Source organism: Paenibacillus donghaensis, assembly GCF_002192415.1.
Classification (GTDB): Bacteria; Bacillota; Bacilli; order Paenibacillales; family Paenibacillaceae; genus Paenibacillus_AQ; species Paenibacillus_AQ donghaensis.
Genome location: NZ_CP021780.1, coordinates 5,129,618 through 5,244,960, shown reverse-complemented (window position 1 = coordinate 5,244,960; position 115,343 = coordinate 5,129,618). Strand labels below are relative to the sequence as shown.

Below are 115,343 nucleotides of genomic sequence, written 5' to 3'. Positions count from 1 at the left end.
AGCGAGGAAGGAAGCGGCGTCAGAATTATGACTATTCACAAGTCGAAGGGGCTGGAGTTTCCGGTAGTGTTTCTGGCGGGAATGGCCAAGATGTTCAACCGCCAGGATCTGCACGCCCCATTTCTGATGCATAAGGAGCTTGGTTTCGGTCCGCGTTTTGTGGAGCGGGAGACGCGGGTTAGTTATCCCACTCTTCCCTATCTGGCTATCAACCGCCGCTCGCGGTTGGAGCTGCTGGCTGAAGAGATGCGGGTGCTGTATGTCGGTCTGACCCGTCCGAGGGACAAAATGATCCTCGTCGGCACCGTGCGCGATCTGCCGCGCAAGATTGCAGGCTGGTGCGCGATGCAGAACCGCGACGAGCTGCTGCTGGAGGATCATCTGCTGGCCCGCGGCCGCAGCTATCTGGATTGGGTTGGCCCGGCGTTAATCCGCCATCCCGGTGCGGCCATTCTGCGCAAGCTGGCCGGACAACAGGGCGCTGTATCCATCGTGCTGCACAGTGATGCCTCGAATTGGAGCATCAGCGTGGTGGATTCATCCGAGCTGGGCTCGGGTGTGCTCTCTGCCAGGGACGGCCTGGAAGACGGCGGGGAGCGGCAGTCTGCATTGAAGGCGCTGAGGAAGGGCGATGCGGTTGAGTTCTACGGAACCGCAGGCCGCGACGAAGTCAGTCGTAGATTGGAATGGAGTTATGAACATGCTGCAGCCTCAGGCATTCCAGCCAAAACCTCGGTCACAGAGCTGAAGACCCTGCTCTCCATGCAGGAGCAACCGTCTTTCGATCAACTGGAGGAAAGGGTGTCTGGAGTGGATGGGCTGCAGGCTCGTTCCGCCGGGGCGGCAGACAATAGCCTGCACCTGCGCCGACCGAAATTTATGGAGCAGCGCAGTCTGACCTCGGCGGAACGCGGTACAGCCTATCATACGGCGATGCAGCATATTCCGCTGGACGGTCCGGTCGACGTGGCTGTAGTGGAAGAAACCTTGGCCCGGCTAGCCAGAGTATCTATTCTGACGGAGGAGCAGGAGAAGGCGGTGGCGCCTGAGCAGGTAGTCGCGTTCTACGGCACCGGCTTAGGCCAGCGACTGCTGTCTGCTTCGTGGAAACAGCGTGAGCTGCCGTTCAGCTATATGGTTCCGGCGGCGGAAGCTTATAGGGGATTGGGTTATTTTGATGAGGCAGTCGCCAATCTTCCCTCCCCGGCCGGAGGCCATGCTTCCGAGGAAGCGGTGCTGATTCAGGGGGTTATCGATGGTCTGTTCCGTGAGGACGGACGTTTGATTCTGCTGGACTACAAAACCGACCGTGTGCCGGAGCATTCGGAGGGGCTTGCCGAGCTACAGGAGAAATACCGCTTCCAGCTGGAGCTGTACGCGAAGGCATTGCAGGATATTCTGGGAGAGCCGGTCAGCGAGACCTGGCTGTATTTCTTCGACGGCGGCCATGCTGTGCAGTTATAGGGTTAATTAACTGGAAGTCGAAAAAAGAGCCATGTGGAGGACTCCGCGTTATTGCTTAGGTCTCTGCGTAGAGCTAGCATATAGCTTGGAGACTTCGGAGTGAATAGTTGCGAGAGTCGTTACTATATAAGATGAACACAAAAATTAAAAAAAGGGTAGATAGAATGTTGTGTGGAATGTTCGGAGCAAATAGATGCGAAAGTGCAACTAAATTCAACCGGATTGCTAGCCAACAGACGAATAAGTGTGATTGTGCAACTAATTTCGAGTAGGTCAGGCTTTTTCTGCTCAAAAGACCAAATTAGATGCCTATTTGCACTTATTTCCCACAAAACGGAAAAAATCCGCCAATTAGATGCGTTTTTGCAACTAAATTGGTGAATTGGGAATAGGAAACCATCACGTAGCGTAGTATTCGATGTTCTCAGCATACTGTATCCTAAATAGTAACCATTTTCGGACTTATGACACCACAGAGAGCTAAATCTTCGCTGTTAACATCACAACGTGGTTTTAGCAGTTCCATTCCAACTAGTAGTGACTACTCTAGCAAATAAATGTGCAAATTCAATAGGAGAACGTACCACAGCACAGTAAGACTCGTTATCGCACACTCGGCTGAGACCTGGGCAGCAGCACTCAACAGCTAATGGGTAGCGAATTTAAGAAAATATGGGCCTCCCGGTAAGGGGAGGGGAAAGAGGCGTAATGATGCGGATATTGCATACGGGTGACTGGCATTTGGGCCGCACACTGGAAGGAAGGAGCCGCCAGAAGGAACAGGAGCAATTCATCGACGAGTTAGTGGACATTGCCGACCGCCAGCAGGCGGACCTGATCCTGATGGCCGGGGATGTCTATGATTCTGTGAATCCGCCGGCGGCGGCAGAGCAGTTGTTCTACGAGGCGGCGGCGAGACTAACTTCCGGCGGACGGCCGCTGGTCGTTATCTCGGGTAATCATGACCAGCCCGAGCGTGTAGCCTCAGTCTCCCCGCTGGTCACAAGACAAGGCATTACGCTGGTTGGCCTGCCGACTGCGGTTCCGGTGACCGTTCAAGCGCTGCATACAGGCGAAACGGCCAAAATCGCCGCACTCCCCTACCCCTCCGAAGCGCGGCTCGGCGAGCTGCTGGCCGGGGATGGTGATGAAGGCGAGCTTCGGCTTGCCTACAGCGCCCGTGTAGGCAAGCTGATGAAGCAGCTTGGCCGGGAGTTCACGCCGCAGACTGTCAATCTGGCGATGAGTCATATCTATGTGCTGGGCGGCGTGGAGAGTGATTCGGAGCGGCCGATCCAGGTGGGCGGCGCGTACACCGTTGATCCATCTGCGTTGTCCTGCGGCGCGCAATATACCGCGCTGGGACATCTTCACCGCGCCCAGCGGGTCAAAGGCGAAGGGATGATCCGCTACAGCGGCTCGCCGCTGGCCTACAGTTTCTCTGAAGCGGGACAGGCCAAGTCGGTGACGATGATTGAAGTGAGTCCGGGCGGTGAGCCTTCGTTCGAAGAGATCTACCTGCGCTGCGGCCGCCCGCTGGTCCGCTGGAATGCGCTTGGCGGACTGGAGGAGGTGCACCGCTGGCTGGATGAAGGGCGGGACCCGGATGCTTTTATCGATCTGGAGATCCGATTGGGCGAAGCCATGTCGATGAATGAAATCCAGCGCCTGCGCAAGTCGCGCGAAGGCATTATCCATATCCGTCCGGTCTATCCGCAGATGGAGCAGGAGCTGGAGCAGCTCTCCCGTTCACGGATGCCGGTGCAGGAGCTGTTCCGCAGATTCTACCAGCGCCAGACGGGTGGTGCCGAACCGGATGAGGGCCTGATCCAGTTGTTCCTGGAGCTGGCGGAAGAAGAGCGGCGGGAGCCGGAGGAAGAGGGGGAGAACTGACGTGAAGCCAATTCTATTAAAAGTAGCCGGACTGCAAAGCTACCGGGAAATGCAGGAGATCGATTTCCAGAGTCTTACCGAGACGGGTCTGTTCGGGATTTTTGGACCGACGGGCAGCGGCAAATCCAGTCTGCTGGATGCAATCACCCTGGCGATGTACGGGAAGGTGGAGCGGGCCGTAAACGGCACGCAGGGAATCATGAACCATTCCGAGGATTCGCTCAGCGTGGCTTTCACCTTCGAATTAACCTCTGCGCAGGGTACCCGCCGCTACCGGGTTGAGCGCAAGTTCAAGCGGACGGGCGAGCAGTCGGTCAGCAATACGATCAGCCGCTTCATTGAGGTGACTGCGGAGGGCGACAGTGTCCTGGCGGACAAGCTTGCGGATGTTACGCGCCAGGTGGAGGAGCATATTGGCTTGAAAATGGATGATTTCACCCGCGCAGTAGTGCTGCCTCAGGGCAAGTTCGCCGAGTTCCTGTCGCTGCGTGGTGTGGACCGCCGCCAGATGCTGCAGCGGCTGTTCCACCTGGAGCAATACGGCGATCAGCTGGCGATCAAGCTCAGCCGCCGTGTCAAGGAGAACGAGGCGGCGCTGCGCGCGCTGGAGGCTGAGCAGCAGGGGCTGGGCAGCGCGGCGAGCAGTGATGTGGAGGCGGCCGCAGAGCGCGTCAAGGAAGCTGCGGCTCACGCTGCCGACTGCCGCCGCCGGCTGGAAGCCGTCTCTGCTGCGGCGGAGCGGCTGTCGCGTATCCGTGAGCTGCAGGAGGAGCGGCTGCGCCGTGAGCAGCAGCGGCAGGCTCTGCTGGGCCATGAGGAGGAGATTACCCTCCTCGAAGGCAAGCTCAGCAAGGCGGATGAAGCCGGGCAGCGGTTGCCTGCGCTGAATGCCTGGAGAAGCGCGGATGAGGTCTGGAAGAGCCGCCAGACCCGTGCAGAGGGGCTGGAGGTGCGCGCCGCCGCCGCCGAAGCGGAAGCGGCGCGGGCTGCTGCGGCCGAAGCGGCGGCCCAGGCCGCGCTGGCCGCAGAGGAGCCGGCCCTCCGGCAGGGGGCCGACACGCTGCGCCGCGCGCTCGAGCTGGAAGCCGAGCTCGGCGGCCTGCGCCGCGACCTCGCGGCTCTCACCGAGCGCCGCGATGAGGCTTCCCGCAGGCTCGGCGAGCTGCGGGAGGGCCTGGCACGGGAGCGTGCGCTTTTGGCCAAGGGCCAAAAGCTCCAGCAGGAGCTGCAGCTGAGCCTGCAGCCGCTGGGGGTCCGCTCCCAGGAGCGGCAGTCGCTGCAGGAAGCCATGCAGCGGCTGCAGGGCCTGCTCTCCGCCGAAGCCCAGTGGGCCACGGCGGACAAAGAGAGCCGCGAGCGGGCGCAGGCGCTCGCGGCGGCGCAGGCCCGGCTCGAGGGCGCCGGGGCTCGGCATGCCGCGCAGCAGGAAGCGCGCGGGGAGCTGGTGCGCGAGGCTGCGCAGCACCGGGAGAAGCTTGCTGCGGCGGAAGATACAGCCGCCGCAGCAGCCCGGGACCTGGAGCTTCATGGCGCTTCGCTGGAAGCCGCGCTCCAGAGCCGGGAGGTACATAGGCTCTCGCTCGCCCTCTCGCGTGAGCTGCAGGAAGGGCAGCCGTGCCCGGTCTGCGGCAGCGAACACCATCCGTCACCTGTACTAGTACAGGACGGGGAAGAGCAGGATCTGCACAGCACGCTGCTGCAGGTGAGGGCTCTTGCCGGACGCGTACTGGACAGCCGGCACCAGCTGCGCAGCTTGCGTGAGCAGGACCAGTCCTGGCTGGAGCAGATATATGGCGCAGGCGCTGAGCCGGCTGTGGAGTCGCCTGCGGCCGCCGCTCTGGAGCAGCCGCAGCTGCAGGAACAGAATGCTCCGCAGCTGCCTGAAGCAGCGGAGGCGGCCGTTGCCGCTCTGGAAGCCGCTTATCAGCAAGCGAAAGAGCGTTCAACTGAGCTGCGGCGTAAAGCAGCCCATTGGCAGCAGTCGGTGCAGAGCCTTCAGCAGCTGCATCTGAAGGAAGCTGCCGCCGCAGAAGCCGAAGCTGCTTGGCTTGATGGTATAACTGCCAAGGCAGCGGAGCTGGCCAGCCAGCTTGCCTTGCTGCGACAGAGCTGGGAGCAGCATTTCCCTGAGCTGCCGCCTTCGCGGGTGGAGCAGGCTTACCGGGAGCTGCAGGCCAAGGATGAGCAGGCCGAGGAAATCCGGGCGCGCTTGGACAAAAGCGTCACTTTTCTCGAAGACAAAAGCGCTGCAGTCCAGGCCGGGCAAGAGGCGATTGCCGCGCTGGACAAGGAGCTGGCGGCGTGGACTGCGCAGCTGGAGGGCAAGCAGGAACTGAAGCGCGAGAAGGAGCAGCGCCATCACGAATGGACGCAAGGCCGTGCGGCCGGGCCTTTGCTGGCGGAGTGTGAGCGCCGGCTGAAGGAGCTGCTGGCTGCTGTAGAGAGTGGCATAAGCCTGCGCCGTGCGGCTGCCGAACGTGCCCAGCAAGGCAGCAAGGAGTCGGCGATTGCCCGGCAGGCGGCGGAATCCGCCGGCGAGCATGCTGCCGCTGCTGCGGAGCAGTGGCAGCAGAGCCTGGCCGCTTCGCCGTTTGCTTCCGCATCCGAGGTGGAGGAGTCGGCGCTTGCGCCGGAGGAGCGGGAACGCGCAGCGACTGCCGTGCGAACCTACCGCGACAGTGAAGCGGAAGTAGCGCTGCAACTGCGGCATATCGAGCAGAAGCTGGATGGTGCAGTGTTGAGCGCGGAGGAATGGCAGGAGAGCCAGGACAATCTGCGCAGCTGCAAGCAGGCAGATGAAGAAGCGCTGCAATCCCGTGCGCGGGCCGAGCGTGATCTGGAGGACCTGCGCCGCCGCCATGTGCGCTGGATGGAGCTTGAAGAACAGCGCAGCGGCCATGCCTCCATGCAGGACCGGTTGTCCAAGCTGCAATCGGTGCTGCGCGGCAATGCTTTTGTGGAATATATAGCAGAGGAGCAGCTGATGCAGGTATGCCAGGCCGCTTCCCAGCGGCTGCGTTTCCTGAGTAAGCAGCGGTATGCGCTGGAGGTCGACTCCGGGGGCGGCTTTGTGATCCGCGATGACGGGAATGGCGGGATGAGAAGGCCGGTATCCACGCTTTCGGGCGGGGAGACGTTCCTGACCTCTCTGTCGCTTGCGCTTGCGCTGTCGGCACAGATCCAGCTGAGGGGCCAGTATCCGCTGCAGTTCTTTTTCCTGGATGAAGGCTTCGGCACTCTGGACCCTGAACTGCTGGATACGGTTATTACTTCATTGGAGCGCCTGCAGAGCGATCAGCTGTCGGTGGGTATTATCAGCCATGTTCCTGAGCTTCGGGCGCGCCTGCCGCGCAAGCTGGTGGTGGTTCCGGCCGAGCAGGGAGGCGGGGGTTCGCGGATCATTTTGGAAAAAATGTGAAGTCCCCTGGTAAATGTGATAACAATCACAGAGACACCACCAACCCGCTGTTATAATACAGCTAAGCCGACATCATTTAGAAACACCTCGGTGGACGTATGACCAGGAGCAATGATCCTAATCATACGTCCGCCGCCGAATCAGCTTTATGAGCTGACAAGGGTGTTTCTCTTTTTTTTGTCTTTTTTTAGGTTGTGGCTGTGATTATCCTGTTACCTCAGCAGCAGCTGCGCTTCGCTTTTGTTCTTCTGCGTTATCCTGTATGATTAGATGCAGAGTTCTACCTGTCCGCTTGTCTGGACAACCCGTGAATGTGAATAAGGAGGCAGCTATATGGAGACTGTATTCAGCAAAATTATCGAAGGGACCATTCCGTCCCGCAAAGTTTTTGAGAATGAGCGGATTCTCGCCTTTTACGACATTGAGCCTGCTGCGCCAGTGCATGTTCTGATTATTCCGAAGAAATATATCGCCTCCATGAATGAGGTTGCGCCCGAGGATCTGCCGTTGATTGCCGAGATTCACAGCGTTGCTAAGCAGATTGCGAAGGATCTAGGGGTGGCCGAGTCCGGGTACCGGCTGATCAACAACTGTGGTCCCGACAGCGGACAAGCCGTACCTCATCTGCATTATCATCTGCTTGGCGGAGGCAAGTTAGGAGCACTTACCGGCAATTCCTCCTCGCATGCTTAAGAGAAATCGGTTATAATAAGATATCTTGTCCGAAAAAGAATAACACGAAGGTTGACACTTTATTTCTGTTTGACCTATAATGTAATTTGATAAACCGTGTTATGCTCTTGGACGGTATGGTCGGAGGGAGGGGAAACTGTGTCTGAAACGAAAGTTCGCAAAAACGAGACTATTGATGCTGCACTTCGTCGCTTTAAACGTTCCATCGCAAAAGATGGTGTCTTGGCTGAGGTGAAGAAACGCAAGCATTATGAAAAGCCGAGTGTTAAGAAAAAGCTGAAGTCTGAGGCTGCTCGTAAGAGAAAGTTTTAGGAGGATTACCCACGCATGAATCTTAGCGAACGATTGAACGAAGATATGAAGCAAGCGATGAAGAGTAAGGACAAGTTCACACTCTCCACCATTCGAATGGTTCGTTCTACAATAAAGTATCTTGAAATAGATTTGAAGAGAACATTAGACGACAGCGAAGTGCTTGATATCCTTGGTCGTGAAATCAAACAGCGCAAAGATTCCCTCCAAGAATTTGAATCAGCGGGTCGCGACGAGCTTGCCGCGAGTACGAAGGCAGAAATCGAGATTATTCTGAAGTATCTTCCCGAACAGCTTTCCGAGGATGAAATTAAAGAGATTGTACAACAGACCATCCAGGAAATTGGTGCTTCTTCAAAAAGCGAAATGGGCAAGGTGATGAGCGCGCTGATGCCTAAGGTCAAAGGCCGCGCTGACGGTAAACTCGTGAACCAAGCGGTTCTGCAATTTCTGCAATAATATAGCGCTAACACCCCTTTTATAAGGGGTGTTTTTCTTTATATAATCATGGAGTGCTACAATAGCAGAGGGGAACGTTAAATTAAATCCTGCAGCGGCTTATTCAGTTTATGCGTACGCCGGATAGACTGAAATAAAGGATATATCCCATAAATTTAGCGTATTGAGCCAGATGTAACTGAAAATAAGGGAAATATCCCATAATTTCCTCGTGTCGAGCCATATCTGATAGAAAATAAGGGAAATATCCCTTATCCTTGTAAATTATCGGCATACACCCCCTTCTGAGCCCCCACCGCTCGTCCAGCCCACGTAGCACGGCCAAGTCAACCAACATGCCAGCCTCATCCAGTCCCTCAAATGCACACACTAGGTTCAACGGAGCCTAATCAGCCAACATGCACTTAGTGCATCCAGCATACCCGTCACCCACCCGCCTCTGATCCACTCCACTCGGCATACCACGATTGCACCTAACGTACTCGCTGATCCAACACATACATCCAACACATCAAGAGCCTACTGAGCCAACACTCACTATTTCGTCCAGCCGCCTTATCGTGCCCAACTAGTCACAAAAAAATAGTGTGTGATATTCCCTGACAGCTAGATTTCTACAGTTGCAGTGATTCTGTCACAGTGGTGCCTGAGCCTCAGATAGCAGGCAAAAAATATCATTACGCGCGGCAGCAAACGAAAATCGAAGCTGCGCAGACTGAGCTGCGAAGTGGGGCCGGAGCCTGAGGCTAGCGGCCGTGTTTCTGTTCGCCTAGTGAGGCCTCCCGGCCGCGGTCCCATCAGCTGATGAAACTCCTGGCCGAACTACGCCCTGCGCCTCATAGGGCTACTCCAGGAAGCCGACGGTGAGTAGGCCCCTGGAGTAGCCGCAGCATTCACTTGTTCGAATTCCGGCTGCGGCGCAGCCCTCCCGCCCCGTGTAACGGCTCTGAATCCGGGCTGGCTATAATCAGCTCAAGGCGAATGAACTGCGCTCACAGCGAGCAGCCGCAGCACGGCCTGATCGTGACCAAGTTGCTGGGTCTGCTCCATTCCCGGCTTCTGTGGTTCTGTCTCTATCCGCCGCCGCATAGGGTGTATAGAAGGCAGGAAGGGGGAACGTCTACTTATGACCCGTATTGGCCGCAGGCTGCGGGGATGGACAAACGGTGTGCTGGATCTTCCGCAGGATCTGCTGCAGGATCTGCCCCGGATCACCCTGATCGGCAATAAGGAGCTATATATTGAGAATCATCGCGGGGTATTGCATTTTTCCTCTGAGCTGCTTAGGCTTGGCCTTGCTAATGGCTTCCTTGAAATTAAGGGGGAACAGCTAAGCATCCGCAACATCGTCGGACAGGAGCTGTCGGTGTCAGGCAGGATCGGAGAGATCAGATACATAGAAAGCGGGGAGAAGTTATGAAGGAGCCGCCTCTGTCATCGCTGCGGGGGTTCGTTACCCTGCGGGTAACGGGTGAGCAGGTGGAAGGATTCATTAATGCTCTTACAGCAGCGGATATCAGGGTCTGGGATGTGAAGCCTGTGGGCGGCGGCGCCTCCCTGAAGCTGCTGCTGGAGGAATTCCCTGCGCTTCGGCCGCTGCTGAGGAAGACAGGCTGCCGCATGCATGTCACCGGAAGGGCCGGTCTGCCTTTTGTGTGGGCCAGGCTCTGGAAGCGCAAAATGTTTACCCTCGGCCTGCTGCTATTCGGAGTGATCCTGTTTCTGCTGTCCACACTGGTGTGGAATATTAAGGTGGTTGGCAACGAACGGATCGCTACCGAGGATATTCTGAACGCAGCGAGGCAGGAAGGGGTGTATCCTTATCAGTGGATCTGGCGCCTGGATGACCCGGACAAGCTTACCCGGGATCTGTCTACCCGTCTGCCGGGCACATCGTGGATCGGACTGCAGCGCAACGGGACGAGCATTACCATTCAGGTCGTGGAGGCCGAGGAGCCGGAGAAGAAACCTCTGCTAAGCCCGCGCCATCTGATCAGCAGGACCGATGCGGTGGTGACCGAGATCTATGCCGAGCAAGGCAGACCGGTCACCGCCCGGAATTCACGTGTCAAAAAAGGGGACGTGCTCATATCGGGCGTGCTGGGCGACGAGGAGAACGTGGAGTATGTAGTTGCCAAAGGCGAGGTGAAGGGCCTCGTATGGCATGAATACAATATCGAGGTGCCGCTGAAGACTTCGGTGCGCACGTATACAGGTGAACGCAAGGACCGCACCTATCTTGTACTCGGCAATTGGGCGATTCAGCTGTGGGGCTACGGCGAAGCGGGTTTCGTGGAGTCACGCACCCTGACCGAGCAGGACCCGCTGCGTTGGCGTTCGCTGGAGCTGCCACTCGGAATGATGACCGAGAAGGAGCTGGAGGTCACTGAGACAGCTGGGGCGCTGTCGCCGGAAGCTGCACGGCAAGAGGGGATCCTGCGGGCGCAGAACGATATTTTGGCTCGATACGGCACAGATAGTGTGGTTAAAAGTCAAAAAATTTTGCATGAGAAGAAAGAGAATGGTAAAGTTTATATGAAAGTGCTGTTTGAAGTGGAAGAAAGAATTGCGGAAGAACTTCCGATAGTAAACAACCGAGGAGAATGAGGCTACTTGTCAGAACAGACTGCAAGCATTCGTATATCTTTGCAAGATGCGGGAGAAGCGCAATCGTTGTTCGGCCCGCAGGACATATTCCTAAAAATCATAGAGCATGAGATTCCGGCCGCCGTCAACTCCCGAGAAGCGGAGATCAACATCCGCGGCGCACAGCGCGAAGTGGATATGCTGGAACAATTATTTAATGTGCTGCTGTCCCTGGTACGGGGCGGTTACATACTCAGTGAACGTGATGTAATGTACGCTGTAGAGCTGGCTAAGGACTTTCGCGCCGACCAGTTGCTTGACCTGTTCAAGGGCGAGATTACCAACACCTTCCGCGGCAAACCGATCCGCGTGAAGACGATTGGACAGAAGCATTATGTGACAATGATCAACAAGCGTGATATTGTATTCGGAATCGGCCCTGCCGGTACCGGCAAAACCTACCTAGCGGTGGTGCTTGCCGTTAAGGCACTTAAGGAAGGCAGTGTAAAGCGCATTCTGCTGACGCGGCCTGCCGTGGAAGCCGGGGAGAGCCTGGGGTTTCTTCCGGGAGACCTGCAGGAGAAGGTAGACCCTTACCTGCGGCCGCTGTATGATGCGTTATACGACGTGATGGGACCTGATCAGGTAGCCAAGGCGCTGGAGCGCGGACTTATTGAGATTGCACCACTTGCTTATATGCGCGGACGGACGCTGGATGATTCCTTTATCATTCTCGATGAAGCCCAGAACACCACACCGGCACAGATGAAAATGTTCCTCACACGGCTCGGATTCGGCTCCAAGATGGTGATTACAGGCGACGTTACACAGATCGATCTGCCGCGTGGCAAGAAATCAGGTCTGATTGAAGCTCATGCGATTTTATCAAGCATAGAGGAGCTTGGATTTGTGCATTTCACGGAACAGGATGTAGTCCGGCATTCCCTGGTTCAGAAAATTATCGTTGCCTACGACCGATCTGCCGAAAACCTCGAATAAAGGGGATTGTCTTCATGGCCTCAAAGCAACCAACTAAATTAAACGGATTTGTATACAGCAGCAGCGGATGGAAGTATAGCGTGGCAACGCGCTATGCTCTTTTCCTGTTGCTCGGGATAGTATTCTACTTCAGTTTGTCTTCCGATCTGCTGCCCAAACGGTATGACATTAAAGAGGGTACGCAAAGCGCGAAGGAAATTACAGCTCCCAAGCAAATTCTCGACACCAAAGCAAAGCTGAAAGCCCAGGAAGAGGCAGCCGAGAAGGTACAGCCGAAGTATCAGTTCATATCCATGCGCAGTGAGAATCTAATCACCTCCTTGCTCGACCGCATCGACGGTCTTAATCAGGATGATTCCATTTCACAAAGCGAAAAAACCGCAATCTACCGGGATGTAATCCCCCAGAGAGCCAATGACTTTATTTATAGCTTCATCTCCTCCAGCCGGAACAGTGGCATCTACTCGGAGCATCTGCTGGATGAAATGCAATCGATCATTAAAGAACAGACCTACAGTATTCCGGAGGAGACCTTCATCAAGATGCCGCGTCTGACCTCTGAGGATATTATTGAAATGAAGCCGGTTGCCCGTGAAATTGTAACCCGGTTAATGATTGACCAGAATGCCGATGCCCAGACCGCACGTGCCAAGGTGGCCGAACAGGTAAGTATCAGCTCCCTGAGCCAGCGGACTGCCCGGGAGGTTGTGCAGGAGCTGGTGCGGCTCGTGGTTACAAGCAACAAGTTCTATGACGAGGATGCTACCAAGGAAGCCAAGGTGCAGGCCCGCGAGAATACGCCTGATATATTCATAGAGCAGGGAGAGGTGCTGGTCGCCAAAGGCGAGAAAATCACACCTGATCTCTATGCGCTGCTGGACGAGAATGGTCTGCTGAGCAAGGAAGTGAACTACTGGCCTCAACTGGGGCTGCTGCTCCTGTCTGCCATGCTCTCGGGTGGCCTGCTGATGTTTATCCGTTATTCCGGCGGTGCCTCCAGCTTCAAGTACAATAATTCCCAGCTGCTGATGCTGGTGCTTGTCTTTGCCATTACCATTATTTCTATTCGCCTGGCCGCGTTTATTCAGAGCGATGCCCGGCCTTATCTCGGATACCTGGCACCTGTAGCGATTGGCGCGATGCTGGTAACGATGCTGCTGGATGTTACCTTGGCTTATTTCTGCTCCATCCTGTTCAGCATTCTGGCCAGCATCATGCTCAATCTGCAGCAGGACAGCATTTTTGATTTCAATTTCGGCTTCTATGCTCTTGTGGTTTCCTATGTTGCGATCTTTACCACACACCGGGCGGGGCAGCGTTCCACCTTGCTCAAGGGCGGCATTATGGTATCGCTGTTTGGCTGCCTTAACGTTTTTATGCTGATTCTGCTAAGCGGGGATGAATGGAAAGAGGTTGGCACTTTATACGCAGTAGGGTTCGCGTTTGCTAGTGGTCTGCTGACCGCAGTGCTGGTCATTGGGTTGATGCCGTTTTTTGAAGCTACATTTGGGATTCTGTCTGCGCTTAAGCTGGTCGAGTTATCCAATCCGAACCACCCGCTGCTGCGCAAGCTGCTGACCGAAACACCAGGCACTTATCACCACAGTGTCATGGTGGGCAATCTGTCTGAGGCGGCTGCCGAGGCAATTGGCGCGGATGGGCTGCTGTGCCGCGTAGGCTCCTATTATCATGATATCGGCAAGACCAAGCGGCCGTTTTATTTCATTGAGAACCAGAACAATATGGAGAATCCGCATGATTCTATCGAACCGATGCTCAGCAAATCGATCATTGTCGCCCATGCCCGCGACGGGGTAGAGATGCAGAAGGATTATAAGCTGCCCAAGCCGATCCGCGACATCGCCGAGCAGCATCACGGGACCACCTTTTTGCATTATTTTTACCATAAGGCGTTGAAGCTTGCTGAGGAAAAAGGCGTGGAGCCGGACTTCACTGAAGAGGATTTCCGTTATCCCGGCCCCAAAGCGCAATCCAAGGAATCGGCTGTGGTCGGCATCGCCGACAGTGTGGAAGCAGCGGTGCGCTCTCTGCGCAAGCCTACGGTAGTACAGGTGGAGACGATGATTGAGAAGATTATCAAAAGCCGCCTGGATGACCATCAGTTCGATGAATGTGATCTGACGATTAAGGAACTGGACACCATTTCCAGAACACTGAAAGAAACGGTTATGGGCATCTTTCATTCACGGATTGAATACCCGGAGGATGTGAAGAAACCCAAAAAAGAGGAAGGGGCCATTAACCTATGAGCCTGGAGATTGTTTGGAGCAACGAGCAGGAAGAATTTGAAATTACAGACCATCTCATAGCGCTGCTGGAGGAGATTCTGCAACATGCAGGCCAAGCCGAAGGCATCACGAAGGGCGAGGTTGATCTTACTTTTGTCGACAACGAACGTATTCATGAATTGAACCGCGAATACCGGGGCATCGATCGTCCGACGGACGTGTTGTCCTTCGCTATGCATGAGACGGGAGAAGACGAACCGGAAATTATCTATGAACTGGAGGACGGCACCGGGCCGGAGGAGGTTCCAGACGTGCTCGGAGACATTATTATTTCCGTTGCCCGTGCTAAGGAGCAGGCGCTGGATTACGGACATTCCTTGGAGCGGGAGCTGGGTTTCCTGTTTGTGCACGGTTTTCTGCATCTGCTGGGTTATGATCATCAGGATGACCTTGCAGAGGCCGAGATGATGTCCAAGCAGGAGGCTGTCCTTGCCCAGGTAGGGCTGACCCGCTGATGGTCAAGAATACCGCTGCCGGCCACAAAAAATTCTGGCATTCCTTCCGGTTTGCCGCGCATGGCATTGCCAGCGCCTTCCGGTCCGAGCTGAATATGAAGGTGCACAGCTGCTTTGCGGTGGTGGTGCTTGTGGCCGCAGCCGTGTTCCATCTGCCTCCTTCGCGCTGGATGCTGCTGCTGCTGGCCATCACACTTGTACTGGCCACCGAGCTGCTTAATACCGCTATTGAAGCTACGATCGATCTGGTCTCACCGGAGATTCATCCCTTGGCCAAAATCGCCAAAGATACCGCCGCAGGAGCTGTACTGCTGACTGCGGTGTTTGCCGTGATAACGGGAATTTATGTGTTTTATGTTCCGGTGATAGACTGGATCAGCGGATTTATGTCATAATCAGTTTACAACTTCAGCTGATGGAGAGGCGGGAGGGCGCCCAGTTGCCACTCCGCCCTCTTTAGATTCTGCAGTTATTGAGACTAGGAAGCCTGATAAGGGTAAGCTATAGGTAGCGTTCGGAGTAAATAGCTGCGAAACTGCAACTAAATTCAGCATAATCTTGAGCCATCGGGCAAATAAGTGCTAATCTGCAACTAATCTTGAGTAAATCAGGCTTATTACGCTCAGAGGCCTAAAATAGATGATTTTTTGCATTGATTCCCTCCAAAACGGAAAATAACCGCCAATTAGATGCAGATTCGGTTACTACTTAGGCCTTGGCGAGGATTAGAATATTACTACGGAACGTCCAACGCAAATAGATGCAAAAGTGCAACTAATTTCAGCTGAACCTCTCTCAGAAGGCGATTAAGTGCGATAGTGCAACTAATTTCAAGTAAATCAAGCCTTTTACGCGCAAACGTCAAAATTAAGTGCCTTTTTGCAACTATTCGCTCTAAAACGTAAAAAATCGGGAAATTAGATGCACTTTTGCATTTAATTTAATGGCTTGCTCTGACTTAGGAAACCACTGCGAAGTTAAATCTTCTGTATTCTCGTTCTACGCTTTCGAAGTAAGTTTTTTCGAAGCGAATCTGGAAGTATATGCTCAAAAACTAAGTGTATGCTTCCGAAGTAAGTTTTTTCGAAGCGAATCTGGAAGTATATGCTCAAAAACTAAGTGTATGCTTCCGAAGTGAGTTTTTTCGAAGCGAATCTGGAAGTATATGCTCAAAAACTAAGTGTATGCTTCCGAAGTGAGTTTTTTCGAAGCGAATCTGGAAGTATATGCTCAAAAACTTTTAGGAGGTCAACAATGGATTCTGCACTGCTCATGCAAGAAGCGATTAAAGCCCGCGCCAGAGCTTATATTCCCTATTCCCGTTTCGGAGTAGGTGCAGCCCTGCTGGACCTGGATGGACATGTCCATCATGGCTGCAATGTGGAGAATGCGGCTTACGGCCCAACTAACTGCGCGGAGCGTACCGCATTGTTTCGTGCTATCGCTGATGGTCATAAAGCAGGTTCTTTCCAGGCTATCGCTGTGATTGCTGATACAGACGGACCGGTGTCTCCATGTGGCGTCTGCCGTCAGGTCATGATTGAACTCTGTGCGCCAGATATGAAGGTTATCCTTGGCAATATGAAGGGTGACATGGTCGAAACTACCGTTCGTGACCTGCTGCCAGGCGCTTTTGGCCCAGCGGATCTGGAGCAAGGACAAGCCCCTGAGTAACATCACGACGTAAGCGCCGCGGCGAAGCCGCCAGTCGACGCCGAGCACACAGTCGCACCAAAACGTTCGCAGTCACTGCGCCGCCAGAGAGTAACATCCGGACGTAAGCGCCGCGGCGCAGCCGCCAGTCGACGCCGAGCACACAGTCGCACCAAAACGTTCGCAGCCGCTGCGCCGCCAGAGAGTAACATCACGACGTAAGCGCCGCGGCGCAGCCGCCAGTCGACGCCGAGCACACAGTCGCACCAAAACGTTCGCAGCCGCTGCGCCGCCAGAGAGTAACATCACGACGTAAGCGCCGCGGCGAAGCCGCCAGTCGACGCCGAGCAGCATAGTCACACCAAATCCGCACGCAGTCACTGCACCGCCAGCCGGTGAGAGCTACTGCGAGCCGGCACTCCCCAGCGGCGTTCAAGCGTGTTCCCGCAGGGGACGAAAGCGATCCTTGCACCCTGCCTCCTCCAATCCCGCCGAACGTTGCAGGCACGCCATTTCCGGGTGTCCAGAGGGCCGGGGCCCTTTGGGGTCCCCCTTGGCTAAGGGGGATTTAGGGGGATCGAAAGACCACTCGAAAGGAAGATCAAGATCATATGAAATTCAAATCAGGTTTCGTCGCCATTATCGGCAGACCCAACGTAGGCAAATCGACGCTGATGAACCAGGTGATTGGCCAAAAGATCGCCATCATGTCAGACAAGCCACAGACCACAAGAAACAAAATTCATGGAGTGTACACTACCAATGACTCACAAATTGTGTTCCTGGACACGCCGGGTATTCATAAAAGACAGTCCAAGCTGGGCGATTATATGAATCAAACGGCGCTGAGCACGCTTGGCGAAGTGGAGGCGGTCCTGTTCCTCGTGGACGCTGCCGAAGGTATGGGCGGAGGCGACCGTTACATCGCCGAGCAACTGAACGGCTTGAAGACCCCGGTCATTCTGGTGCTTAACAAAATCGACCGCATCGAGCCGGAAGCCCTGTTGCCGCTGATGGCGGAGTACCGCAAGCTGCATGATTTTGCCGAGATCGTACCGATTTCCGCCAAGGTAGGCAGCAATGTGGACACGCTGCTTGCGCAGGTTGCCAAATTTTTGCCGGAAGGTCCGCAATATTATCCGGCGGATCAGATTACAGACCATCCGGAGCAGTTTGTCTGCGCCGAGCTCATCCGCGAGAAGATTCTGCATATGACCCGCGAAGAGGTGCCGCACTCCATTGCCGTTGCGATTGAAGACATGCGCGTGGAGTCTAATGGCGTGGTGCATGTGTCCGCTGTGATTTTTGTAGAGCGTGATTCCCAGAAAGGGATCATTATCGGCAAGCAGGGGGCGCTGCTGAAGGAAGTGGGCAAGCGGGCGCGTACAGATATCGAGAACCTGCTGGGCTCGAAGATTTTTCTGGAGCTTTGGGTAAAAGTGAAAAAAGACTGGCGCAACCAGGACCGCGTACTGCGGGATTTAGGCTTCCACAAGGACCTTTAAACACCGCGGCTAAGCTCCCTTGGCAGGAATTGCAAGGATAGAACCCGGCTCAGCGCACATCCTATTTCGGAAAGGACATCGTGTTTCCGAAGAAAGGATGAATACGAATGCGGAATTTTTCGTGGAAGTATTTTGCAATGACTGGAGATGTCGATGCTTATCTGCTGTATAAGGAAGCCGGCTTTCCGTCTGAGGAGAGCGTTCTGCCAGTGGAGGAAGAGAAGGCCTGTGATGAAGAAGCGTTCTAAGGACTGGTTGCTGGCCGAGTGGTTGGGGGAAGAAGCATGCTACACAGGGTGGAAGGGATCGTCATCCGCAGCATGGACTACGGCGAGGGGAACGCGATCATTACGCTTTGCACCGAAAACGCCGGCAAGGTAGGGGTTCTGGTGCGGGGTGCCAAAAAAGTGAAAAGCCGCCATGCTGCCCTGATCCAGCTGTTCACCGTCGGAGATTTTGTATTTTTCAGAAATAACGGAGGGCTGGGCACGCTGAATGCCGGCGAGATTACGAAGTCCCACCATCCGCTGCGTGAAGATTTAATCAAGGCGGCTTACGCTTCCTATGCCTGCGAGCTGCTTGACCGCGTGCTGCATGACGACGAAACTGGGAGCTTCTGGTTCCGCCAGCTGTCAGCCTGTCTGGACGCGATCGAGGAAGGGAAGGAACCCGGCGTCATTATTAATGTCTATGAGATGAAGGTTCTGCAGGCGGCCGGTTACGGTCCGCAGCTGGATGAATGTGTCGTATGCGGCCTGGAGAAGCCTGATGATCAGCTGCGCGTAAGCGCGCGTCTGGGAGGTGTGCTGTGCCGCAGCTGTAGACACAACGATCCTCCGGCATTGGAGATTTCCGCCCGTGCGCTCAAGCTGCTGCGCCTGTTCGCCAGAATGGATCTGACCCGGCTGGGCAACGTGGATGTGAAGGCGAGCAGCCAAGTAGAGCTGAAGCAGACGATGCGCGCGCTGATGGATGAGCAGCTGGGGCTGAAGCTGAAATCGCAGAATTTCCTTGATCAGCTGGATAAATACAATATTTGACGAATGACGGGTTTTCAGTTACTATGGATAGAGTTTCAATGTGTATATGTGGTACCGCCGTTCTCCTGCTCGGAGAGGCGTACGAAGATCGGGAAAGTAATGGACTGGATTGTGCCATCAGCGAGCCGGGGGCAGTGGGAGCCTGGCGGGACAGTGTTCATGAACAGGGCACCCGGGAGTACGAAGCGGCGCTGGAAAAGTGGATTGGGTCAGCACTCAGCACGGCAAGCATGAATAGCCGGAAGCAGAAGCTGCCAATCAAGTAGGGTGGAACCGCGGGAGAATAAGTTGAAGCTCTCGTCCCTATGTCTGTTCATCAGGCATGGGGGCGGGAGCTTTTTTGGTCTGTTATGGGGGACTGGAAATCAGTTCACTACAGGATCTTAGAGCACTGCCGCCTCCAGCACACCAAATTTGTGAAGTGAAGGAGTCGGTAGTATGAATTTTCAGCAGATGATCTTGACGCTGCAGCAGTTCTGGGCTGCCCAGAATTGTATTATCGTTCAGCCGTATGACACGGAGAAGGGTGCCGGAACCATGAACCCGATGACGTTCCTGCGTTCGCTGGGGCCAGAGCCGTGGAAGGTTGCTTACGTGGAGCCTTCCCGCCGTCCTTCCGACGGCCGGTATGGCGAGAACCCGAACCGCCTGTACCAGCATCACCAGTTTCAGGTAATCATCAAGCCGTCGCCGGACAATATCCAGGAAATTTACCTGGATAGCCTGAAGGCGCTGGGCGTGAACCCGCTGCTGCATGATATCCGGTTCGTAGAGGATAACTGGGAGAATCCTTCGCTGGGCTGTGCAGGTCTGGGCTGGGAAGTCTGGCTGGACGGGATGGAGATTACGCAGTTTACCTATTTCCAGCAGGTTGGCGGCATCGAAGCCAGTCCGGTTGCGGTTGAGATTACCTACGGTATGGAACGGCTGGCCTCCTACATTCAGGAGAAGGAGAATGTGTTCGACCTGGAGTGGGTAAATGGCATTACCTATGGTGATGTGTTCCATCAGCCGGAGGTGGAGCATTCCACCTATACCTTCGAAGTTTCGGATGTCCAGATGCTGTTCACGCTGTTCGGCACTTATGAAGAAGAAGCTCGCAAAGCAATGGAGAAACACCTTGTATTCCCTGCTTATGATTATGTGCTGAAATGCTCGCATACCTTCAACCTGCTGGATGCGCGCGGCGCCATCAGCGTGACCGAACGGACCGGGTTCATCACCAGGGTGCGCAACCTGGCCCGCACGGTGGCGGCCACATATCTGGAGGAACGCGAGAAGCTGGGCTTCCCGCTGCTGAAGAAAGAAGGTGCTGAGCGTGAGTAGAGATATTTTGTTCGAAATCGGTCTTGAGGAAATTCCGGCCCGCTTTATCCGGGCAGCGATGGAGCAGCTGCAAGAGCGCACCGTCAAATGGCTGGATGGCGCGCGGATAGCGCATGAGGAAGTTACTGCTTACGCTACACCGCGCAGACTGGCTGTATATGTGAAGGCTGCCGCCGAGAAACAGGAGGATGTCAGCGAAGAAGTTAAGGGTCCTTCCCGCAAAATCGCACTCGATGCAGCCGGGGAATGGAGCAAGGCTGCGCTTGGCTTTGCCCGCAGTCAGGGCGTGGAACCGGAGCAATTTACCTTCAAGGAACTGGCCGGAGTAGAGTATATCTACGCTACCCGCAGCAGTGCGGGAGTAGAGACAGCTGCGCTGCTGCCGGAAGCGCTCAGCGGAATCGTCAGCGCGATGACTTTTCCGAAGAATATGCGCTGGGGCGCTTACGAATTCAAATTTGTCCGTCCGATCCGCTGGATGGTAGCCTTGTTCGGACAGGAGATCATGAACCTTGAGATCGCAGGGGTGAAGGCTGGCAATGTCAGCCGTGGACACCGTTTCCTCGGAACTGAGACTGTAATAACAGAGCCGGCGCAGTACGTAGAGAGCATGCGCTCGCAGCATGTGCTTGTGGATGTGCAGGAGCGCCAGGAGCTGATCCTGAACCAGATCAACAAGCTGGCGGAAGAGAAGAGCTGGACGATTGCCATCAAGGAGGATCTGTTGGAGGAAGTTCTGTTCCTGGTTGAAACACCAACCGTGTTATTCGGTACTTTTGACGAGGCCTTCCTGAATATCCCTCAGGAAGTACTGATTACGTCCATGCGCGAGCATCAGCGGTATTTCCCGGTATTTGACGCCGCAGGCGTATTGCTGCCGTTCTTCGTCACCGTGCGCAACGGGAATGCCGTATCGCTGGATGTGATTGCCAAAGGGAATGAGAAGGTGCTCCGTGCCCGTCTGTCGGATGCGAAATTCTTCTATGAAGAAGACCAGAAGCTGCAGATCAGTGATGCGCTCGCCAAGCTGGAGACCATTGTCTATCAGGAAGAACTGGGCAGTGTCGGTGACAAGGTCCGCCGTATCCGCCGCATTGCCGATATCTTGGCTGCCAAGCTGCAGACAGAAGATCAAGTAGCTGCTGAAGTCAGCCGCACGGCTGATATCTGCAAGTTCGATCTGGTGACCCAAATGGTTGGAGAATTTCCTGAGCTGCAGGGTACGATGGGTGAGGATTATGCCCGCAAGGCCGGTGAATCGGAGCAGGTTGCCCAAGCGGTGTTTGAGCATTATCAGCCGCGATTTGCCGGTGATCTGACCCCGTCTACAGAAGCTGGTGCCATTGTCAGCATCGCTGACAAGATCGATACCATTGTAGGATGCTTCTCCATAGGGATTATTCCTACAGGCTCGCAGGACCCTTACGCGCTGCGCCGCCAGGCCGCCGGTATTGTGCAGATTGTACTGGATCGCCAGTGGGCACTTTCGTTGTCGGAGATTTTTGCAGCTGCGCTGGAGGTCCATGGAAATTCGCCGAGAGCGAAACATTCCGGGGATGAATTGCGTATAACCCTTAACGAGTTCTTCGGCCTGCGCGTGAAACGGCTGTTATCCGACAAGGTTCGCTATGATGTTGTGGATGCAGTCACTGCCTCAGGCTTTGATGATATCGTAGCTGTTGTCGGCCGAAGCGAGGCCTTGATGGCTGCTGTGAACGGCAAGGCTGATTTCAAAATCACCGTAGATTCACTCACCCGGGTAAGCAATCTGGCTGCCAAAGCCACGGCCCAAGCTATCGACCCTGCCTTGCTCAAGGAAGCGGCAGAAGTGGAGCTGTATGCGACTTGGCAGAAGTTGCATGCCCCTTATATGGAAGCCCTGGCTTCAAGAGACGCGGAAACGGCTCTGAGCGTGTTGTCCGGATTGAAAGATGATGTGACCGGATTCTTCGATTCCGTTATGGTTATGGCGGAAGACGAGCAGGTGCGGGCTAACCGGCTGGCGCTGCTGGCGGGAATCGACCGTGATTCCAAGGCTTTTGCCGATTTTGGCAAGCTTGTGTGGTAGCAAAGCAAGGCACAGATCGCTTTTTACGTAACTTTATGGTATAGATTGTTGGTTTAGGGTATAAATATACGGAACGGTGCCAATGCCTTAGTTGACATCCGTTCCGTATTTATGCTTTAGAAAGAAGGAATTCTAAGCAGACAAGGCGTATATATATTAAACGGGAAACTGGTGAGGATTATTGTTAAATCCAAAGGGTTAACCATTGTAGTCGATGGGGATGCTTGTCCGGTCAAAAAAGAGATTGCTGCCGTTGCCCGCAAGTTCGGCATTCCGGTGCTGCTGGTTTCTTCGTATGACCATGCCCTGCAAGCAGAAGAAGGAGTAAGTGTGGTGCAGGTGGAGCGCGGTGCGGACAGTGCCGATCTCTACATTGCCAATCATGTCTCCGCAGGCGATCTGGTGATTACCCAGGATTACGGCCTGGCTGCCCTGGCGCTTGGCAAACGCTGCAGCGTGCTCTCCTTCCGCGGTCTGGAATATGATAATTCCAACATGGATCTCATGCTGGAGGGCAGACATGCGAGGGCGGTTGAACGCAGACGCGGGAAGTATTCCAAGGGACCCAAGCCGATCACTGCAGAGGAGAAAATATTTTTTCAACATAAACTGACAAAAGTTTTAGCACTTTTGCAGGAGAATGTAGAGCGTTAGCGAATATTATTTATTTGTTAAGAGATGAAGGTGGTTGCATTGGCTAGCGGACAGGGAAATATTCCGGAAGAGGTTATCGAAAGCGTGCTGGCGCGTCATGATATTGTCGATACCGTCGGTAAAGTTGTCCAGTTGTCCAAGCAGGGGAAATATTTATGGGGCCTCTGCCCGTTTCATTCGGAGAAAACCCCTTCCTTCACCGTTACCCCCGACAGGGGGGTCTTTCATTGTTTTGGCTGCGGCATGGGAGGAAATGCCATCAAGTTCAGAATGGAAACCGAAGGGTTGTCCTTTCCCGAAGCAGTCCGAATTATGGCAGAAGAAAGTGATATTCCTGTACCTGAGGGTAAAGGAGGTCTGATGTCTCCCCCGGACCCGGAGCGGGACCGGCTGATCCAGGCATATGAATGGTCTGCAAAGTTCTATCATTACTTGCTGAAGAATACGGAACACGGCACAGCCGCAATGGAGTATTTAAGAGCCCGGAATTTCAGCGACAAGATGATTGACCAATTTCAGATCGGTTATGCCCCGGACCGATGGGACACACTGGTCCAATTTCTGGAGAAGCGGAACTTCGATCCGGCAGAGATGGAGAAGGGCGGACTGCTGTCCGCCAGAGGCGAAGGCAAAGGGTATGTGGACCGTTTCCGCGGCCGGGTGATCTTTCCGATTGCGAACCGCACCGGCAAGGTGATTGCTTTTGCCGGCAGAATTCTAGGGGAAGGCCAGCCGAAATATCTGAATTCCCCAGAGAGCCGTCTGTTCAACAAAAGCCGTATTCTGTACAACCTGCACCAATCCAAAGCATCCATCCGCAAAACGCGGCAAATCGTCTTATTCGAAGGCTACGGGGATGTCATTTCGGCTTGGGAGGCAGGCGTGCATAACGGTGTGGCTACGATGGGGACTTCACTGACAGACGGGCATGTGGGTCTGATGAAGAGTTTGGCCGATGAGATCGTGCTTGCATATGACGGTGATAAAGCGGGACAAGCTGCGGCCGTCAAGGCCATTCCGATGCTGGAGGAGCATGGTCTGAAGGTCAAGGTTGCGCTGCTGCCAAGCGGTCTGGACCCTGATGATTTTATCTCCAAGCATGGCGCAGACCGTTTCATGGAGCAGGTAATGAGCTCCGCCGTCTCATCCATAAAATTTAAGCTTATATATCTGAAAAAAAACCATATACTCCTAGAGGAAGACGGCAAAATTGCCTATGTCAAGGAGGCGCTGGAGGTTATTGCCACCCTGCATTCCTCAACGGAAAGAGAGGTTTATCTGCGGGAAATTGCCACCGAGCTGGAGCTGTCCTATGACAGCCTGAAGCAGGATTGCAATCTGCTGCGGGCCTCGCTGCAAAAAAACATCCCCGAAGGGGATAATAACGACAAAAGGTGGAATAATGGTAGGCATAAAAAAGGGCAAGTGCAGACACCTGTTTTGCTGCCTGCTTATCATGCTGCGGAGCGCCGATTACTGTCCCTGATGATCCAGGACCCGGAAGCGGCCACCTATGTAAATGACCGTCTCGGAGAAGAATTCAACATCGATGATCATGCGGCAATTGCTGCTTATCTATATGCCTATTACGCGCAAGGCAAACCACCCGGCATCAGCCGGTTCTTATCATCGCTGCAGGATGACCGCCTGGAGAAGACGGCAACCTCAATCTCCATGATGGATACCCCTCCGGACTGGAGTACGCAGGTGCTGGATGATTGTATTCGGGAAGTGCGGAGATATCCAATGCAGCGCAAGATGGACCAGAAGCGTGAAGAAATGATTCAGGCCGAAAAGTCAGGTGACTTTTTGCGTGCGGCACAAATAGCAAGTGAGATTATAACCCTAGAGAGACAATGAGAACACTTGCAGGATGTATCTAGGGAGGAGGGAGTCGAATTATGGCGAACGATCAGCACACTGAACTGGAAGCAGAATTTACTCTGGACCAGGTTAAGGATCAGCTTATTGAGCAAGGCAAGAAAAGATCATCATTGAACTACAAAGATATTATGGAGAAATTGTCGCCGTTTGATCAAGACCCCGAGCAGATGGAGGAGTTCTACGAGCAACTGAGCGATCTGGGCATTGAGGTTGTGAACGAGAATGATGAGGAGGTCACGACTCTCCGGCCAAGCGAGGACAACGAGAACAACGAGAATGAGGAGTTCAGCTTCGACGATGATCTGTCACTTCCGCCAGGAATCAAGATCAATGACCCTGTCCGTATGTATCTGAAGGAGATTGGCCGTGTTCCGCTGCTGTCTGCAGACGATGAGGTAGAGCTGGCCATGCGGATTAAGAACGGTGATGAGGAAGCTAAACGCAGACTTGCGGAAGCGAACTTGCGGCTCGTGGTAAGTATCGCCAAACGTTATGTCGGACGCGGCATGCTGTTCCTGGACCTGATTCAGGAAGGCAATATGGGTTTGATCAAGGCGGTTGAGAAATTTGACCATAATAAAGGGTTCAAATTCAGTACGTATGCTACTTGGTGGATTCGCCAGGCGATTACTCGTGCAATTGCCGACCAGGCGCGCACGATCCGTATCCCGGTTCATATGGTGGAGACGATCAACAAGCTGATTCGTGTCTCCCGCCAATTGCTGCAGGAGCTTGGACGTGAGCCGTCGCCGGAGGAAATTGCAGCCGAGATGGAGCTTACAGTAGAGAAGGTTCGGGAGATCATGAAGATTGCCCAGGAGCCGGTATCGCTGGAGACCCCTATCGGTGAAGAGGATGATTCCCATCTGGGAGATTTCATTGAGGATCAGGAGGCGCTGGCGCCTGCGGATGCAGCGGCTTATGAGCTGCTGAAGGAACAGCTGGAGGACGTGCTGGACACACTCACAGAACGCGAAGAGAACGTGCTCAGACTGCGCTTCGGTCTGGATGACGGCCGGACAAGAACACTGGAGGAAGTAGGCAAGGTCTTCGGCGTTACGCGCGAGCGTATCCGCCAGATCGAGGCCAAGGCTCTCCGCAAGCTCCGTCACCCAAGCCGCAGCAAGCGGCTTAAGGATTTCCTTGAATAATATTACTTGATTAAGACCTTCTGCTGCACAGTGGCAGGAGGTTCTTTGCCGTTTGACAGGCCTGGAAAGAGGGATGACTGTTGAATTTGGAGAAACGCGACATTATCTTAAGAGAAATTCAATATTGGAGAAAGAGCAAGCTGCTCCCGGAGCAGTATTGTGACTTCTTAACCAACCTGTATGACGATGAGGCAGCAACTCCGGATGACAATCCGATTTCACTGCGTAATCTGCAGCAGGGAAGCGTTAAAGTCTGGCTGTTTGGTTTTGGAATAATTTCCTTGATTTTCTTGATTAGTCTTTATTTTAGCGTTTTTCCCTGGCCTTTGCAACTTGCAACAGCCCTGTCTGTCTTAATTGTCTGTTACGGATATTCGGCAGTATACCGTGACAGGTATAAGGTGATCAGCCTGATGCTGGCAGGAATAGGCAGTGTGCTGACGCTTGCGTTCGGACTATGGCTGATCGAGCTGCATCAGCTGGACCCTTACTTCTGGAGGCCGATCCTGATTGCTGCCTGCGGCTTGCTGTGGTGTCTGCTCGGATTCATGATGCGGATCGGGGTGCTGCATTATTGCGGGTTTGCGTTCTGGGGGCTGCTCTATGCCGGATTCTTCAACGGCAAACGTCCGGAAGCTTCAATTCTGGAGCTGGAACTGCTCTGGCTGCCGATTTGTATCCTGATGGTTTGGCTAAGCTGGCTGGTATATCACCGGGTAAACGGCATTTCCGGTGTTTATTTTGCCGTAGGTGTATCGCTGTGGGTTATGCCTGAGCTGGACGCGCTGCTGCTGAGGGAAGCTTACCCGCAGTGGGTATCCTTAATCTTGTTGCTCAAAATCGCGGCAGGTCTTGCCCTGCTGTTTGTGTTCCGAAAAAAATGGATAACGTGGGTGTCATCATGAACAAATTCAAACTATCAAAAAGACTCCAGCTTGTGCTGGAGCAAATCCCCTATGGCAGCCGTCTGGCCGATATCGGCTCTGACCATGCGCTGCTGCCTGTAGCTGCCGTGGAGAGCGGGAGAGCGGTTGCGGCCATAGCGGGTGAAGTGAATCGGGGTCCTTACGAAGCAGCGCTCAGAGGTGTGGCGGAAGCTGGACGGGGAAATGTCATCTCCGTGCGCCATGGCAACGGGCTTGAAGTCGTGCAGCCGGGCGAAGTGGATTGCATCGCCATCGCTGGCATGGGTGGTGCGCTGATTGCCTCCATTCTGGAGGATGGACGGCGTGCAGGCAAGCTTGCGGGCGTAACAACCTTGGCGCTTCAGCCTAATGTTGGCGAAGATATCCTGCGCCGCTGGCTGCTGGGCAATGGCTGGCTGCTGGTTGCCGAGCATATCCTCGAGGAGGACGGCAAGATCTATGAGATTCTGACGGCTGTGCCTGAGCAGCAGGCTTCGGAAGCGACAAATGACAGTCTATACGCCGAACGTATTCTTGAAGGCGGACAGGTGCTATGCAGCCGGGATACCCTGCTTCAGATGGGCCCTTGGCTGCTGCAGGCGCCAAATTCGGTGTTTATGGAGAAGTGGCAGGGTGAAATCCGCAAGCTGGAAGGCATCTTGTCTTCGTTGTCGCGTTCAGAGCTGGAAGCGGCAGAGCTTAAGCGGGTGGAGATCAAGGCCCAGATTAAGCAAATCGCGGAGGTGCTGGAATGCTTGCCAAAGGACAAACCGTAATTCAATATATGGAGCAGCTGGCTCCCAAACATCTGGCGGAGGAATGGGACAAGGTCGGGCTGCAGTTGGGCAGTCTGAACAAGGAAATCACCGGTGTGCTGGTAGCGCTGGATGTGAACGATGAAGTGGTGGAGGAGGCGATAGGCCTTGGCTGCAACCTGATTATCGCTCATCATGCGATTATTTTCCGGCCGCTGCAGAGCATTCAGACAGACACGCCAATGGGAAAAATGTACGAAAAGCTGATCAAGAATGAGATAGCGGTCTACATTAGCCATACCAATCTGGATATTGCAGATGGCGGGATGAATGATTGGATGGCAGAAGTGCTCGGCATTGAGAATGGGATTCCGTTCCAGGATGTCCATCATGAGCGCTTATCCAAGCTGGTTGTTTATGTGCCCAAGACTCATCATCAACAGGTGCTGGACGCGATCCTGAATGCCGGGGCAGGTCATATCGGTAATTACAGCCACTGCAGCTTCAATACGGAGGGGTACGGAACATTCCTGCCAGGTGAGGGCACAGAGCCGCATACCGGCAAGCCGGGCAAGCTGGAACGGGCTGAAGAGGTGCGTATCGAGACTGTTGTTCCGCAGGGTGTCCGCAGCAAAGTGGTGCAGGCGATGATTAAGGCGCATCCTTATGAAGAGGTGGCTTATGATCTGTATGCCCTGGATCTGAAGGGGCGCAGCCTGGGACTTGGAAGAATAGGCAGGCTGAAGGAGCCGGTTACGCTGGGGCAGTTCATTGAGACTGTCAAAAGCGGTCTGGAGGTCGACAATGTCCGCGTAGTAGGGGATCTGGACCAACCGATCCGCAAGGCGGCGGTAATGGGCGGTTCGGGTAGTAAATATTATAGCCAGGCTGTGTTCCGGGGGGCGGATGTGCTGGTTACCGGTGATATTGATTACCATACGGCCCAGGACGCGAAGCTGGCAGGCATCGCGCTGATTGATCCCGGTCACAACGCCGAGAAAATTATGAAAGCTCGAGTACAGCAGTGGATGAGCAGCAAGCTGGCTGCACATAAGTATGAGACGGGTGTATATGCTTCTCAGGTGAATACGGAAATATTCAAGTTCATCTAAGTAATTTCCATTTATTAACGCTTGTGCGGCTTGGCTGATACCTGTATACTATATAATGTTGTCGGAAAGTTTGACAGACAATCGCCGGCAGCGTGAAGACGCTGCGGGAGGAAAGTCCGGGCTCCGCAAGGCAGGGTGCTGGATAACGTCCAGTCGGCGCGAGCCGAAGGAAAGTGCCACAGAAATGGACCGCCGATGGCCGCTTCACAGCGGCACAGGCAAGGATGGAACCGAGGTGTAAGAGACCCCGAGGAACGCTGGTGACTTCGTTCCTGGTAAACCCCATCTGGAGCAAGACCTAATGAGACGCCGCTCTTCCTTTACCGGAAGCTGCAGCCTTCGCCTGAGGCGCGTCTAGGTTGGTCGCTGGAGCTGTGCAGTAATGTACGGCCTAGATAGATGATTGTCGCTTCATGTGGGAGGGTAGTTCCCGTTTGAACCACTACGAGCACAGAACCCGGCTTACGGCAAACTTTCCACACTACAACAACATTATAAGCAAGGCAAGAGCATGAATAGAGCAGCTTAAGCATCTTATAAGTAAAATGCAAGGCAATATACATGAAGCGGCGTATTCCGGGAAACTGGAATACGCCGCTTTTCTGTTTAAAAATATAAGAAAGGATAAGTTTCACCTGATTCTTTATCCTGCTATTTCCCACAGAAACGCATACAGTCTTTTTACGAGGCTGTATGCGTTTCTTCTTATCTAACGCCGCTTACCTGGCTGCGGTATTGCTCCAGAGCCGTCTCCAGCCGTGATACCGCTTCAGCGATAAGCTCCGGTGGAGTATGGGTGAAATTAAGGCGCATGGTGTTGCGCAGCGGCTGCGCCGAGTAGAATACCTCGCCGGGCACGAAGGCGACGCCCTGCTGGACGGCCAGCGGCAGCAGCTCGGCCGTATGAATCTCCTCCGGCAGCGTCAGCCAGAGGAACATCCCGCCCCGAGGTTCGAGGAAGCGGATATCCTCCCAGCCGCGCGAGCGGATCTCTGCGGACAGCAGCTGCATTCTGGAGCGGTATTCCCGCGAGATTGCTGTGATATGTCCGCTCAGGTCGAAGCCGCGCAGCAGCTCGCTGAGCGCGCATTGGTCAATGGCGCTGGAATGCAGGTCATTTGCCTGCTTGGCCTTGGCAACCATCTGGATCAGCTGAGGGTCGCCGGTGATCCAGCCGCTGCGCAGGGCGGGCGCGACGATTTTGGAGAAGGTTCCTGTGTAGACAACGCCATAGCCGCTACCATAATTCCTGTCGATCGCAGCCAGTGACGGGGGATAAGCATCCGGAGACTCGTCAAACCTGATTTCACCGTACGGATTGTCTTCGAGAATGAGAACCTCATAACGGCGGCATAATTCGACCACCTGCTCCCGGCGTTCACGGCTCCAGCTGGCTCCCGAAGGATTGTTGAAGGTAGGGACAGCGTACAGCAGCTTGGGCTTCAGCTTGCGCAGCTGATGCTCCAGATGCTCGGGCAGCATGCCCTGCTCATCGCTCAGCACGATGTTGATATCCGCACGGTAAGATCCCAGCACCTGCAGGGCGGCAAGATAAGTCGGGGCTTCCACCAGTACGGCGTCTCCGGGGTCAAGCAGGATTTTGCAGAGCAGATCAATAGCCTGCTGGGAGCCGCTGGTGAGCAGCATCCCGGAAGCGGCGGCAGGAATGCCCTGGCCTTCCAGCCGCTCCACCAGCTGCTCGCGCAAGGGGCCGTAACCCTCGGTCAGACCATATTGCAGAATAGATGGACCAGCAGAAAGCGCACGGCTATAAGCATCGCGGATGGCCTCCAGCGGGAACAGCTCCTCGGCCGGCAAGCCGCCAGCCAGCGAAATAATATTCTTGCCTTGAGTAATCTTGAGGATATCGCGGACAGCCGATGAACCCAAATGCTGTGCAGTTGTAGAATATTGGATCTTCATGGATAATACTCCCCACCTTCAGTCTTTTGCTGTATCATAACTGCATAACTGTATAACAGTAAAGTGCCGAATATAACAGTGGGAGGGATCACCATGCATATTGACTTAAACCGGCAGAGCAGAAGCTCCTTGCCGCAGCAGATCAGCGACACGCTGGAACAGCGGATAGCCTCGGGGCTGCTTCCGCCAGGCAGCCGGCTGCCGTCTGTGCGGGGGCTGGCCTTGTCGCTGAAGGTCAGCCAGGTTACGGTGAGCAAAGCTTATGCCGCGCTTGCCGCGCGTGGTCTGATCCACTGCAGTCATGGCAAAGGCTGCTATGTAGCCGCCGGGGAGTCGGGGCAGGAAACGGCCGGCGATTGGCAGGACCGCTACGACGATTATTTGCCCCGTGCCCAGCTATGGCATAATTTCAAGGATTCGGCAGTGGCTTATCCCTTTCATCTGGCGGCGATACACAGCAGTCTGCTGCCTTTGCGGGAGATTGGAAGCACTATGGCTTCCCTGGTTCTGGAACAGCCGGAAGTGATGGCGGCCTACGGTAATTTCCAGGGTGACCATGAACTGCGTGAGGTCATGGCTGGCCATCTGCTACGCCGGAGCATCCGTGTGCAGCCTGAGGAGCTGATGATGACCAGCGGAGCGCAGCAAGGAATTGACCTCGTTGCAAGAACGTTTGTTGGTCCGGGCGATACAGTTTATCTGGAGGCACCGAGTTATACGGGAGCGATTGATGTATTTGCCGGACGGGGAGCGGAGATGGTGTTCGTGCCGATGGACCGCGACGGTATGAGGGTGGATCTGCTTACCCGGCTCTGTGACCGCAGACCGCCCAAGCTGATCTACACCATTCCTTCTTACCAGAATCCCAGCGGCGTGACCATGAGCCTTAGCAGAAGACAGCGGCTGCTGGAGCTTGCCCGTAGCTACCGCTGTCTGATTGTGGAGGATGACCCGTTCAGCGATCTGTATTTCCAGAGCCCGCCGCCGCCCGCCATTAAATCCATGGATGCTGCAGGTCATGTCATCTATATCAAAAGCTTCAGCAAGGTGTTGGCTCCGGGCTGCAGGATGGCCTGTGTGGCTGCGGACGGCAATATTCTCTCCCGGCTGATTGCGGCTAAATCCTCCAGTGATTTGGGCAGTCCGCTGCTGACTCAACGTGCCATGCTCCCTTTCATATCTGGGAAATATGATGCCTATGCCGGCAAGCTGCGCAGGCAGTTAAGTCAAAGGCTGGAGAAGGCTACGGCACTGCTGGAACGCCATGCGCCGCCCGGAGTGAGTTGGATCACGCCACAAGGCGGGCTGAGCCTGTGGCTGGAGCTGCCCGCTTCCGTCAACATCAACAGACTGCAAAAGCTTGCCGAGGAGAAGGGACTCTCCTTCCTGCCCGGTGATGTCTGTTATGCCGGGGGCATTCCTTCCAGGCATATCCGCCTGTGTTACTCCCAAATGACCGAACAGGAACAGGAGCAAGGGATGCTCCTGTTCCTGGGCTTGTTACAGGCTTATCTGCAAGAAGAAGCGGCTGCGCCCTCAGGGATTGCGCTGAAGCTTTAAGCGCAGCTCGTTCATCTGTTGGCGGACATGCTGTGGATACAGCTGCAGCGGAATTTCTCCGCCGCCTGCAGCTTGCAGCGTTTTGTAGATATCTATCTGGCCCCAGCCATAATATTTGTCATGGCCGGGTGTACCCAGGTCCACCGCATTGTCCCTCATCAGCTGCACCACCTCATCATTGGACAAATCGGGATTCAGCGAGCGGACCAATCCGGCCAGGGCCGCAACATGCGGACTGGCCATCGAGGTGCCGGACAGGGCAGCGTATTGGCTGTCGGGATAGGTGCTGGCAATGCTCTCCCCGGGAGCAGTAACATCAATGTAATCGCCATAATTGGAGAAGCTGGCTTTTTGCTGGGAGGCATTGGTAGCCGCTACCGCGAGCACCTCCGGATACGCAGCCGGGTAACCGGGCCGTTCGGTGTTGTCATTTCCTGCAGCGGAGACGATCACAATATCGCGGTCGTAAGCATACTTAATAGCATCATGCAGAAACTGGGAGTCAGCATAGTTGCCCAAGCTCAGGTTAATTACCTTCGCGCCATTGTCGGCTGCCCAGATAATGCCTTCCGCTACGGAATAGGTTGTGCCTGCACCGGAGTTATCAAGTGCTTTGACCGGAAGTACCTTGTTATACCAGCTGATTCCGGCTACGCCCTCCCCGTTGTTCACCAGTGCTCCGATGATCCCGGCCACATGAGTGCCATGGCCTACATCGTCATCCGGTGTGGAGCCGCTCTGAATCGCGTTGTATCCGGGCAGCAGCTGCCCTTTTAAGTCTGGATGATTCGCCTGCACCCCTGTATCTACAACAGCGACAATCACTTCGTTGCTGCCTCGCGAGAGCTTCCAGCCCTGCGTGGTCTCAATGGCCGGAAGGTTCCATTGGTAGGCGGAGAACAGCAAATCGTTGGGAGTCACAACATCGGCCGGATTTTCGAATGCGGTCTCATTGGTTAAATAGATATAGTGAGGCTCGGTATATTGCGGATGCCATTTATAGGCGAAATAAGTCTTCAGCTGGCTGTAGTTCATCTTCTCCGAGCGGAACAAATAGGTGTAGCCCAGCTTGCGCGGCGGTTTGCCGCCGATATCGGCAGTAATCGTCTGCAGTTGAGCTTTCGTAGGGTGGCCGTTGCTGAAACGGACGATAATTTCATTCTCGTAATAATGGCTGGCATTCTCATTGTCGTGCCCTGTGGCGACCTTGATATCCTGCAGGGTGTCAGCATGTACGGATTCAATGCGGTAGCTGCCTTCCTTCGGATAAGGAATCAGCCGTAAATTCTTCAGTTGATGATCAGCCACACGGCCAAGCACCTTCTGATTAATTAAGGCAATTACTGCAGTTGAACCTTCCTGATCCCGCCGGGCGGTGAAATAATATTTCTCTTTGCCGACAACGATCGAAGGCGATTCGTAGGATTGATGACCGCGGATAGCCCGTTTGGCTGCTTTCAGGTACTGCTGCAGCTGCGGATGCTGCGGATTGAAGCCTTTGGGATAAGTGGAATGGAAGGTCTTGACCTCCTGCGTACGCAGGTCCATCCACAGCAGCATGGTGATATAGCCGTGGCTAGACTGCAGCTCCTTGGCGTAAGCCGGCACATTCTCTGGAGGTTTGCCATGCAGCTCGGCAAGCAGCTGCTGCATATGGCGGCTGGCATCCACGCGGTTCAGACTGTCTGTGGCATTGACATCCTGCAGCAGTGCCGCTTTTTTGACGGTTTTCTCCTGCGACGGGGCCGGGACAGGAGTCTCGCGGGGGGCGACAGCCACAGGTGGGCGCAGAGCAAAGGTCAACAGTCCCGCCGTCAATGCGGCGGTAACCAGACCTGCGATGGTTGCATTATTTCGTGACATAATCTCCGCTCCTTCTTGGCATTGTAATGCTCATAGGGTTAGAACAGAGACTGTCTTTTATGCATCGCAGAAAAGGATACCGCCGTCACAGAATTTATGATAGGATAGTACATGAAATTGGTTGGTATTCAAGGATATAAGTTACACCTAACAGTTAGGACTACTAAGAGCAAGGAATAATAAGGGGGAGCAACCGCCATGTCAGCAGCCAATCTGCAGAAGTTATGTGAAACGACAAGAGAAAAGCTTAAATCCGTAATCGATAAAATGGAATTGTTCCTAAACCAGCATGCGCTGCCTCAGCTTGTAACAGAGCAGGATGAAGAAACGGTACATTTTTATGAGGGTTTCCTGTCCGACCTCCGCCATCTGCTGGTTTTCTCCGAAATGTCGTATGAGAAGCTGGGTGTTGCGTTGCGCCGGGCTACTTTTGATGATTCCTTTGCGCAGAAAGCGCTTTATAATGTATATCATTATGGTGTTAACAACTTTTTCTATCCCAAGAATGAAACCTATTCTGAAGATGGGCGTTATGCCTATACCGGGCAGGATGCCATCCGTTTCCGCAAGAAGCCTGTCCGTCCGGCGCGTGACATCATTTTGGAAATCACCAAGACGTATGAGGAATTGCGCGACGATCTGAGCTATTATGAGAATGATTACCTGACTGAGAAACGGATGCAGAATCAGGTATAACGAACAGAAAACTGCTTGAACCTCAGGCCTGCCGCCTGTCATCGGAGATGACGAGTGGCGGGTCTTTTTCTTTTGAAATAATCAATTCCGGAACGTTCAACGCAAATAGATGCGAAAGTGCAACTAATTTCAACCGAAACCACTACGAAGTTAAAAATTTCGATACTTCACATTATACGGAGGCTAAGCAGTAACCAATTAAGAAAGTAAAAGTTGCTTGATGCTTTCTTAGCACATCATACAGGACAGTTATGGAAGGCATATGGAACCGGGGCCGGGGCATAATGTACTTGAGGTGATGAACAACATGTCAACTGCAAAAACATTGGTAAAATGCAGCGTAAGCAACTGTCACTACTGGAAGCACAGCTTGTGCAATGCGGATGAAATTCTGATCGAAATCGACAAGCATTCCGGCAGCGAGTTCAAAGAGGAGTTCGCCGAGGAAATGACGAGTCAAGGGCATCGAGATACAGCGGGAACCTCTTCCGCTACCTGCTGCTTGACGTTCAAGCCGAATTCCTAGGAGGTCGTTATGGACACACCGAAGGATACAACAGAAGAGCCGCAAGATTCTGCAGAGCGCAGAACCATCATTCTGCGGCCGCGCAGAAGGTTGGATTATCCCCGCCAGACCCGCGAGCATCGCGAAGAATATGCCGCGGAGATTAACCCGTTGCCGCTGCACGCCAGCCAGTCTAGGAAGGAAGCCGGACCAGCCGCCGAGGAGAAACAGGGCAGCCGCATGCTTGGGTATGCCGGCCTTGCGTTTGGCATTGCTTCGCTCTTTATCTGGTCAGCCATTACCGGTCCAGCAGCGATAGTGCTCGGCCTGTACGCCTACTCCAAAGGGCGCAAGACGGCTGGAGCCTGGGCTATAGGACTCGGGTTTGTGGCCGCCCTCAGCTATTTTGTAATGATACCTTTTGCGCGTTAGCAGAAGAACTGAATCATTCAGTATCCAAACAGGCTTTAAGACCCAAATTTAAGGGTCTGAAGTCTGTTTTTTCGTTGTTCCGGCTAGTATTTGCAGATGGGAAAATGTAGTATGGAATCATATTCGATTAAAATTTAAGAATCATCCATATACAGCAAAAGGGAAGAAGGAATGTGCAACAATGGCAACGCATATTGATGGCGGCTTAAGTCACCTGCGCTGGGTGAATTTAAAGAACGCACCTGTCAAAAGTCCCCCCTCAAAGGCGGCAGAGCCGCAGGCCGGTTCTACCCAGACCTTTTCCGCTATGTTGAAGTCAGCATCCTCTGGCTCCTCCGGTAGTCAGAGCGCCGTAACATCATTGGCAGATACAGCGGCTTCAGGCGGACTGCTGTGGCAGTCCATAGGTGGAACCGGAGAGTCTGCAGGCAGCTCCATTTCCGGGGAAATAACCGCGACCAAGCCTACCGATTATGAGGACCTCATTATGTCAGCCAGCGTCAAATACAATGTGCCGGCGGATCTGATCAAGGCGGTTATCGATACCGAATCATCGTTTAACCCGAATGTCGTGTCTTCTGCCGGGGCCAAAGGGCTTATGCAGCTGATGGACGGAACGGCGAACGGGCTGGGTGTTTCCGATCCATTTGACCCGGCGCAGAGCATTGACGGCGGCGTGAAATATCTCTCTTATCAGCTGAAGCGGTTTGACGGGCAGGAGAAGATGGCTCTGGCCGCCTACAACGCCGGACCGGGACGGGTGTTGAAGCTTGGCGTGAGCACGGACCAGGAACTGATGGAGAAGCTGACACAGCTTCCGAAGGAAACACAGGCCTATATCTCCAAAATTGAACGCGCCCGTGCCGAATACGGGGTATAATAGTAAAGGATCAAACGGGTAACAACCCTTGGACCACAGCTTGTGGCCCTGGAGTCCGTTTGATCCTTTTTATTTGTCCATTCCCCATTTCGCAAGTGAAGCAAAGGAGATTATAAAGAGATGCTGTATTGGGATTATGCGGCTGCCGCGCCGCCTTTTGAGGAAGTGGTGCAGACGATGGAGCAGCTGATGAGGCTTCATTATGCCAACCCATCCTCGCTGCACCGTGCTGGCCTGGAGGCTGAAGGCCTGATCAGAAGATCCAGGGAAGTATGCGCAGTCGCGTTGGCTGTGCTCCCGCAGGAGATAAGGTTCACCTCCGGGGCCACGGAAAGCAACAATCTGGCGATTAAAGGTGCTGCCCTGCAATATGAGGGCAGAGGACGACATATGGTAACGACTCAAGTGGAGCATCCCTCCGTGTACGAGAGCTGTCTGCAGCTGCAGCGCAGAGGTTGGGAGATCAGCTTCGTAGCTCCCGGAAGCAGCGGTAGAGTTGATCCGGCCCGGCTGGCTGCCGAGATTCGCAAGGACACCGTGCTGGTGAGTGTCATGCATGTGAATAATGAGACAGGCAGCATCCAGCCTCTAGAGGAACTTGGACGGCAGATCAAGGCTGCCAATCACCTTACGCTGTTTCATGTAGACGGCGTGCAGGGATACGGCAAGCTTCCCGTGGAGCTGAACAGCTGGAAGGCTGACCTGTACAGCTTGTCCGCGCACAAGCTCCGCGGGCCGCGCGGGGCCGGGCTGCTCTATGTGAGGGATGGCGTGAAGCTGTCACCGCTGCTGAGCGGAGGCTCCCAGGAGCAGGGCGAACGGGCCGGAACCGAGAATGTGCCGGCGATAGTGGCAGCTGCGAAGGCAGTGCGCATGAGCGGAGAGCAGCGGTCCGCGCTGACGGCCCGCCTGCTTCCGCTGCGTGATCGGCTGCTGCGCTTCCTGGAACAGCTGCCGGAGCTGCTGCTGAACAGCAGCATGGAAGGCGCGCCGCATATTGTGCATTTCTCCTATCCCGGAATGAAGGGGGAGGTGCTGGCGCGCAAGCTGGAGGAGCTGGGGATGATCGTATCCACCCGCTCCGCCTGCTCTTCACGTCTGGCGGAGCCGAGTCGTGTGCTGCTTGCGATGGGCAGGGACCATGCGGCCGCAACCGGAGGCATCCGCATCAGCCTTGGCGACAGTCATACAGAAGCGGATATAGAGGCGCTGGAACAGGCTGTGAAGAAGGCTGTGACATCGCTTAAGATTACAGAAGGAGGCAGAATCTAAATGCTGGATGAACACAAGCGGGACGCCGCTGGAGAAGGAAGGCACAATATAGCCTATGCCGATATGCTGCTGCTGCGTTTCGGAGAATTTACGCTCAAAGGCAAGAACCGTGCCCGATTTGAGAAGACAGTGCTGCGTCATGTCAAGGAAATGGTCAAGCCCTATCCCAAGGCTGCCATCACGAAGGAGTTCGGGCGGATCTATGTGGAGCTGAACGGGGAACCGGCAGCGGCTATGGCTCAGGCCCTGAAGAATGTGTTCGGCATTGCTTCGGTTAGTCCCGTCAAAGCCGCTCCCTCTGAGCTGGAGGCGATTATAGCCGTCAGCCGTCAGTTGCTGGAGATCATAGCTCCGCTGCAAGGTACATCGTTCAAGGTGAATGCCCGGCGGGTATGGAAACAGTTTCCTTACGGCTCGCTGGAGATGAACAAGCTGGTATCCACGCCAGTGCTACAGGGCTATCCTGGGCTCAAAGTGGATATGAACCACCCGGATATGGAGCTTCGCGTGGAGATCCGCGAGGAGCGGACCTATATTTTCTGCGAGAGCATTGCCGGGGTTGGCGGCTTCCCGCTCGGTACGAACGGCAAGGCAATGCTTCTGCTGTCTGGCGGAATCGACAGTCCGGTAGCAGGCTGGTCGTCCATGCGCCGCGGTTTGGAAGTGGAATGTATCCATTTCTACAGCTTCCCCTACACCAGTGAGCTGGCCCGCCAGAAGGTGGTCGATCTGACACGGGTGCTGTCGCAATATGCCGGCGTGATCAAGCTGCATCTGGTTCCGTTTACGGAGGTGCAGACAGCCTTCACGGGAATCGGTCAGGATAATCTGATTATTACGCTGATGCGGCGGGCCATGCTGAAGATCGCCACCCGGCTGGCCGAACGCGAGGGCGCACTTGCCCTTGTTACCGGAGAGAGCCTGGGGCAGGTGGCCAGCCAGACCTTGCCCAGCATGAATGTGATCGGGCGGGCTACGCAGCTGCCGTTGCTGCGTCCGCTGGTGATGATGGACAAGATCGAGATTGTCGAGCAAGCTCAGCTTATAGGCACCTATGACCTCTCCATCCTGCCTTACGAAGACTGCTGCACCCTGTTTGTGCCCAAATCGCCTAGCACTAACCCCAATATGCGGATTGTGGACAAGATCGAAGCGACGCTGCCGGAATATGCCCGGCTGCTGGACGAGGCGGTAGAGGCTACCGAAACCGTGAGCGTTACCCCTTACGGCAACGAGAAGCCTCGCCCGCTGGTCAGCGGCCAGTCAGCGCTGCAGGAGGAATGGTTCTAAGCCGCCACATCAATCAGCCGGTGTGCTGTTGCCCGATAGCGTTCAACCGGCTTCTGCGGCGTTTGGAATGACCGGCCCAGAGGATGCCTGCGATCGTCAGTGCAATAAACATTATGCGCAGCAAGGCATGCTGCTCCCAGAAGGGAGCGAGTTTCCGCTCATCGGTAATCATGCTGGAGGCTGTAAAGCCCAGCACGGCCGAACCGGCATAGATGATCCAGGGATAACGCTTAAGCAACCGGATAAAAAGCGTGCTGCCCCAGACTACAATCGGCACACTGATCAGCAGTCCAAGCACCACAAGTGTCACATTGTGCTTGGCTGCACCGGCCACTGCGATCACATTGTCCAGCCCCATCGCGGCATCGGCGATGATGATCGTACGAACGGCTGACCACAGATTGCCGCCGGCCTTGATGTCGGCGGTCTGGTTATCCTCGCTGAGCAGACGGTAGGCAATCAGAATCAGCAGTGCCCCGCCTGCCAGCAGCAGCCAGGGCACCTTCAGCAGCCAGACGACCAGAATGGTAGCGGCAATCCGCAGGATAACTGCGCCGGCAGTGCCGAACAGAATGGCTTGTCTCTGCGTGTCCTGCTGCAGATTCCTTGCGGCCAGACCGATCACAATGGCATTGTCGCCGGCCAGGATCAGGTCCAGAAACACAATGTTCAGCAGTGATAATACAAATTCCCAGACTACTCTGTCCAAGAGGGGTCATCTCCTTAGTTCTGCATACTCAGATATACGCTGAAAGAGACGCTTACATTCATCTCCGCTGCAGAATTACTTGGGACAAAGTAGCATAGCTTGTCGCCTTGGGACATACATGTAGTTACATGTAAGTCGGGGAGGTAAGTGTATGGATTCCATTGTGCTGCTTGGTGAAATACTGATGATCAATCTTGTGCTGAGTGGGGATAACGCCATGGTTATAGCGCTGGCCAGCAAAAATCTCCCGGAGAAGCACAGGCGGACAGCGGTATGGTGGGGTGCGGCGGGTGCGGTGATTCTGCGCTGCCTGCTGACGGTTGCTGCCTTGCTGCTGCTGAAGATTCCATATATTCAAGCGGCAGGAGGACTGTTATTACTGTGGATTTCCCTTAAGCTGCTGCTGGAGGATGAGGAGGAACTGAGGGTGGAGGGTGCCTCTACCGTCTGGAAGTCGATCCGCACCATTCTGCTGGCCGATTTCATCATGAGCCTGGACAATGTGCTGGCCATTGCAGGCGTGGCACAGGGGGATCTGGCCCTGATTGTAATCGGGATTGCGATCAGTATCCCCATTGTTGTATGGGGGAGCAGCATTATTGTCAGCTGGCTGCACCGTTTCCCGCTGCTGATCTTTATCGGGGCCTATATCCTGGCATTTACCGCAGGAGATATGCTGCTGCAGGATGCGAAATTAGGTGCCATGCTGTCCTTTATGTTCCCTTCGAGCCATTCCGTGCTGCCGCTGGCACTGGGTATATTTGTAGTCGTGACAGGAGCTGTCAAGCGCAGAACGGGTTCAGCTTCCTAAGAACTGGCAATACTAAACGGACACCTCTCTTATTATAGGGAAGTGTCCGTTTTTCCGTTATTCAGCAGCGGCATGCGGACAGGCCGGATCGAAGAATGATGGCATTTTGACAGCTGATCGGCTAAAATATAGGTGAATCCTGTCGCAAATGTGTTCCTGGAGCGCAAGGCTTGTGAACCGGAGAGTAAAGACGTGATCTTGAAGGGATGGGTGAAAGATGTCTTCCAAAAACGACATGAAGCTGGGCATATTTATCATCATTGCTGGCATTGTTATTTTATTCGGAAAGCTGGGGGTGTTCGGATTTCTTGGGCGGGCGCTGTGGCCGCTTGTCATTCTGCTTCCCGGCCTGTTTCTGCAGATGCTGTTCTTCAGCCGGCGAGCCGGGCCATCCGTCTTGATTCCTGCCGGAATACTCACGGTTTACGGACTGTTATTCGGAATCTGCAATATATGGGGCTTTGGCCTGATGCGGCATTTCTGGCCGGTGCTGCTGCTTGGCGTGGCCGTTGGCCTGTATGAGTATGCGATGTTTGCTTCACCGCGTTCAGGCGGTCTGTCGCTCGCTGCGGCGGTATTGGGTGTGCTGAGTGTGGTGCTGATTGTCTTCAGCCTGCTCGGCACCGGGACGCTGTATTTGCTGGGCGCGGTTCTGATATTCGCCGGCATCTGGCTGGTGGCCGGGCGCGGCAAGCCGCGCAAACGAAATAAGTGGAGCCGAGGCTGGTGAGAACGACCAATATTGGAAATGGTTTTTTCATAAAAAGACTTGCTTTTCATAGTGCTTTCACTATAATATTAAAGATATGTTGGAGCGTCGGCTTTCTGCCTGGCGCTTCTTTTGTGAGATTGTCGTGACATGCTACAAATTTAAACAGTTTTAATTTGATAAATGAGAGGATTTGGATACAAATCATGCATTCAAGAAAAGACATTCGCAATATTGCGATCATTGCCCACGTTGACCATGGCAAAACGACACTCGTCGATCAGCTTCTGCAGCAGTCGGGTATTTTTCGAGACCACGAAACTATGCAGGAACGTGCAATGGACTCCAACGATCTGGAGCGGGAACGCGGCATAACTATCCTAGCCAAAAATACAGCAATTACCTATAAAGAGTTCCTGATTAACATTGTTGATACCCCTGGACATGCCGACTTTGGCGGCGAAGTGGAACGTATCATGAAGATGGTTGATGGCGTTCTGCTCGTTGTTGATGCTTATGAAGGCTGCATGCCGCAGACCAAATTCGTATTGCGCAAAGCGCTGGAACAGCACCTGACACCTATCGTTGTTGTGAATAAGATTGACCGTCCGGCTGCCCGTCCGAAGGAAGTTATCGATGAAGTGCTGGATCTGTTCATTGAGCTTGAAGCCAGTGATGATCAGCTTGAATTCCCCGTAGTGTATGCTTCCGCGCTGAACGGAACATCGAGCATGGTCCCTGAGAAGCAGGATGAAACGATGCTCTCCCTGTACGAAACCATCACACAGCACATTCCGGCTCCAACAGAAAAAGTAGATGAGCCTCTGCAATTCCTCGTTACTCTGATGGACTACAACGAATACCTGGGCCGGATTGCCATCGGACGCGTAAACCGCGGAATTATTAAGCAAGGACAGTCTGTTACCGTAATTATGCGTGATGGCAAGAGCAAGACTGCGCGTATTGAGAAGCTGTTCGGCTTCCAGGGCTTGAAGCGTGTGGAAACGGAAGAAGCGGGTGCCGGTGATATCGTGGCTATCGCGGGGATTAAGGACATTAACATTGGTGAAACGATTGCCGATCCGCAGCATCCTGAAGCGCTGCCGGTGCTGAAGATTGACGAGCCAACGATGCAGATGACATTCCTCGTGAATAACAGTCCGTTTGTCGGCAGAGAAGGCAAATGGATAACCTCCCGCAAGCTGCGTGAGCGTCTCTTCAAAGAGCTTGAGACAGACGTGAGCTTACGTGTGGATGAAACTGACAGCCCGGATGCCTTCATCGTATCCGGACGCGGAGAGCTTCACCTGGGGATTCTGATCGAGAACATGCGCCGTGAAGGCTACGAGCTGCAGGTATCGAAACCTGAAGTTATCATCAAGGAAGTTGACGGCCGCAAAATGGAACCGGTTGAACGCCTGATGATTGACGTTCCTGAAGAAAGCATGGGTTCGGTTATGGAAAGTCTGGGTAGCCGCAAGGCTGAAATGGTTAACATGATCAATACCGGAACAGGTACAGTCCGTCTGGAATTCCTGGTTCCTGCACGTGGCCTGATCGGCTATAACACACACTTCCTGACACTGACACGCGGCTATGGTGTAATGAACCATGCGTTCGACAGCTATGCACCGCTGATCGGCGGCCAGGTAGGCGGTCGTCATCAAGGCGTACTGGTATCCAGTGAAACCGGAACAACTACCCACTACGGAATGATGGGTGTGGAAGACCGCGGAATTCTCTTCCTGGAGCCGGGTGCCGATATTTATGAAGGTATGATCGTGGGCGAGCATACCCGTGATAATGATATCATCGTGAACATCTGCAGAGAGAAACAGTTGACCAACGTTCGTTCCGCAACGAAGGATGAGACCGTCAAGATGAAGACGCCGCGTCTGTTCTCCCTGGAGCAGGCACTGGAATATTTGAATGATGATGAATTGTGCGAAATTACGCCTAAAACCGTTCGTCTTCGCAAGAAGATCCTGAACAAGAGCGAGCGCGAACGTGTTGCCAAGCAGTCCAAAGCGGCTAAAGCCGGAGTGTAAGCTGCTTATATTATTCCATAGAAGCCGCCGGGTGATCCCGGCGGCTTTCTGTGTTTTTATGTGGGATAAAACTAACTGCGGATGATATAATGTAGGCGTATCTCAACTTGGGAGGAGTGACTGAGCCGTGCAACGATGGTTCGCCGAGCATCCTGTGATCGCCTACTTGGTTATTTTTATACTGCTGACTTATGTGTACAACAAGGTATTTCGCGTCAACCAGAAGCTGTCGCTTACTAAGGAAATCGTGCTCTATATAATGATGGCGCTGGGCTCGGGTATGCTTCTGATCTTCCAGCATGATAAGCTGCCGATTATCCAGTGTCTGCTCGTTGCCGTAGGTTTGATGCTGCTTGTGCGTATCCGCTATATCGTGGAAGCCCGCCAGAAGAGAAAAGCTGCCGCTATCGCTGCCAAAAGACCTTAAAACGCAACTTTCACCGCTGAAACCTGTCTATATAAGATGAACTTCAGAATGGTCAACATAAATTCAATCGAAGATGAAAAGGACTTTATTCCATTATGACTACACGAAATAACAACTTACCTTCCAGAACTCCCGGTGGGAGCAATAGAGGCAGACCTTCCGGGACTGCCTCCAAGTCCAGAAACACAGCAGCATCGAAGACCAAGCCGAAGAAGGGACCCTTCGCCCGTTTGGCGAGAGCCCTTCTTATCCTGCTCCTGGTGGCGATTCTCGCCGGTCTTGGCTACGGAGGCTACCTATGGTGGAAGCTGGAGCACGGAGTGTTTAACACAGATGCTGGAGGCAGTATAGATCCTGCACAGTCGGCTTCGGTCAAGCCGCTGACGATTCTGCTGCTGGGAACGGACAACCGGCCCAAGCATGCTTCCAACCTGACAGATGTGATCATGGTGGCATCACTCAATCCAGATACCAAATCCGCAACCGTTGTGTCTCTTCCGCGGGACACGCTGGTGCAGCTGAGCGGGTATAAACAGACCAAGATCAATGAGGTATATACGCGGTTTAAGCGCAACGAAGCGGAGTCAGGCAAACGGGCCGAAGACCAGATCAAGACGATGATGGGCAAATACCTGGGAGTTGAGGTCGATTATGTGGTGCTGCTGGATTTCCAGGGCTTTCGCGATGTGGTCGACAAACTGGGTAAGGTCAGCGTCAACATTAGTAGGGATATGTGTTATACCGACAGTGTGGATGGCACGGATATCAACCTGACCAAAGGTCCTGCGAAGCTGGACGGAGACAGTGCGCTGGACTATGTGCGCTACCGCAAGTCTAACTGCAAGCCCAAAACAGCGGCTTCGGATGATTTTGACCGTAATAAACGCCAGAATGAGGTGCTGAATGCCTTGGTTGACAAGCTGCAGTCTTTGGGCGGTGTGCTGAAAATCGGAGGCGTGCTGGATGCGGTCGATGATAACATGAAGACAGATATTGAGGGCGAGCAAATTAAGGACCTGATCACAACCTACATGAAGATATCCAAGTCGGATATTGAATTCAAGCCGGTCACAGGAACCTGGCACAGTCCCTTTGTATATATTAACGACAAAGAGCTTGAAGCGGCCAAACAAAGCCTGCAGGACCGAATTGCCGGCAAATCCTCAGGAGCAGCTGTTGCCCCCTGAGCGTGGCGCTGGGAACGTTAAAATTGAATGCAAGTTTCATCCTGTGCTATAATATAATAAATTGAACGTACTTATGCCGCATAGGGGGCCTGTACTTATGACAGAAGCCGTAGCCCAACTCAATGAATCATTGCTCGCCATGCTGCAACAGGAGACCTTCGTGCTGCTGAATACCGTCGATGCCGAATCAGGCGGTCCAACATCCACAGCCATTTCCTGGATTTATGCCGTCAGCCCTTCCACCCTGCGACTCAGCGTTGACCATCGTTCCAGACTGGTCAACAATATGAAGGTGAATCCTATGGTCACCATCACTGTGTTTGGAGAAGGCACTGTACATGCTATCAACGGCCGTGCTGCGGTTAAGCAGGACCCGCTGGCAGATGTGCCCTTTAAGATGTGTTGCTTTGATATTTCAATTGAAGCGGTGCGCAACGCGCTGTTCTATGGCGCGCAGCTGGACTCCGCTCCACGATATTTGAAGGTATACGACGGACGTGCGGCTGAGAAGCTGGACGCACAAGTGTTTGCCGCCATGCAAAAAGCCTAGTGAGGATATCACTGGGCTTTTTTGAAATAGAAGAAGTTATATGTTGCACACTATAATTTATCCTTCTATTTCCCGCAGAAACGGATGCCTGAAAGCGATACATAGTATCGCTGCTTCGGAAGCATACGCTTTGCAGAGAACGGCAAAGCCGTTTCTACTTGAAATAGAAGAAAGTAAAGAATATGGAGAAACCTCAGCTTCCCTTATACTGCGTATCTTCTGGAAGCTGAGGGATGATCCGGCCGATAATGTCGGCCAGCTCGGAGGTGAAGCCGGAGACGGGATTGCCCTTGGAGATATGCCGGCCCATCTCGGCCAGTCTGCTGGAGAGGTCCATATCTGCCGTGACCAGTGCTTTCACGCTACGCGGGTCCTTGCGGATCGCTTCGGCAACAGAATATTTAATACTTCCAACCCTTGAACGGCTGAGCGAGCCGTCCACATCAATCCCGACAACGGCAACATTGTTCATAACTACACAATGTGCGCCGTTCACGCCAGGCACTCGCTTGGCCAGACGCTCCAGATGTACTTTCAGTTCAACATCGTTATTCTCTTCCGCGTCAGCGGATGGTCCGGCCGCCGATGAGCCTGGGGGAAGGTTCCCGCCTTCTTGTGTCAGCGGCCGAATATTATTACCTTTCTGGTTTACAGCTTGTGCAGATGGTTTATCCTGAGGAGAGGGTGATGTCTCTTTTTTAGCGATACCGCAGCTTGTCAACAGCATCAGTACCAGCATCAGACATAGTGATTTTCTCATATGTGCTTACTCCTTTCGGCTCTAGATCAATGGTTGTAACTTATCTTGCCCTTGGCTGAAATGAGTTATGTATGATCAATCAAACCAGGCGCTGTGGAGGGGATAACATGAAAAAGATATTTGTGCTAGATACCAATGTGCTGCTGCATGATCCCAATTCGATTTTTTCCTTCAAGGAGCATGAAGTTGTTATTCCGGCCGTTGTGCTGGAAGAAATTGACTCCAAGAAGCGAAATGCCGATGAGATCGGCCGCAACGCCCGCACTGTATCCCGTCTGCTGGACGGTCTTCGGGAGCTTGGACACCTGCATAGCGGTGTAGAGCTTGAGCATGGAGGCAAGCTGAAGGTAGAACTGAATCACCGCAGTTTCTTAAAGGTTCAGGAGATGTTCGGAGAGGTTTCGAATGATAACCGCATTCTGGCTGTTGCGCTGAACTATTTGAACGAGGAGAATGAGAAGGAAGATCCCCGGCCGGTAGTGCTGGTAAGCAAGGATGTTCTGGTACGAATCAAAGCGGATGTGCTTGGCATCACCCCTGAGGATTATCTGTCCGACCGGACCGGTGACCTGAACGAGCTGTACAGCGGTTACCAATCCTTACTCGTTCACCCTGCGTTAATCGATGAATATTACAGCCATCGTACCCTTGCCGTCAAACAGCTGTCACTGTCCTATCCGCTCTATCCGAATGAGTTCGTAATTCTCAAGGACGAAATTGGCAGCGGCAAATCTGCTCTGCTCAAAGTGAACAGCGATGCGACCCGCCTGGACCCGCTGTTTCTGGGCAATGACGCAGTATGGGGAATCAGTGCCCGCAATGCCCAGCAGCGTATGGCTCTGGAATTGCTGTTGAACGATGAAATTCCGCTTGTCACCATCACCGGCAAAGCCGGAACAGGCAAGACCCTGCTTGCTCTTGCGGCCGGGTTGTCCAAGGTGGAGGATGAGCATAAATACAAGAAGTTGCTGATTGCCCGTCCGGTTGTACCGATGGGGAAGGATATTGGCTATTTGCCTGGCGAGAAGGATGAGAAGCTTCGTCCCTGGATGCAGCCGATTTATGACAATCTGGAGTACCTGTTTGACACGAAGAAGTCAGGCGATATTGATAAAATATTAATGGGGCTTGGCAGTATTCAGGTAGAGGCGCTGACTTATATCCGCGGACGCTCCATTCCTGCACAATTTATTATCATCGATGAAGCCCAGAATCTGTCGCGGCATGAAGTCAAGACTATAGTTTCCAGAGCCGGTGAAGGCAGCAAGGTGATTCTGATGGGGGACCCCGAGCAGATCGATCACCCTTATCTGGATGCTGCAAGCAATGGCCTCAGCTATATTGTAGAGAAATTCAAGCAGGAAGGCATCAGTGGTCATATCACGCTGGAGAAAGGCGAACGTTCCCGCCTGGCCCAGTTAGCCGCCGATCTTCTCTAGGTCAGCCTGGAAGATGAATGCATACCTTGTAATAGGGATCATGTTAACAACAGCCGGAGCAGTGCTTTGCCGGCTGTTTTTGATGCTGTCCGGCTGCTGGAGGTAATTTTTCCCTTCTATTATAAGAGAACGTTTTCACAAGGGAGACAAGGGGGGAGGGTCTGGTAAAATAGGGAGATATGAACGGGGAGGAGGGATGGTATGCTGAAACGCAAAAATTATTGGCTGCTGTACTTAATTGTAATGCTCTCTCTGATGAGTCTTTCGCCAAGCATGGAACTGGATACGGATGAAGAGAGTTACCGGGTCCAGCGGCCGCAGGACCAGCTGACTTATCCCTCCACCGGGGAGACGGGAGTGGTAGAACGCCTGCGGATCAGTGTTTCACTGAGCCGGACAGAATTTCTGGAGCTGCAGGCGCTCAGCAGCAGCTATACGCAGTCCAGTGGAATTGAGATTCTGCTGAGCAACCGGGATGGCGAGGATGCGGAACAGCAGCTCAAGCAGGACCTCACCCTTGGAGACAGTCCCGATATCATTATGACGGATGCGCGGAATATTCTTGATCTGGCCACTCAGGGTTATTTGTTGCCGGTCGATGTATACCAGAGCATTCCCGGAAGCGCTCCGCTCACTGGCTTAATTCCCCAGATGCAGTGGAACGGCTATGATTGGGGGGTTCCGCTCGATGTCGATCCCTATGTGATTGCCTATTCGCCCGAACGTTTGGCCGGGCTGGGAATAAAACAATTACCACGCAGTCTGGACGAGTGGGATCAGCTGCTGCAGGGTTTCCCGCCGCAGGATGGCAAATATTTGCTTGCGCTGGATACACGCAATGCGTATGGATTATCCGCCTTGTTGCAGAATGTAGGCAGCAGCCTGCTGGAGAATGATGTGGAGGCGCTGGGATGGGTGCAGAGCCACCGGGGCCAATTCTATTTGACCAGCCGCTACAATGAAGATATTTGGGACATGCTGAAGAGCGGAACGCTTGCAGCCGCTGCGGTACCGCTATCGGAATGGCAGCAGCGCGGCGATTCTACGCTTGCTGCAGAAGCGCCGCTGACAGTAGAGAAGGGAGCATGGCCCGAAGCCTTATACAGCCGTTCCTTTGCTCTTCCGGCGCAGTCGCAGAATCCCGAGGAGGCGGTCAAGTGGCTGGCTTTTATTACCTCTGAAGCTTCACAGCGCGAATGGATGCAGAGCACAGGCCGTTTGCCGGCTCTTGAGCTGCTGTACCGTTCCGGCCAACTGCTCAGCTACAATCTGCCTTTCAGCACGGACCTTCTGCTGACAGACGAAGCCGCCCCTGCAGATAAATCGCGGGGCGGCTGGGCGGAGATTATGGAAGCTGCTGCGGGGCTGCTCACAGGCAAGCTTGATACTGCAGGATATCTTGCAGCAACCGGTGAAGCCGATGCTTCAGAATGATAAAGAGAGCAACACGTAAAGAACTCCATCCTTGCTGTCCACTTCAGTTGCGCGCAGCAGAGAAATGATTTTGCCGGGATAGAAGCCAAGATCGAATTCATCTTCAAGGGTTTGGCGGGTAGTATCCGGCAGCTCCAGTCCATTGAACACCACATGATCGACATGGAACATGAGCCCGTTCACGGGTTCTTCCTGAATCGTATAATGGCCCGTCAAGCTCAGAGACAACTGACCGCTTGTCCCGGAGGCCGTAATCGTACCCTCATTGAACTCAAAAGCAAAACCCTCAAACAGCTTGTTCTGATCCTTCAGGAATTCATTTAGATCCTCTTCCTTCAGCTTAAGCTCATAGGTCATGCCTTTGCGCTCAAGTACCCCGTCCTTATTCTGGAGATACTGCGGCAGCTTGTTCATCGCTGCTGACAACGCCTTGAAATAGGTTTTGACCTCATGAATACCGATATTCTCCCAATACAGTGTGAATTCATTAAGCAGGGCTGTCATGCTGGCCGGATCACTGCTGCTTGTAACTCCGCCTTCAATCTCCTTGTTCAAGGCGGCCACACGAACCTTCTGTTCCTCCAAGACCTGTCTCAGCTCGGCGAGTTCCTTCGAGGTGCGCTGGGCAGCAGTCAATGTAGCTTGGAGATCCTTATACTGCTTCTTGTAATCAGAGAGAATGTCCTGGTCGCGCCCGATAATCATCTCATAATAGTCAAATAGCGAAATGACCCTGCTGATGCTGCGCGCCGAGAGGAATGCGGCCAGTAGACCGTCTCTGTCCCCCATATAATAGGAGCGCACAATGGCTCCGGCACGTTCCTGCTTGTCGGCTATGGCTGCTTCTTTTTCTTGCGCCTGCTTGCTGAGCTGAGCCGTCTTCTGTTCAAGCGCCTGTTGGTCCGCTGTAATTCGGCTGATTTCCCGTTCGATTTCGGCAGAAGACAAAGTCTGCTCAAGCAGCTTGCGGGTTTCTTCATTATCCGGCAAGTTAAGTGAGGAAGGCGCAGGGGGAGCGGAAGTGGCGGATAGCTGGGATAAGGGCTGAGAGGGCAGCATGAAACATAGGATGAAGAGAAGTATGGCTGCATTCAAACGGCGTCTACTGTTGCGGGAAAGCACCACACCACCACCTTTGGTTTGGTATAAGACAGCTATGTATACATAATATGTGTAACCCTGCTAAAATATCATACCCTGTTTCGGCTGCGGCTCCTACAGTAAACAACAAAAAAACGGAAGTGCCCCGCCTTGGCTGGGGAGCAGTATCCGTTTCAATGAAGCAAACCCTGATTTAAAGCGGCAGACCCATTTGAAACACAGTCCAATAGCTGAAGCCTGTGAAGGTAACAATCATGTATCCCCAGAAGAGGAGGATATAAGTTTTTTCGGTAAATTTCAGATAACCCAGGATTACGAAGAACGCAGTCTGCAGGAAAAACAGCAAAGCCATTTCGGTCAAGCCGCCGGCGAATGCCATCAGCCCGATCACAAGTGTGAAAAAACCCAATACCCGAAACATCCGGTCCATGAATTTCCCCCTCCCAGGATATAACTGTCAGAAACTCCATACCTGAATTATACCTGCTCGCTAAAGCACTGTAAACGAATTCACCCAAAAAAAGCGGCAATTCAGCAATAAAAGTGATAAAAATAATTGACATATTAATTTCTGCTGTGAAATTGAGAAAATATAGCAATGAGCGTATGAGGTGACGACAAAATGGAAATACAATTTAGTATCAAATAGATTCTATGAACTCTATTAGAGGCATAGAAATGAAGTAAGCAGCTTTTATCCCTATGCACTATCCGGCGGAGCTGCCGGTGATGAAGATGGTTATTTCAAGATGTTGTTAGGAGGTTTGGCTTTATGACAGCCATTAGACAGGATGCCTGGAGTGCGGAAGATGATTTGGTATTGGCAGAAGTGACATTACGGCACATACGGGAGGGCAGCACACAGCTGGCTGCTTTCGAAGAGGTAGGGGAAAAAATCGGCAGAACGTCTGCCGCTTGCGGATTCCGCTGGAACAGCTGTGTCCGTAAGAGTTATGAAGAAGCTATCGGAATAGCGAAAAGCCAGCGGCAGAAACGCAGTTATTTGAAAAAGCAGCCTGTAGCGCGCGGCGCTCAGGTGGCGGGTCTGATTCTCGGTGATCTGGAAGAGGATTATGGACGCAGTGAAGGCCTGGGGGAAAATTCATTATCGATTGATGCCGTGATCCGTTTCCTGCGGCAATGGAAGGGGACATTCCATGAGTCGGGACGCCAGCTCAAAATGCTGGAGCGGGATCTGCGTGAGAAAGAGGATGAGCTGTCCCAGCTCAGAACTGAAAATGAGCGGTTATCGAAAGAGGTCAATCTGGCTCAAAGCGACTACCGGGTAGTCAATGATGATTACAAAGCGCTGATCCAGATTATGGATCGGGCACGTAGACTCGCCTTCCTTAATGAGGAAGAGGAAGAGAAGACCCGCTTCAAAATGGATGCCAACGGCAACCTGGAACGAATCGAATAAATGCTTCTATACCTGTAAATCCCGTAGGGCGGCTGTGTATGATGCCGGAGCTGCGGGGTTTTTTGGAAAGATAAGAATTTATATGCTTTGTGCTATAATTTGCAAGGTCAAGCTATACTAATAAAAATACAAATGAATGCCACTCCGGAGGTTAGGATGAAAATTGATATGATTGGTGCAGGCTCTCTGGGGCTGCTGCTGGCAGGAAGCCTGATTGAAGCGGGACATGAGATCCGGCTGTGGTGCCGTACCAGCGAGCAGAGCGCGGAATTATACGCCAAAGGTATCACTGTTAGCGATGAGAAGGGGCGGGCAAGGCTACAGATAGCGGGGGAACGGTTCGCCGCCTCACCGGTTGAAGACTTCTCCGGCCACTATCTGCAGCAGTCCGCAGACTTGATTGTCATTACGGTGAAGCAGAATGTATTCCATGAGCAGCTGCCGCAATATCTTCTCCCGCTTCAGAGGACGGCCCCCGTGGTGGTATGTTTCCAGAACGGTATCGGGCATATGGAGCTGCTGGAAAGACTGCTTCCGCAAGCGGATATCTATGCTGCCGTGACAACGGCAGGCTCGAGAAGGAAGACACTAACTGAGGTTATTTCACCCGCCAACGGGGGAATATGGGTAGGAAGGTGGCTTACGGCAGAGCTAAATGGTGGGGCGGATGATTCTGCCGTGCAGACAGCTGGAGTAGCAATAAGTTTTGTCCACGCGCTTTCAGCAGCAGGATTCGCAGCTTTTTTGTCGAAACAAGTGGTTACCATGATTTACCGGAAGCTTCTGATCAATGCTGTAATTAATCCGCTTACCGCGATTTGGCGAGTGCCCAACGGTGAACTTCTGGCCTCGGAGCAGCGTCTGGCCGTGATGAGAGAGCTGTATGAGGAGGCCCTCCGGGTCTATGATGCCGCAGGCATCGACTATGAGGCAGACAGCTGGGAGAGTATTCTTGAGGTATGCCGGACCACTGCCGGAAACACCTCATCAATGCTTGCTGATATTCTCGCGGCAAGAAGAACAGAAATCAGCTGGATTAATGGCAGTATTGTTGGGATGGCGGAGCGGCTTAACATGGAGGTTCCTCTACACCGCTGGATCAGTCGGCTGGTGGAGGGCATGTTCGCTGAGGAGAGGTGAAGCTGCTTGGGATTCCTGCTGAATTCGTTCGTGACTTTAAGCGTAATACCCGTTGTTCCGTTTATGATCGTTTATTTTATCGGGACCGGTTTGAAAAAAGAGCAAAAAAAGACTGTTTTGCTGGCTATGGACGTGACCACACTGTTTTTGTTTCTTTCGGTTTCAGCCTTGTTCAACAACCTGTTCAACTCAGGTTTCGGGTTCTACCTTATACTAATTATTGTATTAATATCCGCCGGACTGATTGGCAGCGCACAGAGTCGGGTCAAAGGTACGGTGGATGGAAAGCGGCTGCTGCGGGCCGTTTGGAGACTTTCCTTCTTTTTTCTAGGCACTTTTTATTTGTTGTTTATGCTCATAGGCCTTATTCAGTACATATCACAAGCCATGTAATGTTCAATTGCTCCGGTAAAGCGTCAATGTCACAAAATTTTTAAGTTTTAAAAAAAATGGGTTTTCAGAAAACATTACTCTAGATTTTTTTGACCACTGGTTGTATAATCATAAACCATATACCACATTCTATTTAGGGGGAACTGCTAGATGAAAAAGAGTAAAAGTCTATTGCTTATGTTTGCGCTAGTTCTTGTAATCAGCACAGTGCTTGCTGGTTGCGGCGGAAACAAAGCAAACAATGGCAACACAGCCAGCCCGACCAACGCGGCGGGTACTGAAGGCAACGGAAATGCAGAGCCAGGAAATGCTGCTGGTGATGAGAAACTGGCTGCTGACCAGACGCTCCATATCAACTTGAGCTCGGAGCCTCCGACTTTTGACCCTGCACAAGCACAGGATAATCAGGCCCACACTGTTCTGAAATTAATGTACGAAGGCTTGACCAATATGAACGACGAAACAGGACAACCAGAGAAAGGTATTGCCGATAACTGGGAAGTTTCCGCTGACGGCTTGAAATACACTTTCAAATTGCGCGATGCGCAGTGGAGTAATGGAGACGCTGTAAAAGCCAGCGATTTCGTATATGCCTGGAAACGGGTTCTTGATCCTAAAGCAGTATCTCCAGCACCATATGCTTATCAATTGTACTACCTCAAGAATGCCGAATCATATAATCTCGAAAAAGGCGTAACTGACTTCAATGAAGTTGGCGTCAAGGCAATTGATGATAAAACGCTTGAAGTTACTCTGGAGAACCCAACTCCATACTTCCTTGGTTTGCTTTCCTTCTACACATATTACCCTGTTCACCCATCCATCGAGGGTAATGAGAAATGGGCCACAAATAAAGATACTATGATCGTTAACGGTCCTTACACTCTTACAGAGTGGACCACAGGCCAATCTATTGAGGTTACCAAGAACGACAAGTACTACGATAAAGACAAAATCAAATTGAGCAAAATTGATATGACCCTTGTAAATAGCGGCGCTACTGAATTGCTTAGCTACAAGAGTGGAGAACTTGACCGTGCAGGTAATCCGAACGGTGAGATTCCTACAGAGCAGCTTCCCGTAGTTGCCAAGGAACTTCCGGATGAATTCAACAGCAAAGGCATTGCATCTGTGTACTACTATCAGTTCAATGTAACTGAGAAACCATTCACCAACGCCAAGATTCGTAAAGCACTGGCTATGTCTATCAGTCGCCAGCCGCTGATCGATAAGGTAACACTGGGAGGACAATTCCCTGCTTATGGCTATGTCCCTAAGGGTATTGTAGGTGTTGAGAAAGAATTCCGTGATGAAGTTCAAGACACAGCTTATTTCACAGAAGATTTTGCTGAAGCCAAGAAATTGCTTGCCGAAGGTATGCAAGAAGAGGGTATGACTACACTTCCACCAGTTACCCTGATCTACAATACAAATGAGAACCACAAGAAGATTGCGCTGGCTGTAGGCGATATGTGGAAGACCAACCTGGGCATCGATGTCAAACTTGAAAACCAGGAATGGGCAAGTTTCATCGAAAATCGTCAGAACCTGAACTATCAGGTATCTCGTGCAGGTTGGGTAGCAGACTACAATGATCCAATGACATTCTTTGATATGTGGGTAACCGGTGGTGGTAACAATACTACCGGCTATGCAAATCCGGAGTATGACAAATTGATTGCTGAAGCCAAAGCAAGCAGCGATAACAAATTACGCAATGAGAAATTTGCTGCCGCTGAGAAAATGCTGATTCAGGATGATATGGTTATCATGCCGATCTACTACTACACAGGAAACTCCCTGACTAAGCCGTATCTTAAAGGGGTTACCGTTGATTTCAGCGGTGCAGTAGATTATCGTTACGCTTACTTGCTGGAGCACTAGGTTAAATTTAGTGGAAACAACTGAATAGATAGGAATCTGGAGTTAGTAATTACTTCGGGATATATATGTGGAATTCCATATATATCCCTTTTTTTTGTATGTTCGGCAATTTTCAATTAACTTGTTAAACTTACAAAAAATAGGAAATGGACAAAAGGCTACATTTCTCATAAAATCTAGTTATGTGTTGAAATTTGTCAAAGGAGGTGCTGACGGCATGTTGCGTTATATTGGAAATAAGTTATTCTATACACTTGTATCGTTGTTTGTATTGATTACCGCTACTTTTTTCCTGATGAAAGCTATTCCAGGTGATCCGTTTACAGCGGAGAAAAAAGTCTCCGATGAGATACTTCAACGTCTCTATCAGCAATATGGATTGGACAAGTCTATTCCGGAGCAATATGTAACCTATCTTGGAAACATTGTGAAGGGTGATTTCGGGATATCGATGAAACGCTTGAATCAGGACGTATCCGGCATTATCGGACAAACCTTCTCAGCTTCCTTGAAGCTCGGTGTTGTGGCGATTATCTTCGCAGTAATCGTCGGGGTTCTCCTCGGGATGCTGGCGGCGCTCTATCACCGCAAATTCCTTGACAGTGCCGCGATGGTGATGGCGGTCTTGGGGATCGCTGTTCCAAGCTTCGTGGTTGCCTCGGTGCTGCAATATTTCTTTGCGTTTAAGCTGGGGCTGCTGCCTGTATCAGGCTTTAAGACACCGCTTCATTACGTGCTGCCGGTGCTTGCGCTCTCGGCTCAGCCGATAGCCTTTATTGCACGTCTGACGCGTTCAAGCATGCTGGAAGTGCTGCATGCGGATTATATCAAGACAGCCAAAGCCAAAGGACTCTCCTGGTTCCAGATTCTGTCGAAGCATGTGCTGCGCAATGGAATCCTGCCGGTAGTTACTTACATGGGACCAATGACGGCTAACATCGTTACCGGTTCAGTTGTTATCGAGCAAATCTTCGGAATCGGCGGAATCGGCAAACAATTCGTCGAAGCCATCGGCGTACGCGATTATCCGATTATTATGGGAATTACAATTTTCTACGGGATTCTGCTTATGGCCGCCCGTCTTATCACGGATATTGCTTATGTGTTTATTGATCCGCGTATCAAACTATCCAGCGGGAAGGAGGGCTAACAGTGGCTACTGAACCAAACCTGAGCAAAGTGGAGATGAACCTCAGACCTGAGGATTTCCAGAAAATCGGTATCGACGAGAAGCAGGCTGAAGTCATTCAGCGCGAGAGCTTGTCGGCATGGCAGGATTCATGGCAGCGGCTGCGCCAGAACAAAATGTCGATGGCCGCCTTGATTGTGATGCTGTTGATTATTGTAGCCGCATTTACATTGCCTTATTTGTCCCAATATAACTATTATTCCAATGACCTGATGAATGCCAATCAGAAGCCTTCCCTGGCTCATCTGTTTGGTACGGATGATTTAGGCCGTGACATTTTTGTCCGTACCTGGTACGGCGCGCAGATCTCACTTAAGGTAGGTTTAGCCGCTGCGGCTATTGACCTTTTTATCGGCGTGATTTATGGCGGAATCATGGGCTTCTACGGCGGACGTGTAGACAGCATTATGAACAAATTCTCCGAAATTCTCTATTCAATTCCTTATCTGCTTGTTGTAATTCTCTTGCTAGTAGTTATGGAACCAAGTCTCTTTACGATCATATTAGCCTTAACGATCACCGGCTGGATTACGATGTCCTGGATTGTGCGCGGTGAGATAATGCAGCTGAAGAATCGTGAATTCATTCTCGCCTCCCGCTCTATGGGAGCAAGCGGCAATCGACTGCTGTTCAAGCACTTGTTGCCGAATGCTGTCGGTCCTATTATCGTAACCATTACCCTGTCGGTTCCAAATGCCATTTTTGCCGAAGCTTTCCTCAGCTTCCTCGGACTTGGTGTACAGGCCCCTATCGCTTCGCTCGGGTCCATGATCAATGATGCCCTGACCGGCTGGCTGCTGTATCCTTGGCGCTTCCTGTTCCCGGCTGTTCTGATCAGCTTGACGATGCTGTCATTCAATATTTTTGGTGACGGTCTTCGTGATGCGCTTGATCCTAAGCTGAAAAAATAAGCGGGAATACTGCTTCACAAAAGCTTGAAACAAATGGAATCCATTTCGCGGCAAGGATATTGGCATGATCTTTCAAGACCCGATGACCTCTCTTAACCCAACGATCCGTGTGGGCAAACAGATAACCGAAGTTTTGATCAAACATCAGAATATGTCAGCGGCCGAAGCGAAGCAGCAAGGGGTAGACATGCTGAAACTGGTTGGCATTACCCATGCGGAGGCTCGCTTTAACCAATATCCCCACGAAACATAACATGGCCAAGGAGGTGCAGTATACTTGAGTAAGAACCTGATCGAAGTAGAAGGTCTTAAGAAATATTTCAATGTTGGCAAGGGTAAGGTTCTGAAGGCTGTTGACAATATCAGCTTCAACATCCGCGAAGGTGAAACGCTGGGAATGGTGGGCGAATCCGGCTGCGGCAAAACAACGGCAGGACGTACCGTGCTCCGCTTGTATGAACCTACGGCCGGCAGTGTGAGATATAATGGTACGGATATCTACAAGCTGTCCTCCGGCAAAATGAAAGCGATGCGCCGCGACATGCAGATGATCTTCCAGGACCCTTATGCTTCATTAAATCCGCGGTTTACCGTACAGGATATCATCGGCGAAGCGCTGGACATTCACGGTATGGCCGGCAGCCGGGCAGAACGCAAGAAACGGATTGAAGAGCTGCTCGATATGGTTGGACTCAACCATGACCATGCTACCCGTTATCCGCATGAATTCTCCGGCGGACAACGCCAGCGTATCGGGATTGCCCGTTCGCTTGCCGTAAATCCGAAGTTCATCGTCTGCGATGAGCCGATTTCTGCACTTGACGTGTCCATCCAGGCGCAGGTAGTCAACCTGCTGAAGGAATTACAGGACCGTCTGGGCTTGACCTACCTGTTCATTGCGCATGACCTGTCGATGGTTAAACATATCAGTGACCGTGTAGCGGTAATGTACTTAGGCAAAATGGTAGAGCTGGCGGAAAGTGAAGAACTGTATGCCAACCCGCTTCATCCCTACACCCAATCATTGCTGTCTGCCATTCCGGTTCCCGATCCGGAAGTTGAAGCAGGCAAAAAGCGGATGCATCTGCATGATGAGTTGGGAACTCCGATCTTTGCACAAGGTGAGGAAACCAATGAAGCTGAAACCCAACTGGTGGAAGTTTCCAAAGGGCATTTCGTGGCCAAGGCTTACGCCTAAAGGTTCATTGCTTATAAGCCGCCGGAGGATCTCCGGCGGCTTTGCTATGTAGAGAAGAGTTAAGCATTTCTTTGACGCCGCCGCTTCCTTTGGTTACAATCAGTAAGTGCTTAAGAACTGTGCTTACATAAGCAGGGTAGTAGAACAGGAGGCTGAAGTGATGAATGTTGTACCTCAACCGCTGCCGGGCGGCTCTGCGCTCGCAGGCGACTATATAAATCGGTATGAGACCGTGGCGCATCTGTACGGCGGTGATTTCAGGGATAAAGAGAGCCGCAGCAAACGGGCGGCATGGCTGGATGGCAGTGAGCAGCTTCGTGCGGGACGTGCGGATATGGTGGAATGTCTGGAGCAATACAACAGCCGGCATAATGCTCATCCCGCTGTGACTGCTTCCCTGGAGCTGCTGAAGCAGCCGGGAACCTTGGCTGTAACCGGAGGCCAGCAAAGCGGACTGTTTACAGGTCCGTTGCTGGTTGTGTATAAGGCCATGACTATAATTCAGGCGGCGAAGGAAGCTGCTGCGCAGCTGGGACGGCCGGTGGTGCCGCTGTTCTGGATTGCCGGCGAGGATCATGACTGGGATGAGGTTAACCATACGTATGTGTTGAACCGTTCTCAGGAAATCACCAGGATTAAGCTGGATAAACCTGAAGATACCCGAACCTCTGTCAGCGAGATCAAGATTGGGGAAGAGCATTGGAAGCTGCTCGCTGAGCAGCTGGACGGGCTGCTGCAGGAGAGTGAATTCAAGCCGCAGATTATGCAGTTCGTTGCCGAATCGTCCCAAGCCGGAGCGAGCATGTCGGATGCTTTTGCCAAGCTGATGGGCTCCTTGTTTGGCCGGTTTGGTCTGATTCTGCTCGATTCCGCCGATCCGAATCTGCGCAGGCTGGAGCAGCCGTTTTTTGCCACACTGCTGGAGCGGAATGACGAACTGGAAACGGCTTATCTGAAGTCGGCGGCAGAGATTACAGGCGCGGGGTACGAGCTGCAAGCCGCGGTTACCGCTGGCTGTGCTAACCTCTTTTATATCCATGAAGGCACACGGCTGCTGCTCTACAAGAAGGATGGCAGATACGCCGACCGCAAGGATACCGTCTCCTTCACGCTTGAAGAATTGCAGCAGCAGCTGGAGGCTTACCCGCAGCGCTTCAGCAACAATGTGCTGACCCGCCCGCTGATGCAGGATTATGTGCTGCCGGTGCTGGCAACCGTGCTGGGCCAGGGTGAAATCGCCTATTGGGCCATACCGCATCATGCGTTCGGAGTAGTCGGGGGGGAGATGCCTCTGATTCTTCCGCGAATGTCGTTTACCGTCATTGAAGGTACACTCCATAAGCATATGGACAAATATCAGCTAACGTTTGAGGATGTGTATAAAGGTCTGGACGAGAGAAGACAGCAGTGGCTGGCAGCACAGGATGAGCTGGAGCTGGAGCAGCGCTTCGAGGAAGCCAAAGCCGCGTTCACCACGCTCTATGAACCGCTTGTCGAGCAGCTGGGAATGATTCAAGCCGGACTGCTGAAGCTGGGAAACAACAATAAGGACAAGATCCTCGACCAAATTTCATTCCTGCAGGCCAAAGCCAAGGATGCGGTAGAGAAGCAGAACGAAGCAGCGCTGCGGCAATGGGAGCGGATTGAGTTCTCGCTGATGCCCAGTGGCAAACCGCAGGAGAGAGTATATAACCTGATGTATTATTTGAACCGCTACGGACCGGAATGGATTGACGGGTTAATGACTATAGAGCCGGAGTTCAGCGGCTTGCACCGTATTATATATATGTAAGGAAAAGTCTAGTCGTGTCGATGTTAAGCAGTGGTCCAAGCCGCCAGCCGGATGAGATATCCGGCCTGAGCGGCTTTTTTGGCTGGAAGATCCTTTGCTCCTTGAATATTTAGGACCTCTTGACAAAGCTGGTGAAATTACCTTGCACCAGAAAAAGGGTTTTGATTTTTAATGGCGAATCTATTATGCTTAAGTGGTGAAAAGTGGGGCAAAGTGGGGAATAAGGCGTTAGGAGTGGGCCAATCATGTTCATGGGCGAGTATCAGCATACCATTGATGACAAGGGCCGGATCATTATCCCGGCCAAGTTCCGTGACATGCTCGGGGCGTCCTTTGTGGCGACGCGGGGCCTGGACTCTTGCCTGTTTGTCTACCCCATGGAGGAATGGGCTATTATGGAGCAGAAGCTCAAGAGCCTCTCACTGATGAAATCGGATGCCCGTGCATTCAGTCGCTTTTTTTTCTCGGGAGCTACGGAATGCATATGGGACAAGCAGGGAAGGGTAAATCTGCCGGGCAATTTGCGGCAATATGCCAAGCTGGACAAGGACTGTGTCATTCTGGGCGTATCGAACCGGGTGGAGATCTGGAACAAGGAGCTATGGGAGCAGTACTTCGAACAGTCTGAGGAATCGTTCAACGAAATCGCCGAGAAGCTGGTGGATTTCAATTTTGATCTATAACATACACCATTAAGAAATATTGCCCTGGAGGGATGCAGCTTGTTTCACCACATCACGGTGCTTAAGGAAGAAGCGACAGAAGGGCTGCAGATCAAGGAAGATGGAATCTATGTCGACTGCACGCTCGGCGGAGCGGGGCACAGCGGACTCATCGCATCGAAGCTCAGCGAGGCTGGCCGGCTGATCTGTCTGGACCAGGATGACTGGGCCTTGGACAATGCTAAGCAGCAGCTTGCGGAATACGGAGAGCGGATTGTGCTGGTCAAGACCAACTTCCGCGATCTCGAGACAGTGCTGGGGGACCTGCCTTTTGTTCCACAGAAGGACGGCGTGCCTCAGGTAGACGGAATTCTGTTTGATCTTGGTGTATCCTCGCCGCAGTTTGACGAAGGGAATCGGGGCTTCAGCTATAATCACGATGCCCCGCTCGATATGCGGATGGATCAGTCGGCAGAGCTTACGGCAGCAACCATTATCAACACATGGTCCGAGCAGGAGATTGCCCGCGTGCTTTTCCAATATGGAGAAGAGAAATTCTCGCGGCGGATTGCCCGCAAGATTGTGGACCGCCGGGCCGTGCAGCCTGTAGAAGGTACGGGAGAGTTGGCCGAGCTGATCAAGGAAGGCATTCCGGCCGCAGCACGGCGCACGGGAGGACATCCTGCCAAGCGCAGCTTTCAGGCGCTTCGGATTGCCGTCAACGACGAGCTGGGCGCTTTTGAGGAAGGACTGCACAGCGCGGTCCGCTGCCTGGCTCCGGGAGGAAGAGTATCGGTGATCACCTTCCACTCGCTGGAGGACCGGATCTGCAAGCAGATCTTTGCCGGCTACTTAAGCCGCTGTACCTGCCCGCCTGATTTACCATATTGCGTATGCGGAGCAGAAGGCACATTGAAGCTGGTTAACCGCAAGCCAAGAGTGCCATCCGAAGCGGAATTGGAACAGAACCCGCGTGCACGCTCAGCCAAGCTGCGTATAGCAGAGAAATTGTAAATGATGATAAAGGAGAATCAGAGATGGCCTACACCCGTGGCAACCTAGCCGTTCAGCCCAAACGTAAAGAAGAGGCAAATCCACTTTACCGCGAGAAAACCAAAGTAGTCACTACGCGCAAGGGGCTTCCCATGCAGGAGAAACTTCTATACCTGCTGACGGTGGGTGTAATTGTCCTGGTGGCGGTCGCACTGATTTCGCGTTATGTCCAGATTTATGATTTGAATCTGCAGGCACAGCAGCTGGACGAGAAGATTGGCGAGGGCAAGAAGCAGATTTCTGTCTACCAGATGGAGAAGCAGGTTCTGGAACAGAAGGTTATTGATCGAGCCAAGGAACTGGGATATGTGCCTGCGGATGAGAACTCAACCATCTATGTTCCGGCAACTTCGACTGCTGCTGAAGGTAAACGTTAATGAGCGGCATCTTAAGCCGCAATCATAGAATTGGTGAGGTTTGCTTATGGTCAAAAGAATAAAACTTCGCACACTGTTTATAGGAGGGTGTATTACCCTCTTTTTTCTTGTATTAATAGGTCGTGTCTTCTATATTCAGGTGTTGAACGGGGATGACTGGCAGAAAGAGGCGGCCAAGCAATGGGGCCACAAAGCCGTAATCAAAGCAGAGCGCGGCACGATCTCTGACCGCAATGGCAATGTGCTGGCCAGCGATGTGCCGGCTTATACCGTTGTGGTCAGCCCTGAGACCATAGCTACGCTGAAGATTGGTGATGAGGTTATCAAGGGGCTGCATGAGCTGTTAGGCAAGCCAGAGAATGAGCTGCGTAAGCTGGTGGAAGCCAAGGACCCCAAGACCGGGAAGCTGCTGAAGAACCGCGAGGTCCGCAATGAGGGCTGGAAGATTGATGAGGTGCTTAAGGAGAAAGTCGACGCTTTTATCAAAGAGCTGAGAGAGGAACATGACATTCTTGAGACCGGAGTCGGCTGGGTCCGGGAACAGAAACGCTATTATCCCAAGGGCTCGCTGGCCGCGCAGGTTCTTGGATTTACCGACCGCGATGGCGTGGCTCAGCTGGGCCTGGAGAAATCACTGGACGAGTCGCTGTCGGGTATCAATGGGGAGCTGAAATATCAGAGTGACGGCAACGGCGTCAAGCTGCCCAACTCGAAGGATCTGTTCCAGCCCGTAGTCAACGGGAATAATTACAAGCTGACGATCGACAGTACCATTCAGGGTTATGTCGAAGAAGCGATGAAGAAAGCCTATGCAGAGCTTAAGCCCAAGACGATGACGGTCATTGCCGCTGATCCCAATACGATGGAAATTCTGGCGATGGCTAATATGCCTACCTTTGATCCGAATCAGTTCTGGAATATTACCGATCAGGGCGGATTCTACAACCATGCCATCAAGTCTCGCTATGAGCCGGGATCTACCTTCAAGATTGTGACACTGGCTGCGGCCGTGCAGGAGAATCTCTTCGATCCAAGCCCGAAGGCAACCTTTATGTCTGGACAGATCAAGATCAAGGGATCGAGGACACCGCTGCATGATATCAAAAGAGCCGGCTGGGGCCCAATTTCCTTCCTTGAAGGCGTGAAACGGTCCAGTAACGTGGCTTTTGTCAAGCTGGGTTATGAGATGCTGGGGCAGGAGAAGCTGCTGCAATATATCGATGCCTTCGGCTTCAACGAGAAGACCGGGATTGATCTGGCCGGCGAAATTACAGGTCTGGTCAACCCTAATCCCAATAATGTGCTGGAGAATGCAACTTTGGCCTACGGCCACGGAAAGGTTGAGGTCACGCTGATTCAGCAGCTGGCGGCCGTGGCCGCCATTGCGAATGGCGGCAAGCTGATGACGCCGCATGTCATCAAGGAAGTAACCAATCCCAATACAGGAGACACCAAGGTTACTCAGCCTGTAGTGGTCCGTCAGGTGATCTCGGAAGAGAGTGCCAGAGAAACCAGCAGCTATTTGGAGCAGGTGGTAGCCGACCAGAAGATAGGAACAGGCCGGCAGGCTTATATTGAAGGCTACCGGGTAGCGGGCAAGACCGGTACGGCGATCAAACCTGACGGCAAGGGCGGGTATGACCGCGATAAGGTCCGCTCTTCCTTCATCGGCTACGCGCCGGTGAATGATCCCAAGATCGCAGTGATTATTCTGGTCGATGAGCCAAGTGAAGGCGAGGGCGGCGGTAAGGCTGCTGCGCCAATCTTCCAAGAGATTGTCTCGCAATCTCTGCAGTATATGGGGGTGCCTAAGACGACTTCAGAGAAGAAGACAGGCGCCGGAGATACTGCTGCAGATGCTGCTCCAGCTCTGCGCAGTGCGCCTGAGCTTATAGGTCAGACCATGGCGGCTGCCCGCAAGCAACTGCTTAACCAAGGCTTCGATTTCGAAGCGGTAGGTGCAGGTGCGGACGTGACGAGCCAATATCCACCGGCCGGAACCTCTATGGCTACCGGGCAGAAGATTTATCTGATCAGTGAACCGGGGGATAAACTAACGATCCCCGACCTGCGCGGCGAATCCCTAAGGGATGCGCTGGAGATCCTCAGCATTCTGAAGGTGGATATGTCGGTGGAAGGTGAAGGTTATATCTCCGGTCAGGTGGAGAGCACGAAGAACGGCAAGCAGCACCTGACGCTGATGCTGGAACCGCTCAATGAATACGGAGAGAATATTCCGGTTCCTCCGAAGACCGAAGAAGAGTCCGAAGCGGGAGACGGCTAAGCCAAGGCTTGTTCTAAGCCCGGTTTGTCCTGAATAGTCATGAAGGTAAGAGCTCATGTCTACTTGGGGAAAGCGGGGGAGAACGTGATGAAGGTTGCGAAGGTCGTAACGCGGCGGAGAATGCTGTGGACTCTCTTGGGACTGGCAGTGATATTCGGTGCGCTGGTTATTCGTCTTGCGTATGTGCAGTTGTCTCAGGGAGAGAAGCTGAGCGCCAAAGCCGAGGCTTCCTGGCGGCGCAATATTCCCTTCACTGCCAAACGCGGTGAAATATTGGACCGGCAGGGTGTGGCGCTGGCGTATAACATCAGCTCGCCTACGGTTTATGCCGTTCCGGTGCAGGTGAAGGATAAGGAAACTACAGCACGGGAGCTGGCTCCGCTGCTCGGGATGACCGAGGAGAAACTGGTTAAGCTGCTGTCCAAAAGAGAGATGTCGGTGAAGCTTACGCCCGGCGGCCGCAAAATTACAATGGAGCTTGCTGGGAGCATCCGTGATTTGCAGCTGCCGGGCATCGTTGTCGCTGAGGATAACAAAAGATATTATCCCTTCGGGGATCTGGCCGCGCATATTCTTGGCTTCACCGGAATTGACAACCAGGGGATTACAGGGGTCGAGAATATCTATGACAAGCTGCTGCAGGGCATGGACGGGAATATCTCCTATTTATCCGATGCCGGTGGCAGGCTGATGCCAGGCTCGTCAGAGAAATATGCCGATCCGAAGGACGGCCTCAGTCTTCAGCTGACCATTGACAAGCAGATCCAGTCGATTATGGAGCGGGAACTGGATCAGGCGATGGTCAAGTACCAGGCGCAGGGCAGCTGGGCGATTGCGATGAATCCCAAGAATGGCGAAATCCTGGCTATGGCCTCCAGACCGGGTTATGAGCCAGGGCAATACAAGGACTATGCTGCCGCTATCTACAACCGGAATTTACCGATTTGGATGACCTATGAACCAGGATCGACGTTCAAGATTATCACGCTGGCTGCCGCGCTGCAGGAAGGTAAGGTCAATCTGCAGAATGATCATTTCTTCGATCCCGGCTATATCGAGGTGGGTGGCGCCAAGCTGCGCTGCTGGAAGAAAGGCGGCCATGGCAGCCAGACCTTCCTGCAGGTGGTGGAGAATTCCTGCAATCCGGGGTTTGTGGCGCTGGGCCAGCGGCTGGGCAAGGATTCCTTGTTCAAGTATATCCGCGACTTCGGCTTCGGAACGAAGACGGGGATTGACCTGAACGGTGAAGCGAACGGCATTCTGTTCAAGCCTTCACAGGTTGGGCCGGTAGAGCTGGCTACGACAGCCTTCGGGCAAGGCGTCTCTGTCACACCGATCCAGCAGGTTGCCGCTGTTTCAGCAGCAATCAATGGCGGTAAGTTATACAAGCCGCATGTAGCCAAGGCCTGGATTAATCCCGATACCGGTGAAACGGTATCCGAGGTCAAGCCCGAGCTTGTCCGCGAGGTCATCTCCGAGGAGACCTCGAAGCAGGTGCGTGCAGCACTTGAGAGCGTAGTTGCCAAAGGCACCGGCCGTCCGGCTTTTATCGACGGCTACCGTGTGGGTGGCAAGACAGGTACTGCACAAAAAGTAATCAATGGCCGCTATTCCCCTACGGAGCATATCGTTTCCTTTGTGGGTTTTGCGCCTGCAGATGACCCGCAGATTGTGGTCTATACGGCAGTGGATAATCCGAAGGGGATTCAGTTCGGGGGTGTGGTAGCTGCCCCGATTGTGCAGAATATCCTGGAGGATTCCCTGCATTATATGAAGGTGCCCGAGCGCGCTGACCAGCTTCCCAGAACCTACAAATACGGTGAAACGCCGATTGTGACCGTTCCTGATCTTAAGGGAGCCACCGTACAGGATATCTACGAAGATCTGAATATGAATTTCAGCCTTGTCCGCTCCGGCTCCGGCAATACCGTAATCAATCAAGCGCCCAAAGCAGGAGCACGGGTGGAGCAGGGATCAACGATCCGGATTTACATGGGGGCGGCAAGCGAATAGGGGCAGCAGGTATAAGGCGGCTTCACTTAACCGAAAATAAAGAGTGAGGGATAATGATGAAACTAACTGAACTGGCATCCTGCCTTGCAGCCGCACGGCTGCAGGGTCCAGGAGAAATTGAGATTACCAATCTGCAGGTAGATTCACGCCGGGTTCAGCCCGGCGACTTGTTCATCTGCCTGCCGGGTTTTACGCTAGACGGGCATGATTATGCGCCGCAGGCACTAGCCGGCGGTGCGGTCGCACTGGTCTGTGAACGGCCTCTCGAGATCGATCTGCCGCAGCTGATTGTCGATGATTGCCGTTTTGCCATGGCTGTGCTCTCCAATGCGTTCTTTGGCTCTCCTAGCAGCCGGATGAGGATGATAGGGATCACAGGCACCAACGGCAAAACAACCACCAGCTATCTGATCGAACGGATCATGCAGGAGCATGGGCTGAAGACCGGGTTGATCGGGACGATTCAGATGCGTTATGACGGCCAGGTCTATCCGACTTCCGGCACCACGCCGGAGTCACTTGAACTGCAGCGGACCTTCAACGATATGGCCTCCAAGGGCGTGCAGTGCTGTGTGATGGAGGTTTCATCCCATGCATTAGAGCAGGGTCGGGTGAAGGGTACGGATTACCGCACAGCCATCTTCACCAATCTAACCCAGGATCATTTGGATTACCATCATACAATGGAGGAGTACCGCGCAACGAAAGGGCTATTCTTCTCCCGGCTTGGCAATGTGATCTCGCCATGGAACGAGGAGCGCAAATATGCCGTTCTGAACGCGGATGACGAGGCGAGCGCCTACTTTGCTGCCCAAACTGCCGCAGAGGTTGTTACATATGGGATTGACAACAGTGCGAATGTACGGGCCTCACAAATCTCCATTACATCAAAAGGAACTTTTTTCCATGTGGAGACGTTTAAAGGGGAAACAGATATTTCGCTGCGTATGGTCGGCAAGTTCAATGTGTATAATGCGCTCGCTGCCATTACGGCTGCCCTGCTGGAGGAAGTACCGCTGTCACAGATCAAGACCAGCCTGGAGTCCGTTGCCGGTGTAGCCGGGCGTGTGGAGTCCATTGATGCGGGACAGGAGTTCGCGGTGATCGTGGATTATGCGCATACCCCGGACGGACTGGAGAATGTGCTGCGCGCCGTCTGTGAGTTCGCCGAAGGCCGGGTGCTGACCGTGTTTGGCTGCGGTGGAGACAGGGATGTTATCAAGCGGCCGCTGATGGGCAAGATCGCAGCCCGCTACAGCAGCAGTGTATTCGTGACCTCGGATAATCCGCGCACAGAGGACCCGCTGCTGATTCTGAAGGATATTGAAGCGGGATTGATCGAAGACGGCGTCTCCCGTGACCAATATGTGCTGATCCCGGACCGTCGGGAAGCGATCAGCAAGGCTATTGAAATGGCAAGCCCCGGCGATGTAGTATTGATTGCGGGGAAGGGTCATGAGACCTACCAGCTGATTGGCGGAGTGGTTCATGATTTCGATGACCGCGTCGTCGCTAAAGAAGTGATAAGGGGCCGAATCCATTGATTACAAGAACACTGGGAACCATTGCTGCCATGTGCGGAGGGACGCTGTCCGCTGCCGCAGCTGCAGATATCAGAATGGCGGGAGTCGTCACCGATTCCCGCCAAATTACGCCCGGCTGCCTGTTCGTACCGCTGGCTGGAGACCGCTTCGACGGACACGAGTATGCCATCTCGGCACTGGCCGCCGGAGCGGCTGGCACCCTCTGGCAGCAGGACAGAGGTCCTGCACCTGAGGGCAACGTCATTGTGGTACAGGATACGCTGTCTGCGCTTCAGCGACTGTCGACGGCGTATTTGAAGGAAGTCGGACCGCAGGTAGTTGCAGTTACAGGCAGCAACGGCAAGACTACAACCAAAGACATGATTACCGCCCTGCTTGAAGGGCAATACAGGGTGCATAAGACCGGCGGCAATTTCAATAATCATATCGGTTTGCCGCTCACGGTGCTCTCCATGGCGGAGGACACAGAAATCGCTGTGCTGGAGATGGGCATGAGTGCCCGGGGCGAGATCGCTTTGCTGGCAGAGCTGGCGTCACCGGATGTGGCCGTAATTACCAATGTGGGCGAATCTCATCTGCTGCAGCTGGGCTCCCGCAAGGAGATAGCCCGGGCCAAGCTGGAGATTGCCGAGGGGCTGAAGCCCGGCGGCCTGCTGATTTACAACGGCGATGAGCCATTATTGGCCGAGGTGCTTGCGGAGGAGGGCTTTGCTGCTCCGCAAGGAATCCAGCGGCTGCGTTTCGGATTGTCCACCGCCAATGATGATTATCCTACCGGAGTCATGTCCCACAGCGGTGGCATGACCTTTACGCCCCATCAGCATGAAGGGCGCGCGTTTACGCTGCCATTGCCTGGGCAGCACAATGTCGTTAACGCGCTGGCGGCGCTGGCAGTGGCCCGTCATTATCAGGTTGCCGATGCTGCGATTGAACAAGGCTTCAGCAAGCTGAAGCTGACAGGGATGAGAATTGAAGTGATGGTGGCCGCGAGCGGGCTTACCCTGCTGAATGATGCCTACAATGCCAGCCCCACTTCCATGAAGGCAGCCATCGATGTGCTGCAGTCCATGAAGTGCAGCGGCAGCAGAATCGCTGTGCTCGGAGACATGCTGGAGCTGGGGCCGGATGAAATAGAGTTTCACCGCGAAATCGGCCAATATCTGCGTCCGGCAGACACTGATCTTGTGTTTACCTACGGGAGCCTTGCTTCGCATATTGCGGCAACGGCGAAGGAGCACTTTGGCCCTGCGCGGGTATTTGCCTATGATGACAAAGCGGCCTTGACCGCAGCCTTGACCGTCGTATGCGGCCCCAAGGATCTTGTATTATTCAAAGCTTCCCGAGGTATGCGGCTCGAGGAAGTGCTTAACGGCCTGAGTGAGCATGCTGCTCAGACCTAAACCAATGGAGGGGGTGTACCCATGGATTATCAACTGCTGCTGCTGACTATTGCTGTGTCCTTTATCCTTGCGGTCATTGCCGCTCCGCTCTTCATTCCGCTCCTGCGCAGGATGAAATTCGGACAGCAGGTGCGCGACGACGGACCACAATCCCATCTCAAAAAAGCCGGTACGCCTACCATGGGCGGAATCGTAATTATTGTGGCTTTTACTTTGTCTTATCTTAAATTTTCTGTTGTGAACACCGATTTCTACGTGCTGCTGGTGGCTACGCTGGGATTCGGGCTGATTGGCTTCCTGGATGATTACATCAAGATTGTATTCCGCCGTTCCCTGGGTCTTACCGCCCGCCAGAAGCTGTTTGGCCAATTGCTGGTGGGTGCCGTTATGTGCGCGCTGCTGATTTCTGCCGACCACAGCACAGGGATCAGCATACCGGGAACCGGCTTCAGCTTCGACTGGGGACCCTGGTTCTATTATCCGTTTATCATCATTATGATGATGGCAGTAACCAATGCCGTGAATTTTACCGATGGTGTAGATGGGCTGCTCTCCGGGGTAGGCGCCATTGCACTGGCGGCGTATGCGGTAATTGCTATGCAGGCTACCTCCATCGCGGCTGGTGTCTGTGCTGCGGCGATGATCGGAGCGGTTCTGGGCTTCCTGGTGTTTAATGCGCATCCGGCCAAGGTCTTTATGGGAGACACCGGCTCCTTCGGAATTGGCGGCGCGATCGGGGCCATTGCGATTGTTACCAAAAGCGAGCTGCTGTTCCTGATCATCGGCGGAGTGTTTGTTGTGGAGATGCTTTCTGTTGTCCTGCAGGTAGCTTCCTTCAAGACGCGCGGCAAGCGTATCTTCAGAATGAGTCCGATCCACCACCACTTTGAGCTTGGCGGCTGGTCGGAATGGCGGGTTGTCATTTCGTTCTGGGCGGTAAGCCTGGTGCTGGCGGCCTTGGGACTATATATCAGCAAGGGGTTGTAAACAATGAAACATCCGGATATGTACCGAGGAGAAGAGGTTATCGTGCTGGGGCTTGCCAAAAGCGGAGTCCAGGTAGCCAAAGTGCTGCACCAGCATGGAGCCATCGTTACGGTTAATGATAAAAAAGAAAGAGAACAGAGTCCCGAAGCTTCCGAACTGGAATCTTTGGGAATTTCTGTTATATGCGGCGGGCATCCCGCTGGACTGGTTCATGCGGGAATTAAGCTGCTGGTTAAGAATCCGGGGATTCCGTACACGGCAGCCCCTGTTCAGCAGGCACTGCAGCTGGGGATCGAGATCGTCACCGAGGTGGAGGTGGCCTATCACCTCTGTGCCGCTCCGATGATCGGAATTACCGGCTCCAACGGCAAGACTACGACCACAACCTGGGTCGGCCAGATGCTGGAGTCTGCGGGCATGAACCCGATCGTGGCCGGCAACATCGGCACACCGCTCTGTCAGGCCGCACAGGAGGCATCAAGCGACAACTGGATGGTAGTCGAGCTGAGCAGCTTTCAGCTCAAGGGGACCCATGCTTTTCGTCCGCACATTGCCTGCCTGCTGAATGTAGCCGAGACCCATCTCGACTACCATGGCGGCATGGAGGATTATGTAGCCTCCAAGGGCAAGCTGTTCGCCAACCAGACCGCCGCAGATACGGCTGTGCTGAACTGGGATGATCCCGTCTGCCGGGAGCTTGTGCCGTATATCAAGGCGGCGATCCTGCCGTTCTCGATGACCGAAGAGCTGCAGCAGGGAATCTTCGTTAGACCCTCCTATACGGAGGCGGAGACGGATGATCTGCACCGTACAATCGTCTACCGGGATTATGCGGAAGGCGAAACCGTGATCGCTGAGGTAGATTCCATCGGTCTGCCGGGCCGGTTCAACGTGGAGAACGCGCTGGCGGCCTGTGGCATCGCTATTGCCGCCGGGGCAGATCCCGCCGCGCTTGGCGGGGTGCTGTCCTCCTTCCGGGGCGTGGAGCACCGGCTGGAATATGTGGCCGATATCAAAGGAGCCAGCTATTACAACAATTCGAAGGCGACCAATGCCAAAGCCACCTCGATGGCGCTGATCTCCTTCCGCCAGCCTATTGTGCTGATTGCGGGGGGGCTTGACCGCGGCTCTGACTATATGGAGCTGCTGCCTGTCCTCAGCGGGCATGTGAAGGCGCTGGTGGCGCTTGGGCAGACCCGGGACAAGCTGCTTGCCGTCGGACAGCAGGCCGGATTAAAGCAGCTGATCTCCGTCGATAATGGGGAGAGCGCCGCCGCCGTGCTTCAGCAGGCTGTGCGGGAGGCTTCCGCTTTGGCGGAAGCGGGGGACATTGTTCTCCTGTCTCCCGCCTGTGCCAGCTGGGATATGTTCACATCCTATGAAGAGCGCGGGCGAATTTTTAAAGAGGCGGTGCATAACCTTTAAGTAGGGGGGTGGATAAGCCCCTACTACGGAAGGCAAGAGGTGTGCTCCTGATGAACAAATCCCGTCATGCGCCGGATTTATGGCTGCTGATCCCTATTCTCGTATTGCTGGCCATCGGCATGGTGATGGTATACAGCGCCGGGTCCGTACTGGGCTTCCGCAATTATGGAGATTCATTCTATTTCGTCAAAAGACAGCTGCTGTTTGCCGGTCTGGGACTGATCGCGATGTTCATTACGGCGAATACCGAATACACCCAGCTGAAGAAGCTGGCGAAGCCGGTGCTGATCGTTTGCTTCGTGCTGCTGGTCGCTGTGCTTATTCCCGGCATTGGAGTTGTCCGGGGCGGCGCACGCAGCTGGCTGGGGATCAGCTCCTTTGGCATTCAGCCTTCGGAGTTCATGAAGATGGGCATGATCCTGTTTCTGGCCCGCTGGCTGGGCAAGGAGGATTATGACATTTCCTCCTTCAGCCGGGGACTGCTTCCTCCGCTTGCGCTGATCGGCTCCGCTTTTGCACTGATTATGCTCCAGCCCGATCTCGGCACAGGCACCGTGATGTTTGGCGCCGCGCTGATGATGGTATTCACGGCAGGCGCGCGCATGAAGCATCTGCTCTCACTGAGCGTAGCCGGGCTGGCCGGCTTTATCGGCCTGATCGTGGCTGCTCCCTACCGTCTGCAGCGGATCACAGCATTTCTAGACCCTTGGTCTGATCCGCTGGGCGCAGGCTACCAGATCATCCAGTCCCTATATGCGATTGGACCAGGTGGTCTGGGCGGTCTGGGCTATGGCATGAGCCGGCAGAAGTACAGCTATGTACCGGAGCCGCAGACCGATTTTATCTTTTCCATTCTGGCCGAGGAGCTGGGGTTTATCGGCGGGCTGGCGGTGCTCGCTCTGTTCCTGATTCTGATCTGGCGCGGCATGCGGGTGGCGATGAGCCTGCCGGACCGTTTCGGAAGTTATCTTGCCGTTGGCATCGTGTGTATGGTGGCCGTCCAGGTCATTATCAACATTGGTGTGGTTATCGGCATGATGCCGGTTACCGGCATCACGCTTCCCCTGATCAGCTATGGCGGCTCATCGCTGACGCTGATGCTCACAGCCCTTGGCATTCTACTGAACTTATCCCGTTATGCGAGGTGAAAGACATGCGTATCGTATTAAGCGGCGGCGGCACCGGAGGGCATATCTATCCTGCGGTTGCCGTAGCCAGGCAGCTGGAGCTGGAAGACAGCTCCGCGGAATTTCTGTATATCGGAGGCACGCGCGGCTTGGAGAGCAAGCTCGTTCCCCAGGAGAATCTGCCGTTCAAGGCGATTGACATTACCGGTTTCCGCCGCAAGCTGTCGCTGGACAATGTGAAGACAGTCATGCGTTTCCTCAAAGGCGTCAAGTCTTCCAAACAGATGCTGCGAGAATTTAAGCCCGATGTCGTGATCGGAACCGGAGGTTATGTCTGCGGCCCTGTGGTCTATGCGGCCTCACGCCTGGGCATTCCAACAATGATTCATGAGCAGAACGCAATACCCGGATTGACTAACCGCTTTCTCAGCCGTTACGCCGACACGGTTGCCGTCAGCTTTGAAGGCACAGAGTCGGCTTTTGGCGGGGCGAAGAATGTGATCTATACCGGCAATCCAAGAGCCACAACCGTCTCGGTGGCCAATCCGCAGCGCGGCTACGCTTCCCTGGGCATCCCTGAGGGCAGCACCGTTGTGCTGGTGGTCGGCGGGAGCCGGGGAGCGAAGGCGATCAATGAGGCAATGATTGAAATGGCGGCTGATGTGGGTAAGGGTAAAGGTGTGCATTACGTATATGTTACCGGCGAGCCATACTTCGAAGATACCCGCAAGCAGCTGCGCCAGAAGCTTGGCAGTCTGCCCAGCTGGCTGCATGTTCTTCCATACATCCACAATATGCCTGAGGTTCTGGCATGCACTTCTTTAATTGTGAACCGGGCAGGGGCTTCCTTCCTCGCTGAAATTACAGCGCTGGGCATACCTTCCGTACTGATCCCCTCCCCTAACGTGACCAATAATCACCAGGAAGCCAATGCAAGACAATTGGAGCGCGAAGGAGCGGCGGCAGTGCTGCTGGAGAAGGATCTGAACGGAAGCACACTAATGGAAGCCATCCGAAAGATTACCGGAGCCGAGGAGGTGCGCAGGAAGATGTCCGAGGCTTCCCTGCGGCTGGGCAAACGCGATTCGGCAGCTATAGTTACCGCCGAGCTGCGGCGGCTGGCCGCTAAACATTCCTAGACTATCAGGCCACATCAAGCAGGGCTCTAAGCGTGAAATTTCGTTAGTGGCTGCCACTGTCACACACCCGAGCCAACCGACATAGGATAATCCTATAATCGTGACAATCACCCAGAGCGCTTGCCGAACAACGGATAGGGAGTGCAGCATCACGCTGCGCCCTAAAGCCGGATGTAGGCACTAAGAAGTGCTTGTGGTGGGTGAGCGGTAATCTCGGAGGTGATACATTGGACAAATTGGTGATTGAGGGTGGCAGTCCCCTGTCAGGCACCATTCGTATCCATGGAGCAAAAAATGCGGCGCTGCCGATATTGGCGGCAAGCCTGCTGGCCGAAGGAGTTCACTCACTGCATAATGTGCCGAAGCTGCTGGACATCGAGACCATGCTGGATATACTGGAGCGTCTTGGCTGCAGATGCACGCATCATGAAGAAACGGTGACCATTGACACATCACTGCTGGGGACCTCCCATGTACCGGAAGATTTAATGCGGCAGATGAGGTCTTCTATTTTTCTGATGGGCCCGCTGCTGTCCAGATTCGGCGAGGTGACGATCTACCAGCCGGGAGGCTGTGCGATCGGGGAACGCAAGATTGATCTCCATCTTCAGGGCCTGCAGGCGCTTGGAGCGGAGATTGAGGAGAATAACGGCCGGATCTCCTGCCGGGCTGAGCGGCTGAGCGGCAATGATATTCATCTTGACTATCCCAGCGTGGGAGCGACGGAGAATATTATGATGGCTGCCGCGATGGCGGAGGGCACAACCACCATTTCGGGGGCAGCCAGAGAACCGGAGATTCAGGATTTGCAGTATTTTTTGAACAAAATGGGGGCCCAGATCATGGGTGCGGGAACGGATACCATTACTATACAAGGGGTGGAGCGATTATATCCCTGTACTTATGAAGTCATTCCCGACCGTATTGTAGCCGGAACTGTCATGATCGCGGCTGCAGCTACACGGGGCAATGTGACGCTGACCCACACCAATGCCGGTCACCTGACCTCGCTGATTCACGTGCTGAAGCGGGCTGGTGTTCAAATCACAGTATGCAATGATATAATTAATGTTAGCTGCATGGGGCGTCCCCGTGCGGTGCAGAGAATTGTAACCTCTCCCTACCCCTCCTTCCCGACGGATCTGCAGTCCCAGTTCATGGTGCTGCTGTCACTGGCGGATGGTTTCAGTGTAATCAAGGAGACCGTCTTTGAAGGGCGCTTCAAGCATGTAGAGGAGATGGCCCGGATGGGCGCGGATATTTCCATCGATCTGAACCGTGCTTTTATCCGCGGGGTGCAGCGTCTGTACGGAGCCACCGTGGAAGCTACCGACCTGCGGGCCGGCGCAGCACTGGTGATTGCCGGACTTGCGGCAGAGGGCACAACCGTGGTGGAGCAGGCACATCATATTGACCGGGGATATGACGGAATTGAGCTGTTGTTTCAGAAGCTGGGCGCACGCATCAGCCGCAAGGTGCCCGTACCGGGACCGTTTGATTTGGCCAACTAAAGCTCCCTGTCTCCTTCCTTGGCCTATGCAGGAGGAGACAGGGCCTTATTACGGAGATATGAGAATGACAACAACCCGTTTACCTCTTCTTAAAGAGGACAAGCCCCCAAGAAAAATAAGCCGGAAGATTACGGTAATTCTGCTACTGCTGTTTATTGCGCTGCTGGTTGTAATCTTCTTCCGTTCGTCCGTCAGCCAGATTACGGAGATCAAGTTCACCGGCAACAAATACACCTCTCGCGAGGAACTGCTGGCGAAGAGCGGACTTGAGCTGAATGGACAGTTCTTTGCCGTGTCCGGCGGCAAGCTCTCCGCATCATTGATGGAGCTGAAGACTGTCCAAAAAGCGGTGGTGGACAAGCAGTTTCCGGGGATTATCTCGGTTAGCATCGAGGAATTCCCGGCGGTGGCCTATGAACTGGATCAATCAGGCAGTCTGAAGGCGATCCTCTCAAGCGGTGCTGCGGTTCCGATCAACCAGACCGGAATTGCCGTGGAGAAGCCGATTCTGACCAACTGGAAGGATTCCGACCCCAACAAGGCTAAGCTCAGCAAGGCGCTGGCGGATATCCCGAATGAGCTGACCAGCGATATTTCCGAAATCGTGCCTTCACCAACATTGTCTTTTCCGGACCGGATCAAGCTGTACACCCGTTCGCGCTTCGAGGTCATTACGGCCATTTCGCTGCTGAAGAGCAAGGTGTCCTACCTGAATCAGGTCATAGAAACCGAGGAGCCGGGGCTGATCAAGATGCTGGAAGCGGACTCATATGTTCCTTTCCAGATCAAGGTTGACAATAAGGATGGGGAAAGTGAAGGGGAGCCCACTGCGGAGAACGAGAATAAGGCAGATCAGTCGGATATTTCGGACAACTAACTCTTGCAAGAGCAAATAGTCCCTACTAATAAGCTCAAAAAAATGATACAATCAATTTTACTGGCATCCAACCGCATCCCTCTTTTTTCTTCGGATTTTTGTGAAATTTAAGCCTATAATTTGGAATAAATCACTGTATTCGCTTCTATTTTTTGAGATATAAGTCATTCTTTTGTGAATGAAGGAACGACTGGTCACGTTTGGAGTCTTGTAATATAATTCCACTCAAAAAATTTGTAGAAAAAAGAGGGAAAGGATTAGGTATGTTGAATATGTACAGAGACGTTTCCCGGGACCGGGATGATGCTTCACAAGCATTACTGAAATTTATTATGATAATTACAGGAGGTGCCATAGGGCTTGAGCAACAATGACATCATTGTTAGTTTGGACATCGGTACATCCAAAGTTCGGGCAATAATTGGGGAAGTTACCAATGGAACCTTTAATATTATTGGCGTTGGGTCTGCTGATTCGGAAGGAATACGCAAAGGCGCGATTGTAGATATCGACCAAACTGTGCAATCGATCAAAAGCGCTGTAGATCATGCAGAGCAAATGGTCGGTATTCAAATATCCGAGGTTTACGTAGGCATTTCCGGCAATCATATCGGCCTTCAATCGAGCCACGGCGTTGTAGCCGTTCAGAATGAAGACCGTGAGATCGGCGAGGACGATATTGACCGCGTAATCAAGGCTGCGGAAGTGATCGCCTTGCCTCCGGAGCGTGAAGTGATCGATGTGGTCGCCAAGCAATATATCGTTGATGGCCTTGAAGGCATTCAGGACCCGCGCGGAATGATCGGCGTTCGCCTGGAGGTTGAGGCTACGATCATAACCGGGGCCAAGACGCCCATACATAATCTGCTGCGTTGTGTAGAGAAGTCAGGACTGAAGGTCAAGGATCTGGTGCTGATGTCTCTGGGAGCCGGCGGATTAGCGCTTTCCAAGGATGAGAAATCCATGGGAGCGGTGCTGGTCGATATTGGTGCAGGCTCAACAACGATAGCCGTATATGAAGAGGGTTCCCTTTGCGCAACCTCCACCATTCCGATCGGGGGAGAATTTGTAACCAACGATATTGCCTACGGACTGCGGACATTAACCGACCAAGCCGAGAAGGTGAAGCTGAAGTATGGCTGCGCCTGGATTGACGATGCGGCTGCGGATGTAGTGTTCAAGGTCGTGCGGATCGGCAGCAACGTCGAGAAGGAATTCAACCAGGAGGATCTGGCGGCAATTATTGAGCCAAGAGTCCAGGAAATCTTCCACCTGATTCGTCAGGAAGTCAAGCGGCTTGGTTACAATGAGCTTCCGGGAGGTTATATACTAACGGGTGGTACTGTATCCATGCCGGGCGTTCTGAAAGCGGCCCAAACAGAACTGGCTGCTTCCGTACGTGTTGCTGTTCCTGATTATATTGGCGTGCGCGACCCTGGCTTCACCGGCGGTGTCGGCATTCTGCATACCATTGTCCGCAGACACCGCGGACGCAGCAACCCTTCCAGCGGCAACAAGAAGACGGTTAACCGGAGCAAGCAGCCTGCGGTTCAGAATCAGGCTTCCACAGCTAAGCCGGGTTTGGTAGAGCGTCTAAAGAATATGTTCAGCGAGTTTATATAAGTGTAAGTCCAGATATACTTGGACCGGCCATCCAAGCACTATTCTAGGGGGAGATGGAACAATATGTTGGAATTTGATTTTGAAATGGAGAGCTTGGCGCAAATTAAAGTCATCGGCGTAGGCGGCGGCGGAAGCAATGCTGTCAACCGGATGATTGAGAACGGCGTTCAGGGTGTTGAATTTATTACAGTGAATACAGATGCCCAAGCGCTGCATATGGCCAAATCGGAGCACAAGCTGCAAATCGGGGACAAGCTGACCCGCGGACTGGGTGCAGGAGCCAACCCGGAAGTGGGCAAGAAAGCGGCCGAGGAATCCCGCGATTTGATTTCTAATACGCTTAAAGGTGCAGACATGGTTTTTGTGACCGCAGGGATGGGCGGCGGTACAGGAACGGGAGCAGCGCCTGTTATAGCTGAGATAGCGAGAGAATGCGGAGCTTTGACGGTAGGTGTGGTAACACGCCCGTTTACCTTTGAAGGACGCAAACGCTCCAACCAGGCGGAGCTGGGAATTGAAGCGCTTAAGGAGAAGGTTGATACCTTAATTGTTATTCCCAACGACCGATTGCTGGAAATTGTAGACAAGAAAACACCGATGCTGGAAGCATTCCGCGAAGCGGACAATGTGCTGAGGCAGGCTGTTCAGGGTATCTCTGACTTGATCGCAGTACCGGGTCTGATCAACCTTGACTTTGCCGATGTGAAGACAATTATGACTGAACGCGGCTCTGCCCTGATGGGTATCGGGATTGCAGCAGGCGAGAACCGTGCATCCGAAGCGGCACGCAAGGCTATCATGAGTCCACTCCTGGAAACGTCAATCGAAGGCGCACGCGGAGTCATTATGAATATTACCGGCGGCTCCAACCTTTCCTTGTATGAAGTGAATGAAGCGGCAGAGATAGTTACCTCGGCTTCCGATCCGGAAGTGAACATGATCTTTGGTGCCATCATTGAAGACAGCATGAAGGATGAGATCAAGGTAACCGTAATTGCCACCGGTTTTGAGCACAAGCCTTCACCGGTTGCGCCGAACCGCCGTCCTGCGGCCAGCGGCAATGAACAACAGCCGGCCCCTGACAAGAACGCCAATCTGCGTCCGTTCGGCAACCAGACTGCCTCGGACCAGCTGGATATCCCAACCTTCCTGCGCAACCGCACACGCGGCAACAACGACTAGATATTCCGGTCGTTGTAGTGTAGGAAGTCTAGTTATGTAAGAAGCACCGTATGGCTTTAGCTGAATCAGCTAAAGCCATACGGTGCTTTTTTTAAATGAAAGCTACTACTTAAGCCTCCATGAGGTTGTAGAAGGTTAATGGGTGCTTGCGGACCGTATAGCCCTTATATCTTCATTTCTGCGATGATTTCAAGTCTTGCGGACTGTATAGCCGCTATATCTTCAAAACAGGCACTGAACAGAGCGGTTTCTGTGGTATAAGAGCTCCTGAGTCCGTTAGTCCTTTAAAACCGCATGTTTACAGTAAATAGGGGCTCCTTAGTCCGCTAAATTCTGGAATTTTATACTTTTAACTCTGATTCATCCGGACATAATGCAATTGGAACGATGAGTGAAATTAGCTGTTCGAGTCCCTGTAACCTTGTTATACCCCATTCAGAGACCTATTAGCTGTATGGCTTCTCTATAAATGTGTCTGTGATGGCAGTCAGAGTGTTCATAACAGGAATTCCGCTTGTGGATTGAAGATCTGACTGCTATATCCTCACTGAGCCTAAGTCTTTAAGAAACGGATACCGCCTCTTACAGAGGACGGTATTTTTTTGTGGCTAAGGTCTTGCGCATTCCGCAGGAACAGCCCGCACTCGCTCTTAAGAAGGTCTTGCGCATTCCGCAGGAACAGCTCGTCTTTGACCTTAACCTTCGGCCGTGCATCCCGTAAGGGAGTCCACGGCCATCCCCAGCGGCGTCCAAGCGGTACCGAAGGGATAAGCGCTCCCCCTCCCAAGCCCCCTAATCACAGTACCGCCAGACTCATTCGCCAAGCTTGCAGGAGTCCAGAGGGCAGAGCCCTTTGGGGCCCTCCCTTGGAAGGGAGGGTTTGGGAGGGATCGAAAGTTCGACAAAAAAACCGCAACAATGCCCCCAGGTTTAGACAGACTTTGAAACCGCTAGTTCCTATACTAGTCTTATCGTCCAAAAAAGAGAGCCTGGTCCTTCCGGCTGGCTTCAGGACAGACTCCGCCACTGGGCAGGTGAATGAACTGGTTGTCTATATAGACTTGATCTTTGCCGCCAATCTGCTGATCGACGGAGTTCTGCTGTGGCTGACGGGCTGGCTGGTCAAGCTGAGAGTGTCCTGGTGGCGGCTGGTTCTCTCGGCGGTGATCGGTGCGCTGTACGTGGTGATGATGTTTGTGCCTGAGCTCTCATTTCTCTATACCTTTCTGATCAAGTTCGGACTGTCCGTGCTAATGCTGTGGGTTGCCTTCGGCTTCAAGAGTCTGCCGCAATATTTACGCTGCATGGGGGCCTTCTACATGATTAATTTCATGGCTGCTGGCGGCATATTGGGCGTCCACTATCTGCTGCAGAGCACAAGCGAGATCTGGAACGGGATGGTCTTCACCACTTCGGGAGGCCAAGCCTACAAGCTTAAGATCGGATTCTGGTTCGTGGTGGTCATGCTGCCCCTGCTGCTGGTAATTTTCAAGGCCGTTCATTCTTCGCGGAACCGCAGAGAGCAACTGGACAGCTATATCGGTGAGGTAACCGTCGATATTGACGGTGTCACCGTCACCTGTCCCGGCCTGCTGGATACCGGCAACCGGCTCTGTGATCCGCTGACCCGTATTCCGGTGATGGTGATGGAAGCATCGCTATGGGAGGGGCAGCTGCCGCCCTCCTGGAAGGGCAGGCTGACCCAGGACGGGGCGGACAGACTTCTGCTGGAAACGGACGGGCAGTCGTTCGCCTGGCAGGACCGGATGCGGCTGGTGCCTTACAGGGGCATCAACCGCGGCGCTTCGTTTATGCTGGCGTTGAAGCCCGACCTCGTGACGATCAAGCTCGGAAGTGAGACCTATACATGCACAAGAGTTCTAATCGGGCTGGATGGCGGTACCCTGTCGGGAGAAGGAGCTTACCGTGCGGTCATCCATCCTGATCTTACCCAGGGAGAGCTTGCTGCAACAGCGGCTGCGGTGCTCTCCTAAGCCGCGACTGCCCCACTTAAGCCTGAATCGCGTCAGAGGGCTTCACAGGACAACCGTGCTACTCTTGAAGGAGGAACAATAATGGTCAAATGGAAAATTGTACTGCAGCTAAACTATTACCGGATGCTGTTTCTGCTGGGGCTGAAGAGCCAGGAAATCTATTATATTGGCGGAAGCGAGGCGCTTCCTCCTCCGCTGACACGTGAAGAAGAGGAATTTCTGCTGCAGCGGCTCTCCAGTGGCGATGCGGCTGTGCGCGCAATGCTGATTGAGCGCAACCTGCGGCTTGTCGTCTATATTGCCCGCAAATTCGAGAATACCGGCATCAACATAGAAGATTTGGTTTCGATAGGAGCCATCGGCTTAATCAAAGCGGTCAATACCTTTGATCCGGAGAAAAAAATCAAGCTGGCTACCTACGCCTCCCGCTGCATCGAGAACGAAATTCTGATGTATCTGCGGCGGAACAACAAGACACGGAGCGAGGTCTCTTTTGATGAACCGCTGAATATTGACTGGGATGGCAATGAGCTTCTGCTCTCGGATGTATTAGGCACGGAGAACGACACCATCTACCGCAATATTGAAGAACAGGTTGACCGCAAGCTGCTGCAGAAGGCGCTGGAGAAGCTGAGCGAACGGGAAAGGTTGATTATGGAGCTGCGGTTCGGGCTGCGCGGCGGCGAGGAGAAGACCCAGAAGGATGTGGCTGATCTGCTGGGTATCTCCCAATCCTATATCTCCCGGCTGGAGAAAAGAATAATCAAGCGGCTGCGCAAGGAGTTCAACAAGATGGTATAAGCGTCAAAAACCCAAGGAATAAAATGGCCACTCGGGGAGATAATGTACAGTAATGTTTCTCCTTGGGAGGTAAATCATCATGACCCGTAATAAAGTCGAGATTTGCGGTGTGGACACAGCCAAGCTTCCTGTTCTGACGAACGTGGAGATGCGGGCGCTGTTCACTTCGCTGCAGCAGCAGGGCGAGCGATCCGCCAGAGAGAAATTGGTCAACGGCAATCTGAGGCTTGTGCTGAGTGTGATCCAGAGGTTCAACAACCGCGGTGAATTTGTGGACGATCTGTTCCAGGTCGGCTGCATCGGACTAATGAAGGCGATCGATAATTTCGATTTATCGCAGAATGTAAAGTTCTCCACATATGCAGTGCCGATGATCATCGGCGAGATCCGCCGGTATCTGCGTGACAACAATCCAATCCGTGTATCCCGCTCCTTGCGGGATATTGCTTACAAGGCGCTGCAGGTGCGAGACAGTCTGACCAACCAGAATTCACGGGAACCGACCATTCAGGAAATTTCCGATGCGCTGGGTGTGCCGAAGGAAGATGTGGTGTTCGCCTTGGATGCGATCCAGGACCCGGTTTCTTTGTTTGAACCGATCTATCATGACGGCGGAGATCCTATCTATGTGATGGACCAGATCAGCGATGACCGCAATAAGGATGTTTCCTGGATTGAGGAGATTGCGCTGCGTGAAGCGATGAGGAAGCTGGGCGGGCGGGAGAAACGAATTCTGTCGATGCGCTTTTTTGAAGGCAAAACCCAGATGGAAGTGGCCGATGAGATCGGGATCTCGCAAGCACAGGTCTCCCGGCTGGAGAAATCGGCCATTCAGCAGATGCAGAAGCACGTCAAATCCTAAGCAGGTATAAAGAGCAGTGCTTCCAAAGGGGGATTCTTGAGCGCCGGAAACGGACCTTAAGGATCGCCCTTTTATGTATTCTACAGACCCTTATCTTTCGGGAAAATAAAGGTTATGTGGCCAAGCCACTGTTACATATATTGGAGTACAGGGCAGATTGTACAGGGGTGGTGGAGTGAACGAGGATTCCATGGGAACGGGCAGAAAGATGAAAATTTCTGACTTCCAGACCAAGGATGTTATTAATATCGTCGATGGACGGCGGCTCGGGCAGATCAGCGATCTGGAGCTGGACCTCAGGCGCGGAGTTATTGATGCGATCGTCATCCCCGGCTATACCCGGTTTATGGGGTTGTTCGGGGGCGGTACGGATCTGATTATTCCGTGGAGGAATATCGTGAAGATTGGCTCGGACGTGGTGCTGGTTAAGGTTGAAGAATCCAGACTCGGCGGAGGCCAGGAGGATCGGGAGACCATATATCTGGAACGAGGGGACCGCAGTGAACGGCGCACTTATTAATGGGGTGCGTCTTTTTTCTGGCTTGAGGAGAAGGCGTATTCATGTGGTCGGGAGCAGCCGTGCGGGGGGAATTGCGGTGCGGAAAGCCAGGATTCTCCGTGCTTAACCGCGTTTCATGGGGTATTTAGTTATGGTACACTTAAGCGGAGGTGAGAATATGGAACCGTTTGTGAAAAGTGCTGGAACGCCCGGCCTGCTTCATCTGGAGCCTTGGCGTGCGGAGCACGGAAGCAGGATTACAGCCGGATTCAGCGAGCGGGCGGGAGGAACAAGCGAGCCGCCCTACGACAGCCTGAATTGTGCGCTTCATGTGGGGGATGATCCGGCGGCCGTTGCTGCGAACCGCGAGCTGCTGGCTGCAAGCCTCGGCTTCGCGCAGGAGGCTTGGACCTGCGGAGAGCAGACACACGGTGCAGATATAGCAGTGGTCACAGGGCAGGACCGCGGACGGGGCAGACTGGACCGGGCTTCGGCCTTTCAGGCTACGGACGGCTTGCTGACCGATGTTCCCGGGGTGCTGCTGACCTCTTTTTATGCGGATTGTGTGCCGCTGTTCTTCTATGACCCCGTGTGCGGGGTGGTTGGACTAGCCCATGCAGGCTGGAAAGGAACGGTGGCGCAGATCGCGTCAGCGATGATAGAGCGGATGGGAGACGTCTACGGCAGCCGTCCGCAGGATGTGCTTGCTGCCATTGGCCCATCAATAGGAGCCTGCTGCTACGAGGTGGACGATTATGTGATGAAGCATGTGCGGCTGCTGGAGCAAGAGCTGGATGGTCTGGCAGACCCTGGCGAACCCGTAAACCTGTATACCGGATCTGCTGACGATTCCGGTAAAACCATGCTAAACTTGAAAGAAATGAACCGACGCATTATGATTAAAGCAGGAATCTTGCCGACTCATATCGAATGTACCACATGGTGTACAAGCTGTAATACAGATCTGTTCTTTTCTTACCGTAAGGAGAATGGAGTTACAGGCAGAATGACGAGCTGGATCGGAATAAAGGAGAGTTGACGTTGGGTTTAACACTGCAGGAGAGAATTGCTGAGGTAGAGGAACGTGTGTCACGGGCCTGCGCGGCAAGCGGACGGGAACGAAGTGACGTCAAGGTCATTGCAGTGACCAAATATGTTTCGCTGGAAACGGCAGCAGCTGTGCTGGATGCGGGCCTCATGGATATCGGTGAGAACCGCTGGCAGGATGCCGCCCATAAATGGAATGTACTCGGCGACAAGGGAACCTGGCATTTTATCGGGCATTTGCAGACCAACAAGGTTAAGGATGTTATAGGTAAGTTTCAATATATCCATTCGCTGGACCGGATGTCCCTTGCTGAGGAGTTGAACAAGAAGGCCAGTGCTACGGGCCAGCTTGTAGAAGTCTTTGTTCAGGTGAATATCTCGGGAGAAGACAGCAAATTCGGGTTGCCTCCGGAAGCGGCCGCCGATTTCCTGCGCGGGATCGCTGGCCTCGACCGTCTGAAAGTGGTCGGCCTGATGACCATGGCGCCCCATGAAGGGGACTCTGAGCTTACCCGCCCTATCTTCCGCCGGCTGCGTGAGCTGCGGGATGAGCTTAATCAGCTAGGTCTGACAGCTGAGCCGATCACCGAGCTTTCGATGGGGATGTCGAATGATTTTGAAGTGGCGATACAGGAAGGAGCCACCTGGGTGCGCCTGGGAACGGTATTAGTGGGCCATGAGGAGGGATCGTGATGGGTGTGATGAACAAGTTTATGAGTTTCTTGGGCTTGCAGGAAGAAGAAGAGATTGTTGAACGGGAGCCGATTCACCGTGAAGAGGATGAATACGAGCCTGCACCTGTAGACAACCGCAAGAATCAGAGGGCCAATGTCGTCAGTATCCATTCCCAGAAGAATGTCAAGGTTGTGCTGTATGAGCCGCGTTCGTATGATGAAGCCCAGGAAATTGCTGATCATCTGCGTTCGCACCGCACCGTGGTTATTAACCTGCAGCGCGTGCGCAATGACCAGGCGATGAAGATCATTGATTTTTTGAGTGGAACTGTTTATGCCCTTGGGGGAGGAATCTCCAAGATTGGGGGCAATATATTTATGTGCACACCGGATACCGTTGAGATTCAAGGCTCCATCACGGAGATTCTTGGTGATGATGCTGATTATAATAGGATGAGGTGAAATGTAATTGAGTCAGGTTAATTCTATAATCGATATACTGTTCAACATCTATTTCTACATGATATTCATCTATATTCTGATGTCATGGCTGCCCAATGCGCGCGAGAATTTCATCGGTGAGCTTCTCGCCAAGCTGGTAGAACCTTTTCTGGCCCCTTTCCGCAAATTTATCCCGCCGCTCTTTGGCATGATTGACATTTCCCCGTTCATCGCGTTGTTTGTGCTGAGGCTGGCGGTTGGCGGACTCAAAACGATTGTAGCGTACCTTTTTTAGACGGATATGATGATGAAGCAGGAACTATACGGACATTTTCACCCCGATGAACGGCAGTTTGTGGACAAGGCCTGGGAATGGGTCAGTCATGCCGGAGACTATCATGAGAGCAAGCTGACCGAGTTTCTGGACCCCCGCCAGGGTTATATTGTGCAGAGTCTGGTGAACCGCCACCCGGATGTACAAGTCCGCTGGGAAGGCGGCTCTCCCGATGCTGAACGCAAGCGCGCCTTGATCGCACCGGATTACCGTGAGCTGGATGATGAGGACATGGAGATGAAGGTGCTGGCGATAACTTCCGGAGAATCCAAGTTTCTGTCCCTGGAGCATGGGGATTACATGGGTTCTATTCTGGGTTTGGGTATTAAACGAAGCAAGGTTGGCGATATCCATGTATTGGAAGATGGCTGTCATGTGATAATCGCCGCTGATATTGCAAATTATATGAACATGAATCTGACCGGTGTGCACCGGATTCAGGTCAGCACCGAGCTGCTTCCGCTGTCCGAGCTTCGCAGCAGCCCGGTTAAACTGGAAACCATGGAATTGACTGTAGCCTCCTTGCGGCTCGACGGGATTGCCGCCGATGTGACCCGGCTGAGCCGTAGCAAAATTATGGTTCCGATCAAGGCCGGACGTGTGCGGGTCAATTGGAAGGTGGAGGAAGATCCTTCCTGCGCTCTCAAAGATGGGGATGTGGTATCCATCCAAGGTTTTGGCCGCTTCAAGGTGTTGGAGATTGGCAGCTTGACCAAAAAAGGCCGCTACCGTGTTCAGGTCGGGAAATTTGTCTGAACGTGATGCAGGATTCCGCTTTTGGCTGTCGAAATGGATAGTCTTACGGGGGCAAACATTTCTGCGGCTGAGCGCCGGGTAATGGGAACAGGGTTATTTCTCCACAGCACAGCCGGGATGATAAGACACCCTTCCGCCCTGTGCCTTAAACTTATATAAGTTCAGTCTTTCTTCCTGCTCTGGCGCGGCTTCTATTATGCCAACGTGCAGTCTGCAGGAGGTCCGAAATTTCTAGGAGGTGCACAGCATGCCATTAACACCGCTCGATATACATAACAAGGAGTTCTCCCGGAGACTCCGCGGTTATGATGAGGATGAGGTCAACGAATTTTTGGATCAGGTCATCAAGGATTATGAAAGTGTAATCCGCGAGAATAAGGAACTGCAGAATCAGCTACTGTCGATTCAGGAACGTCTGGATCATTTCGTGAACATTGAAGAGAGCTTATCCAAGACCATTATCGTCGCCCAGGAAGCGGCGGATGATGTGAAGAACAACTCCAAGAAGGAATCCCAGCTGATTCTGAAGGAAGCAGAGAAGAATGCGGACCGGATCATCAACGAGGCCTTGTCCAAATCCCGTAAAGTGGCGATAGAAACCGAGGAACTGCGCAAGCAGGCTTCCATCTACCGCACCCGCTTCCGCACCCTGCTGGAAGCGCAGCTGGAGCTGCTGTCCCAGGATGACTGGAATGCGCTGGAGAGCCGCGAGGTTAGCGAGAACGCGTTCTGACTCGCCCGGCTGATTGCTGCATGAAGTGTGGCGATTCATCCGGTGGAGCGGTATACTGCGAAGATCGAGGACTTAGCACAGTGGTGGTTTTATAGAGCGGGGATAAATTAGTTGCAAAAGTGCATCTAAATGGCGGTTTTTTTTCGTTTTGAAGGAAATAGATACAAAAAGGCATCTAATTTGGGCTTTGGAGCGTAAAGCGCCTGATTTACTCGAGATTAGTTGCAGAATGTCACTTATTTGACCGCTTATGGGAGTTACGGCTGAATTTAGTTGCACTTTCGCATCTAATTGCCCGGAGCGTTCCTGGGCAACCTTTCTATATCCTCGCTGGGAGTACAGTAATAACTGAAATTGTGACTAAATGCTGGGTGTACAGAGTAATTAGTTCTGCAGCCTCCATGTGTTGACAATTGATCTTAAACGGTCTATAACTAGAAGATATCTATACCATGTTCATATCTATTCGATGACGGGACAAGTAAGACAGGGTTACGTTCTCCAGAGAGTCGGCGATTGCTGAGAGCCGATTGTTCGCATCCTGCTCCGAAGATCTTCCCCAAGAAGCCAAGCTGAAGCGTTCACCGTGCGTAAGCTTAGCCGTCCGCCGGACGTTACCCCGGCCCCGCGCTGCAGCAGGTTCTGCGCGGGACTGAGATCGTGCTGAATACAATCCCCTTAAGGATGTGCTCATGCATAGAATTAGGGTGGTATCGCGAGCGTCGTCTCGCCCCTTTGGGGCGGGGGGACGTTTTTTTGTGTGCGGGTCCAAGGGCCATCCCCCTAAATCCCCCTTTCCAAGGGGGACCCCAAAGGGCGCCGCCCTCTGGACACCCGCAGGCAGTGCCTCGCGGAATGGCGGGGGTGTGGCGGACGACGTGGCTGGGCTTGGCGGGTGAAGCGGCCCTTCTTAGGCTGGCCCTGGCGGGCCAGGCCTGCGAGGCCTTGACTGTGGTTGAGGGCACTCGGCCTGCGCTGCGCACGAAGGCTGGCGGGGGTCGGCCTCGCTGCGCGAGAGGCCGCGAAAGGGCGACCCGGACCCGTGCTGCCCCCTGCGGGGGATCGCGGTCCGGGGGCCCGCAGAGCAGCTTGGCTGAGCGCCAAGGCTGCAAGAGCAAGGCAGCCTGCGCTGCGCGCGAAGGCTGGCGGGGGTCGGCCTCGGCTGCGCGAGAGGCCGCGAAAGGGGCAACCCGGACCCGTGCTGCCCCCTGCGGGGGATCGCGGTCCGGGGGCCCGCAGAGCAGCTTGGCTGTGCGCCAAAGCTGCAAGAGCAAGAGCAAGAGCAAGAGCAAGAGCAAGAGCAAGAGCAAGAGCAAGAGCAAGAGCAAGAGCAAGAGCAACAAAGCAAAGAGTAAATCACGAAAGGATTTGATCGTATATGCAAAAAGTAGATGTAAGAGAAAAAGCGCGGGAGCGGGATCTTCGCATCCTGAAGAAGTGGAGCGACGAGAATACGTTCCGCCGCTCCATGGAGAACCGGGAGGGCCGTCCGAACTATGTGTTCTATGAAGGTCCGCCGACGGCTAACGGTGCGCCGCATATCGGGCACGTGCTGGGACGCGTCATCAAGGATTTCATCGGCCGCTACCAGACGATGAAGGGCTTCCGCGTAGTCCGCAAAGCAGGCTGGGATACGCACGGACTGCCGGTAGAGCTGGGTGTGCAGAAGAAGCTTGGCATCTCCGGCAAGCAGGAGATTGAAGAGTATGGCGTCGAGAAGTTTATTCAGGAATGCAAGGACAGCGTGTTCGGCTATGAGAAGCAGTGGCGTGAGTTCACGGAAGGCATCGGCTACTGGACCGATCTGGATAATCCTTACGTTACGCTGGATAACAGTTATATCGAGAGTGTGTGGAACATTCTGGCAACGGTACATGAGAAGGGACTGCTGTACCGCGGACACCGCGTCAGCCCGTATTGCCCGAGCTGCCAGACCACGCTAAGCTCGCATGAGGTGGCCCAGGGCTACAAGACGGTCAAGGATCTTACTGCTACGGCCAAGTTCAAGCTGGATGACAGCGGTGACTATGTGCTGGCCTGGACGACAACGCCTTGGACGCTTCCGGGTCATATGGCGTTGGCGATGAACCCGGAGATGGATTATGTGCGGGTAGAGCAGGGCGATGAAGTCTACATCCTGGCCAAGAATCTGGTGAATGAGGTTGTGAAGGGCGAGCATACCGTGTTGTCCTCCCACAAGGGAGCCGAATTTATCGGCCAGACCTATGCTTCTCCATTTAGCTACATCCAGGCGGAGAAAAGCAATGTTATTGTGGGCGCATCGTTTGTTACGGATTCCAGTGGTACAGGGATCGTGCATATGGCTCCTGCGTATGGCGAGGATGACTACAAGACCTGTCGTGAGAACGGAATCAGCTTCGTTAATGTGGTGGACGGCTCAGGTAAATATACAGAGGTGGTCACTGATTTTGCCGGACGTTTCGTGAAGGATTGCGACCTGGATATCGTCAAAGCCTTGTCCGAAAAAGGCCTGCTGTTCAGCAAGGAGAAATACGAGCACAGCTATCCGTTCTGCTGGCGCTGCGATACACCGCTGCTGTATTATGCAACAGACAGCTGGTTCATCAACACAACAGCGATCAAGGATCAGCTGATTGCCAACAATAACAGCGTGGACTGGTACCCGGATCATGTGCGGGCCGGACGTTTCGGCAAATTCCTTGACGAGCTGGTGGACTGGAATATCAGCCGCAACCGCTACTGGGGCACGCCGCTGAATGTTTGGGTCTGCCAGGCTACAGGCAAGGAATTTGCCCCGCACAGCATCGCCGAGCTGAGATCGATGGCTATTGGAGACGTTCCCGAGGACATCGAGCTGCACAAGCCGTTTGTGGATGCCATCAAGCTGCGCAGCCCGTTCAGCGAAGGCGCAGAAATGATCCGCACCTCAGAAGTGATCGACGTCTGGTTCGACAGCGGTTCGATGCCTTTTGCCCAGAGCCACTATCCGTTCGAGAATGAGGATAAGCTGAGCGACCAGTATCCGGCGGATATGATCTGTGAAGGGATCGACCAGACACGTGGCTGGTTCTACAGTCTGCTGGCGGTATCCACCCTGTTCAAAGGGTTAGCACCTTACAAAGCAGTGATTGCCCACGGCCATATCCTCGATGAGAACGGCCAGAAGATGTCCAAATCCAAGGGCAATGTCATTGACCCATGGGAGATCATGAATGACTATGGCACAGATGCTTTCCGCTGGGCGATTCTGGCGGACAGCGCGCCGTGGAATAACAAACGGTTCTCACGCGGATTGGTGGGAGAGACGAAATCCAAAGTTGTCGATACGCTGGTCAATACCCATGCCTTCCTGACGCTGTATGCAGGGATCGACGGCTATGACCCGGCTGAGCATCCATTCAAGCTGTCTGAACACAAGCTGGACCGCTGGATACTCTCGCGTCTGAACAGTGTGATTCAGGTTGTGGATAAGGGACTGGCTGTAAATGACTTCGTTAACTCGTCCAAAGCGATTGAGAATTTCATCGATGAGCTGAGCAACTGGTACATCCGCCGTTCACGCGACCGGTTCTGGGGCAGTGGACTTGGTGAAGAGAAGCTGGATGCGTACCGCACGCTGACCCATGTGCTGCTGACTACTGCCAGAATCATGGCGCCGTTCACGCCGATGTTGTCCGAGGATATCTACACTAACCTGGGCGGCGGCGAAAGTGTGCATCTGGCCGATTATCCGGCAGCAGACGAGAGTCTGATCGATGCAGCGCTGGAGCAAGATATGGAAAGTGCACGGCAGATCGTGGAACTTGCGCGCAATGTGCGCAACGAGACAGGCATCAAGACCCGTCAGCCGTTGTCCGAGCTGATCGTTTCGATGGATCGCAGCTTCGCTGTGGCGGATTATGAGGAGATCATCAAGGATGAGATCAACATCAAGCAGATTGTGCTGGAGACCAGCGACAGCGGATTTATTGACTTCACGTTGAAGCTGAACCTTAAGGTTGCAGGCAAAAAATACGGCAAAAGCGTCGGCTTCCTCCAAGGCTTCCTGAAAGCACTGGACAGCTCGGCCACCCGCAAGGTGGTGCAGGATGGCGAAATCGCCGTGGTGTCACCAGAAGGTGAAGAGCTGCTGATCACGGCCGAGGAGCTGCTGGTAGAGAAGCAGGCCAAGTCCGGGTTCGCTTCGGCTTCCGGCTATGGGCTGACCGTAGCACTGAACACGGAGATCACACCAGAGCTGGAGCAGGAAGGCTGGGTACGCGAAATTGTGCGCGCGGTGCAGGATTACCGCAAGCGTCTGGATCTGCCAATCGACAAGCGAATCGCGCTTACGCTGCAGGTGGACAGGGAGCTTCAGGCGGCGGCAACTGCTTTTGAACATGTGCTGCGGGAGAATGTGCTGGTAACCACCATTGATTTCGGCGGAGAGCTTCCATTTGAGACGGTGGATGCCGGCGGCAGAACAGTCGGAATTCATATCGGCAGCTAAGGCAGGTATTGCCAGCTCCTAAATGGCGCATACTAGGATGTGTATCCAAACCTGATATCGGTTTGAATACACATCAAGCGTCATAAGTGTAAACGGAAGATTCTTTTTGTTTATGCGGGAAATATAGTCCCTTATATTTCGGCGCAAAATGACAAGCCCCGTGTCAAGGAGAGTGCGCTCTTCTTGGCCGGGCTTGTTTCGTTTTGGACAGCAGTGAGGGCGTATGGAGGGAGCAGCGCAGGTCTTGAGAAGAAAGAAGCAGGCGGATACAGCTATACCGGTGAAAGAACCAATGGCGGAGGAAATGACCTCAACGGACGACAAGCTGAATGCGGTATATAGGCTTACAAGAGGCCTGGCACAGCAGATGGAGAAGGCAAGAATTGCCGAATACACAGAGCTGCTGCGCTCCCCGTGGCGGCTGATCTGGCTGAATATTGTCTCCGGGATGGCGCGGGGACTGGGAATTGCGCTGGGCTTTACTTTTTTTGCGGCCACCATTATTTATGTGCTGCAGGTGTTGGGTGCGCTGAATCTGCCGATTATCGGGGATTATATTGCCGACATTGTCCGTATTGTACAGCATCAGTTGGAGCTTAAGACTTTCTGAACGGATGCTGAGGCAGCAAAAAGAAACGGCTGAACCGCCCAGGTAGGGACGACATCCGTTTCTGCATGTAGAATAAGAATGTATTAGGCGAGAGTGGCTCCACCATGAGCTTGAGAAAATCTCCCGCATGACCGGCAGATGAGGTGAGCTTGCCAGGCAACAGGCAGTAAAAGCAGGCCACCGGCATAGAGCGCCGTAGGGTTATTGCCGTTCTTTGAAGCGGATGCTGCCTCTTACAGAGGACGGCTAAGCCGTTTCTTCTTACTGTGCGGATCGAGCAGGTAGCTGCCTTCCTCGCTGTCCAGATAATGGCGGTAGCTGCTGCCTTTGACGATGGTCACGTGGTTTCCAGCAATGTCAGTGGCGATGAAGTTCTCCCACGGCTCCACGAAACCTTCCGTTTCGTGGGCTTCAATCTCCATGTCGTTATAGGAGTCGATGTTGTTGCCTTCGGCCATGGCTGGTGAATCAGAGTTGCCCCAGCTCTCGACAATCTGCCAGGCATCCTCTCCGTCGAATCCGTTCTGGTCATCACGTTCATCCAGACTGGTGCGTCCAAAAGGCGGCGATAGGAATTCCTCCTCCACAGGGCGGGTGAACGGTGCGCTTTGTCTAGGTGCATGTTCCTTGCAGTACAGGGTAGACGGGAGGGCGGTCAGACGTTCCGAGGGAATCGCTTCCCCGCAGGCATGGCAGGTTCCGTAGCTTCCATTGTCCATCGCGGCAAGCGCCGCTTCAATATTGTCCAGCTCATGCTCATCGCGCTCCAGCAGGGAAATGTCCATCGAACGGTGGTACAGCTCTGTTGCGGCATCGCCCGGATGATTGTCCAGTTCTGAGAGCTCGCCGGTTGCATCGCGCATTGAATCCTGCAGACCGTAATGCTCATTGTCGCTAAGCCTGTGCTGGATATCCAATTGCTGCTGTTCTAGGCTAGCCCGCAGCTCGGATAGCTGCCGGGCGGTCAGGTGGGTCATAGAAGAGGGCTCCTTTCAGAATGCTTGGCTTGGGTTCTTTGTTAGATTGGCCGAAGCGGGAGGTTTTTAGCGCTGGAAAATAGTGTCCAGAGGCTGCGCTGCGCCTAGTCTCCACCAATAGACGGGTTCTTGAACGCTGTGCTACAATAGACAAGTCTTTATTCAGTATTTGACCGCTGTTTGCGGGAAATATAAGAACGGAGTGACAACTTCTGTGGTGTATTATCTGTTAGCTCTCATCGTTTTTTTGATTGACCAGGGAACAAAGTATATCATTGCCACACGTCTTGAGCTGGGAGAACAAATTCCGGTGATCGGAGACTTTTTCCTGATTACCTCTCACCGGAACAGCGGAGCCGCATTTGGCATTCTGGAAGGGCAGCAGTGGTTTTTTATTATGGTAACGATTATTGTGGTCGTGGGGATCGTCTGGTATCTGAATAAGGCCAGAGCTACCCGCAGATTGCTGCCTACCGCGCTTGGACTTGTGCTCGGCGGAGCCGTCGGCAACTTCCTGGACCGGATTCTGAACGGAGAAGTCGTCGACTTCCTGATGTTCAATTTCGGCAGCTACACCTTTCCAATCTTTAATGTGGCGGATTCCTGCATCGTGATCGGGGTTGGCCTGATTATTCTGGATTCCCTGCGTGACCTGAAGTCTGGTGAAGAAATCACGGAAGTAAGCGAAGTTAAGGAAGTTAAAGAAGGGAATGAATAGATTTGACCAAAGACGTCAATCAGCAGGCTGAAGCTGCTTACGGGGAAGAGAGAGACGTCACCGAGTGGACGGTTTCCGGCGAGAACAGCCGGGAGCGGATCGATAAATATATCACCGAGGCTTGGGAAGAGGATATTTCCCGCTCCCAGGTGCAGCTATGGATCACAGACGGCCATGTAACTGTGAACGGCGGGCCGGTCAAAGCCAATTACAAGCTTTTCGAAGGTGATGTGGTGACAGTAATCGTCCCAGAGCCGGAGGTAACCGATTTGATTGCGGAGGATATTCCGCTTGAGGTTGTATATGAAGACAGTGATCTGATCGTGGTCAACAAGCCGCGCGGTATGGTTGTGCATCCGGCGGTGGGACATCCTTCGGGTACACTGGTGAATGCGCTGATGTATCACTGCAAGGATCTGTCCGGCATCAGCGGTGAGATCCGCCCGGGCATTGTGCACCGGATCGACAAGGATACCTCAGGGCTGATTATGGCCGCCAAGAATGACGCTGCACATGCTTCTTTATCCGCACAGCTTAAGGAGCACAGTGTTACCCGGCGCTATATTGCCGTGGTTCAGGGCAATCTAACCCATGATCAGGGGACGGTCGATGCGCCAATTGGCAGGGATGCCCATGACCGCAAGATGTATACGGTAACCCAGAAGAACAGCAAGAAATCAATCACTCACTTCAAGGTGCTGGAGCGTTTCGGTGATTGCACCCTAGTGGAGCTGCAGCTGGAGACTGGACGTACGCACCAGATCCGCGTACATATGAAATTCATCGGCCATCCGCTGCTGGGTGATCCGATCTATGGACGCAGCAAAAGTGCCGTCATTACCGGCCAGGCGTTGCATGCGGCTGTGCTGGGCTTCGTCCACCCTTCTACGGGGGAATACAAGGAGTTCAGTGTGCCGCTGCCGACGGATTTGGAAGAAGTACTGTTCAATCTCCGCAGCAGATAAGTACAAATCTGTGGAGGATAAATCCATGGTTTTGGAGGCAGCTTTGCGTCATATTTAGATACAGAGGACAGAACAGTCTGCTCTACCATTACAAGCCAGGAGATGAGAACAACCTTATGAGTATTGAACAATATCAAGAGACCTTTATTCAGACGAACTTTGCCGAGCGTATTGGCGGGGCTAACTATGGCAAGGATACCGCCATCTATAAATTCGAGAAGATCAAACGTGCCAAAGCCTCTGCGAAGCAGGATTTCCCTGACATCGAGCTGATCGACATGGGCGTAGGTGAGCCGGATGAGATGGCTGACGAGGGTATCGTAGCTAAGCTGGCGGAAGAAGCGGCCAAGGAAGAGAACCGCGGCTATTCCGACAACGGAATCCCCGAGTTCAAGGCTGCAGCAGCTGCTTACCTGAAGGAAGTCTTTCGTGTGGATGGCATTGATCCGGTCAATGAAATCGTCCACTCGATCGGTTCGAAGCCAGCGCTGGCCATGCTGCCATCCGCGTTCATCAACCCGGGCGACATTACAATCATGACTGTGCCGGGTTACCCGGTGCTGGGCACCCATACCAAATATCTGGGTGGACAAGTCCATGCGGTGGAACTGAAGAAAGAGAACAACTTCCTGCCGGACCTGAATTCCATTCCAGCTGAGGTGGCTGCCAAGGCCAAGCTGTTGTATCTGAACTATCCCAACAATCCTACAGGTGCAAGTGCTACTCCTGAGTTCTTCGCCGAAGTGGTAGCCTGGGCCAAGAAATATAATGTTGTTGTCATTCATGACGCTCCTTATGCTGCCTTGACTTATGACGGTGTGAAGCCGCTCAGCTTCCTTTCGGTGCCGGGTGCGAAGGATGTGGGCGTGGAGCTGCACTCCCTCTCGAAGTCCTATAACATGACCGGCTGGAGAATTGGCTTCGTAGCCGGCAATCCGCTGGTAGTGAAGGCGTTCAGCGATGTGAAGGACAACAATGACTCCGGTCAGTTCATCGCAATCCAGAAGGCTGCTGCCTATGGCCTGGCGCATCCCGAGATTACCGAAGCGATTGCTGCCAAGTATTCCCGCCGCCACAACATGCTGGTAGATGCCCTGAACGCTCTGGGCTTCAAGGCGGAGAAGCCTAAAGGCTCCTTCTTCCTCTACGTAGCTGCACCCAAAGGAGTCAAAGGCGGCCGCCGCTTCGAGTCCGGCGAGGATTTCTCGCAGTTCCTGATCCGCGAGAAACTGATCTCCACCGTGCCTTGGGATGATGCCGGCCCGTTTGTGCGTTTCTCCGTGACCTTCATCGCCTCAGGCGAAGAGGAAGAGAAACGAGTGATTTCCGAAATTCAGCGGCGTCTTAGCGACGTTGAATTTGAATTTTAATATATTGAATAGCTAAGTAAAGCCTACCGTTGCCGGTAGGCTTTTTTGTGGAATGAGTTGAATAACTTAAAAAAGGACAAGGTTCGCCTAAATAGGTTAACAGAGTTGACACACGTTACGAGTTCTGTCATACTTCTTTTAAATGAATAGCGCCTTTAATTCAGTCCCGTGAGGCTGGCAAGGTAACGTGAATCGAGGTTCGCGACTTAGGAAGAAATCCGCAGCAATGCGGGTGGTCTTTTTCTGCGCGCGGAGTTGTCCTCTTATGAATCTGCGGATTTCACTCCTTGCCTGTTTTGGGCAAGGAGTTTTTGGTTTCCCGGGAACATGAAATGGCGTACAAGCTGGAGGCTGACGAAACATGGCTACTGAGAAAAATGTCATTATGGATGAAACGGCAATCCGCCGCGCGCTGTCGCGTATTGCCCACGAGATTTTGGAGAAGAACAAGGGAATCGAGAATTGCCTGCTGGTTGGCATCCGCACCCGTGGCGTGTTCCTGGCCCAGCGGATCGCCGAACGTATCCGCGAGATCGAAGGCGCCGAGATTCCCTGCGGTGAGCTGGACATCACCCATTACCGCGATGACCGTCTGATGGACGGCGGTGTGATGCCGGAGACTGGGGATCTGGCCGTAGTCAAGAGCAATCTGATCATGACCTCCGGCAGCGGGCGCATCCACGATCAGACGATTATCCTCTTCGACGATGTGCTCTACACCGGCCGCACGATCCGCGCAGCGATGGACGCGCTGATGGACTGTGGACGGCCAAGAATGATCCAACTGGCGGTCCTGGCTGACCGGGGGCACCGCGAGCTGCCGATCCGTCCGGATTACATCGGCAAGAACGTCCCTACCTCCAAGCACGAGCAGATTGAAGTGGCCCTGAAGGAATATGACGGCAAGGATGAGGTCTACATTATTTCAAACCGGGAGGAACGCTAACATGATGACAGCAACCCAGGTGAAGCAGCGTAGTCTGCTGGGACTTAAAGATCTGGACGCCTCAGAGATCAGCCAATTGCTGAACCGGACGGCTTACTGGGACAACCAGAAGGAGAAGCTGACTCCGGTGCTGGAGGCCCATTTTATCTCCAACATGTTTTTTGAGAACAGCACGCGGACACGCTTCTCCTTCGAGATGGCCGAGAAACGGCTGGGTGCCCAGGTGCTGAACTTCACCTCCGCCGCATCGAGTGTGGAGAAAGGGGAGTCCATCTACGACACGGTACGCACGCTGGAATCGATGGGAATCGATGCAGGGGTGATCCGGCTGAAGCCTGCAGGCGTGCTGCAGCAGCTGGCCGAGAAGGTGTCGATCCCGCTGATCAACGCGGGCGATGGGAACAATGAGCACCCGACACAAGCGCTGCTTGACCTGTATACGATGAAGCAGGCTTTTGGCGAACTGAAGGGGCTTAAGGTGTCGATCATTGGGGATATTATGCATAGCCGGGTGGCCCGCTCCAACCTGTGGGCCTTAACCAAGCTGGGAGCGCAGGTGCAGTTCTGCGCTCCGGAGAATATGAGAGCGTCGGAGCTTGCAGCCTATGCGCCGTATGTATCCATAGAAGAAGCGCTGAAGGCGGATGTGGTTATGATGCTGCGCGTGCAGCTGGAACGGCATGCTTCGGACATGCTGCAATCAGCCGAGGATTACCGCAGACAATACGGATTGACTGAGGAACGCGCCTCCAAGCTGGACAAACACACCATCATTATGCACCCGGCTCCGGTGAACCGTAATGTGGAGATTGACGATGCGGTCGTAGAGAGCAGCCAATCGCTGATCTTCCCGCAGATGGCGAACGGGGTGCCGGTACGGATGGCCGTGATTGAACGGGCGCTCCTCTGAAATAGCTGACATAAATGTATTAATAAATATACACAAAGATGAATTTTTATTATATAATAATCAAAGAGCTGGCGGCTGCGGCCTGCCGGTAAAAGGAGAGTTATGACCGTGATTATCAGAAACGCGAGCGTGTTGAACGAGCAAGGCGTGCTGGAGCGTAAACATATCGTTGTGGAAAAGGGCGTGATTACCGCGCTGATCGACGGAAATCAGGAGACGGCTGGAGAGGCTGAAATCATTGAAGCCGAAGGCAAGCTGCTGATTCCGGGGCTGATCGATATGCATGTGCATCTACGGGAGCCGGGCTTCGAGCATAAGGAAACGATCGAAACAGGCAGCCGTTCGGCAGCGAAGGGCGGCTTCACCACCATCGCCTGCATGCCGAACACCCGCCCGGTCACGGACAGCGCGGAAGTCGTACAGCTGGTGAAGGAGAAGGCGCGTGAAGCTGGTCTGGTGAAGGTGCTGCCTTACGCAGCGATCACTGTTGGTGAGCTGGGCCGCGAGCTGACTGACTTCACGGCGCTGAAGGAAGCCGGAGCCATTGGCTTCACAGACGACGGAGTCGGCGTGCAGAGCGCGCAGATGATGAAGGATGCGATGAAGATTGCCGCCGGAATGGATATGCCGATTATCGCCCATTGCGAGGACAACTCGCTGGTGGTCGGCGGCTGCGTAGCCGAGGGCACATTTGCCGACAAGCATGGCTTGATCGGCATTCCGAATGAGTCGGAGGCGATCCATGTGGGCCGCGACATTCTGCTGGCCGAGGCGACAGGCGTGCATTACCATGTCTGCCATGTCAGCACCGAGCAGTCGGTGCGGCTGATCCGCCAGGCCAAGGAGATTGGCATCAAGGTAACCGCTGAGGTCTGCCCCCACCATCTGCTGCTGGCCGAGGAGGACATTCCCGGCCTTGATGCCAACTGGAAGATGAACCCGCCGTTGCGCTCGCGCCGTGATGTCGAGGCTTGCATCGCCGGGCTGCTGGACGGCACGCTCGATATGATCGTGACCGACCACGCCCCGCACAGCGAAGAGGAGAAAGCCAAGGGCATGGAGCTGGCACCGTTTGGCATCGTCGGCTTCGAGACGGCGTTCCCGCTGCTGTACACAGCTTTTGTAGCCACAGGCAAATGGGATCTCTCGCTGCTGGTGCAGCGCATGACGGCTGACCCGGCCCGTGTCTTCAGATTGAATACTGGCAGCCTGACGGTCGGCGCACCTGCTGACCTGACCCTGATTGATCTGGAGCAGGAGAAGGAAGTTGACCCGGCGGCTTTTGCCAGCAAGGGACACAATACCCCATTTGGCGGCTGGAAGCTGAAGGGCTGGCCGGTTATGACCTGGGTGGACGGCAAAAACGTATGGAATGAGCTCAAGTAACGGACTCTTATTATAGAAACAAGAAGGAGTGGAAGTGAATGCAGGCGAGATTGCTGCTACAGGACGGCACGCTTTTTACAGGTACCGCATTTGGCGCTGAGGGCGAGAAGACAGGCGAGGTTGTATTTAACACAGGGATTACAGGCTATCAGGAGGTGCTGTCAGACCCTTCCTACTGCGGGCAAATCGTCACCATGACATATCCGCTGATCGGGAACTACGGGATCTCGCGCGATGATTTCGAATCGGTACGGCCTTTTGTGCACGGTTTTGTGGTGCGCAGCCATGAAGCGGTCCCAAGCAACTGGCGCGCTGAATACAGTGTGGACGATCTGCTTAAGGAATATGGCATTCCTGGCATCAGCGAAATCGACACCCGTATGCTGACCCGCATTATCCGCCACTATGGCACCATGAAAGCGATCTTGACCACTTCCAATAAACGGGTTGAGGAATTAATGGAAATGATGGGCGACACCAGCATTGAAGAGCTGCGCAACCAGGTGGCACGGACCTCGACAGCGAGCGCATACAGCAGCCCTGGCAACAAGGAACGGATCGTACTGGTGGATTATGGCGCCAAAACAGGCATCCTGCGCGAGCTGAACAGCCGCGGCTGCGATGTGGTGGTTGTGCCGCATGACGTCACTGCCGAAGAGATCCGCCGCCTGAACCCGGATGGCATTCAGCTGTCCAACGGTCCCGGGGACCCGAAGGACGTGCCTTATGCCGTCCAGACCATCTCCGAGCTGCTCGGCGAATATCCAATCTTCGGCATCTGCCTCGGGCATCAGCTGTTTGCACTGGCCTGCGGCGCGGATACCGAGAAGCTGAAGTTCGGCCACCGCGGAGGCAACCATCCGGTTAAGGAACTGGAGAGCGGACGCTGCTTCATTACCTCCCAGAACCATGGCTACACCGTTAATGACGACTCCGTGAAGAGCACGGAGCTTGAGATTACCCATATCAACAACAATGACAAGACCGTCGAAGGACTGAAGCATACCCGTTACCCCGCATTTTCGGTGCAATACCATCCGGAAGCGGCGCCGGGACCGCATGACAGCAGCTATCTGTTCGACCGTTTCCTGCAGCTGATTCGTGACCACAAGGCGAATACGCCAGTGCAATCGCGTCAGGCGCAGCTTGCCGCCAATGCCAGAATCACGGCACCGAAACCAGCACCGCAGCGTGAAGCCGTGAAAGGAGCTCTATAACATGCCAAAGAATGATAAACTCAAAAAAATCCTCGTCATCGGCTCCGGTCCGATTGTAATCGGCCAGGCGGCCGAGTTCGACTATGCCGGAACCCAGGCCTGCCAGGCGCTGAAGGAAGAAGGCGTAGAGGTGGTGCTGATCAACAGCAACCCGGCTACGATTATGACCGATACCAATATGGCTGACAAAGTATATATTGAACCGATTACCCTTGAATTCGTAACAGGCATCATCCGCCAGGAGCGTCCGGATGGACTGCTGCCTACCCTGGGCGGACAGACCGGCCTGAACATGGCCGTAGAGCTGGCTCGCGCGGGCGTACTGCAGCAGGAGAATGTGAAGCTGCTGGGTACACAGCTGGAGTCGATTGAGAAGGCTGAAGACCGTGACCTGTTCCGCGACCTGATGCGCGAGCTGGACCAGCCGGTGCCGGAGAGCACGATCGTCACCACGCTGGAGGAAGCGATGAGCTTCGCCGAAGGCATCGGTTTTCCGCTGATCGTGCGTCCAGCCTATACGCTGGGCGGCACAGGCGGCGGGATCTGCGACAATGAAGAGGAGCTGCGCGAGACGGTTAAGGCGGGAATCCGCTACAGCCCGATTGGACAATGTCTGGTGGAGAAGAGCATCGCCGGCCTGAAGGAAGTAGAGTACGAGGTTATGCGTGATAAGAATGATAACTGTATCGTGGTCTGCAACATGGAGAACTTTGATCCTGTAGGCATACATACTGGTGACAGTATCGTTGTAGCCCCGAGCCAGACGTTGTCCGACCGTGAATACCAGATGCTGCGCAGCGCTTCGCTGAAGATTATTCGCGCGCTGAACATCGAAGGCGGCTGCAACGTGCAGTTCGCGCTTGATCCGCAGAGCTTCCAGTATTATGTCATTGAAGTGAATCCGCGCGTCAGCCGCTCTTCGGCGCTCGCTTCCAAGGCTACCGGTTATCCGATTGCCAAGATGGCCGCCAAGATTGCGCTGGGCTACACGCTTGACGAAATCGTCAACCCGGTTACAGGCCAGACCTATGCCTGCTTCGAGCCTACCCTGGACTATATCGTCAGCAAAATCCCGCGCTGGCCGTTCGACAAGTTCACCCATGCGAACCGCAAGCTGGGCACCCAGATGAAGGCGACCGGTGAGGTAATGGCGATTGGCCGTACCTTCGAGGAATCGATTCATAAAGCGATTCGTTCCCTGGAGATCGGCGTACACCGCTTCCGCCTGCCGGGTGCGGAGAGCCTGGAGGACAGCGTGCTGCATGCACGGCTGGCCAAGGCCGATGATGAGCGGCTGTTCCTGATCGCCGAAGCATTCCGCCGCGGCATGACGCTTCAGGAGATCCAGGACATGACGAACATTGACTGGTGGTTCCTGTCCAAGATTGAAGGACTGGTCAGCTTCGAGGAGGTTATCCGCGGCGAAGCCAGTCTGACACCGGAGACGTTGTACCAGGCGAAGCGCAAGGGCTTCACGGATAAGGCGATTGCCGAGATCCGCGCCGAAGGCAACCCTGCGGGCGAGCTGACCAAGGAGTCCGAGGTGCGTGTGTTCCGGCTGCAGCAGGGACTGGTTCCAGTCTTCAAAATGGTCGATACCTGCGCGGCTGAATTCGAAGCCTCCACCCCATATTATTACTCCACCTATGAGACGGAGAATGAAGTCATTCATTCCGACAAGCAGAAGGTGATTGTGCTTGGCTCCGGTCCAATTCGGATCGGCCAAGGCATTGAGTTCGATTATTCTACCGTGCATGCGGTCTGGGCGATCCAGAAAGCGGGCTACGAAGCAGTAATTATCAACAACAACCCGGAGACGGTATCTACCGACTTCAATACCTCGGACCGGCTGTATTTCGAGCCGTTGTTCTTCGAGGACGTAATGAACGTTATCGCCCAGGAGAACCCGATTGGCGTGATCGTCCAGTTCGGCGGACAGACGGCGATTAACCTCGCAGCGCCGCTGAGCGCCGCCGGTGTGAACATTCTTGGCACCAGCCTTGCGAGCATCGACGAAGCCGAGAACCGCAAGAAGTTCGAAGCGCTGCTGAGCCGCCTGAACATTGCCCAACCTAAGGGCAAGACGGTTATCAATATCGATCAGGCTGTGGAAACCGCGCAAGCGCTCGGTTATCCAGTACTGGTCCGTCCTTCCTATGTGCTTGGCGGACGCGCGATGGAAATTGTCTATAACGATACAGAACTGCTGAGCTACATGGTGGAAGCGGTGAAGGTCAATCCGGAGCATCCGGTGCTGATCGACCGTTACATGCTGGGTAAAGAGGTTGAGGTAGATGCCATCTGCGACGGAGATACGGTTGTCATTCCGGGCATCATGGAGCATGTGGAGCGTGCAGGCGTTCACTCCGGTGACTCGATCGCTGTGTATCCGCCGCAATATCTGGATGAAGGCCTGAAGCAGCAGATCGCTGACATTACGATCCGCATTGCCAAGGAACTCAAGACGATTGGACTGCTCAACATCCAGTTCGTTATTTACCAGAACGAGGTTTATGTCATTGAAGTGAACCCGCGTTCCTCGCGTACAGTTCCATTCCTCAGCAAGGTGACCGGCATTCCTATGGCCCATCTGGCGACCAAAATCATTCTCGGCAGCAAGCTGAAGGATGACGGGTACACGGAAGGGCTGTGGCCGGAAAGCGACTACGTATCGGTAAAAGTGCCGGTGTTCTCTTTTGCCAAGCTGCGCCGTGTAGAACCAACTCTGGGACCAGAAATGAAGTCCACCGGTGAGGTGATGGGCCGCGACAAGCTGTATGCGAAGGCCTTATATAAAGGTCTGATCGGAGCAGGTATGAAAATCCCGGCAACCGGCGCGATCATTGTGACGGTAGCGGACAAGGACAAAGCAGAAGCTGTGCAGCTGATGAGAGGCTTCCACGCCATGGGCTACAAGATCATCGCCACCGGCGGTACAGCCAGTGCGCTGGAAGAAGCAGGCCTGAATGTAATGAACGTCAACAAGCTGGATGAAGGCGAGCCAACGATTCTGGATCTGATCCGCAGCGGCCAGGCGAACTTTGTCTTCAACACGCTGACCAAAGGCAAAACACCGGAGCGTGACGGCTTCCGCATCCGCCGCGAGGCGGTCGAGAACGGCGTGGTCTGCATGACCTCGCTGGACACGGTTACTGCGCTGCTCATCATGCTGCAGACGATCAACTTCTCCTCGGAGTCGATGCCTGCTTTTATCGGACAGTAAGGGAAGTTAGGGCAGCAGCAACTATAGGGTGACAATCAAAGACGGTTTGCGTGCATTCGCAGACCGTCCCGCTATGCCCGGAGGTTTATCCATTACATGCGGCAGGTCCGCAGAGGACAGGAGTGTTAAGGCAATGGCACAAGCAGAAGGACAACAGGTGGCAGGCATCCAGGCGCTGAGCGCCCATCAGGAGAGCATGGCGCGGCGGCTGATGGTTGCCCTGGATTATCCCGACGTTGCACAGGCAAGGGTGCTGATGAAGCAGCTGGCGGGCATCTCCTGCTACATGAAGGTCGGCATGCAGCTGTTCTATGCAGCTGGACCGGAGTTTATCAGAGAGCTGAAGGCCAGCGGCTATGCTGTCTTTCTGGATGTCAAAATGCATGATATCCCCAACACAGTCAAAGGCGGCGCAGAGAGTCTGACCCGGCTCGGCGCGGATATGTTCAACGTGCATGCCGCCGGAGGCACGGCGATGATGGAGGCGGCGGTAGCGGGAGCTGCGGCTGCGGTAGCCAGCGACGCAGCTCTGCGGATGCCGCAGATTATTGCGGTGACCCAGCTGACCAGCACGAGCCGGGATGTGATGAACGGCGAGATCGGCATTGCCGGCGAGGTAGCGGACACGGTGGTCCGCTACGCCAAGCTGGCGGCGGCGGCCGGACTGGCCGGCGTGGTGGCTTCGCCGCAGGAGTCGGCGGCTGTCGCAGCGGCCTGCGGCCCGGACTTCTGCACGGTGACCCCGGGCATCCGCCCGGCAGGCGCCGCGCTTGGCGACCAGTCACGGGTGATGACCCCGGGACAAGCGATCCGCCAGGGCAGCCATTACCTGGTGGTGGGACGGCCCATTACGGCTGCCGAAGACCCGCGGCAGGCGGTATTAAGCATAATTAAGGAGATGAGCGAAGCATGAGCCCATTATTGAATAAAAGTGAACAAATCGCACGTTATCTGCTGCAGATTGGAGCGGTAGCCCTGCGTCCGCAGGACCCGTTCACATGGACCTCGGGGATCAAGTCCCCGATCTATTGCGACAACCGGCTGAGCATGGCTTATCCCGAGGTGCGCAGCTATATTGCTGACGCTTTTGTCGAGCTGATTGCCGGCCAGTATCCGGGCACGGAAGTGATTGCCGGAACCGCAACCGCCGGGATTCCGCATGCCGCTTGGGTGGCGGATAAGCTGAAGCTGCCGATGGCGTATATCCGTGACAAGGCCAAAGGCCACGGCAAGCAGAATCAGATCGAAGGCCTGATCACTCCGGGCCAGAAGGTAATCGTGATCGAGGATCTGATCTCCACCGGCGGCAGCTCGATCAAGGCGGCACAGGCTGTGCAGGAAGCAGGCGGCGAAGTGCTGGCTGTGCTGGCCATCTTCAGCTATGAGCTGGACCGCGCCGTAGACGGCTTCGCCGCAGCTGAGCTGCCGCTGCAGAGTCTGTCCAGCTACAGCACGCTAATCGACGTAGCCCTCGCAGAGGGCAAGATTGTCGCCAGCGATGTGGAGCTGCTGAAGTCCTGGCGGGAGAACCCGGCAGCGTTTGGGGTTTAGAGCAGTTATCGAACAGATAAAGAACAGATAAAGAACAGATAAAGAACAGATAAAGAACAGATAAAGAGCAGATAAAGAACAGCAATAGCAGTGGTCCACAACTGCAAACCTAACAGCACAAGCGATTCTCCGGCAATTGGGGAGTCGCTTGTTTGCGTTGGCTGCCGGGTGGCTGCCAATAATTCAGAAAAGTAGCTGCCCTTGCAGCACCTAAGACTTGCGGAACCCTCCTCCCTTCCCGTACCTCATCGAATTTCCATACTGAGACCAACTAGCGGTACAACTTCCTGCTAATTCCTCAATGCAGCTAAGCAGTGACCCATTACAGCAACGATAGGAGTGGATCAGACACCAAAGTTGCTGGGTGAGTAGACACCTCGGATTCAGATCCTCCTGAAACTACAGTAGTAACAGTAACCATGAAGTGAACCTTGTGCTTATGCAGCATCGCCCGTCCGTCCCCCGGAGCCCCGTCCGTCCCCCGGAGCCCCGTCCGTCCCCCGGAGCCCCGTCCGTCCCTCCCGTCCCGCTCCCCGGACCAACATCCTCACCGACCCGGAGCAAAAGCCTGCAAAAGTGCAGGCTTTTCCGGGGATTTGGCCTGTTCTGTTTATTTACCTGCAAAAGTGCAGGAATTTCTTGAGGAAATGGCGCACCAGCGACATATCGTCCTAAAAAACTGCAGATTTGCAGGTTTTTACTCAAAGTAGCGGTGGAGTGCGAAAAAACCTGTATTTTTGCAGGAATTTATACCCTACAACGTACGGGAACCTAAAATGAATAAAACGAAGTGTGAAAAATCAGGCTATTTTGCTGCGGAAATATACCCGATTAGTAATTATGTAATAATAATTATTGACACATGACCTTTAGTGATGAATTATTATACTTAAATTAATAAATTAGTATAAAAGGAGCCGGACGATGAATGTGATTGATCTGATCGACATCACCAAGAAATACGGCAGCTTCAGGGGAGTGTTGGACCTGAACCTGCAGGTGAAACAAGGCGAGATATTTGGGTTTATTGGACCCAATGGTGCAGGAAAGTCTACAACCATCCGTATGCTGATGGGGTTGCTGTCCCCTGACAGAGGGCAGGTCCGTGTGCTGGGACAGCTGCTGGACCGGGAGCGCCCGCAGCTGCGGCGGAAGATCGGCTATTTGCCCTCCGAGATTATGCTGTACCCGGGGTTGAGCGGACGGGAGATATTGGCTTTCGCCGCTGCGGCCCATGGCATGAAGCTGGATGCCAGAGAGGTGAAGACGTATGCGGAGCGGCTGGACTGGAATCCGGACCGCAAGATCAGAACCTATTCGCTGGGCAACCGCAAGAAGCTGGGGATTGTGCTCAGCCTGCTGCACCACCCGGAGCTGATTGTGCTGGACGAACCGACGTCTGGTCTGGACCCGCTGATCCAGAATGAGTTCTTCAGCCTGCTCAAGGAGCGCAGCAGCGAAGAGGGAGTCACTGTTTTTTTCTCCACCCATGTGCTCTCCGAAGTCGAGAAGGTCTGCCAGCGGGTGGCTTTTATTAAGGAAGGGCAATTGAACCGGATCTCGGATATCGGTGAGCTTACGGACAGTGGAGATCATTTAATTAGTGTTGTATTTATGGAGGACGGCGATATGACGGAGCTATATAAGCTACGTGAGCTGGACGAACACGTGCTGTACGACGGGCAGCATCACCGCCTGCGGACCGGGAACCGGCTGCAGCAGACGCTTACCGCATTGTCTCAGCTTCCATTGAAGGCTATAACGGTGCGCCGGCCGACGATAGAGGAAATGTTCATGGAAGATTACCGCAAAGGTGAGGTGAAGCAAGCATGAAATGGAATCTAATTAAACAAGAATGGCGGCAGAACGCGCGCGGCTTCTGGATCTGTCTTACTACTCTGCTGCTGCTGATTGTGCTGCTGCTGAGCAAAGCGGATGCCTTTATCGGTAACCCTGATATGACGAAGCTCCTGGACAGTCTGCCGCGGGCGCTGAGAGATGCATTTGGCATTGATGGTGACAGCTTCGCCAGTTTCGAGGGGTATGCGGCAAGCCAGGTCTATCCTTATGCCATGCTGACGCTGGCCTGTTTCTCGGCCGTCTGGGCCGCAGGCACAGTGGTCAAAGAGCGTGACCGGGGAACCGGGGAGTTCCTCTTCACCTTGCCCTATAGCCGACTGAACATTTTTTTCTCCAAAATCGTTGCCCAGCTGGTGCTGATCAGCCTGATCTTTGTCATTTGCAGCGCGGTGACCTGGTTGCTGGGAGCAGCTACGGTTGGGGTGGAGTCGCCATCTGGCCTGCTGCTGATGCTGTTCTCCGGGTACCTGCTGACGCTGGCTTTTGCCGGAATGGGTTATGGATTAACCAGCTGGTTCCAGGGAGAGCGTGCGGCTTGGTCGACTGCACTGGGTCTGGTGCTTGGCAGTTTCATGCTGAATATGTTCTCCGGCGGTGAGTTGGTGGATACGGTTCGTAATCTGTCGCTGTTTCGGCTCTTTGATCCGGCCAGTCTTGTGAGAGGAGCAGGCTTGACAGCCGCCGGGTGTACCGTTACATTAGGGCTATATATTGCCGGAATCGCCCTGGGCGCGTTCACGTTACGGAGAAGGGACTTATTATAAAAGATGGCGAGCAAGAAGCAGGCGGTAATTGAAGCAGGCACGCGTTTATTCTATAGTCAAGGGATTCTGCAGACCAGTATGGAGCAGATTGCGGAAGCTGCTCCGGTGGCCAAGATGACGATTTATAATTATTTTCAGAGCAAGGAAGGCTTGCTTGATGCGGTGATCGACAATCTGCTGGAAACGTTAATGACGCTGTCCCGTGAAGTGATGGATTCGGCCCAGAACCCGCTGGAGGCGCTGTCGCTGTTCTACCATGACCGTGACCGGTTCGCGATGGATATCTCTGAGACTTTCATCCGTGACCTGATGACCTCCTTCCCGGACCAGCTGACCCGGATGACTGAGTTCAACCGCAAGGTCGTTATACCTGAGTTCGAAAGCCTGATCTTTAAGGGCCAGCAGCTGGGCCAGATCCGCAAAGATATTTCCCCCCATATTCTGATCACTTTCGTGACCTTTATGAAGGAATTCGCCAAACGCCCCGATCTCTACGACGGCATGGGCAGTCTGGATGTGCTGAGCGAGCAGCTGATGACGATCCTGTACCACGGGATTATCCATCCGGATCATAAGGTGGCCGGGGATGGCGCGCTTGGGAATTCCCTCTAATTCCCGTAACCATATCGAAGGGGTTGTGCGGATTCGTTTGGCTTTTTTTTCGCATACTGGGCATGCTAAGTTCAGAGCAGAGCATCAATCAACATGCGACTAAAGGAGAAGAACGAGCATGCATTGGATATACTTCGCGAAGCTGTTCCGGACCCGATTTCAAGCAGGCTGTCTGGCCAAAAGACTGGAGCAGGACGGTTGGATCTACGGCTATCATGACCCACGTTTTGTGGAAATTTACCGATCCCGTAAAGGACGATATGGTGTGCGCTTTCTGCCCTGAGAAGATTTGCTAATTCATCCTTGACTTAAACAGGGAAAGTGCTGTATATTATTTATTGTCGCTGTTTGAATATGTTTACTGACGCGGGGTGGAGCAGCCCGGTAGCTCGTCGGGCTCATAACCCGAAGGCCGCAGGTTCAAATCCTGCCCCCGCAACCAATTTATTCTTAAGCAGCCATTGTATATTCGGATAGTTTAGATCCGGGCCCTTAGCTCAGTTGGTTAGAGCGGTCGGCTCATAACCGATTGGTCACAGGTTCGAGTCCTGTAGGGCCCACTTCTCAAGAACCCTTACGTAGTAAGGGTTTTTTGCTGTGTTTGGGATTTCTTATGGTGTCTGAAAAGGAGCGGCTGAACTGTCAAAGCCTGCTGAGCCATGGAGCCAGCTCTCGGAAATCAACATTCCAGTGGGAAGAACTGCACTGGAACTGAACGTGGATATGGACGGTGACTTCTACGCGGCAAACATAGCGCCCTTTAGTCTACTTTAAGTTCTACATAAGGAATTTTGAGTGTAACTTGAGTCCCTTCTCCGACAACACTATTGATCGTCAGTCCATACTGTTCGCCGTACATTAGAATCGCTCGATCATTTACATTTTTAAGTCCATAACCTTTAGATTGAGATTTAAGCAAAAGAACAAGCCGCTCTTGCTCCACTCCAACCCCATTGTCAGTTATCTGTAGAACCATACTTTGCTCTTCTTTCTTGGCTGAGAGATGTATTATTCCATCACCGTCTTCACGGTTTTCAATTCCATGAATGATCGCATTTTCGACTAAAGGTTGGAGCATCAAATTGGGCATAAGGCAAGAAAGAATGGAATCATCAATCTGATAGTCCACTTTGAAATTGTTGTTGTGCATAATCAATTGGATATTAATATAGGACTGCACATTAAGAATTTCATCCGAAACCAATATAAGATTCTCTCCCTTATTGAGAGTAGTACGATAAAATGTTGATAAAAGCTGTGCCATTTCACTAATATCCGTCGCATGGATTCGCAGTGCTCTCCAATTAATTAAAGAGAGGGAATTGTAAAGGAAATGAGGGTTGATTTGCGCCTGCAGAGCTTTCATCTCATATTCCTTGCGTGCGATTTCTGCCACATACACAGTATCAATAAGAGTCTTGGTTTTCCCCACCATATTTCCAAATCCTCTGATCAGATCACCAATTTCATCTTTAGACTCGCTAGAGACTTTAATTTCCAAATTCCCTTCTCCAACAAGCTTCATGCTTTTATGCAGTCGATGAATAGGCAACATAATTCTACGAGAAAAGAGAGTGCCCGCCACCACAACTGCCGCGATGCAGGCGGCAATCATCAACAGGACGATCAAGGCAATCCACCATGCGGACTTTGTGATTAGACTTGTCGGCTTATATAAATATACGTTCCATCCCGCAAGCGGGACAGTAGAAGACAAGACGGTGTAGCTCTCTCCATGCCAATGCAACCTATCGGCTGTCTTAGCGGTAACCGGAATATCCGGATTTTCACGGTTAGCTCTCGAGGAATAGACGGTATTTCCGCTTGAGTCCAATATAATAATCTCCGAGCCGTGAGATTGGAGGGGCTCAAAAGTTGTGAATAGTTTATCATAGTTAACCCGTGCAAATAGAATATTATCTTTGGGATTTCTTTGTTTCGTGCTAAGGATTCTGCGGACACTATATATGTTTTTTTCACTGGCAGACCAAAGAACATCAACCGATTTCATTATATTCGGGTACCAGGAGGTTCTCCTTATTTCATCTATAGGGATTACGGTGTTTCCGTGTTGAGGTAAATTAGTCCCAGTATAAAGCGTGATTTGTTCTACACCAGGATTCAAGTAACGTGCGATATAGAAGTTTTGATCGATTACGTTAGTTAACTGATCATACATTTCATATTGACTGGTATAAGTGTTGTTCGCGGCATTTATAATTTCTTGATTGAAGCTCAGAAAGTTCATTAATTTATTATAAACATCTAGTAGATTGTTTACAGCTAAGACACTTTGAGTTAATGTGGCATTTAGATCGGCTTTTGATTGCTGCACTAAGAGTGACCTGGTTTTCGAGAAGCAAAAACTTCCGAGAACAATCACAGGAATCATACTTACCAGTAAAAAAGAAAGCTTTATTTTGGTTTGAAATCGAAAGTCACCGATTCTCTGTTTAAAAGCCCGCCATATCTGCATGCTATTCCTCTCCCAAGTTGATATTATTTCTGATTCAGCTGTCGGAATTTCTCAGGAGTTTGCCCGAAAAAATCTCTGAAATTTTGGCAAAAATAAGAAACGTTTTGGAATCCCACTTTATAGCAAATGTCCGATACTTTTAGATGTGTCTGCATCAGCAATTCTTTCGCTATTTTCATACGAACGTTTTTAATATACTTGTTTAATCCGTAACCCGTATTTTTCTTAAAAATTGAACTTAAATAATGAGGAGACAAATGTACCTTTGCAGCAAGAAGATCCAAACTCAAATCCTCGCCATAATGATCCTCGATGTACTGCTTTACAGAGGCAATATCTCGATTTAAAAATTCCGAACGGCTGTACTCTTGTTCAAGACGAGCAATACCTTCAAATATGATTTCTTTTATTTCCTTTAATTCTTCTGATTTGTATAGTTTTTCGATTTCTCGACTCAACTCTATTTCAGTGATAGGTGCTGAATAAGTCATAATTTCCTGATACAAAGAGGAAAACATATACTTGACATATAATTGAGAGAATTGAGGCTGCTTCGCATATTTTTGATACAATAAATCTGTATTGGCTCTAAGACTAAAAAAATCCCTATCCATCAAATCACTTCTGATTTTGTTTACTAAATCATTATCTGATAGTTCGGGGAGCCTATCATCAGAAAAATAAAAATCTTTTTTGACATCAAATACAAAATAATCCGGTGAGAAGAATCGGTATTCCATCAGTTGATCTAATTGAATCAGAGCCGTCGAAAGATCCGGTAACATGGTGATTTCATCATTAATAGCAAGGTAGCAATTCACTTTATATTTCTTTAGTATGCTGTCTCGTATATGCATGCCTAATTCATGGACTGAATAGAAAGACCATGATTGAAGCTGGGAGAACAGCAGCAGACTTTGACAATCATTTAGATTTAAGTAATCAATCTGCCCCTCTAACAAAGACAAGATAAATTCCTCGAAATCCGGTTCGACATTCTCAAAAAAATTCTTTTCAAATTCCATCAAAACCATTCCATGATAATGATTGGGTAGACCGAAAGAAACATCCTTCATTGGGGACGGCATTCCCAAGCCGTTAACCAGATTAAAAAGCACATGTTTCTTAACAAAACCTTGTTTAATTTGCGAAGCGACATTTTCCTGTTTTTGCTCCGTTAACTGATCAATTACTTTTTGCATGGAATTTTGAAATGCTTCAACATTGATCGGTTTGAGGAGATATTCAGAAACGCCGAGGGAGATGGCCGTTTTTGCATATTCAAATTCGGCGAAGCCGCTGAACAGAATAACTTTCAATTGGGATTGAAGGCTTAAAGCTTTTTTTGAAAGCTGCAGTCCATCCATTAATGGCATTCTAACATCAGTAAAGAGGATATCTACGGATTTTTGCTCTAAATAATCGAGAGCTTTTCGTCCGTTTTCCGCCGTTTCGACATGGAGGGGAAACCCCAGTTCATGAATGAGAAATTCAATACCCTCCCGTTCTTCCCTTTGGTCATCTACTACTAATATGCTTAACATTTCGGTCGTCCTCTCCAAGCGCAGTATGCCAAACGCAGCAATTCATTTTGATTGTACCATGTTTTAAATGAATTCATTTAGCGGGCAAAACAAGTTGCTTAAAGTGAGTTATATATTTGTGTAAAACGGAATTTATTTGCGTTTACGGTTAAATGGCCATAGTTCTACAATAAAGATGCAATAGAATATGGATTCCGTTCTTATAATTAAGGGGGTTTATGTAATGAAATCGAAAATTAAAAAGTCTGCTTCTATCTTGTTGACAGCGCTTTTAGCTGCTTCTCTCGCAGGCTGTCAAAACTCCAATAACAACAATACCACCCAAGATTCTGCGGTCAATTTGAATGATCCGGCATGGAAGAAAGCCATGACGACACCTTTTGAAGCCTATCCTGAAACCGTTAACTATACGGTTGGAGAGACAGCGACTAGCTATACGTCGCTTGCGGGGACATCTTATGAGGGAGATAATTCTACCAACAATGCTTGGACAAGATATTTTAAAAATAAACTCAACGTGCAAAACAAAGTTGCATTTGAAGCGAATGACGGCACGGATTATGTTCAAAAGGTTTCGATGGCCATTGTAGGGGGCACTATTCCCGACATCATGGTGGTTCCCGACCAGACCACCCTACAACAGCTCTATGATAACGATCTGATTGCGGATTTGACGGATGCCTATAAAAACTGTGCCAGCGACCGAATCAAGGAGATTTACGATTCCTATGATGGCCGTGTTCTGGAGACCGCCAGGTTTGACGGCAAAATAATGGCGCTGCCAACTACCGAAATTTCACACGGCCCGGGTGTGCTTTGGTTGCGTAAAGACTGGATGGACAAACTGGGCCTCTCCGAGCCCAAAACGATGGATGATGTAGAAAATATTATTACTCAATTTGTAGAGAAAGATCCCGGCGGCAATGGAGCCGGAAAAACGGTCGGTCTTGTGGTCGACAATGAAAATGTCGCCGGAATATCCGGGGGGCCATATGAATTGAACAACATTTTTGCGCTGTATGGCGCCTTCCCGAAACAGTGGATTAAGGATGGAAGCGGCAAGGCGGCTTATGGTTCCGTGCAGCCTGAAATGAAACCTGCCCTTGCAAAGCTGGCGGATATATACAAAAAGGGATTGATTGACCGACAATTCGCCGTGCGAACATCCGACGACCGAAAGGCGCTGCTTACCAGCGGAAAGAGCGGTTCGTTCATGGACAACTGGTGGGGAAGCTGGACGGTGGCGGATACGCTTAAACTGAACCCGAATGCCAAGTGGGTTTCTTATGTGGCTCCGCAATCGGAGGATGGCTCAGTTACGATGTTCACCGGCAATCCTTCGAGCAGTTACCTTGTGGTTCGGAAGGGGTTCGAGCATCCGGAAGTTGCTGTAAAAATGGCCAGCCTTCAGTTTGATTACCAACGTTATCTGGAAAAGGACACAACCGTTTTGAAGGAGTTTGAGGACTACAGCAGCAATAATATCGGAGGCTCTCCGCTGGCCATGAATATCGATTACTATGATGCATTTTACCGTAATGTCGGGATTTATGAGGATGCGCTAAAGACTGGTGACAGCAGCAAATTGCTCAGCAACATTGATAAGAACTCCTATCGCTCTTACAAGAAATATCTGGACAGTGTAAACAACGGAGAGAAGCCGGACTCGACCGCGTGGGCTGGGTATACTTCGAGCATCACAACTGCCAACCTGGTCAAGAATTCAAAGGTTAAGGAGATTAACCCTATCTTTTTTGGAACAACGCCTTCCATGGCGCTGAAGTGGCCGACATTGACGAAAATGGAGCTTGAAATGTATTTGAAGATCATTACCGGAGAGCAAACCCCCGATGCATTTGATAGTTTTGTGAGCAGTTGGGGAAAAACCGGCGGCGATGCGATTACAAAGGAAGTCAACGAAGCACTCACCTCCAAATGATGCTGAAAGAGATGATTCTTGATGAAAAATAAAAAAGACCAAACTGCGTTCCACCTTATGCTCGCACCGAGTATGGTATTCTTGATTATTTTCTCCTTCATTCCGATGTTCGGCATCGTAATGGCTTTTCAAAATTACATTCCGGCCAAAGGTATCAGCGGATCGCCATGGGTGGGACTTGATAATTTCAAGTTTATGTTTCAAATTCCCGACAGCAGGCAGATTTTAATCAACACCATGGTAATTGCCATATGGAAAATTATTGTGGGAACCTTTGTTTCGATTGTATTCGCCT

100 protein-coding genes, 2 tRNA genes, 1 other RNA gene and 1 pseudogene (2 of these 104 running past the window's edge) are annotated in these 115,343 nt (G+C 53.0%); 95 read left to right on the top strand and 9 right to left on the bottom strand.

From position 1 onward, the window contains the following. From B9T62_RS24035 to rnpB, 26 genes are all read left to right on the top strand, one after another. On the top strand, nt 1-1,464 hold the 3' portion of the coding sequence (locus tag B9T62_RS24035) for a UvrD-helicase domain-containing protein (protein ID WP_087917600.1). 2,604 nt of this gene lie to the left of the window's left edge; only the last 1,464 of its 4,068 coding nucleotides appear in the window; its start codon lies beyond the left edge, outside the window; it ends in the stop codon at nt 1,462-1,464. Between the two features lie 711 nt (nt 1,465-2,175). Further along, nucleotides 2,176-3,357 (top strand): exonuclease SbcCD subunit D, encoded by a 1,182-nt coding sequence (locus tag B9T62_RS24030; protein ID WP_087917599.1) that lies wholly within the window; start codon nt 2,176-2,178, stop codon nt 3,355-3,357. A 1-nt stretch (nt 3,358) separates the two neighbouring features. After that, a complete protein-coding gene (locus tag B9T62_RS24025) occupies nt 3,359-6,775 on the top strand; it encodes an AAA family ATPase (protein WP_087917598.1) in 3,417 nt (1,138 codons plus the stop codon). Nucleotides 6,776-7,108: 333 nt separating this feature from the next. Beyond that, nucleotides 7,109-7,468, top strand: a complete 360-nt coding sequence (locus tag B9T62_RS24020; protein ID WP_087917597.1) for a histidine triad nucleotide-binding protein — start codon at nt 7,109-7,111, stop codon at nt 7,466-7,468. Between the two features lie 138 nt (nt 7,469-7,606). Continuing rightward, on the top strand, nt 7,607-7,780 hold the full coding sequence (gene rpsU / locus B9T62_RS24015; RefSeq protein ID WP_036657994.1) for a 30S ribosomal protein S21: 174 nt from the start codon (nt 7,607-7,609) through the stop codon (nt 7,778-7,780). 15 nt (nt 7,781-7,795) lie between these two features. After that, complete coding sequence (locus B9T62_RS24010; RefSeq protein ID WP_087917596.1) at nt 7,796-8,239, top strand: GatB/YqeY domain-containing protein; 444 nt, start codon at nt 7,796-7,798, stop codon at nt 8,237-8,239. Between the two features lie 1,126 nt (nt 8,240-9,365). Continuing rightward, the gene (yqfC, locus tag B9T62_RS24000) at nt 9,366-9,659 is read left to right on the top strand and encodes a sporulation protein YqfC (RefSeq protein WP_087917594.1); all 294 of its coding nucleotides are present in this window, start codon (nt 9,366-9,368) and stop codon (nt 9,657-9,659) included. Next, entirely contained in the window at nt 9,656-10,846 is a 1,191-nt protein-coding gene (gene yqfD / locus B9T62_RS23995; protein ID WP_087917593.1) for a sporulation protein YqfD, read from the top strand. The genes yqfC and yqfD overlap by 4 nt, the downstream gene beginning before the upstream one ends. A gap of 6 nt (nt 10,847-10,852) precedes the next feature. Further along, nucleotides 10,853-11,824, top strand: coding sequence for a PhoH family protein (locus tag B9T62_RS23990; RefSeq protein ID WP_087917592.1), 972 nt, complete (start codon nt 10,853-10,855; stop codon nt 11,822-11,824). A 14-nt stretch (nt 11,825-11,838) separates the two neighbouring features. Continuing rightward, a complete protein-coding gene (locus B9T62_RS23985; protein WP_087917591.1) occupies nt 11,839-14,094 on the top strand; it encodes an HD family phosphohydrolase in 2,256 nt (751 codons plus the stop codon). Next, nucleotides 14,091-14,588 (top strand): rRNA maturation RNase YbeY, encoded by a 498-nt coding sequence (gene ybeY, locus B9T62_RS23980; RefSeq protein ID WP_087917590.1) that lies wholly within the window; start codon nt 14,091-14,093, stop codon nt 14,586-14,588. The genes B9T62_RS23985 and ybeY overlap by 4 nt, the downstream gene beginning before the upstream one ends. Beyond that, the gene (locus tag B9T62_RS23975) at nt 14,588-14,983 is read left to right on the top strand and encodes a diacylglycerol kinase family protein (RefSeq protein WP_087917589.1); all 396 of its coding nucleotides are present in this window, start codon (nt 14,588-14,590) and stop codon (nt 14,981-14,983) included. Before ybeY ends, B9T62_RS23975 begins: the two co-directional genes overlap by 1 nt. A gap of 859 nt (nt 14,984-15,842) precedes the next feature. Next, nucleotides 15,843-16,262, top strand: coding sequence for a cytidine deaminase (cdd, locus tag B9T62_RS23970; protein WP_087917588.1), 420 nt, complete (start codon nt 15,843-15,845; stop codon nt 16,260-16,262). Between the two features lie 590 nt (nt 16,263-16,852). Then, complete coding sequence (gene era / locus B9T62_RS23965) at nt 16,853-17,746, top strand: GTPase Era (RefSeq protein ID WP_087917587.1); 894 nt, start codon at nt 16,853-16,855, stop codon at nt 17,744-17,746. Between the two features lie 107 nt (nt 17,747-17,853). Next, on the top strand, nt 17,854-17,994 hold the full coding sequence (locus B9T62_RS40880; protein WP_087917586.1) for a YqzL family protein: 141 nt from the start codon (nt 17,854-17,856) through the stop codon (nt 17,992-17,994). A gap of 36 nt (nt 17,995-18,030) precedes the next feature. Then, entirely contained in the window at nt 18,031-18,786 is a 756-nt protein-coding gene (gene recO, locus B9T62_RS23955) for a DNA repair protein RecO (protein WP_087917585.1), read from the top strand. A 38-nt stretch (nt 18,787-18,824) separates the two neighbouring features. Next, on the top strand, nt 18,825-19,052 hold the full coding sequence (locus tag B9T62_RS23950; RefSeq protein WP_087917584.1) for a hypothetical protein: 228 nt from the start codon (nt 18,825-18,827) through the stop codon (nt 19,050-19,052). 172 nt (nt 19,053-19,224) lie between these two features. After that, nucleotides 19,225-20,112, top strand: a complete 888-nt coding sequence (glyQ, locus tag B9T62_RS23945) for a glycine--tRNA ligase subunit alpha (RefSeq protein ID WP_087917583.1) — start codon at nt 19,225-19,227, stop codon at nt 20,110-20,112. Next, complete coding sequence (gene glyS, locus B9T62_RS23940) at nt 20,105-22,180, top strand: glycine--tRNA ligase subunit beta (protein WP_087917582.1); 2,076 nt, start codon at nt 20,105-20,107, stop codon at nt 22,178-22,180. Before glyQ ends, glyS begins: the two co-directional genes overlap by 8 nt. Before the next feature lie 171 nt (nt 22,181-22,351). Beyond that, nucleotides 22,352-22,834, top strand: a complete 483-nt coding sequence (locus B9T62_RS23935) for a YaiI/YqxD family protein (protein WP_245864025.1) — start codon at nt 22,352-22,354, stop codon at nt 22,832-22,834. Between the two features lie 24 nt (nt 22,835-22,858). Next, nucleotides 22,859-24,694, top strand: a complete 1,836-nt coding sequence (gene dnaG / locus B9T62_RS23930) for a DNA primase (protein ID WP_425436599.1) — start codon at nt 22,859-22,861, stop codon at nt 24,692-24,694. Nucleotides 24,695-24,735: 41 nt separating this feature from the next. Then, complete coding sequence (rpoD, locus tag B9T62_RS23925; RefSeq protein ID WP_087917580.1) at nt 24,736-25,869, top strand: RNA polymerase sigma factor RpoD; 1,134 nt, start codon at nt 24,736-24,738, stop codon at nt 25,867-25,869. Between the two features lie 80 nt (nt 25,870-25,949). Next, nucleotides 25,950-26,774, top strand: a complete 825-nt coding sequence (locus B9T62_RS23920; RefSeq protein ID WP_087917579.1) for a hypothetical protein — start codon at nt 25,950-25,952, stop codon at nt 26,772-26,774. After that, a complete protein-coding gene (locus tag B9T62_RS23915) occupies nt 26,771-27,550 on the top strand; it encodes a tRNA (adenine(22)-N(1))-methyltransferase (RefSeq protein WP_087917578.1) in 780 nt (259 codons plus the stop codon). Before B9T62_RS23920 ends, B9T62_RS23915 begins: the two co-directional genes overlap by 4 nt. Then, nucleotides 27,526-28,641 carry a Nif3-like dinuclear metal center hexameric protein gene (locus B9T62_RS23910; protein ID WP_087917577.1) on the top strand — a complete coding sequence of 372 codons (1,116 nt, stop codon included), beginning with the start codon at nt 27,526-27,528 and terminating at the stop codon, nt 28,639-28,641. Before B9T62_RS23915 ends, B9T62_RS23910 begins: the two co-directional genes overlap by 25 nt. Nucleotides 28,642-28,706: 65 nt before the next feature. After that, an RNA gene (gene rnpB / locus B9T62_RS23905) (RNase P RNA component class A) lies at nt 28,707-29,121 on the top strand. Between the two features lie 225 nt (nt 29,122-29,346). Here the strand turns inward: rnpB and B9T62_RS23900 are convergent. Beyond that, a complete protein-coding gene (locus tag B9T62_RS23900; RefSeq protein ID WP_087917576.1) occupies nt 29,347-30,564 on the bottom strand; it encodes an aminotransferase-like domain-containing protein in 1,218 nt (405 codons plus the stop codon). Nucleotides 30,565-30,657: 93 nt separating this feature from the next. On the opposite strand from B9T62_RS23900, the gene pdxR reads away from it, so the two are divergent. Beyond that, complete coding sequence (gene pdxR / locus B9T62_RS23895; protein ID WP_087917575.1) at nt 30,658-32,124, top strand: MocR-like pyridoxine biosynthesis transcription factor PdxR; 1,467 nt, start codon at nt 30,658-30,660, stop codon at nt 32,122-32,124. Here pdxR and B9T62_RS23890 read toward each other — a convergent pair. After that, nucleotides 32,101-33,987, bottom strand: a complete 1,887-nt coding sequence (locus B9T62_RS23890; protein ID WP_087917574.1) for a S8 family peptidase — start codon at nt 33,985-33,987, stop codon at nt 32,101-32,103. The genes pdxR and B9T62_RS23890 overlap by 24 nt on opposite strands. Nucleotides 33,988-34,185: 198 nt before the next feature. Here B9T62_RS23890 and B9T62_RS23885 point away from each other — a divergent pair, with 198 nt between their 5' ends. From B9T62_RS23885 to thiI, 6 genes are all read left to right on the top strand, one after another. Continuing rightward, nucleotides 34,186-34,683, top strand: coding sequence for a YpuI family protein (locus tag B9T62_RS23885; protein WP_087917573.1), 498 nt, complete (start codon nt 34,186-34,188; stop codon nt 34,681-34,683). 307 nt (nt 34,684-34,990) lie between these two features. Next, the gene (locus B9T62_RS23880) at nt 34,991-35,209 is read left to right on the top strand and encodes a DUF1540 domain-containing protein (RefSeq protein WP_087920400.1); all 219 of its coding nucleotides are present in this window, start codon (nt 34,991-34,993) and stop codon (nt 35,207-35,209) included. 9 nt (nt 35,210-35,218) lie between these two features. Further along, nucleotides 35,219-35,620 (top strand): hypothetical protein, encoded by a 402-nt coding sequence (locus tag B9T62_RS23875; protein WP_245864023.1) that lies wholly within the window; start codon nt 35,219-35,221, stop codon nt 35,618-35,620. Nucleotides 35,621-35,801: 181 nt separating this feature from the next. After that, a complete protein-coding gene (locus B9T62_RS23870; protein WP_087917572.1) occupies nt 35,802-36,500 on the top strand; it encodes a lytic transglycosylase domain-containing protein in 699 nt (232 codons plus the stop codon). 120 nt (nt 36,501-36,620) lie between these two features. Then, nucleotides 36,621-37,772: a cysteine desulfurase family protein gene (locus tag B9T62_RS23865; protein WP_087917571.1), complete on the top strand. Its 1,152-nt coding sequence runs from the start codon at nt 36,621-36,623 to the stop codon at nt 37,770-37,772. Then, nucleotides 37,773-39,062: a tRNA uracil 4-sulfurtransferase ThiI gene (gene thiI, locus B9T62_RS23860; protein WP_211296350.1), complete on the top strand. Its 1,290-nt coding sequence runs from the start codon at nt 37,773-37,775 to the stop codon at nt 39,060-39,062. It begins immediately after the preceding gene. Nucleotides 39,063-39,075: 13 nt separating this feature from the next. Here the strand turns inward: thiI and B9T62_RS23855 are convergent, their stop codons facing one another. Further along, nucleotides 39,076-39,771 (bottom strand): TerC family protein, encoded by a 696-nt coding sequence (locus B9T62_RS23855; protein WP_087917570.1) that lies wholly within the window; start codon nt 39,769-39,771, stop codon nt 39,076-39,078. 151 nt (nt 39,772-39,922) lie between these two features. Between B9T62_RS23855 and B9T62_RS23850 the strand changes: the two genes are divergently transcribed. From B9T62_RS23850 to B9T62_RS23825, 6 genes are all read left to right on the top strand, one after another. Further along, on the top strand, nt 39,923-40,582 hold the full coding sequence (locus B9T62_RS23850; protein ID WP_087917569.1) for a YjbE family putative metal transport protein: 660 nt from the start codon (nt 39,923-39,925) through the stop codon (nt 40,580-40,582). 217 nt (nt 40,583-40,799) lie between these two features. Further along, nucleotides 40,800-41,312, top strand: coding sequence for a hypothetical protein (locus B9T62_RS23845; protein WP_087917568.1), 513 nt, complete (start codon nt 40,800-40,802; stop codon nt 41,310-41,312). Nucleotides 41,313-41,497: 185 nt separating this feature from the next. After that, nucleotides 41,498-43,339: a translational GTPase TypA gene (typA, locus tag B9T62_RS23840; RefSeq protein WP_087917567.1), complete on the top strand. Its 1,842-nt coding sequence runs from the start codon at nt 41,498-41,500 to the stop codon at nt 43,337-43,339. Nucleotides 43,340-43,466: 127 nt separating this feature from the next. Further along, nucleotides 43,467-43,766 (top strand): YlaH-like family protein, encoded by a 300-nt coding sequence (locus B9T62_RS23835; RefSeq protein WP_087917566.1) that lies wholly within the window; start codon nt 43,467-43,469, stop codon nt 43,764-43,766. A 95-nt stretch (nt 43,767-43,861) separates the two neighbouring features. Further along, nucleotides 43,862-44,953, top strand: coding sequence for an LCP family protein (locus tag B9T62_RS23830; RefSeq protein WP_087917565.1), 1,092 nt, complete (start codon nt 43,862-43,864; stop codon nt 44,951-44,953). 97 nt (nt 44,954-45,050) lie between these two features. Beyond that, the gene (locus B9T62_RS23825; protein WP_087917564.1) at nt 45,051-45,503 is read left to right on the top strand and encodes a pyridoxamine 5'-phosphate oxidase family protein; all 453 of its coding nucleotides are present in this window, start codon (nt 45,051-45,053) and stop codon (nt 45,501-45,503) included. Between the two features lie 193 nt (nt 45,504-45,696). On the opposite strand, the gene B9T62_RS23820 is transcribed toward B9T62_RS23825, so the two are convergent. Next, on the bottom strand, nt 45,697-46,263 hold the full coding sequence (locus tag B9T62_RS23820) for a YhcN/YlaJ family sporulation lipoprotein (protein ID WP_087917563.1): 567 nt from the start codon (nt 46,261-46,263) through the stop codon (nt 45,697-45,699). 107 nt (nt 46,264-46,370) lie between these two features. Here B9T62_RS23820 and B9T62_RS23815 point away from each other — a divergent pair, with 107 nt between their 5' ends. Together B9T62_RS23815 and B9T62_RS23810 are read left to right on the top strand one after the other, a co-directional pair. Then, a complete protein-coding gene (locus B9T62_RS23815) occupies nt 46,371-47,702 on the top strand; it encodes a PhoH family protein (RefSeq protein WP_087917562.1) in 1,332 nt (443 codons plus the stop codon). 201 nt (nt 47,703-47,903) lie between these two features. Beyond that, the gene (locus tag B9T62_RS23810; protein ID WP_087917561.1) at nt 47,904-49,136 is read left to right on the top strand and encodes an extracellular solute-binding protein; all 1,233 of its coding nucleotides are present in this window, start codon (nt 47,904-47,906) and stop codon (nt 49,134-49,136) included. Here B9T62_RS23810 and B9T62_RS23805 read toward each other — a convergent pair. Together B9T62_RS23805 and B9T62_RS23800 are read right to left on the bottom strand one after the other, a co-directional pair. After that, nucleotides 49,128-50,258, bottom strand: coding sequence for a coiled-coil domain-containing protein (locus tag B9T62_RS23805; RefSeq protein ID WP_245864021.1), 1,131 nt, complete (start codon nt 50,256-50,258; stop codon nt 49,128-49,130). The two genes, B9T62_RS23810 and B9T62_RS23805, sit on opposite strands and share 9 nt — an antisense overlap. A gap of 172 nt (nt 50,259-50,430) precedes the next feature. Next, the gene (locus B9T62_RS23800; RefSeq protein WP_087917560.1) at nt 50,431-50,667 is read right to left on the bottom strand and encodes a DUF2626 domain-containing protein; all 237 of its coding nucleotides are present in this window, start codon (nt 50,665-50,667) and stop codon (nt 50,431-50,433) included. Nucleotides 50,668-51,009: 342 nt separating this feature from the next. Between B9T62_RS23800 and B9T62_RS23795 the strand changes: the two genes are divergently transcribed. The 36 genes and pseudogenes from B9T62_RS23795 (at nt 51,010) to B9T62_RS23610 (ending at nt 92,590) form a co-directional block, all read left to right on the top strand. Further along, nucleotides 51,010-51,657, top strand: coding sequence for an RsfA family transcriptional regulator (locus B9T62_RS23795; RefSeq protein WP_087917559.1), 648 nt, complete (start codon nt 51,010-51,012; stop codon nt 51,655-51,657). Nucleotides 51,658-51,813: 156 nt separating this feature from the next. After that, on the top strand, nt 51,814-52,797 hold the full coding sequence (locus B9T62_RS23790) for a ketopantoate reductase family protein (protein ID WP_157793988.1): 984 nt from the start codon (nt 51,814-51,816) through the stop codon (nt 52,795-52,797). Then, nucleotides 52,794-53,234, top strand: a complete 441-nt coding sequence (locus B9T62_RS23785; RefSeq protein ID WP_425436598.1) for a hypothetical protein — start codon at nt 52,794-52,796, stop codon at nt 53,232-53,234. Before B9T62_RS23790 ends, B9T62_RS23785 begins: the two co-directional genes overlap by 4 nt. Before the next feature lie 106 nt (nt 53,235-53,340). After that, the gene (locus B9T62_RS23780) at nt 53,341-55,074 is read left to right on the top strand and encodes a peptide ABC transporter substrate-binding protein (protein WP_087917556.1); all 1,734 of its coding nucleotides are present in this window, start codon (nt 53,341-53,343) and stop codon (nt 55,072-55,074) included. Nucleotides 55,075-55,291: 217 nt separating this feature from the next. Then, nucleotides 55,292-56,224 carry an ABC transporter permease gene (locus B9T62_RS23775; protein WP_087917555.1) on the top strand — a complete coding sequence of 311 codons (933 nt, stop codon included), beginning with the start codon at nt 55,292-55,294 and terminating at the stop codon, nt 56,222-56,224. Between the two features lie 35 nt (nt 56,225-56,259). After that, complete coding sequence (locus B9T62_RS23770) at nt 56,260-57,174, top strand: ABC transporter permease (RefSeq protein WP_087920396.1); 915 nt, start codon at nt 56,260-56,262, stop codon at nt 57,172-57,174. Between the two features lie 9 nt (nt 57,175-57,183). Continuing rightward, a pseudogene (locus tag B9T62_RS23765) lies at nt 57,184-57,421 on the top strand (peptide ABC transporter ATP-binding protein); the annotation flags it as partial. Between the two features lie 30 nt (nt 57,422-57,451). Next, complete coding sequence (locus B9T62_RS23760; protein WP_087917554.1) at nt 57,452-58,372, top strand: ABC transporter ATP-binding protein; 921 nt, start codon at nt 57,452-57,454, stop codon at nt 58,370-58,372. Nucleotides 58,373-58,532: 160 nt separating this feature from the next. Next, nucleotides 58,533-60,164 (top strand): bacillithiol biosynthesis cysteine-adding enzyme BshC, encoded by a 1,632-nt coding sequence (gene bshC / locus B9T62_RS23755; protein ID WP_087917553.1) that lies wholly within the window; start codon nt 58,533-58,535, stop codon nt 60,162-60,164. Between the two features lie 245 nt (nt 60,165-60,409). Further along, a complete protein-coding gene (gene mraZ, locus B9T62_RS23750) occupies nt 60,410-60,847 on the top strand; it encodes a division/cell wall cluster transcriptional repressor MraZ (protein ID WP_087917552.1) in 438 nt (145 codons plus the stop codon). A gap of 39 nt (nt 60,848-60,886) precedes the next feature. Further along, nucleotides 60,887-61,840: a 16S rRNA (cytosine(1402)-N(4))-methyltransferase RsmH gene (gene rsmH / locus B9T62_RS23745; RefSeq protein ID WP_087917551.1), complete on the top strand. Its 954-nt coding sequence runs from the start codon at nt 60,887-60,889 to the stop codon at nt 61,838-61,840. A 23-nt stretch (nt 61,841-61,863) separates the two neighbouring features. Beyond that, on the top strand, nt 61,864-62,256 hold the full coding sequence (locus tag B9T62_RS23740; RefSeq protein WP_087917550.1) for a cell division protein FtsL: 393 nt from the start codon (nt 61,864-61,866) through the stop codon (nt 62,254-62,256). A gap of 46 nt (nt 62,257-62,302) precedes the next feature. Then, the gene (locus B9T62_RS23735; protein WP_087917549.1) at nt 62,303-64,540 is read left to right on the top strand and encodes a penicillin-binding transpeptidase domain-containing protein; all 2,238 of its coding nucleotides are present in this window, start codon (nt 62,303-62,305) and stop codon (nt 64,538-64,540) included. An 87-nt stretch (nt 64,541-64,627) separates the two neighbouring features. Next, nucleotides 64,628-66,553, top strand: a complete 1,926-nt coding sequence (locus B9T62_RS23730; RefSeq protein ID WP_087917548.1) for a stage V sporulation protein D — start codon at nt 64,628-64,630, stop codon at nt 66,551-66,553. Between the two features lie 56 nt (nt 66,554-66,609). After that, nucleotides 66,610-68,097, top strand: coding sequence for a UDP-N-acetylmuramoyl-L-alanyl-D-glutamate--2,6-diaminopimelate ligase (locus B9T62_RS23725; protein WP_087920395.1), 1,488 nt, complete (start codon nt 66,610-66,612; stop codon nt 68,095-68,097). Beyond that, on the top strand, nt 68,097-69,497 hold the full coding sequence (locus tag B9T62_RS23720) for a UDP-N-acetylmuramoyl-tripeptide--D-alanyl-D-alanine ligase (RefSeq protein ID WP_342746200.1): 1,401 nt from the start codon (nt 68,097-68,099) through the stop codon (nt 69,495-69,497). The genes B9T62_RS23725 and B9T62_RS23720 overlap by 1 nt, the downstream gene beginning before the upstream one ends. 21 nt (nt 69,498-69,518) lie before the next feature. Next, nucleotides 69,519-70,484 carry a phospho-N-acetylmuramoyl-pentapeptide-transferase gene (mraY, locus tag B9T62_RS23715; RefSeq protein WP_087917546.1) on the top strand — a complete coding sequence of 322 codons (966 nt, stop codon included), beginning with the start codon at nt 69,519-69,521 and terminating at the stop codon, nt 70,482-70,484. Nucleotides 70,485-70,487: 3 nt separating this feature from the next. Further along, nucleotides 70,488-71,909, top strand: a complete 1,422-nt coding sequence (murD, locus tag B9T62_RS23710) for a UDP-N-acetylmuramoyl-L-alanine--D-glutamate ligase (protein ID WP_087917545.1) — start codon at nt 70,488-70,490, stop codon at nt 71,907-71,909. A 50-nt stretch (nt 71,910-71,959) separates the two neighbouring features. Continuing rightward, nucleotides 71,960-73,057, top strand: coding sequence for a stage V sporulation protein E (gene spoVE, locus B9T62_RS23705; protein ID WP_087917544.1), 1,098 nt, complete (start codon nt 71,960-71,962; stop codon nt 73,055-73,057). Nucleotides 73,058-73,062: 5 nt separating this feature from the next. Next, nucleotides 73,063-74,175, top strand: coding sequence for an undecaprenyldiphospho-muramoylpentapeptide beta-N-acetylglucosaminyltransferase (murG, locus tag B9T62_RS23700; protein WP_087917543.1), 1,113 nt, complete (start codon nt 73,063-73,065; stop codon nt 74,173-74,175). 227 nt (nt 74,176-74,402) lie between these two features. After that, on the top strand, nt 74,403-75,686 hold the full coding sequence (gene murA / locus B9T62_RS23695; RefSeq protein ID WP_087917542.1) for a UDP-N-acetylglucosamine 1-carboxyvinyltransferase: 1,284 nt from the start codon (nt 74,403-74,405) through the stop codon (nt 75,684-75,686). A gap of 64 nt (nt 75,687-75,750) precedes the next feature. After that, entirely contained in the window at nt 75,751-76,563 is an 813-nt protein-coding gene (locus tag B9T62_RS23690) for a cell division protein FtsQ/DivIB (protein WP_087917541.1), read from the top strand. Between the two features lie 360 nt (nt 76,564-76,923). Next, the gene (ftsA, locus tag B9T62_RS23685; RefSeq protein ID WP_087917540.1) at nt 76,924-78,186 is read left to right on the top strand and encodes a cell division protein FtsA; all 1,263 of its coding nucleotides are present in this window, start codon (nt 76,924-76,926) and stop codon (nt 78,184-78,186) included. Nucleotides 78,187-78,249: 63 nt separating this feature from the next. After that, the gene (gene ftsZ / locus B9T62_RS23680) at nt 78,250-79,368 is read left to right on the top strand and encodes a cell division protein FtsZ (protein WP_087917539.1); all 1,119 of its coding nucleotides are present in this window, start codon (nt 78,250-78,252) and stop codon (nt 79,366-79,368) included. A 1,043-nt stretch (nt 79,369-80,411) separates the two neighbouring features. Then, nucleotides 80,412-81,362 (top strand): sigma-E processing peptidase SpoIIGA, encoded by a 951-nt coding sequence (spoIIGA, locus tag B9T62_RS23670; RefSeq protein ID WP_087920394.1) that lies wholly within the window; start codon nt 80,412-80,414, stop codon nt 81,360-81,362. Nucleotides 81,363-81,440: 78 nt separating this feature from the next. Beyond that, nucleotides 81,441-82,163, top strand: coding sequence for an RNA polymerase sporulation sigma factor SigE (gene sigE / locus B9T62_RS23665; RefSeq protein WP_087917537.1), 723 nt, complete (start codon nt 81,441-81,443; stop codon nt 82,161-82,163). A gap of 79 nt (nt 82,164-82,242) precedes the next feature. After that, complete coding sequence (gene sigG / locus B9T62_RS23660; RefSeq protein ID WP_087917536.1) at nt 82,243-83,025, top strand: RNA polymerase sporulation sigma factor SigG; 783 nt, start codon at nt 82,243-82,245, stop codon at nt 83,023-83,025. Nucleotides 83,026-83,233: 208 nt separating this feature from the next. Next, nucleotides 83,234-83,545, top strand: coding sequence for a YlmC/YmxH family sporulation protein (locus B9T62_RS23655; protein WP_087920393.1), 312 nt, complete (start codon nt 83,234-83,236; stop codon nt 83,543-83,545). Nucleotides 83,546-83,702: 157 nt separating this feature from the next. Continuing rightward, complete coding sequence (pgeF, locus tag B9T62_RS23650) at nt 83,703-84,563, top strand: peptidoglycan editing factor PgeF (RefSeq protein WP_087917535.1); 861 nt, start codon at nt 83,703-83,705, stop codon at nt 84,561-84,563. A gap of 2 nt (nt 84,564-84,565) precedes the next feature. Then, on the top strand, nt 84,566-85,264 hold the full coding sequence (locus B9T62_RS23645) for a YggS family pyridoxal phosphate-dependent enzyme (RefSeq protein ID WP_425436597.1): 699 nt from the start codon (nt 84,566-84,568) through the stop codon (nt 85,262-85,264). Beyond that, nucleotides 85,264-85,707 carry a cell division protein SepF gene (locus tag B9T62_RS23640; RefSeq protein WP_087917533.1) on the top strand — a complete coding sequence of 148 codons (444 nt, stop codon included), beginning with the start codon at nt 85,264-85,266 and terminating at the stop codon, nt 85,705-85,707. Before B9T62_RS23645 ends, B9T62_RS23640 begins: the two co-directional genes overlap by 1 nt. Nucleotides 85,708-85,714: 7 nt before the next feature. After that, nucleotides 85,715-85,981: a YggT family protein gene (locus B9T62_RS23635; RefSeq protein ID WP_087917532.1), complete on the top strand. Its 267-nt coding sequence runs from the start codon at nt 85,715-85,717 to the stop codon at nt 85,979-85,981. Nucleotides 85,982-85,993: 12 nt separating this feature from the next. After that, nucleotides 85,994-86,776 carry a YlmH family RNA-binding protein gene (locus tag B9T62_RS23630; RefSeq protein ID WP_211296524.1) on the top strand — a complete coding sequence of 261 codons (783 nt, stop codon included), beginning with the start codon at nt 85,994-85,996 and terminating at the stop codon, nt 86,774-86,776. Between the two features lie 247 nt (nt 86,777-87,023). Continuing rightward, complete coding sequence (locus tag B9T62_RS23625) at nt 87,024-87,509, top strand: DivIVA domain-containing protein (protein WP_087917530.1); 486 nt, start codon at nt 87,024-87,026, stop codon at nt 87,507-87,509. Between the two features lie 1,378 nt (nt 87,510-88,887). Further along, on the top strand, nt 88,888-91,980 hold the full coding sequence (ileS, locus tag B9T62_RS23615) for an isoleucine--tRNA ligase (RefSeq protein WP_087917528.1): 3,093 nt from the start codon (nt 88,888-88,890) through the stop codon (nt 91,978-91,980). A gap of 304 nt (nt 91,981-92,284) precedes the next feature. Beyond that, a complete protein-coding gene (locus tag B9T62_RS23610; RefSeq protein WP_425436703.1) occupies nt 92,285-92,590 on the top strand; it encodes a DUF5665 domain-containing protein in 306 nt (101 codons plus the stop codon). Nucleotides 92,591-92,823: 233 nt separating this feature from the next. Here B9T62_RS23610 and B9T62_RS23605 read toward each other — a convergent pair whose 3' ends face one another. Further along, nucleotides 92,824-93,567: a TraR/DksA C4-type zinc finger protein gene (locus B9T62_RS23605; protein WP_087917527.1), complete on the bottom strand. Its 744-nt coding sequence runs from the start codon at nt 93,565-93,567 to the stop codon at nt 92,824-92,826. Between the two features lie 214 nt (nt 93,568-93,781). Here B9T62_RS23605 and lspA point away from each other — a divergent pair, with 214 nt between their 5' ends. From lspA to B9T62_RS23530, 16 genes are all read left to right on the top strand, one after another. Next, nucleotides 93,782-94,285, top strand: coding sequence for a signal peptidase II (gene lspA / locus B9T62_RS23600; RefSeq protein ID WP_087917526.1), 504 nt, complete (start codon nt 93,782-93,784; stop codon nt 94,283-94,285). Between the two features lie 2 nt (nt 94,286-94,287). Beyond that, nucleotides 94,288-95,250: an RluA family pseudouridine synthase gene (locus tag B9T62_RS23595; protein ID WP_087917525.1), complete on the top strand. Its 963-nt coding sequence runs from the start codon at nt 94,288-94,290 to the stop codon at nt 95,248-95,250. Between the two features lie 116 nt (nt 95,251-95,366). Then, nucleotides 95,367-96,620: an LL-diaminopimelate aminotransferase gene (locus B9T62_RS23590; protein WP_087917524.1), complete on the top strand. Its 1,254-nt coding sequence runs from the start codon at nt 95,367-95,369 to the stop codon at nt 96,618-96,620. Nucleotides 96,621-96,981: 361 nt separating this feature from the next. Further along, nucleotides 96,982-97,566: a bifunctional pyr operon transcriptional regulator/uracil phosphoribosyltransferase PyrR gene (gene pyrR, locus B9T62_RS23585; protein ID WP_087917523.1), complete on the top strand. Its 585-nt coding sequence runs from the start codon at nt 96,982-96,984 to the stop codon at nt 97,564-97,566. A gap of 1 nt (nt 97,567) precedes the next feature. Beyond that, nucleotides 97,568-98,476, top strand: a complete 909-nt coding sequence (locus B9T62_RS23580; protein ID WP_087917522.1) for an aspartate carbamoyltransferase catalytic subunit — start codon at nt 97,568-97,570, stop codon at nt 98,474-98,476. Between the two features lie 102 nt (nt 98,477-98,578). Then, nucleotides 98,579-99,862 (top strand): dihydroorotase, encoded by a 1,284-nt coding sequence (locus B9T62_RS23575; RefSeq protein WP_087917521.1) that lies wholly within the window; start codon nt 98,579-98,581, stop codon nt 99,860-99,862. 38 nt (nt 99,863-99,900) lie between these two features. Then, nucleotides 99,901-101,079 (top strand): glutamine-hydrolyzing carbamoyl-phosphate synthase small subunit, encoded by a 1,179-nt coding sequence (gene carA / locus B9T62_RS23570; RefSeq protein WP_087917520.1) that lies wholly within the window; start codon nt 99,901-99,903, stop codon nt 101,077-101,079. 1 nt (nt 101,080) lies between these two features. After that, on the top strand, nt 101,081-104,302 hold the full coding sequence (gene carB, locus B9T62_RS23565) for a carbamoyl-phosphate synthase large subunit (RefSeq protein WP_087917519.1): 3,222 nt from the start codon (nt 101,081-101,083) through the stop codon (nt 104,300-104,302). A gap of 196 nt (nt 104,303-104,498) precedes the next feature. Further along, complete coding sequence (gene pyrF, locus B9T62_RS23560; protein WP_425436702.1) at nt 104,499-105,215, top strand: orotidine-5'-phosphate decarboxylase; 717 nt, start codon at nt 104,499-104,501, stop codon at nt 105,213-105,215. Then, the gene (pyrE, locus tag B9T62_RS23555) at nt 105,212-105,853 is read left to right on the top strand and encodes an orotate phosphoribosyltransferase (protein WP_087917518.1); all 642 of its coding nucleotides are present in this window, start codon (nt 105,212-105,214) and stop codon (nt 105,851-105,853) included. Before pyrF ends, pyrE begins: the two co-directional genes overlap by 4 nt. 924 nt (nt 105,854-106,777) lie before the next feature. Next, a complete protein-coding gene (locus B9T62_RS23550; RefSeq protein WP_087917517.1) occupies nt 106,778-107,686 on the top strand; it encodes an ABC transporter ATP-binding protein in 909 nt (302 codons plus the stop codon). Further along, nucleotides 107,683-108,477: an ABC transporter permease subunit gene (locus tag B9T62_RS23545; protein WP_087917516.1), complete on the top strand. Its 795-nt coding sequence runs from the start codon at nt 107,683-107,685 to the stop codon at nt 108,475-108,477. The genes B9T62_RS23550 and B9T62_RS23545 overlap by 4 nt, the downstream gene beginning before the upstream one ends. A gap of 3 nt (nt 108,478-108,480) precedes the next feature. Then, complete coding sequence (locus B9T62_RS23540; RefSeq protein ID WP_087917515.1) at nt 108,481-109,089, top strand: TetR/AcrR family transcriptional regulator; 609 nt, start codon at nt 108,481-108,483, stop codon at nt 109,087-109,089. 118 nt (nt 109,090-109,207) lie between these two features. Then, entirely contained in the window at nt 109,208-109,372 is a 165-nt protein-coding gene (locus B9T62_RS40050; protein ID WP_169834431.1) for a hypothetical protein, read from the top strand. A gap of 82 nt (nt 109,373-109,454) precedes the next feature. Continuing rightward, nucleotides 109,455-109,531 (top strand) — tRNA-Met (locus tag B9T62_RS23535). A 44-nt stretch (nt 109,532-109,575) separates the two neighbouring features. Further along, nucleotides 109,576-109,649, top strand: a tRNA-Ile gene (locus B9T62_RS23530). Between the two features lie 200 nt (nt 109,650-109,849). On the opposite strand, the gene B9T62_RS23525 is transcribed toward B9T62_RS23530, so the two are convergent. Next, the gene (locus tag B9T62_RS23525; protein WP_087917514.1) at nt 109,850-111,565 is read right to left on the bottom strand and encodes a sensor histidine kinase; all 1,716 of its coding nucleotides are present in this window, start codon (nt 111,563-111,565) and stop codon (nt 109,850-109,852) included. A 23-nt stretch (nt 111,566-111,588) separates the two neighbouring features. Next, complete coding sequence (locus B9T62_RS23520; protein ID WP_087917513.1) at nt 111,589-113,109, bottom strand: response regulator transcription factor; 1,521 nt, start codon at nt 113,107-113,109, stop codon at nt 111,589-111,591. Nucleotides 113,110-113,332: 223 nt separating this feature from the next. Here B9T62_RS23520 and B9T62_RS23515 point away from each other — a divergent pair, with 223 nt between their 5' ends. After that, nucleotides 113,333-115,048, top strand: coding sequence for an extracellular solute-binding protein (locus B9T62_RS23515; protein WP_157793987.1), 1,716 nt, complete (start codon nt 113,333-113,335; stop codon nt 115,046-115,048). A 21-nt stretch (nt 115,049-115,069) separates the two neighbouring features. Further along, nucleotides 115,070-115,343 carry the start of an ABC transporter permease gene (locus B9T62_RS23510; RefSeq protein WP_087917511.1) on the top strand. It continues 617 nt past the right edge of the window, so 274 of the gene's 891 nt are visible here — the first part of the coding sequence; its start codon is at nt 115,070-115,072; the stop codon falls past the right edge of the window.

Bases quoted from the DNA above. Each gene is read 5' to 3' on its own strand.
- B9T62_RS24030 (WP_087917599.1), top strand. From the start codon at position 2,176: ATGCGGATATTGCATACGGGTGACTGGCATTTGGGCCGCACACTGGAA.
- B9T62_RS24020 (WP_087917597.1), top strand. From the start codon at position 7,109: ATGGAGACTGTATTCAGCAAAATTATCGAAGGGACCATTCCGTCCCGC.
- B9T62_RS24010 (WP_087917596.1), top strand. From the start codon at position 7,796: ATGAATCTTAGCGAACGATTGAACGAAGATATGAAGCAAGCGATGAAG.
- yqfC (WP_087917594.1), top strand. From the start codon at position 9,366: ATGACCCGTATTGGCCGCAGGCTGCGGGGATGGACAAACGGTGTGCTG.
- yqfD (WP_087917593.1), top strand. From the start codon at position 9,656: ATGAAGGAGCCGCCTCTGTCATCGCTGCGGGGGTTCGTTACCCTGCGG.
- B9T62_RS23985 (WP_087917591.1), top strand. From the start codon at position 11,839: ATGGCCTCAAAGCAACCAACTAAATTAAACGGATTTGTATACAGCAGC.
- ybeY (WP_087917590.1), top strand. From the start codon at position 14,091: ATGAGCCTGGAGATTGTTTGGAGCAACGAGCAGGAAGAATTTGAAATT.
- B9T62_RS23975 (WP_087917589.1), top strand. From the start codon at position 14,588: ATGGTCAAGAATACCGCTGCCGGCCACAAAAAATTCTGGCATTCCTTC.
- cdd (WP_087917588.1), top strand. From the start codon at position 15,843: ATGGATTCTGCACTGCTCATGCAAGAAGCGATTAAAGCCCGCGCCAGA.
- era (WP_087917587.1), top strand. From the start codon at position 16,853: ATGAAATTCAAATCAGGTTTCGTCGCCATTATCGGCAGACCCAACGTA.
- B9T62_RS40880 (WP_087917586.1), top strand. From the start codon at position 17,854: ATGCGGAATTTTTCGTGGAAGTATTTTGCAATGACTGGAGATGTCGAT.
- recO (WP_087917585.1), top strand. From the start codon at position 18,031: ATGCTACACAGGGTGGAAGGGATCGTCATCCGCAGCATGGACTACGGC.
- B9T62_RS23950 (WP_087917584.1), top strand. From the start codon at position 18,825: ATGTGTATATGTGGTACCGCCGTTCTCCTGCTCGGAGAGGCGTACGAA.
- glyQ (WP_087917583.1), top strand. From the start codon at position 19,225: ATGAATTTTCAGCAGATGATCTTGACGCTGCAGCAGTTCTGGGCTGCC.
- dnaG (WP_425436599.1), top strand. From the start codon at position 22,859: ATGAAGGTGGTTGCATTGGCTAGCGGACAGGGAAATATTCCGGAAGAG.
- rpoD (WP_087917580.1), top strand. From the start codon at position 24,736: ATGGCGAACGATCAGCACACTGAACTGGAAGCAGAATTTACTCTGGAC.
- B9T62_RS23915 (WP_087917578.1), top strand. From the start codon at position 26,771: ATGAACAAATTCAAACTATCAAAAAGACTCCAGCTTGTGCTGGAGCAA.
- B9T62_RS23910 (WP_087917577.1), top strand. From the start codon at position 27,526: ATGCTTGCCAAAGGACAAACCGTAATTCAATATATGGAGCAGCTGGCT.
- B9T62_RS23900 (WP_087917576.1), bottom strand. From the start codon at position 30,564: ATGAAGATCCAATATTCTACAACTGCACAGCATTTGGGTTCATCGGCT.
- pdxR (WP_087917575.1), top strand. From the start codon at position 30,658: ATGCATATTGACTTAAACCGGCAGAGCAGAAGCTCCTTGCCGCAGCAG.
- B9T62_RS23890 (WP_087917574.1), bottom strand. From the start codon at position 33,987: ATGTCACGAAATAATGCAACCATCGCAGGTCTGGTTACCGCCGCATTG.
- B9T62_RS23885 (WP_087917573.1), top strand. From the start codon at position 34,186: ATGTCAGCAGCCAATCTGCAGAAGTTATGTGAAACGACAAGAGAAAAG.
- B9T62_RS23880 (WP_087920400.1), top strand. From the start codon at position 34,991: ATGTCAACTGCAAAAACATTGGTAAAATGCAGCGTAAGCAACTGTCAC.
- B9T62_RS23875 (WP_245864023.1), top strand. From the start codon at position 35,219: ATGGACACACCGAAGGATACAACAGAAGAGCCGCAAGATTCTGCAGAG.
- B9T62_RS23870 (WP_087917572.1), top strand. From the start codon at position 35,802: ATGGCAACGCATATTGATGGCGGCTTAAGTCACCTGCGCTGGGTGAAT.
- B9T62_RS23865 (WP_087917571.1), top strand. From the start codon at position 36,621: ATGCTGTATTGGGATTATGCGGCTGCCGCGCCGCCTTTTGAGGAAGTG.
- thiI (WP_211296350.1), top strand. From the start codon at position 37,773: ATGCTGGATGAACACAAGCGGGACGCCGCTGGAGAAGGAAGGCACAAT.
- B9T62_RS23850 (WP_087917569.1), top strand. From the start codon at position 39,923: ATGGATTCCATTGTGCTGCTTGGTGAAATACTGATGATCAATCTTGTG.
- B9T62_RS23845 (WP_087917568.1), top strand. From the start codon at position 40,800: ATGTCTTCCAAAAACGACATGAAGCTGGGCATATTTATCATCATTGCT.
- typA (WP_087917567.1), top strand. From the start codon at position 41,498: ATGCATTCAAGAAAAGACATTCGCAATATTGCGATCATTGCCCACGTT.
- B9T62_RS23830 (WP_087917565.1), top strand. From the start codon at position 43,862: ATGACTACACGAAATAACAACTTACCTTCCAGAACTCCCGGTGGGAGC.
- B9T62_RS23825 (WP_087917564.1), top strand. From the start codon at position 45,051: ATGACAGAAGCCGTAGCCCAACTCAATGAATCATTGCTCGCCATGCTG.
- B9T62_RS23820 (WP_087917563.1), bottom strand. From the start codon at position 46,263: ATGAGAAAATCACTATGTCTGATGCTGGTACTGATGCTGTTGACAAGC.
- B9T62_RS23815 (WP_087917562.1), top strand. From the start codon at position 46,371: ATGAAAAAGATATTTGTGCTAGATACCAATGTGCTGCTGCATGATCCC.
- B9T62_RS23810 (WP_087917561.1), top strand. From the start codon at position 47,904: ATGCTGAAACGCAAAAATTATTGGCTGCTGTACTTAATTGTAATGCTC.
- B9T62_RS23800 (WP_087917560.1), bottom strand. From the start codon at position 50,667: ATGGACCGGATGTTTCGGGTATTGGGTTTTTTCACACTTGTGATCGGG.
- B9T62_RS23795 (WP_087917559.1), top strand. From the start codon at position 51,010: ATGACAGCCATTAGACAGGATGCCTGGAGTGCGGAAGATGATTTGGTA.
- B9T62_RS23790 (WP_157793988.1), top strand. From the start codon at position 51,814: ATGAAAATTGATATGATTGGTGCAGGCTCTCTGGGGCTGCTGCTGGCA.
- B9T62_RS23780 (WP_087917556.1), top strand. From the start codon at position 53,341: ATGAAAAAGAGTAAAAGTCTATTGCTTATGTTTGCGCTAGTTCTTGTA.
- B9T62_RS23775 (WP_087917555.1), top strand. From the start codon at position 55,292: ATGTTGCGTTATATTGGAAATAAGTTATTCTATACACTTGTATCGTTG.
- B9T62_RS23770 (WP_087920396.1), top strand. From the start codon at position 56,260: ATGAACCTCAGACCTGAGGATTTCCAGAAAATCGGTATCGACGAGAAG.
- bshC (WP_087917553.1), top strand. From the start codon at position 58,533: ATGAATGTTGTACCTCAACCGCTGCCGGGCGGCTCTGCGCTCGCAGGC.
- mraZ (WP_087917552.1), top strand. From the start codon at position 60,410: ATGTTCATGGGCGAGTATCAGCATACCATTGATGACAAGGGCCGGATC.
- B9T62_RS23740 (WP_087917550.1), top strand. From the start codon at position 61,864: ATGGCCTACACCCGTGGCAACCTAGCCGTTCAGCCCAAACGTAAAGAA.
- B9T62_RS23735 (WP_087917549.1), top strand. From the start codon at position 62,303: ATGGTCAAAAGAATAAAACTTCGCACACTGTTTATAGGAGGGTGTATT.
- B9T62_RS23730 (WP_087917548.1), top strand. From the start codon at position 64,628: ATGAAGGTTGCGAAGGTCGTAACGCGGCGGAGAATGCTGTGGACTCTC.
- B9T62_RS23725 (WP_087920395.1), top strand. From the start codon at position 66,610: ATGAAACTAACTGAACTGGCATCCTGCCTTGCAGCCGCACGGCTGCAG.
- mraY (WP_087917546.1), top strand. From the start codon at position 69,519: ATGGATTATCAACTGCTGCTGCTGACTATTGCTGTGTCCTTTATCCTT.
- murD (WP_087917545.1), top strand. From the start codon at position 70,488: ATGAAACATCCGGATATGTACCGAGGAGAAGAGGTTATCGTGCTGGGG.
- spoVE (WP_087917544.1), top strand. From the start codon at position 71,960: ATGAACAAATCCCGTCATGCGCCGGATTTATGGCTGCTGATCCCTATT.
- murG (WP_087917543.1), top strand. From the start codon at position 73,063: ATGCGTATCGTATTAAGCGGCGGCGGCACCGGAGGGCATATCTATCCT.
- B9T62_RS23690 (WP_087917541.1), top strand. From the start codon at position 75,751: ATGACAACAACCCGTTTACCTCTTCTTAAAGAGGACAAGCCCCCAAGA.
- ftsZ (WP_087917539.1), top strand. From the start codon at position 78,250: ATGTTGGAATTTGATTTTGAAATGGAGAGCTTGGCGCAAATTAAAGTC.
- sigG (WP_087917536.1), top strand. From the start codon at position 82,243: ATGACCCGTAATAAAGTCGAGATTTGCGGTGTGGACACAGCCAAGCTT.
- B9T62_RS23655 (WP_087920393.1), top strand. From the start codon at position 83,234: ATGAAAATTTCTGACTTCCAGACCAAGGATGTTATTAATATCGTCGAT.
- pgeF (WP_087917535.1), top strand. From the start codon at position 83,703: ATGGAACCGTTTGTGAAAAGTGCTGGAACGCCCGGCCTGCTTCATCTG.
- B9T62_RS23640 (WP_087917533.1), top strand. From the start codon at position 85,264: ATGGGTGTGATGAACAAGTTTATGAGTTTCTTGGGCTTGCAGGAAGAA.
- B9T62_RS23630 (WP_211296524.1), top strand. From the start codon at position 85,994: ATGAAGCAGGAACTATACGGACATTTTCACCCCGATGAACGGCAGTTT.
- B9T62_RS23625 (WP_087917530.1), top strand. From the start codon at position 87,024: ATGCCATTAACACCGCTCGATATACATAACAAGGAGTTCTCCCGGAGA.
- ileS (WP_087917528.1), top strand. From the start codon at position 88,888: ATGCAAAAAGTAGATGTAAGAGAAAAAGCGCGGGAGCGGGATCTTCGC.
- B9T62_RS23610 (WP_425436703.1), top strand. From the start codon at position 92,285: ATGACCTCAACGGACGACAAGCTGAATGCGGTATATAGGCTTACAAGA.
- B9T62_RS23605 (WP_087917527.1), bottom strand. From the start codon at position 93,567: ATGACCCACCTGACCGCCCGGCAGCTATCCGAGCTGCGGGCTAGCCTA.
- B9T62_RS23590 (WP_087917524.1), top strand. From the start codon at position 95,367: ATGAGTATTGAACAATATCAAGAGACCTTTATTCAGACGAACTTTGCC.
- pyrR (WP_087917523.1), top strand. From the start codon at position 96,982: ATGGCTACTGAGAAAAATGTCATTATGGATGAAACGGCAATCCGCCGC.
- B9T62_RS23580 (WP_087917522.1), top strand. From the start codon at position 97,568: ATGATGACAGCAACCCAGGTGAAGCAGCGTAGTCTGCTGGGACTTAAA.
- B9T62_RS23575 (WP_087917521.1), top strand. From the start codon at position 98,579: ATGACCGTGATTATCAGAAACGCGAGCGTGTTGAACGAGCAAGGCGTG.
- carA (WP_087917520.1), top strand. From the start codon at position 99,901: ATGCAGGCGAGATTGCTGCTACAGGACGGCACGCTTTTTACAGGTACC.
- carB (WP_087917519.1), top strand. From the start codon at position 101,081: ATGCCAAAGAATGATAAACTCAAAAAAATCCTCGTCATCGGCTCCGGT.
- pyrF (WP_425436702.1), top strand. From the start codon at position 104,499: ATGGCGCGGCGGCTGATGGTTGCCCTGGATTATCCCGACGTTGCACAG.
- pyrE (WP_087917518.1), top strand. From the start codon at position 105,212: ATGAGCCCATTATTGAATAAAAGTGAACAAATCGCACGTTATCTGCTG.
- B9T62_RS23550 (WP_087917517.1), top strand. From the start codon at position 106,778: ATGAATGTGATTGATCTGATCGACATCACCAAGAAATACGGCAGCTTC.
- B9T62_RS23545 (WP_087917516.1), top strand. From the start codon at position 107,683: ATGAAATGGAATCTAATTAAACAAGAATGGCGGCAGAACGCGCGCGGC.
- B9T62_RS23540 (WP_087917515.1), top strand. From the start codon at position 108,481: ATGGCGAGCAAGAAGCAGGCGGTAATTGAAGCAGGCACGCGTTTATTC.
- B9T62_RS40050 (WP_169834431.1), top strand. From the start codon at position 109,208: ATGCATTGGATATACTTCGCGAAGCTGTTCCGGACCCGATTTCAAGCA.
- B9T62_RS23525 (WP_087917514.1), bottom strand. From the start codon at position 111,565: ATGCAGATATGGCGGGCTTTTAAACAGAGAATCGGTGACTTTCGATTT.
- B9T62_RS23520 (WP_087917513.1), bottom strand. From the start codon at position 113,109: ATGTTAAGCATATTAGTAGTAGATGACCAAAGGGAAGAACGGGAGGGT.
- B9T62_RS23515 (WP_157793987.1), top strand. From the start codon at position 113,333: ATGAAATCGAAAATTAAAAAGTCTGCTTCTATCTTGTTGACAGCGCTT.